Raw genomic sequence first — 115,343 nt, 5'->3', positions numbered from 1 at the left:
GCCATTTGGCGGTAAGAAGTGCTGTTGGACAACCACCGGCGATGTGCCGGTACGCGAACCTACGGGCGGGCCACACCCGCCCGGCGGCCTCGCCCGTCCACCGCACCAGCAGGATTTCACGAACCGTCAGGGGGATGAACCGTCAGGAAGCGCCTCTTCCGGACGATTCCGCCCCCGGCTTCCGAAGCCCGCGACCCGGCACCCGGGCCGTGCGGACCACCGGCAGTCCGGACCGTTCGTGGTCCGGACCCAGTCGACCCAGCAGTCAGCCCGCCACAGGGAGCCCCACAGGTGAGCCAGCCGGAAATGCAGCCCGAGGAGAGTGCCTGGGGCAAGGACGTCGGCGAGGAGGACCCGCCCGCGACGGCCACCGCCGCCACGGGCCGGGCGTCCACCCGCCGCCGGACCGACCTGAGCGCCCGCCAGTTCCCGCTGGGTGACTGGGGCGAGCCCGCCGAGCGGCTGGAGGAGCTCTACCGCTGGTCGGAGGAGCGGGCCGTGGAGGCGATCGACTGGTACCGCCGCGACCGCCTCGCCAAGCGCCGCTGGGCCCGCCTGCTGCGGCTGGGCACCGCCACCTTCACGGTGGCCGGCGCGACCGCGCCGCTGGTGGACCTCACCGGCGTCCTCGACCACGCCTCGAACTGGGGGTACGTCGGCCTGGCCCTCGCCGGGGCCTGCCTCGGCGCCGACCGGGTGTTCGGCCTGACCTCCGGCTGGATGCGGGACGTCAGCACCGCGCAGGCCCTCCAACGACGCCTGGAGGCCTTCCAGTTCGACTGGGCCTCGGAGTGTGTCCGCGAGGTGCTCGGCCCCACCGAGGGCACCGCGGGCGAGGCGGCCGAGCGCTGCCTCGGCGTGCTGCGCCGGTTCTGCGAGGACGTCTCGGACATGGTCCGCAGCGAGACCTCGGAGTGGATGCTGGAGTTCCGCGCCACGATGACCCAGCTGCCCACCCAGACCCCCGGGGCCTGGGGCGGGCGGTCGGAGTCGGGCAGCGGCGCGCAGGTCCGGATCCTCCCCACGCCGGGCACCCGGCCCACCATGCCCCGCCAACGGCCGCCGGAGGGCCCGCTCCGCTGAGAGCGGGGCTCGGCGCTCCGGGCCCGCACCCCGCGCGGAACGGCCTGCCGGTCCGCACGGCGCACCCGGCCCGGGGCGGCGCGGCGCGACGGAGCCGGCCCGGATCGGCCGGGCCCTCGCGACGGGACCCCAATGGCCCGCTCAGGCGAAAACGATCATCGAGCCCTGAGTGAGGCTGCGGGTCGCCGCCGCGTACAGGCCGGCCCAGGCGTGCCGCTCGCGCGCGTACGGGTGCACGTCGTCCAGCGGCGGCCCGAAGGGCTGCTCCAGCCCGGTCGGGCCGAGCGGCCTGGTCGGCGCGGGCGGGTTCATCGGGTCGATGCCGAGCACCGGCGCCACCGCCTGCAGTTCGCGCAGCAGCCCCTGGGTGGAGCCCAGCGGGCCGCCGGAGGCGAGCAGGGCGTCGTCCACCAGCGGGGTGGCGAACTCGATCGGCACGTACGCCCCGGCGTGGTCGAAGTGCCAGACCAGGTGGGACTGCTCCGCGGTGCTCTCGAACATCTCCAGCAGCTGCTCGTAGTCGCCGCCGAGCGCGTCCACCGGGGTGATCTCGAAGCCGGTCAGCCCCAGCAGATAGGCCCGGCGCAGGAAGTGCAGCGAGTCGTAGTCGAAGGCGGCTATCGGCTCCACCGCCCCGCTGATCCCGGGCACGTACTGGTAGACCGGCACCTCGGGCAGCCCGTGGGCGGCCAGGGCGGCGTTGTAGACCACGAGGTCGTCCCGGAAGGGGTTCTCGGGGCTGTGGCTCAGGACGTCCACCAGCGGGACGAGCCAGAGGTCGCAGGCCATGAGCCGGCTCTTCCTCTCGGGCGGCGACGCCGCGCACGGGGGCGGGCGGCGGACGGGTGCGGTCGGTTCAGCGACCGCCCACCCTACCGGCCCGGCGTGCGCCGCGAGTCCGGCTCCGACGGGGGCAGCGCGGGCCCGAACCTGCTGAAGGGGATCGAGCGGGGCTGCGGCACCAGACCGAGCCCGATGTCCCGGGAGAGATCGAACAGCCGGCCCGGGCCCACGGTGCGGCCGCCGGCGGCCGGTCCGGCCGACTGCAGGGCGGCCTGGTCCTCGCTCCGCTCCCCGGGACGGCCGGCCGCACCACCGGAGCGGCCGGCGGACCGGGCCCCCGGCTGCGCGGCCGGCGGGACGGCCGGCCGCGGCGCAGCGGCCCCCGGCAGCTGCGGGGCGACCGCCTCCACCAGCAGCGGAAGCACCACGAGGCGCTCCGGGTCGTGCCCGGTCAGCTCCGCCATCAGGCGGACGGTCAGCAGGTTGTACTCGCCCACCACCCGGCGGGCGGCGGCCACGTCCCCCGCCTCGACCGCGTCGACGAAGCCGTGGTGGCCGTCCCAGCACACCCCGGCCAGGTCGGGGATCGCGCGCAGGTACGGCGCCGCGAACATCCAGGACTGCACCCGCAGCCAGTCCAGGTAGTCCGCGATCCGGCGGTTGCCCAGCAGGGCGCCCGCCTCCTGCCAGAACCGGCGGTCGCAGCCCACCATCACGTCCAGCTGGCCGGCCCGGGCGGCCCGGGCGGCCGCGTCCGCGCGCCGGCGCAGCGAGGGCAGCCGGGCCGCGTCCGGCAGGGCGGCCCAGCCGGACAGCCGCCGGATGGCGCTGTCGGTGAGCAGGGTACGGGTCTCGAAGATCTCCACGAAGTCGTCCCAGCCGAACTCCGGGACGGTGAAGCCGCGGTGGTGCTCGGTCCGCAGCAGGCCCTGCGCCGCGAGGTCCACCAGGGCCTCGCGGGCCGGCGTCGCCGAGACCCCGTAGAGTTCGGCGATCTCCCGAACGGTGAAGTTGCGGCCCGCGGCCAGCCGGCCGGCCATCATCTCCTCACGCAGCGCGCCGGCGATCTGCTCGCGGAGGCTGTTGCGGTGGATGGCGGAGCGGCTCTCCCCTGCGTCTGGGTCCGGCATGCGTGCGACCTCCTCCCCGGCAGGACTGGAACGACGGCCGCTCATCTTCTCAAACTTGCCCATGCGGTGCACAGAGGAGCAACAGCGGAATACCGGCCGCCGCATCCCCGGGCCCGCGCGGAGCCCGGGGGGGTGCGTGAAGCCCGGGGGGGTGCGTGAAGCCCGGGGGTGCGTGGAGCCCGGGGGGTGCGGGGCAGGGTAGTGGCCGGGCCGGGCCGGGCGCGGGGGGCACCGGTGGCCCGCCGGGTGCCGGGGTCGGCCGGGCCGTCAGCGCTGCACCGGCGCCGGGATCCCCAGCAGCCGGTCGCGCAGCACCGGGAACTCGGCCCGGGCCTTGGCCACCTCGGCCGGGTCGAACTCCACCGTGAGGACCTCCTCGCCGTCCCCCGCCTCGGCCAGCACCCGGCCCCACGGGTCCACCACGATGCTGTGGCCCGCCTGCTCGACCCCGCCGTGCGTCCCGGCGGTGTTGCAGGCCAGCACGAAGGCCTGCTCCTCGACCGCCCTGGCCCGGTTCAGCAGGGTCCAGTGCTCGCGGCGGCGCGCCGGCCAGGCGGCGGGCACCACCAGCAGTTCGGCGCCGGCGTCCAGCAGCGCCCGGAACAGCTCGGGGAAGCGCAGGTCGTAACAGGTGGCCAGGCCCAGCACGCCGAAGTCGGTGCCGGCGGTGACGATCTCCTGCCCCGCGCCCATCACCACCGCCTCGCCGCTGTCGAAGCCGAAGCGGTGGATCTTGCGGTAGGTGTGCACCAGCTCGCCGTCGGGGGCGAAGACCAGCGAGGTGTTGTAGATCGGCCCGTCCGGGTCCCGCTCCACGATCGAACCCGCGTGCAGCCACACCCCGGCGGCCCTGGCGGCGGCCGCCATCACGTCGGAGGTCGGCCCGTCGAGCGGCTCGGCACCGGCCGACCAGGTGTCGTAAGCGAAGCCGCCGAGCGGCCAGAGCTCCGGCAGGACGACCAGGTCGGCGCCCTCCTGGGCCCGTACCAGGGCGGCCGCCCGGGCCCGCCGCTCGTCGGCGGGCTCGGTGTCGGAGACCGAGAGTTGGATCAATGAAGCGCGCACAGTACCACCGTCCACGGCAAGAGTCCTACGATCGTCACCCGAAAGCGCTGCCCTGCTCTCTCCAGGCAGCGTAACGTGCGGTTAGCGCGTGCGCCCGGAAGCCGCCGTTACCGTCTTCCGCCATTCCTGGGCACGCGCGCCCAGCAGCTGACGGAGGGCCGGAGATTCCCGTGACGGACAACCAGACCGTGCAGGCTTACACCGATGCGTGGACGCAGTCCATCGAGTCGATATCGGAGCTGGTGGCTCCGCTGCCCGCCGACGCCTGGAACCGGGCGACCGAATGCCCCGGCTGGTCCGTCCGCGACGTCGTCTCGCACGTCATCGCGTTCGAGTCCGAACTCCTCGGCGACCCGCGCCCGATCCACTCGCTGCCGAGCGACCTGCGGCACGTCACCGACGAGTTCACCCGGTACATGGAACTGCCGGTCGACAAGCGCCGCTGCCACACCTCGCCCGAGATGACCGGCGAGCTGGAGTACACGATCATCCGCCGCTCGCGCGCCCTGCGCACGGCCCGCCACGAACCCACCGACCCGGTCCGCTGGCCGGCCGGCCCCTTCACCCGCGACCTCCCGTACCACGAGCTGCTGCGCCTGCGGGTCTTCGACGTCTGGGTGCACGAGCAGGACCTGCGGCGGGCCCTCGGCGAGCCCGGGAACCTGGACTCCGCCGCCGCCCTGATCTCCCGTGACCATCTGGTCGCCGCGCTGCCCAAGGCCGTCGCCAAGCTGGCCGGCGCACCGGCCGGCAGCACGGTCGGCTTCGACGTGACCGGCCCGGTCGAGTTCCTGCGCACCGTACGGGTGGACGCCGCCGGCCACGGCTCGGTCGACGACAGCATCAGCCTCGCCCCCGACGTGCAGTTCACCCTCGGCTGGGAGACCTACGTCCGGCTCGCCTGCGGTCGCGGCCGGCCCGGCCCGGTGAAGACCGAGGGCGACGAGGAGCTGGCCGCCCGGATCCTGGCCAACTTCGCCGTGACTCCCTGACCCCGTCACCCGCCGAGACCGACGCCCCCGGTCGGCCTGCCGGTCCGGGGCGGCCGGCGGCCCGGGGCATCCGGCCGGCCGCGCGCGGGGTGGCGCACCTCGCGCTCCCGTACGGGCCCTCGGCACCAGTACCTCACCCGTTCGGCAGTCCTGATGGTGGAGATGCAGCGGCACGAGGCGCGCGCCCACGGCACCGCCCGGCAGATCGCGGAGCTGATGCGGGCACTGGACGAGGACCCCGGGGACGAGTGACCGCGCCCGGCCGGGCCGCCCCCCTTCGTTCGGGCCGGACCCGGCCCGAACGAGTCGTCAGGCCGCCACGACCTTCCGCCGCAGCCTCAGGATCATCAGGGTGCCGGCCGCCAGCGGGACGTACATCCAGCAGAAGGCCCAGCGGTAGGCCTCCGCCGAGTAGCTGCCGGCCCCGGCCGGGGAGAGCGCGTCGAGCAGGACGCCGATGCCGAACAAGGTGACCATCGTCCCGATGAAGCCGCCCATGTTGGCGATGCCGGAGGCGGTGCCGAGCCGCCCGACCGGGTTGTGGGCCCGGGCGTAGTCGAGGCCGACCAGTGAGGCCGGGCCGTTGCTGCCCATCAGCAGGATCAGGCCGACCAGCAGGGCGGTCGGCGGGTGGGCGCCGGGCCAGGCCAGGGCGACGGCCCAGCCGGCGCCGGTGACGGCTATCACCGAGAGCGTGATCGGCATCCGGGCCCTCGTCGTCCGGGAGAGCAGCCGGCCGAAGAGCAGCCCGAAGACCATGTTGCTGAAGACCAGCAGGGTCAGCATCCCGCCGGCCTGGCCGCGGCTCATGCCCTGGCCCTCGACCAGGTAGGGAAGCCCCCAGAGCAGGCCGAAGGCGTTGGCGGGGAACTGGGTGGTGAAGTGGACCCACAGCCCGAGCCTGGTGCCCGGCTCCTGCCAGGAGTCCCGGATCTGCGACCGTACGGACGGTCGCGGGGCGGCGGGCGGCTCCGCCGCGGGGGCGGCGGGGAGGTTCGCCACGGCCGGTACGAAGGGCAGGTCCGCCACCGTCGCCGCGGCGGGCCCTGCTGCGGCGACGGTGGCGGGCGGCGCCTCCCGTAGGAACAGCGCCAGCAGGGCGGCCACCCCGATCCCGAGCAGCGCGGTGGTGGTGAAGGTGGCCTGCCAGCCCTCGCTGTGCAGGGCCTGGGCCAGGACCACGGTGGTGACCAGGTTGCCGCCCATCCCGGCCAGCCCGGTCAACTGCGTCACCAGCGGGTTCTTCGCGGCCGGGAACCAGCGGGCGGCGATCCGCAGGACGGCGATGAAGGTCATCGCGTCGCCGCAGCCCAGCACCGCCCGGGAGGCCAGCGCGGGGGCGAAGGAGGAGCTGAAGGCGAAGGCGAGCTGCCCGGCGCTGAGCAGCAGTACGCCGGTCAGCAGGACCTTGCGCGGCCCGTGCCGGTCGATCAGCAGGCCGACCGGGATCTGCATCGCCGCGTAGACCAGCACCTGCAGGATGGAGAAGGTGGACAGCGCGGAGGCCCCGATGCCGAAGCGCTCGGCCGCGTCCAGGCCGGCCACCCCGAGGCTGGTCCGGTGGATCACCGCCAGGAAGTACGCGCTGACGCCGATCGACCAGGCCGCCCAGGCGGCGCGTCCGCCGGGCGGGGCGGCGGTGGCCGGCGGCAGCGGGGCGGCGGTGGTGATCCTGGGACCGGGTACGGACAGCGGGCGGGCGGTTCTGGCAGGGTCCACGCTCATAGTGGGGCCAGGTTAGTCATCCCGCCTTCCGAACCCGACCCCGGGGTCCGGGCACGAAGGATCCCGGTACCCGGCCGCCGGTCGCCCCCGCCGGCCCCGCCGGTGGGCCCGCCCGGCGCCCGCCCGGGCACGGGCGGAGCGGCCCGGTGGTCAGCCCTTGACCGTCCAGGTCACCGTGCGCGTCATGTAGCGGTCCCGGAAGGCCTCGTCCCGCACCCAGTCCGTGGTGTCCCGGACCACCGCCGTGACGGTGGCGGTGTGCCCGGGCGGCAGGCTCAGCGTGGCGGTGTCCAGCGAGCCGCGGTCGGCGGGCTGCACCGGCACGCCGTCGACCCGCCAGTCGACCTGCAGTTGCCGGGCACCGTTCAGCGGCAGCGGACGGACCTCCAGGCGGGGCCGGCCGTCGACCTCGCCGGCCGGCGGCAGCGGGCTGTCCGTGGGCGCCACCCGGCGGTAGATCTGCTCGATGATCGCCTCCCGGGAGGGCAGGTTGTAGGTGCCGCCCAGGGTGCGCATCACCGAGTCGGGGGTGGGCCGGTAGATGCCGTTGGCGCTGCGGTACGCGCCGACCGTCCCGCTGCCGTCCGGCGACTGGACGCCCAGCCAGCGCCACCACTTGACCTGCTTGCGCCGCATCTCGTCGGCGTTCTCGGTGGCCAGGTTGGGGTAGTCGGCGTCGTCGGGGGCGCTGTCGTACTCGTCGCCGAGGTCGCCGACGGTGTGCCCGATCTCGTGCTGGATGATCCGGCCGGCGTCGGGACTGCCGCCGGCGAGGGTGGTCACCCCGGTGCCGCCGGCGCCGCCGTACTCGGTGGAGTTCGCCAGCGCGATCAGGTACTGCGGGCCGTCGCCGTCCCCGGCGTAGCGGGCGGTGGCGCTCTCGTCCGCGCAGAGCAGCCGGGCGGTGCCGTCGCACCAGAAGTGCATGCCCAGCGGGGTGTCGCCGCGCTGGTCGTGGCTCTCGCTCTCGGCGATGCCGGACACCGGGGAGACGACCTCGACCCGCCGTATGTTGAAGAAGCCCTGGTAGCTGCGGAACGGCTCGATCTCCATCAGCGCCTTCCAGGCCCGGTCCGCCTGCTCACGGAACAGCTCCTGCTCCGGGGCGGTGTAGCCGTCGCCGAGCAGGACGAGGGTGATCCGGTTGGCCGGGTCCCCGGTACGGCGTATGTCGACGGTCGGGGCGGCGCCGACGGCCCGGAGGTCGGCCCGTTTGACCGCGTGCGGCGGCACCGCGCGGTCGGCCGGGGCACCGGCTCCGATCGCGCCGAAGGGCGCCGGGCCGGCCAGCTCCAGGGCGGCCGGGAGCACGGCGGTGGACAGCAGGACGAGCGCGGCCAGACTCCGGACGAGCCGGCCAGGGGTGCCAGGCGGCATACGAGTGCGTCCTAAGGGATCCGGTCACCCGGCGGGCGCTCGGGTGGGGGTCGCCAAGACGTACCCCTCGGAAGCGCCGGTCCCCTCCTGGAAGAACCCAATGTCACTGGAGTGGCCGAAGATCCATCTCATTCCATACATCCCAATGAATGGGGCATCGGGCCGATGCGGTGCGCTCCTGCCGCCCACCGGCCCCGGCCGCGAACCGGCTGCGCCCCCGCCGCGAACCCGCTGTGCGAACCTGCCCGAACGGGCGCGGACCGGGCCGTCGCGGGCCCGGAGCACGGCTCCGGAAAAACTTCTGAACTCACCTGCAACCCCCGGCGGGGATGGACGTCTTTAGGAGAGAAGGGCACGGAGAGCGAGACCGGCGCAGCCGGGGGGCGCACTTCCGCTCAGCAGGAGCGGGCCGGTCACCTTCACCCACACACCGTCATTGCCATCTCCCTGGGGGAACACGTCATGCGCGCGTCCGGTATCTACGCATTCACGAAGAACGTCCCGTCGCTCTCCCGCCGCGGCAAGGCCGCCGCCCTGGCCGCCACCGTCCTGCTCACCGGCGGCGTCCAGCTCATCGGCGCCGAGTCCTCCTGGGCCTGCAACGACGACCGCTTCAGCGGCCCCCGCGAGGTCTACACCGACCCCACCGGCCAGACGAAGGTCGGCCCGGACGGCGAGTTCCGGCCCTTCGAGTCCGCGACCGTCGCGGCCGACGGCAGCTGGGCCGAGTACGGGGTGTCGATGGCCAACACCTCCACCACCGACTACAAGAAGGCCTACCCCAACTTCGGCCTGAAGGTCTCCAAGGGCGCCGCCGTGCGGAGCAAGGACGTCACCGTCGAGGTGATGCGAGGCGGCAAGTGGCAGCGGCTGGCGAACATGCCGGGCTGCGGTCCGACGATCGACGCCGACACGGCCGCCCTGGCGCAGCCGATCGCCCACGGCCAGACGGCCAACTTCCTCTTCCGGGTCGCCCTCTCCCCCGCGTCCCCGCAGAACCAGACCGAGCTCACCCTGGTGACCGACGCCTTCGCCTTTGACTCCCAGGCCTCCGGCCACTCGGACCTGCGCACCGTCAAGGTCACCCACCCGAAGGCGGCCCCCTCCACCGCTCCGGCCAAGCCCGGCACCGCGGCCAAGCCCGCCGCCCCGGTGACCGCCAAGCCCGGCGCCGACTCCACCGCGGCGGCCGCGACCCCCACCGGGCCCGCCGCCGGTGCCGCCACCGACACCCCGGCCGCCACCGCGCCCGCCACGGAGCTCGCGCAGACCGGTGCGAGCAGCCCGAACGGCTTCCTGGCCGGCTCGGCCGCCGCCTTCCTCGCCCTCGGCGCCGGTGTCATGGTCGTCGTCCGTCGCCGCCGCACCCGGGCCTGACCAGCACCGACGCCGCCGGGCGGTACCTCCCTGGCCACGGGGAGGTACCGCCCGGCGGCGTCGGTGTCCGACCGGGGCGCGGGCCGCTCAGGCCGCGGCCTTCCGGCCGGGCGACGGCCGCCGGGCATGCAGCAGCAGATGCGTCGCGACCCCCAGCAGCAGGCCCCAGAAGGCCGACCCGATGCCGAACAGCGCCATGCCGGAGGCCGTCGCCAGGAAGGTCACCACCGCGGCGTCCCGGCCCTGCTCGTCCGCCACGGCGGCCGCCAGGCTGCCCTGCAGGGAGGCCAGCAGGGCGACCCCGGCGACCACCGCGACCAGTTCCTTCGGCAGGCCGGCGAACAGGCTGACCAGCACCCCGCCGAAGGTGCCGACCACCAGGTAGAGCGCCCCGGCGGACATGCCGGCCACATAGCGGCGGCGCGGGTCCGGGTGGCTCTCCGGACCGGCGCAGATCGCCGCGGTGATGGCGGCGATGTTGATACCCGGCGAGCCGAAGGGAGCCAGCAGCACCGAGAGGCCGCCGGTGGATCCGATCAGCAGCCGGTCGTCCGGCCGGTAGCCGAAGGCCCGCAGCACCCCGAGCCCGGGGGCGTTCTGCGAGGCCAGCGCGACGATGGTGAGCGGCAGCGCGAGCCCGACCAGGGACGGCCAGGAGAAGGCCGGCGCGGTGAGCACCGGCCGGGTCGGCCCGCCGGCGTCGCCCAGGTCGAGCGGCAGGCCGACGGTGACCGCCGCCAGCACCCCGCCCGCCACCAGCGCGACCGGTACGGCGTACCGGGGGGCCAGCCGCTTGGCGAGCAGGAAGGCCGCGAAGGTGCCGAGCACCAGGGCGGGCGCGCCGTGCAGCGCGGTGAAGATCCCGGTGCCGAAAGAGAACAGGATCCCGGCGAGCATCGCGTTCACGATCCCGGCCGGGATCTCCCGGATCAGCCGCCCGAACAGCCCGGTGGTCCCGAACAGGGCGACCACCACCCCGCTGACCAGGAATGCGCCGACCGCCTCCCGGTACGGGTAGGCCCCGAGGCTGGTCACCAGCAGGGCCGCACCCGGGGTCGACCAGGCGGTGATCACCGGGGTGCGGGTCCACCAGCTGAGCAGCAGGCAGCTCAGGCCGCTGCCGACGGACACCGACCAGATCCAGGAGGCCGTGTGCGCCGGGTCGAGCCTTCCGGCGGCGGCCGCCGCGAGGACCACCACCAGCGGGCCCGAGAACGAGACGACGATGCAGACGAGCCCGGCGAGCAGGGCCGGGAGGGAGGCGTCCCGGCGCAGCGACCGGCGCCCGTCCTGATCGGGGGAGTCCGCCGCCGTCTGCTCCACGAGCTGCTGTTCGACCATCCCGGCAGTATCCCGGAGCGCGGTTCGCGAAGCTCCCGAAAAAACTTCTGACCCCACCTGCAACCCCCGGCGGGGATGGACGTCTTCAGGAGAGAAGGGCACGGAGAGCGAGACCGGCGCAGCCGGGGGGCGCACTTCCGCTCAGCAGGAGCGGGCCGGTCACCTTCACCCACACACCGTCATTGCCACCTCCCTGGGGGAACACATCATGCGCGCGTCCGGTATCTCCGCATTCACGAAGAACGTCCCGTCGCTCTCCCGCCGCTCCGCCCTCACCCTCGCCGCCGCCACCCTGGTGGTCGGCGCGGGCCTGCCGGTGCTCGGTGGCGCCGACTCCGCCTGGGCCTGCGGAGCCCCGGACGACGCGCCCGTCACGGCTCCGTCCACCGCGCCGGCGCCGGCCGTCACGCACAACGGCGGCCTCAACGCGGGCTTCTTCATGCTCAGGGACGGACTGACCATCACCGCCGGGGGAGCGAAGCTCGAAATCCCCGTCGAGGTGGGCAACTTCACCGGCGCCCCGTACGAGAAGGTGGTACCCCAGCTCAGCCTGTACAACGAGAAGGCCGGCAGCCACCCCGGTGGGGGGACCAACCTCCGCACCCAGGACTTCGTCGTCGAGGTGAGCACTCCCGGCGGCTGGCAGAAGCTGCCGATGGTGCACAGCTGCGACCCGGTGATCTACGCCGACACGTCGAGCCTCAAGGGTGAGCACCTCGACAACGGCCGGGCCACCCACTTCACCTTCCGGTTCGGCATGTCCGCGAACGCGCCGAAGGACCAGACCGAGATCAAGATCGGCGTCAACGCCTCGGCCGAGGACGAGAACGCTCAGCCGAACTGGACCTTCCGCAACGCGCAGGTGAAGCGCCCTGCGGCGCCCGCGCCCGGCAAGACCACCCCGCCGGCCGGACCGCAGACCACCGCGAAGCCCACCGCCACGCCCGCGGCGCCTGCGGCCGGCACGAAGGCCGCCGCACCGGCCACCGGCCCCGCCGCCGAGGCCCCTGCCACCGCCGCGCCCGCCGCACTGGCCGAGACCGGGGCGGGCGGCCCGAACGGCCTCCTGGCCGGTTCGGCCGCCGCTTTCGTCGCCCTCGGGGCCGGCGTCCTGATCGCCGTACGCCGCCTCCGCAACCAGGGCTGAGGCGGCCCGGCAAGCGGCAGGGGCCGTACCCCCACGGCGGTGGGGGTACGGCCCTGTCGTGCTGTGCGCGCGGGGTTCGGCCCCGGTTCACGGTGCGGGGATCAGCCCCAGGTGATCAGACGCTTCGGGCGCTCCAGCAGCGCGGCCACGTCGGCCAGCACCTTGGAGCCCAGCTCCCCGTCCACCAGGCGGTGGTCGAAGGAGAGTGCCAGCGTGGTGACCTGGCGCGGCACCACCTTGCCCTTGTGCACCCACGGCATGTCCCGGACCGCGCCGAAGGCCAGGATGGCGGCCTCGCCGGGGTTGAGGATCGGGGTGCCGGTGTCGACGCCGAAGACGCCGACGTTGGTGATGGTGACGGTGCCGCCCTGCATGTCGGCGGGGGAGGTCTTGCCCTGGCGGGCGGTGTCGACCAGCTCGCCGAGCGCGCTGGCGAGACCGGAGAGGGTCCGCGAGCCGGCGTCCTTGATGTTGGGGACGATCAGGCCGCGCGGGGTGGCCGCGGCGATGCCGAGGTTCACCTGTCCCTTGACGACGATCTCCTGCGCCGCCTCGTCCCACTGCGCGTTGATCTCGGGGTGCCGCTTGATCGCGGTCAGCAGCGCCTTGGCGACCAGCAGCAGCGGGCTGACCCGGACGTCCCGGCCCAGCTCGCCGGTCTCCTTCAGCCGCCGGACGAACTTCATCGTGCGGGTGACGTCGACCTGGACGAACTCGGTGACGTGCGGGGCGGTGAAGGCCGAGGCCACCATCGCCTGCGCGGTCGCCTTGCGGACGCCCTTGACCGGGATCCGTACGTCGCCGCCGGTCACGGCCACCGGGGCCGCCTCGACGACGGGCGCGGCCACCGGTGCCTGCGGGGCCGGGGCCACCACCGGCGCCGGCGCCAGGGCCGCGTGCACGTCCTCGCGGGTGATCACGCCGTCCGGGCCGGTCGGGACGACCGTCCGCAGGTCGACGCCGAGGTCCTTGGCGAGCTTGCGCACCGGCGGCTTGGCCAGCGGCCGGTCGCCGACGGCCTGCGCCGGCAGGGCCGGCAGCACGACGGGCGCCACCGGGGCGGGTGCGACCGGGGCCGCCACCACGACGGGGGCGGCCGGGGCCGCCGTGCCGTTGGAGACGGCGACGGTGGTGCTCTTGCGGGCCCGGCGGGTGGCGCCGCCGGTGCGCGGGCCGTACCCGACCAGCACCTCGCGGCGCTCCGGCTCGGCGGCCTCGGCCGGCTCGCTCGGCACGGCCGGCGCGGGCGCCGGGGCAGCGGGGGCGGGTGCCCCGCCGGCCACCGCGACCGTGATGATCGCCGTGCCGACGTCGACCGTCGCGCCCGCGGGGAAGAACAGCTGCTCGACCGTCCCGGTGAAGGGGATCGGCAGCTCGACCGCGGCCTTGGCGGTCTCCACCTCGCAGACGATCTGGCCGTCGGTGACGGGGTCGCCGGGCTTGACGTACCAGGTCAGGATCTCGGCCTCGGTGAGGCCCTCCCCGACGTCCGGCATCCTGAACTCGCGGAGCGAGCGAACTTCGGTGGTCATCATCGCTCCTTGGCTCAGTACGCGAACGAGCGGTCGACGGCGTCGAGCACACGGTCCAGATCGGGCAGGAAGGCCTCTTCCACCCGGGAGGGCGGGTAGGGCGCGTGGAAGCCGCCGACCCGCAGGACCGGCGCCTCCAGGTGGTAGAAGCAGCGTTCGGTGAGACGGGCGGCCAGCTCGGCACCCATGCCGAGGAAGACCGGTGCCTCGTGCACCACGATGGCGCGGCCGGTGCGCTTGACCGAGGCCTCCAGGGCCGCGAAGTCCACCGGGGAGAGCGAGCGCAGGTCGACGACCTCCAGGCTGCGGCCGTCCTCCTCGGCCGCCGCGGCGGCGTCCAGGCAGACCTTGACCATCGGGCCGTACGCGATCAGCGTGGCGTCCGTGCCGCCGCGGGCGATCCGGGCGTCGTGCAGCGGCAGGTCGGCGGCGTCGCCGACCTCGCCCTTGTCCCAGTAGCGGCGCTTGGGCTCCAGGAAGATCACCGGGTCGTCCGAGGCGATCGCCTGGCGCAGCATCCAGTGCGCGTCGTGCGCGTTGGAGGGGCTGACCACCCGCAGGCCGGCGGTGTGCGCGAAGTACGCCTCGTGCGACTCGCTGTGGTGCTCGACCGCGCCGATGCCGCCCGCGTACGGGATGCGGACGGTGACCGGGAGCTTGACGTGCCCCAGCGCGCGGGCGTGCATCTTGGCGAGCTGGGAGACGATCTGGTCGAAGGCCGGGTAGACGAAGCCGTCGAACTGGATCTCCACCACCGGGCGGTAGCCGCGCAGCGCGAGGCCGATCGCGGTGCCGACGATGCCGGACTCGGCGAGCGGGGTGTCGATGACCCGGCTCTCGCCGAAGTCCTTCTGCAGTCCGTCGGTGATCCGGAAGACGCCGCCGAGCTTGCCGATGTCCTCGCCCATCAGCAGCGTCTTGGGGTCGTTCTCCAGCGACTTGCGCAGGGCCTCGTTGAGCGCCTTCGCGATGCTGAGCTGACCGGCCATCAGAGGTTCTCCCCGCCCTCGAAGGAGGCCGCGTACGCGGTGTACTCGGCCCGTTCCTCGTCGACCAGCGTGTGCGGCTCCGCGTAGACGTGGTCGAAGATCAGGGTCGGGTCCGGGTCGGGCATGGAGCGCACGCCCTCGCGCACCCGCAGGCCGAGCTCCTCGCTCTTGGCCTCGACCGAGGCGAAGAACGCCTCGTCGGCCAGGCCCTCGCGGTCCAGGTGGGCCTTGAGGCGGGAGATCGGGTCCTTGGCGCGCCAGGCCTCGGTCTCCTCGGCGAGCCGGTAGCGGGTGGGGTCGTCCGAGGTGGTGTGGGCGCCCATCCGGTAGGTGAAGGCCTCGACCAGCACCGGGCCGTTGCCGCTGCGGGCATGGTCCAGCGCCCAGCGGGTGACCGCGAGGCAGGCCAGCACGTCGTTGCCGTCGACGCGGACGCCGGGGAAGCCGAAGCCGGAGGCGCGGCGGTACAGCGGGATCTTCGTCTGGTTGGTGGTGGGCTCGGAGATCGCCCACTGGTTGTTCTGGCAGAAGAAGACGACCGGCGCGTTGTAGACCGAGGCGAAGGTGAAGGCCTCGCTGACGTCGCCCTGGCTGGAGGCGCCGTCGCCGAAGTAGGCGATCACCGCGTCGTCGGTGCCGTCCTTGGTGATGCCCATCGCGTACCCGGTGGCGTGCAGGGCCTGCGCGCCGATCACGATGGTGTAGAGGTGGAAGTTCTTCTCGTTCGGGTCCCAGCCGCCGTGGTTCACGCCGCGGAACATGCCGAGCAGGTTGAGCGGGTCCACGTCCCGGCACCAGGCGACGCCGTGCTCACGGTAGGTGGGGAAGGCGTAGTCGCCGGGGCGCATGGCGCGGCCCGAACCGACCTGGGCGGCCTCCTGGCCGAGCAGCGAGGCCCACAGGCCGAGCTCGCCCTGCCGCTGCAGCGAGGTGGCCTCGGCGTCGAAGCGCCGGACGAGGACCAGGTCGCGGTAGAGGTCGCGGAGCTCTTCCGGGGTGGTGGTGAGCGGATAGTCCGGGTGCTCGACCCGCTCCCCCTCGGGGGTCAGCAGCTGGATCAGCTCCGGCTGGGCTCCCGAACCCGCGGGGAGGTTGTCAGGTACGGCCGGGGCGGCCTTCTTGCGCGCCCTCGCCGTGCTTTTGACGGTCACGTCTTCTCCTCGGTCTGTCCGGCCGCCCGGGGTCGCCGGTGACCGGTCCGGTCACCGCCTCGCGAGGCGCGCTTGGGTGTGCGCACCGGCTGCGGGGCAGGTGGTGATCCTCTTCCGACGGCGTACCTCACGAGAACGTTACCCAGCGACCGCCCTTGGCGCGCTTGCGCTAGGACGTCCTAGTTGTTCACGTCCGGGAGCGGCGGGTGTGGCGCAGCTCTCACGGTGGTGCCGTGCAGGACACCTGCGCACGCTATCCGGGCAGCGGGCTCCGCGTAAGGGGGTAATGGGGATCGGTTTTTTTCCGGCCCGCCGGCGGGTAACGGCCCGCGCACCGGCGGTGCGCGGGCGGGCCGGCGGCTCGGCGCGGGCGCCGTACGGGCGGTGCGCGGGCGGAGCGGTGGTGCGCGTCGTGGCGGGCGACGGGTCTCCGGGCATCCGGTATGGGACTCTTTGGACGTGACGACAAACGGACATATCAGAGTATTTCTGCTCGACGACCACGAGGTGGTCCGGCGGGGCGTCCACGACCTGCTGTCCGTCGAGGGCGACATCGAGGTGGTCGGCGAGGCCGGCACCGCCGCCGAGGCCCTCGCCCGGATCCCGGCCGTGCACCCGGACGTCGCCGTGCTCGACGTCCGACTTCCGGACGGCAACGGCGTGGAGGTCTGCCGTGAGATCCGGTCCCGGCTGCCGGACATCAAGTGCCTGATGCTCACCTCGTTCTCGGACGACGAGGCGCTCTTCGACTCGATCATGGCCGGTGCCTCCGGGTACGTGCTCAAGGCGATCCGCGGCACCGACCTGATCACCGCCGTCCGGGACGTCGCGGCCGGCAAGTCGCTGCTCGACCCGGTCGCCACCAGCCGGGTGCTGGAGCGGCTCCGCGAGGGCGGCGAGAAGCAGGACGAACGGCTCGCCCAGCTCACCAAGCAGGAGCGCCGGATCCTCGACCTGATCGGCGAGGGGATGACCAACCGCCAGATCGGCAACGAACTGCACCTGGCCGAGAAGACGGTGAAGAACTACGTCTCCAGCCTGCTGGCCAAGATGGGCATGGAGCGGCGCACCCAGGCCGCCGCCTTCGTGGCCCGCCACCAGGCCGACCAGAACCACTGAGCGCACGCCCCGGACCGGGACGCCGGGCCTGACCCGTTCAGAACGTTGACGGTTTGTCAAGGACCCCCGGCGGGGGGCCCTACGCTCTGGCCGTGACTCCACAATCACTCTCGGCCACGGCCGCCGCCCTCCGGCCCCCCGCCCCCCGGCAGCCCCCCGCGGGAGCGCTGGCCTGCGCCCCGGCCCGTCCCGACCTCCAGGCCCCGCCGATGGGGACCCTCAGCCCGCCCGTCCCGCCGTCCGCGCTGGCCACCGTCCTGCGGTCCTACCGGGTGGGCCCCCTGCTGGAGGCCGTGCCCGTGGCGGAGGGTCTGCTCAACCGGGGCTACCGCGTCACCACCGGGAGCGGTTCGTACTTCCTCAAGTGCTACGTGGACGCCGCCACCGCGAGCCGGCCGGTGATCGCCGGCCAGCACCGGGCCACCGCCGGCCTGCACCGGCGCGGGCTGCCGGTGGCGCCGCCGCTGGCCGGCGCCGGCGGCCGGACGGTGACCGCGTCCGGCGGCCGGCTCTTCGCGCTCTTCCCCTGGATCGAGGGCCGGCACCGGCACGGCACCGACCTGGACCTCCCGCAGTGCGAGGCGCTCGGCGCGCTGCTCGCCCGGCTGCACGGCGCGCTCGACGAGGTCTGCGCCGCCAGGCCGCAGCCGGCCGGGTACCGCAGCGCCGACCCGCGCGACAGCACCCGGCTGGCCGCCGCCCTCCGGCTGCGGGCCCGCGAGCGGCAGCCGTACGGGGCTTTCGACGCCCTGGCCGAGCAGCGGCTCAGCGAGCGGATCGAGCTGCTGGCCGAGCTCGCGCACCGCCGACCGGCCCCGGACGCGGCCCCGCCCACCGGCTGGACGCACGGCGACTTCCACGGCCTCAACCTGCTCCACCGCCGCGGCCGGGTGGCGACCGTCCTCGACTGGGACAAGCTCGGACCGCAGCCCCGCGCCGAGGAGGCCGTACGGGCCGCGACCCTGCTCTTCAACCACCCGCTGACCGGGGTGCTCGACCTGGTTCGGGTCCGCCGCTGGTCCCGGGCGTACCGGGCGGGCGGCGGGGCCCGACCGGAGGAGATGGCGGCGGCCGCGCACCGGGTCTGGTGGGAGCGGCTGAACGACTTCTGGATCCTGCAGTGGCACTACCAGCGCGGCGACCACCGGGCCGACCCGCTGTTCCCGGCCACGGCGGGTCAGCTGGCGTGGTGGTGCCAGGAGTACGAACAGGTCCTGGACGCCTTCACCAACTGACCCGGCGGCGGCTACCCGGCCGCCGGCAGGGTGACCGGCGCGGTGGGCGACGCCGGGGGATGGGCGCTGCTGCTCGCCGAGGACGTCGCCCCGCCCGTCGAGGTCGCGGACCCGGACGAGGTCGGCGAGGCCGTGGCCGTCGGCGACTTGGTGGCCGTCGCACTCGGCGACAGCGACGGCGACGGCGTGCTGTGCCGGGTCGGCGCCGAGGTCTGCACGAAGGTCTGGCTGTCGCTCGGCGCCTGGGACTGCTTGGTGGCGGACGGCGACGGCTGGGCCGAGGGCGAGCTCTGCGTCGGCTCGGGCGTCGACGAGGTGCTCGTCACCACCTTGTCGGGCGTGGTGCCGGGGCTCTTGTGGCCGGCCTGCACCGCGAAGGCGATGCCGATCCCGGCCGCGACGAGCACTGCGACCACACCGGCCACCCAGCCCCACGGGCCGCGCCGGCGGTCGTGGTCGTCCCCGTCGCCGCCGTTCGGGCCGCCCGGACCCTGGTAGGGGCCCGACGGGGTGCCGTACCCGTTGCCGCCCTGGTAGGGCAGCGCCGTCGTCGGGTCGCCCTGGCCCATCGACCCGAACGACTCGGTGATCGCGGTACCGCCGCCGGGCGGTGTGCCCTGGCCGCCGTACCCGCCGGTCGCCGGGCCCGGGAAGGCGCCGCTGTGGCCCTGCCCCGCGGCCGCCAGACCCGCGGCCGCGGCGGCGGCCGCCGCACCCGGGTAGCCGGCCCCGGCGGCGCCGTGCAGCTGGCGCAGCGCGTGCTGGAGGTGCGCCCGGAACTCGTCGGCGTCCTGGAAGCGGTCGTCCGGGTTCTTCGCCAGCGAGCGCAGTACCAGGGCGTCCAACCCGGCCGGCACCCGGTGGTTGGCCTGCGACGGCGGCACCGGCGCGTCCTGGACGTGCTGGTAGACCACCGAGAGCGGGGTGTCGCCGGTGAACGGCGGTCGCAGCGCCAGCAGCTCGTAGAGCATGCAACCGGCCGCGTACAGGTCGGAGCGGTGGTCGACGGCCTTGCCGAGGGCCTGCTCGGGCGAGAGGTACTGCGGGGTGCCCATGACCATGCCGGTCTGGGTCATCGTGCTGGCCGCGCCGGTCAGCGCGCGGGCGATGCCGAAGTCCATCACCTTGACCGCGCCGCCGGTCGTGATGATCACGTTGGCGGGCTTGATGTCGCGGTGCACGATGCCGTGCCGGTGGCTGTAGGCGAGCGCCTCCAGGACGCCGGCGATGATGATCAGCGCCTGGTCGACCGGCGGGGCCTCCTCGTCCACCAGCAGCTCGCGGACGGTACGGCCCTCGACCAGCTCCATCACGATGTACGGCGTGGACTCGCCGCCGCCGTCCGGGCCGTCGCTCCAGTGCTGCTCCTCGCCGGTGTCGTAGACGGCGACGATGGAGTGGTGGTTGAGGCCGGCGACGGACTGCGCCTCGCGGCTGAACCGCAGCCGGGCGATGTCGTCCTGGGCCAGCTCGGGGCGCAGCAGCTTGACGGCGACGGTCCGGCCGAGCCGGACGTCCTGCGCGGCGAGCACCTCCGCCATGCCGCCGCGGCCGAGGCGGTGGGTCAGGCGGTACCGGCCGTCGCCGACGGTGCCGAGCGGCGCCGCGCTGCCGCGGCCCGGGGTGTGCGGGCCCGCGCCGGAGGCCGGGATGGCGGCGGTCGGACCGGTGGCCTCGCGTGCGGCCTCGTCCCGGCCGGCGGCGCCGTCCCCCTCGCCGTCGCCAGGCTGCTGCGTTTGTGCCATCGCTCCTCGCCCCGGGCCTTCGCTCGGATCGCGGTCGCCCTGTCGCTACGTAATCACTGGAACGCTACCGCCTCGGACAGCCTGCCGTGGCACGGCCGTCCTCGGCGGGCCCTTCAGAGCTGCCCGCCGGCCGCGGAGGGCAGCTGGTCCAGCTGGAGCACGGCGGCGGGCAGCGACCGGCTGCTGTTGTAGTCGGAGGTGCTGTTGTCCGCCTTGGTCACCACGATGGCGATGATGATGATCACCAGCACGATCACGCCGAGGATGATGCCGACCACCACCAGCGCGGTCGAGCAGCCGTTGTTGTTGTTCGCCGGCACCGGCGCGAACACCGGCTGCTGCATCGGCATCGGCGCGGGCGTGTGCGCCTGCTGCGGGAACGGCGGCGGCGTCTGCGGGTGGAAGCCGTGCGGCGGCGGCGTCTGGTACTGCGGCTGCGCGAAGGGCTGCGGCGTGTGCGGTGCCTGCGGGGCCGGCGTGCGGTACGGCGGCGGCGGCGTCTGCGGACCGTACTGCGGCGAGGTGTGGACCGGCTGGTACGGCTGGGCGACCTGCGGGGCGGGTGTCCTGAGGTCGCCCGGGACCTGCGGCATGTTGGTGAGCGAGGTGGAGGCGTGCGCCGAGCGCGGACCCTCGTTGATCACCAGCGGGGTGCTGGCCTGCAGCGGGCTGCCGGCGCCGCCGCCGAGCACCCGCTCGACCTCCTCGCGCATGGCCTCGGCGGTCGGGAACCGGTGCGCCGGGTCCTTCCGCAGGGCCCGGGCCACCAGCGCGTCGATCGCCGGCGTGATCGCCCGGTTGAGCGAGGACGGCGTCGGGGGCTCCTCCTGCACGTGCTTGTACGCGATCGAGAAGGGCGAGTCCCCGTCGAACGGCAGCTGGCCGGTGAGCAGCTCGAACAGCATGCAGCCGACCGAGTAGAGGTCGGAGCGGGCGTCCACGCTCTTGCCGAGCGCCTGCTCGGGGGAGAGGTACTGCGGGGTGCCGACGACCATGCCGGTCTGGGTCATCGAGGTGACACCGGACTGCAGCGCGCGGGCGATGCCGAAGTCCATCACCTTGACGACGCCCTTGCGGTCGAACATCACGTTGCCGGGCTTGATGTCACGGTGGACCAGGCCCGCGTCGTGCGAGGCCTCCAGCGCGGCCAGCACCCCGGCGGTGATCTTCAGCGCGCGCTCGGCGGGCATCGCGCCGTACTGGGCGATCGCCTCGTTCAGCACGTCGCGCAGCGGCTGGCCCTCGACCAGCTGCATCACGATGTACGGGGTGGTGGCGCCGTCTCCGGCGACGTCCTCGCCGGAGTCGTAGACCGTGACGATGTTGGTGTGTTCGAGCCGGGCGACGGCCTGGGCCTCGCGGCGGAACCGCTCCCGGAAGGACTGCTCCCGGCCCAGCTCGGTGTGCAGCGTCTTCACCGCGACCTGGCGGTCCAGCACGTTGTCGTACGCCAGGTGGACGGAGGCCATGCCGCCCTCGCCGAGCAGGTGCTGAAGCTCGTACCTGCCGTTGCCCAGGGAGTAGCCCTGACCCGCGGTGCCGCCGTCGCTCATGGTCCTCTGCTCCCCCTCGGCCGTGGTGACACCCCGGCCGTGACGTTCGGTATCGTCCGTGCGGACCGGGCACCGCCACCGGCCGGCCCGACCCCCGCCGCGGCCTCGGGGGGCCTGCGACAGGGGCCAGGGTATCGGCTCGGCGGGCCACCGCTCTGTGCAGGGCCGACACTGTGACCCGGCTGCGACACCCCGTGGGCGGCCGCCGGCCTACAGGTACGGGCCGGAGCGCATGCCCCGGCCCTCGCCCGGCTCCTCCAGGTCGGACTCGGCGCCGTGCAGGCCGGGCGGGAGCGCCCGCCGCATCTGCTCCAACTGCGCCCGGGCGGCCATCTGCTGGGCGAACAGCGCGGTCTGGATGCCGTGGAAGAGACCCTCCAGCCACCCCACCAGCTGCGCCTGCGCGATCCGCAGCTCGGCCTCGGTCGGGATGGTGTCCTCGGTGAACGGCAGCGACAGCCGCTCCAGCTCCGCCACCAGCTCGGGCGCCAGCCCGAGTTCCAGCTCCTTGATGGAGCTGGCGTGGATGTCCTTCAGCCGGACCCGGCTGGCCTCGTCGAGGGGAGCCGCCCGGACTTCCTCCAGCAGCTGCTTGATCATGCTGCCGATCCGCATGACCTTGGCCGGCTGCTCCACCATCTCGGTCACCGGGAGTTCGCGGGGCTCGAACCCGTCGTCCTCGCCGAGCCGCGCGAAACCCTGGCCCACCGGCATCCCGTCCGGCCCGACGATCAGCACCTTGGGGCCGTCCGGCGACTGGCCGCCCGACGCCTGGGACGACTCCTGCTGCGAGTGCTCGTTCATCGGCTTCGTCATGAATCCCATTCTCTCTCACCGGGCTTCGGTCCAGGGAAGACCCCGGCCCGCAGCCGGTCGCCGACCGGTGCCTTCCGGCGGCCGGCGGTGCCCGCGGCCGGGCCCTCCCCCGGGCACCCGCCGGCAGATCCGCCGCGGGCACCCCCCGGTCGTGTGCGACCGTCACGCAGATGATCTGCCGGGCCGTCAGATCCGGTCAAACGCGGGGCCCGCCCGGGCCGCCGCGGCGCCGCTCAGCCCCGGCGCATCCGCAGCCCGACCAGGGCCAGGCCGCTGCCGATCAGGGCCAGGCCGGCGCCGAGTGGCAGCTGCAGGGTCGACGGGTCGGTCCACCGGGTGGGGGCGGCGATCGGGCCGGCCGCCTCGAGGGTGCCGGCTCCGTCGGCCAGGGTCTGCGGGGACTCGCCCCCGGGGCCGGCGTCCGGCGGCGCCGGAGCCACGTCCTCGTCCACCGTGCCGCCGGCGGCCGGCGTCGGAGCGGCCGGCTCGACCCGGAAGCGGGCGCCCGGCCCCTGCGGCGCGGGGCCGAGGTGGTGCCGGTACGCCTGCGCGCGGTCCACCGGCGGGATCCGGTCCGGCACCGGGTGGCGGTCGTCCCGCCCGGGCCCGGCCGGATCGGCGAACGGCCCGGCCGGGGACGCCACCGGCCGCGAGGGCGGCCCGACCGGCCCCTGCCCGGCGGGGGAGAGCCCGGGGTCCGCGTGCTCAGGCGCGGCGGCCGGGGACGGCTCCGCCGACGGCGAGGCCTCGGCCGACGACCCGGGCAGGTGCTGCGGGCCCGCCCCGGCGGCGGGCGACCCCGGGCCCGGGCCGGAGTCCGGCGAGGCGGGCGCGGAGGGGCTGCGGGTGGTGGGTAGCGGGGACGGCACCGGCCCGGGCACCGGCTCGCCCTCCGCGGGCCCGCCCGGCTCGGCGGACGGCCCGGCCGACGGGGACTCCTGGGCGTCCGGGAGTCCCGGGTCGGCGGAGGGCTCGCCGGCAAGGGGCCCGTCCTCGGCCTGCGGGTCGGCGGTGGAGGAGTCCGGGACGGCGGGGTCGTCGACGGAAACGTCGGCGAAGACGTCGGCGAAGACGTCGGCGGGGTCGGCGCCGGCCGGATCGGCCGGGCCGGGGGGCGGCGGGGCGGGGAGCCGCAGGGCGGGGAAGGGCAGCCCCGGCATCGAGACGGCGGCCACCGCCGGAGCGGCCGCGGCCCGCAGCGACAGGGCTCCCCCCGGGGCGTCCGCGGCGGGCCGGGCGACCGCCCCGGCCTGCTCGCCGGCCGCCGCGGCGAAAGCGGGCGAGGAGAGCAGCAGCGGGAGGGCGAGGCCGGCCGCCGCGGCCCAACAGGCGGCGGCCGGCCGGTGGCGTCCGCCGGCGGGAGCACCGGCGCCGGTACGGGCGCGGTTCGGCTCGGCGGGAGAGAGCTCGGAGAACACGTACGAAGGTGTGGCCACGGACGGAGGTCCTTCCGACGGCCGACCGCGCTTCGGCGCGGCCGGCGGCGGGACAGCTCGGATCCAGCCTCACACAATCCGACAATCCGGGCATTCCGAACAAGATCGGACACCGTACGTCACCCGGTCCTCACCAGCGCCCGTCGAGCCGGCCCGGAGCGGCCGCCCGCCCGTCCGCCCCGCCCCGGCCCGTCGCCGCGCCCCGGCCCGCAGCGGGGCACCGGACCTCACACCCGCAGGACCACCTTGCCCACCTGCGCCCCCGACTCCAGCAGACGATGGCCGGCGGCCGCCTCGGCCAGCGGCAGCACCTGGTGCACCACCGGCCGGACCACCCCGCCCTCGATCAACGGCCAGACGTGCTCGCGCACGCCCGCGACGATCGCCGCCTTCTCCGCCAGCGGACGGCCGCGCAGCGAGGTGCCCACCACGGCCGCCCGCTTCGCCAGCAGCGCGCCGAGGTTCAGCTCGGCCTTCACCCCGCCCTGCAGGCCGATGATCACCAGCCGCCCGTTCAGCGCCAGCGAAGCCACGTTCCGCTCCAGGTACCTGGCGCCCATGATGTCCAGCACCACGTCCACGCCGGCCCCGCCGGTCGCCTCCCGGACGGCCTCCGCGAAGTCCTGCTCGCGGTAGTTGATGCCGACGTCCGCGCCCAGCTCGGCGCAGCGCGCCAGCTTCTCCGCGCTGCCGGCGGTCACCAGCACCCGCGCGCCGACCGCCTTCGCCAGCTGGATCGCCATCGTCCCGATCCCGCTCGCGCCGCCGTGCAGCAGCACCGTCTCGGTCGGCCGCAGGTGCGCCACCATGAAAAGGTTCGACCAGACCGTCGCCGTCACCTCGGGCAGCGCGGCGGCCTCCTCCAGGCCCACCCCCTTGGGCACCGGCAGCAGTTGCCCGACCGGCACCGCCACCCGCTCCGCGTAGCCGCCGCCGGACAGCAGCGCGCACACCTCGTCGCCGACGCCCCAGCCGGAGACCCCCGCGCCGAGCGCGACGATCCGTCCGGAACACTCCAGGCCCGGGTACGGGGAGGCGCCGGGCGGCGGGTCGTAGAAGCCCTGGCGCTGCAGCAGATCGGCCCGGTTGACGGCGGTGGCCACGACCTCGACCAGCACCTCGCCCTCGCCGGGCACGGGATCGGGAACTTCGGCCCAGGTCAGCGCTTCGGGGCCGCCTGGCTGGGGAACGGTGATGGCTCGCATGCCCGCCACGCTACGCCCGCTCGCCGGCCGGCCGGCGGACGACCGGCCGGGTCGGGCCCCGGGCGGGCCCGCCGCCGCGCGGCGGTGTCAGTTCCCGTCCACGGCCCACCCCATGATTCTTCGTATGACCATCGACAGACCACCACCCCGGCCGGGCGTCAGGCCGTCGCGGCTGCGATTGGCCGGCATCGGCGCCAGGAGCGTCGCCGAGGGCGGGACGGACTCCGACCGCCAGATCGCCCTGCCCAGCCGCAGCGGCGCCCCGCCGCTGCGCCAGGTGCTCAAACGCCTGCTGCTGGCCCTCGGCGTGCTGGCCGCGACGACCCTGATCGTCTGGGCCGACCGCGGCGGGTACAACGACAACTCCGACGGCCAGGTCGACCTCCTGGACGCCGCCTACTACGCCACCGTCACCCTCTCCACCACCGGGTACGGCGACATCACCCCGGTCAGCGACACGGCGAGGCTGATCAACATCTTCGTGATCACCCCGCTGCGGGTGCTCTTCCTGATCATCCTGGTCGGCACCACCCTGGAGGTGCTGACCGAACGCACCCGCCAGCAATGGCGCATCGGACGCTGGAGGTCCACCGTGCGCGAGCACACCGTCGTCATCGGCTACGGCACCAAGGGGCGTACCGCCGTGGACACCCTGCTCGGCCAGGGCGTCCGCAAGGACTCGATCGTCGTGGTCGACCCGCAGCAGAAGGTGGTCGACCAGGCCGCCCGGGACGGCCTGGTCGGCGTGGTCGGCGACGCCACCCGCACGGACACCCTGCTGCGGGCCGAACTCCCGCGGGCCGCCCAGGTCGTGGTCGCACCCGAGCGGGACGACACCGCCGTCCTGATCACCCTGACGGCACGTCAGCTCAACAAGAGCGCCACGGTGGTCGCCGCCGTGCGGGAGGACGAGAACGCGCCGCTGCTGCGGCAGAGCGGCGCCGACGTGGTGGTGACCAGCTCCAGCTCGGCCGGCCGGCTGCTGGGCATGTCGATGCTCAGCCCGCACGCGGGCTCGGTGATGGAGGACCTGCTCACCTACGGCACCGGGCTGGACGTCGTCGAACGCCCGGTCACCCGGGCCGAGGCCGGGCACAGCCCGCGCGAGTGCGCCGACCTGGTGGTGGCCGTGGTGCGTGGCCGCCGGGTGCTCAACTACACCGACCCGGAGGCCGCCGTCCTGAAGCTCACCGACCGGGTCATCACCATCCGGCCGGCCGGGCCGCCGCCGGCAGGCTGACGACCGGGCCGGGTACCGTCGGGCCGGCCCGTTCACGGCACGGGCAGGAGCTCCACCGGTGCGCCCGCCGGGACCCCGCCGGGCGGCACCACCGCGAGGGCCTCGGCCAGCGCCAGTCCGCGCAGCATCGCCGGCCCGTCGAAGGCCAGCGCCACGGCGCCGCGCACGGTCCGCCGGACGGGCAGCAGGCGGGTGTCGTGCGGGTGGCCGGGCAGCGGGTCGGCGGCCGGCGTGACGGCCGGCCCGGCGACGGCCCGGCCGGCCAGCGCGTGCAGCAACGGCAGGGCGAGGGTGACCGTCCCGGCGACGGCCGCCAGCGGGTTGCCGGGCAGGCCCACCAGGTGCCGGCCGTCCGGCAGTTCGGCCAGCACCATGGGGTGCCCGGGCCGGACGGCCACGCCGTCCACCAGCAGCCGGGCGCCCGCCGCCGCCAGCGCACCGTGCAGGAAGTCGACCGGCCCGGCGGCGGTGCCGCCGGTGGTGACGACGACGTCGGCGGGCGAGTGCCGGACGGCGTCCCGCAGCAGGCCGAAGTCGTCCCGGACCTGGCGGCGGCCCAGCACCTCGGCGCCGGCCGCGCGCAACCAGGGCAGCAGCAGCGGGCCGAGCGCGTCCCGGACCCGGCCGGGCCGCGGGAGCCCGGACTCCAGCAGTTCGTCGCCCAGGACGAGCAGTTCGACGGTGGGACGGCGGTGCACGGCCAGCAGGTCGTGGCCGCAGGCGGCGGCCAGGCCCAGCACGGACGGGCCGACCGGTGTCCCGGCGGGCAGCAGATGGTCGCCGCGGTGGCACTCCTGCCCGCGCGGGCGGACGTCCTGCCCCGGGGCCAGGCCGCCCGGGGCGCGGTCGTGCAACAGGGCGCCGTCCAGGCGGCCGTGCTCGCGCCGCAGCACGGCGGTGGCGCCGGGGGGCAGCTGGGCGCCGGTGGCGATCTCCACGGCGGCGCCGTCGGCGAGCACCCCGGCCGGCCGGCCCGCCAGCAGCCGGCCCGCCGGGCGCCAGGGGCCGGGGCCGGCGACGGCCCAGCCGTCCATCGCCGAGGTGTCGAAGGCCGGCAGGTCGGTGAGCGCGGTGAGCGGTTCGGCGAGGGTCCGGCCGATCGCTTCGGCGAGGTCCACCCGCAGCGGGTCCACGGGCCGGCGCCCGGCCTGCCGGGCGGTCTCGCGGGCCTGCGGCCAGGGGAGTTCGCCGACGGTCGCGGCGGCCGGGGGCGGGCCGCCGGCGTCGCCGGGTCCGAGGCCCGGGGCGCCGTCGCCGGGGCCGCCGGGCACCGGGGCGGCCCCGGCGGAGCTGCCCCGCGCGGAGCTGTCCGACGCGGAGCTGCCCGACGCGGAGCTGCCCGACGCGGACGTGCCCGCTGCTGACGTACCCGGCTCGGCGCCCGTCAGGATGCTCACGTCTCCTCCGGGTGGGCGGCCGCCCACCGCTCGGCGAGGGTGGTGGTGCGCCTGGTGCCCTCCTCGACGGCCTGCGCCCCGCCGCCCCGCAGGGCGGCGGCGTACCCCACCAGGAAGGCGGTCAGCGGCGCCGCGGGCCGGGCCACCCCGTGGGCGACCACCCTGGTAATGTCCAGCAACCCGGGTACGTCGACGTCGAGCTCGATCCCCAGCTCGGTGCAGACCTCGGCGATCCAGTCGTCCAGCGTGCGCTCCATAGCCCCATGCTGCCTGATCCCGGGCGTCCTGCGATGTTGGGCCGGTGAGCGGCGCGCGTCGTTTCGCTCACGTCCGGGCGGCGGCGGCTGTGAGCGGCCCCGTCGGCGGGAGCCCGCCCGCCGGTGCCCGCGCGCCCTGGCCGGTGACCGCCGGCGGCCCTCACCCGGGCCCGGGCCGCGCCGACCGCCCCGACCCGGCACGCTCGCGCTCGCGGGCCCGGGCCAGTTCCTCCCAGGTGTCGCAGTCGTCGGTGACGCCCTCGGCGTCCGCCAGCCGTACCGTGCGCAGGCCGCCGGTGAGGCGGCGCAGCGGGAGGCCCGCAGGATCTCCCAGCGCGGCGAGGGCGGCGCGCAGCGCCCCGGTGCGGTACGCGGCGGCGAGCGGCTGGTCGCGGCCGGCCGCGTCCACCAGCAGCGCCGCCTCGGGCGCGTCCGGGCCCTGCGTGCCGGGGCCGTCCAGGGCCTCGACCAGGCGGTGGACGGTCCGCTCGTCCAGGAACGGCAGGTCGGCGGCGAGCAGCAGCACCGTCCCCGCGCTCACCTGGGCCAGTCCGGCGGCGACGGCGGCGACCGGTCCGCCGCCGGGCGGCCGCTCCCTGGTCCAGCGCAGTCCCGTACGGGTGGTCGGCCGGACCGGTCCCACCACCACCGTGGTGGCGGCCCCCGCGCAGGCGTCGAGCACCCGGTCGAGCAGGGTGCTCGCACCGACCGTGAGGCCGGGCTTGTCCGCTCCGCCGAGCCGCCGGGCGGCGCCCCCGGCGGGCACGATCGCGTCGTACGGTGTCATGCCGTCAGTATCCGCCCGGGCGGAACCGCGCAGGGCCGGCCGGTGGTGCGGGACGGGCCGGCAGGGCCGGCGGCTGGGCGGGGCCCGGCGGGGCGGCCGTCGGCCTAGTCGTCCTCGACGATCTCGCCCTCGACGATCTCGTCCAGCTCCCGGGCCACGTTGGCCGCCGCGCCGTGCTGCAGGATCGCGGGCAGGGTCAGCTCCGCGTACCGCTCGTTCATGGCCGCGACCAGGGCCTCCGGGTCGGTGGGGTGCTCGCGCAGCCGGTCGTCGAAGTCCCGCAGGTACTCGCCGGTGAAGGCCAGCACGTCGGCGGCGTCGTCCCCGCGGTCGGGCGCCCGGTGGCCGGCGATCACCCGCTCGACGCCGAGTTCGGCGATCCGGCCGAGGTTGCGCCGCCACCGGGTGCGCTGCTCGGGCGTGGTGTCGGCGGTCCAGACGTGGGTGCCGTTGTAGGCGAAGTCGCCCGCGATCACCGTGCGGATGCTCGGCACGTGCACCACGGTGGAGCCCTCGCAGTCGCCCTGGCCGAGCAGCAGCACCGGGATCAGCTGGCGGTCGACCATCAGCGGCTGCGGGAGCAGCTGCGCGGGCACCAGCGGGTGGTCCGGGATGTCGTCGCCGTACACCGGCTTCCACTGGGCGACCTTGGCGGCTGCGGTGCGCAGGATGCCCTCCACCACGGGCGGCGCGGCGAGCAGCTGCGCCTCGGGGAAGAGCCGCAGCACCTCCTCCGCGCCGAAGTAGTGGTCGGGGTGCTGGTGGGTGATGACGATGGCGAGCAGGCGGCGGCCCTTGCCGGCCACCCATTCGGCGAGCTCCCGGCCGGCGCTGCGGGTGAGCTGGGCGTCCACCAGGATCGCGCTCTGCTCGCCGAGGATCAGCGTGGAGGTCGCGAAGAACGCCGACTCGGGGCCGGTGAAGACGGCGATCTCCAGCGGGCGGACGTCCGGGGCCCCCGTGCGGCGGGCCGTCGGATCCGGTCCGGCGCTCTCCTCGGGCGGGGACGACGTCACTTCTGCTCCTGGCGGTCGGTCGGGGCCGGGGCCGGGTCGTCCCGGCCCCGCCATGTCTGGACCAGCATGGGAGCAAGCCCCGCCGTTTGGCGGTTAGGCGCGCCCGGCGGGGTCGCGGGCCCCGCCGCGGGCGCCCCGCCCGGGCGCGGCCGCGCCCGGGCGGCCGGACGGTCCGGACAGGGCCGGACAAGGCCGGACAAGGCCGGACAAGGCCGGCACCGGATCGCCGCGAGGCCGGACGGGCCGGCGCCGGGCCCCTGGCGCTCAGGCGGCCAGCGCCTTGGCCTTGGCCTCGGCGTCCTGCAGGGCCTGGGCCCGGGACGCCCGGGCGTGCTCCACGAAGGCCGCCAGCTCCGGCTGGACCGGGGCCAGGGTGAACTCCGGAACGATGAAGTCGACCTCCAGGCCGAGCATCCCGGTGAGCACCTTGTCCAGGTAGGTGGTGACGAACTCGAAGCTCTCCCGCGGGCTGCCCGGCCCGTACGAGCCGCCGCGCGAGGCGACCACGGTGACGGGTGTGCCGGCCGCGGAGGGTTGGGCGCCGGCGGTGCGGCCCATCACGATCACCTGGTCGAGCCAGGCCTTCAGGCTGGACGGGATCGTGAAGTTGTACATCGGGGTGCCGATGACGACCGCGTCCGCCTGCTCCAGCTCGGCGGCCAGCTGCTCGCGCAGGGCCAGGGCGGCCTCCTGCCCGGGGGTGCGCTGCCCGGCCGGCACGAAGGGGGCGGTGACGGCGGCGGCGTCCAGGTGCGGCAGCGGGTCGAGGGCCAGGTCGCGGTAGATCACGGTGCCCTCCGGGTGCTGGGCGAGCCAGGTCTCGCGGAAGACGGCGGAGACCTCCCGGGAGACGGAGCCGTCGGCGAGGGCGGACGAGTCGATGTGCAGCAGCGTGGGCATGGCAGACCTCTGATTAGTAAGGAGCTGACCTTTTATTGGCAGCTGCGTTTAACGTAGCAGCTTACTTTTCTATAGTCACTAGCGGGCGGCCGGTACCCTGTATCCATGGCCGCGCAGGAGGTACCGACGAGCACGACCGAGCCCTGCACCACCGAGCCCTGCAACGGGGTGGGCCTCGCCATCACCCGTGCCTTCGAACTGCTCGGCAAGCGCTGGACCGGACTGGTCGTCGCGGTGCTGGACGAACACGGGCCCAGCTACTTCTCCGAGCTGCGCCGGGCCGTCCCCGGCATCAGCGAGCGGATGCTCTCCGACCGGCTCACCGAACTCGCCGACGCCGGACTCGTACTCCGCCAGGTCGACGAAGGCCCGCCGCTACGGGTCAGCTACCGCCTCACCGAGGCCGGCGCGGCACTTCGCCCCGCCCTGGGCGAACTCGCCCGCTGGGCCGAGCGGCACCTGTGCCCCGGCCGCCCGACCTGCTGACCGCACGCCGCCGGGCGGCGCCGCGGGCCACCTTGGCCGCGCGCGGCACCGGACCCGACCGGGCCCGGACCTGCCGATCAGGGGCGCACCACACGGCAGACGCAGAACAGCACCCGGACCAGGCGGTCCGGGTGCTGCGAAGTGCGAGGGGGTGCGGCGGGCCTACTCGGCCCGGCCGGCGCCGTTCTTCTTGCCGGTGATCCGGTCGAAGCGGTCGGTGATGCCCCAGGAGGTGACCCGCCACAGGGCCTCCAGGACGATGCTCCGGCTCATCTTGGACGCGCCGAGCTCCCGCTCGACGAAGGTGATCGGCACCTCGGCGACCTTGAAGCCGGCCTTCACCGTGCGCCACGCCAGGTCGACCTGGAAGCAGTACCCGGCCGAGGCGACCTCGTCCATGCCCAGCCCGAGCAGCGTCTCCTTGCGGAACGCCCGGTAGCCACCGGTCACGTCGCGGATCGGCACACCCAGCATCAGGCGCGAGTACGTGGAGCCGCCGCGCGAGAGCAGCAGGCGCGACTTCGGCCAGTTCACCACCCGGCCGCCCGGCACCCAGCGCGAACCCAGCACCAGGTCGGCGCCGCGCAGCGCGGTCAGCAGCCGCTCGAGCTCCTCGGGGCGGTGCGAGCCGTCGGCGTCCATCTCCACCAGCACGTCGTAGCCGTGCTCGATGCCCCAGCGGAACCCCGCCAGGTAGGCCGCGCCCAGGCCTTCCTTGCCCTTGCGGTGCAGGACCTGCACGTGCGGGTCGGCGGCCGCCAGCTTGTCGGCGATGTCACCGGTGCCGTCCGGGCTGTTGTCGTCCGCCACCAACACGTGGACCTCGGGCACGGCGGCCCGGACCCGACCGACGATCAGCTCGACGTTCTCGGCCTCGTTGAACGTCGGGATGATCACCAGCACCTTGCCGAGATCAGCAAAAGTCTGCTGGGTCGCGGTCACGTGCAAGCCTCTCGAGCGATGGGGGCGGGGAACGCCGCCCGTACCCGCATCAACGATGCAGGACCTTCCGGACGGCCCGCGGAGACAGAAAGTCTTGAGAACCGGCATCCTATACCGCACCCGGAGGGCCACTCCCCGCGCGGTCCGCCACAGCGGTCCGCACACGCATGGCCACCCCGGCCGGACGGCTTGCCAAGCCGTACGACCAGTCGGCTAGGGTCGACTCCCAGCCTCTGCCAGGATTGACCGCGCCCGCAGGGCCACCCTCCGGCGATCCGGCGCCCACGTCAGTGCCGAAGGAGTAGGACCGCGCGCATGGACCGGCTCGTCAACACCGTCCGCCCGTACGCCTGGGGCTCGGTCACCGCAATCCCCGAACTGCTCGGACAGGAGCCCACCGGCAGTCCGCAGGCCGAACTGTGGATGGGCGCCCACCCCGGCGCCCCCTCCCGCACCGACCGGGGCGACGGCCCCCGCCCGCTCGACGAACTGATCGCCGCCGACCCGCGGGGCGAACTCGGCGCCGACGCGGTGGCCCGGTTCGGCACCGGGCTGCCCTTCCTCTTCAAGGTGCTGGCCGCGGGCATCCCGCTCTCCATCCAGGCCCACCCCACACTCGACCAGGCCCGCGCCGGCTTCGCCGCCGAGGAGGCCCTCGGCATCCCGGTCGACGCCCCGCACCGCAACTACCGCGACGCCAACCACAAGCCCGAACTCATCTGCGCACTCGACGAGTTCGACGGCCTCTGCGGCTTCCGCCGGCCCGCCGACGCGGCCGCCCTGATGGCCGCGCTGGAGGTGCCCGCCCTCACCCCGCTGATCGGGCTGCTGCGCCGAGGCCCCGAGCCCGAGGCACTGCGCGAGGCCCTGGCGAGCATCCTGACGATGGCCCCGGACACCGCCGCGGGCATCGTCCGGCAGACCGCCGAGGCAGTCGACAAGGCCGCCGCCGGCGACCCCGACGGCCCCTGGGCGCCGTACGCGCTGATCACCCGGACCTTCCCCGGCGACATCGGCCTGCTCGCCGGCATGCTGCTCAACCACGTCCGGCTGCAGCCCGGCGAGGCCCTCTACCTCGGCGCCGGCGTCCCGCACGGCTACCTGTACGGCACCGCCGTGGAGCTGATGGCCAACTCGGACAACGTGCTGCGGGCCGGCCTCACCCCCAAGCACATCGACGTCCCGGAGCTGATGAAGGTCGTCGGCTTCACCCCCGCCGACCCCGACGTCCTGCGGCCCGTCCCGGTGCCCGGAACGCCCGGCGAGGAGCTGTACCCCGTCCCGATCGACGAGTTCCGGCTCTCCCGTTTCCTGCTCGGCGAGCAGGACCGGGTGATCGACGGCCGCACCCCGCAGATCCTGCTCTGCACCGCCGGCACGGCCCGGCTGACCGCCGCCGACGGGCAGACCCTGGACCTCGCCCGCGGCGAGTCCGCGTTCCTCCCGGCCACCGGCGCCGACACGACCCTCGCCGGGCCGGGCGCCACGCTCTTCCGCGCCACCGTCACGCTCTGAGGCCGCGCGCGGGCCGCCGGGGCCGGGCTCCTCGCCCGCCCCGGCCCGTCCGACGCGGCGTCGACCCGCCTCGCCGAGCCGGACGAGGCGGCGCCGACCCGCCTCCCCCGCCCCGACCGGCCCGTGGCACGATCGAGGCGTGACCACCACGCCGGACACCGCGCGCCGCGGCCGGCCGCGCCACCTCGCGACGTTGCTCACGGCCGGCGCCCTGCTCACCGCCTGCGGCACCGCACCGGCCACGGCGCCCGCGGCCGGGCCCGTCCCCTTCGCCGCGGACTGCCCCGACCCCGGCGTCGCCATCACGGCCGGGCCTGCCAACGCCGCCATGGGGCTGCGCGTCCTGACCATCGAGATGGTCAACTGCGGGATCCACCGGTACACCGTGACGGGGTACCCGACGGTCCGCGTCCTGGACGACGAACACCGGCCGCTCGGCGTCACGGTCGAGAGCGGCTCCTCCGCCTACGCCGCCGTCGGGGGCCTCGACGCCAATCCCGTCCAGGTCACCCTGCTTCCCGGCCAGCGGGCGACGAGCCTGCTGGCCTGGCGCAACACCCTGGTGGGTCCGGTCCTGCCGACACCGCTCACCGCCGGCACCGGCACCCACCTGGCCATCAGCCCCACCGCCGACCGGCCCCCGCAGACCGTGACGCCCGGCCACCCGCTCGACTTCGGCGACGCCGTCGCACCGGCCGTGGCGCCCTGGACCCGGGCCGCCCGGTAACCACCGGCCGGCGAGCCCCGCGCATTGTTGCGCCACGTTGTCGGGCTCTTGTCACCGCATCGGATTGTTGCGGCAATACGAAGCGAATGCCCCGTACCGGTAAGTCGACAAAGCCGATGGCACCATTCCGGCGACGAAGCCCGGACGCGGGCGGCCGCCCGACAACGGATTCCGTCGGGCCCGCAGGAGACCCTCACCGGCCCGCGGCAAAATTCCGGCCTTCCGGACGGCCCGGCAGGAATCCGGAGAACCGGGCAAAACAGAAACCCGGAATTCCGGGGGCGGCATGGCGCGCCGCCCCGGAACCCCGGGCCTGTCAGAACGAATTACCGCCGGTGCGTCAGTCGGTCTCGTAGAACCCGAAGAGGTCCACGATCAGGTCGGCGCTGCCGTCGCTGACGTTCCAGAAGTCGATGACACCGGTCGGACCGCTGCTCGCCTGGACCAGGTTCGGAACGGTCTGGGCCGGCTGCCAGTTCAGCACCGAGCCGGGCTGCCGGTTCGGCACGTAGGCGGTGCCGTTGACGTACGCGTCCCAGCTGTTCGGGTCCGGGGTGACCGCGAGGAAGCCCACGCCGGTGGTGTTCGTCACGGTGGTGTTGAGCACGAAGCCCGTGACGGTCGGCAGGTCCTTCCCGAGCGGGACGGGGTAGTACTGGCTCCGCAGCAGCGGGCCCTCGACCTCTTCCCGGGTGTCGATCAGACGGACCGGGGAGGCCGGCAGGTAGGCGCTCTTGCTCGCGCCGCTGTAGTAGCCGACCACGTCCACGATCACGTCCGCCGGCTGCCAGCCGCCGTTCTTGATCTGGATCCTGCCGTCGGCACCGACCGGCGCGATCACGGAGTTGGCGACGGTCTGGTTCGCCACGAAGTTGACGTTGGACGCCGTCGGAGCCGCCTGGCCGCCGGGGTAGACCGTCAGGAAGCCCGCACTGCGCGGGTTGGTGACCGTCACGTTCAAGGCCACCGAGGTGACACCGGAGACGGGCAGCTGACCGCCCGCACCGCCGGCGATCTGCAAGGAGAACGAGGCGCCGGCGCCGAGCTGCCCCGCCGACAACGTGCCGGTGCCGTCCCGGGTGTCCGCGATGCGGGTCGAGGCCAGCGAGGTGTAGCCGCTGGTCGAGCTGGAGCTGAAGTACCCGGCCACGTCGGCGATCAGGTCGACGCTTCCCCAGCCGCCGTTGTACAGGTCGACGTAGCCGTTCGCGCCGACCGGCACGATCACCAGGTTCGGCACGGTCTGGCCGGCGTTGAAGTTCAGGTTCGACGTGGTCGGCTGGGTGGTGCCCTCGCCGTACGCCGTGATGTGACCGGCCGTGGTGGCGTTGGTGACCGTCACGTTGAGGGCCACCGCGGTCGCGCCGACGGGGATGCCGCCGTTGCCGCCGATCTGCACCCGGGCGCTGGTGTACGGCTTCACCCCGCTGCCCCGGGTGTCCAGCAGACGGGTCGGGCCGTAGGGGGTGTACAGCGAGCCGTAGGTGGTCACCGTCATCTTGTTGACGACCTGGTTGGCCGACTCGTCGGTGGCGGTCACGGTGATGGTGTAGGTGCCGAGCTTGGCGTACGAGTGCGTGGACTTGTCCTGGCTGCCGCCGGTGGACTTCGTCGTGCTCGTCTGTCCGTCGCCCCAGTCCACCACCGTGGTGACCGGCACGTCGGCGCTCTTCACCTCGGGAGTGAGCGAGAAGCCGTAGGCGCTGGTGCCCTGGGCGACCAGGCCGAGCGAGAGGTTCGGGTTGGCGGTGGTGTCCGCCGAGGCGTGGCTGCCGAAGGTGCCGGCCGGGGCCTTCGACCGGACCGCTTTGTCCGCCGGGCTGGTGACGGGCGGGAAGTTCACGGACTTGGCCGCGGACAGCTCGGCCCCGGCCGCGCGCTGGGCGCCGGCGGCGGCGACGGGCGAGCCCGCCGCGGGGGACGAGCCGGCAGCGAACGCCGCACTCGGTATCAGGGCAACGCCGGCCGCGAATACAGCAGCGGCCGCTACGAGACGGGGATGAGGCACTGGCCACCAGTTCTCTTGAATACTGATCAGGACGTACAGGAGGCTCAGCGTACAGATCATCAGCAAGCCCAACAACGCAATTCCTCATGGCTTTGCCGCCCCCGTCCGCGACCTCCACCACACACCGCACCAGAAATGCGGCAAAGGGGATCAATCCGCCGCTCAGTCCGGCATTTTCGGGCCCATCCGACCTGACCGCGGGACGAATCCCCCGGGTAACGGAAGGGGAAGTCCGGGCATCGGAATGCTGAAATCCACCGGGGCGGACCGCCCCCCTCGAACCGCGCCGTAGATCTGCCACGAACACACCGTCAGAACATCTCGACCCACCGTCACCCGAGCGGAGGCGCAGGCTCCCCGTTCGGCGCCGTCCGCCCCGCCCGGCCTCGGCAGGAGCCGCGGTCCGACCCGCCCCGCCGCCCCTGCCGGTCAGTCTCGGTCCGGGTCGGCGGCCTCGGCGGGGAGCAGCGGGAACAGCCGGGTGACGATCGCGACCGGCCGGGCCCCCTCGGGTCGCGCCAACGGACGCTGCTCGCGGCCCTGGTAGGGGGCGAGGGCCCGCCGGAGCGCGGCCGCGACCGTACTCATCTCCTCGGGCGTCAGGTAGGCGACCGTACTGAACGCCTCGTCGTGGCGCCATCCGGCCGGCGCCTGGTCCCGCCGGGCCAGCCAGCGCTGCCAGCTCTCGTCCTCCAGCCCCCGGGCCAGGTCGCCGAACTCCACCGCGTGCGCGTCGACCGCGGGGTCCCGCTGCCGCAGCCGCCAGGGACGGGCCCGGCCGCCACCGTGCGGGGCCTCCTCGACGTATCCGTGCCGGGCGAGCTGCCGCAGGTGGAACGAGCAGAGCCCGGAACTGTGACCGAGCCGCCCGGCCGCCTCGGTCGCCGTGACGGTGCCGACTTCGGCGAGCAGGTCCAGCAGAGCCGTGCGGACTTCGTGCTCCGGCAATCGGTCCGCGGCCCGGTGGGCCCGGGCGGACGGGGAGTTGACGTCTTCTTCAGTCACTTTGCAAAGTCTGCTACTTTGCAAAGCAGCTGGCAAGCGATCGCCCGGCACCCGACCACTGGCACCCGACCGCGGGCCACCGGATCGCCCCAGCCGCTCCACGGCACGCGTACGAAGCGAGAAGAGGGGGAGACGGCATGTCCGTCCGCCACGACCGGCCCCGCCTGACCGACCGACGGGTCCGCCTGCAGGGCAGACCGGTGGACTCCTACCCGGCGCGGGCGCCCGAGGCCGACCGCGGTTCGGTGCGGCGGGTCACGGTGGTGGGCGAGGAGGTCCTGCACCGGCCGTGCCGGGAGGTGACCGAGTTCGGCACCCCCGAGCTGTCGGCGCTGATCGACGACCTCTTCCTGACCATGCACGTGGCCGAGGGCGCCGGGCTGGCCGCCAATCAGATCGGTGTGGACCTGCGGGTGTTCGTCTACGACTGCCTGGACGACGACGAGACCCGGCACGTCGGCCACGTCGTCAACCCGGTGCTGGAGCTGCCGGGACCGGGCGCCCGCCGGCTGGTCGACGACCTGGAGGGCTGCCTCTCCGTCCCCGGCGCCGCGATGGCCGTTCCCCGTACCGACCACGCCGTGGTGCGCGGGTCCGACCGGGACGGCGCACCCCTGGTGATCGAAGGGACGGGCTACTTCGCCCGCTGCCTGCAGCACGAGAGCGACCACCTGCTCGGCCACACCTACCTGGACCGGCTGTCCCGGCGGCACCGCAAGGACGCGCTGCAGCAGATGGCGGACCGCCGCGAGGAGGTCTTCGCCCGACGTACCGTCAAGGCCGCCGGCCTGGGCCGGCCCGGACCGTGACGCCCGCCCGTGCCCTTGCCCGCGACACGGGGTGTGCCCGAGTGCCTGGACCGCCGCCGCCCTGACACCGCGGCGGGGGCGACGGCACACGCCGATCCAGGTCACCTGGGCGTACCTGTCTCGCCGCTCGTGACCTGTCGAACCTGCGTGACCTGGGCGTTCCTGGCCGTCTCACGGCCTTGTCACCCGTGATCGGTCGCAAATCCGTGGCGGTCCTCGCGAGGGCGAGGTCGAGATCGGGCGGCTTGCCCGAGTCGGCCGGGTCCACCATGCTGAGCCCCGAGTACGAGGACTACCGGCGAGCCCGGACCGCGCACCGATGAGTCTCCCGCTCCGCGCCGGTCCGTACGCCGGACACCCACGGACGGAAGGCATGGGCCATGCGGAAACTGATCTACGGCATGAACCTGACCCTGGACGGCTACATCGCGGCGGCCGGCGACGACATCGGCTGGGGCGGACCGCCGAGCGACGAGCTGTTCCAGTGGTGGCTGGAGCACGAGCAGGCGAGTGGCCTGTCGCTGTACGGGCGCAAGCTGTGGGAGACGATGAGCTCCTACTGGCCGACCGGCGACGAGCAACCGGGCGCCACCCCGGCGGAGATCGAGTTCGCGCGGAACTGGCGGGACACGCCGAAGGTGGTGTTCTCCTCGACGATCGACAAGGTCGACTGGAACACCCGTCTGGTCACCGGCGACGCGATCGCCGAGATCACCCGGCTCAAGGCCGAGGACGGCGGCCCGATGAACATCGGCGGCGCGACGCTCGCCGGGGCGGCCATGCGCGCCGGGCTGATCGACGAGTACGTGATCGCCGCCCATCCGGTTCTGGTGGGCGGCGGCACGCCGTTCTTCACCGCGCTGGACAGCTGGGTGAACCTGAACCTGGTGGAGACCCGGACGCTTCCCGGCGGCGTGCTCCTGACCAGGTACGAGACGAGGCGCTGAGCGGCAGCACCCACGCGAGACCCTGGATGCCGCCCCGCTACTCCCGCGTCATGTCCACGAAGCGCGAGTAGTGGCCCTGGAAGGCCACCGTGATGGTGGCGGTCGGGCCGTTACGGTGCTTGGCCACGATCAGGTCGGCCTCGCCGGCCCGGGGTGACTCCTTCTCGTACGCGTCCTCGCGGTGGAGCAGGATGACCATGTCGGCGTCCTGCTCGATCGAGCCCGATTCGCGCAGGTCGGAGACCATCGGCTTCTTGTCCGTACGCTGCTCGGGACCACGGTTCAGCTGGGAGAGCGCGATGACCGGGACTTCGAGCTCCTTGGCCAGCAGCTTCAGGTTTCGCGACATGTCGGAGACCTCCTGCTGGCGGCTCTCGGCCCGGCGCGAGCCGCCGGACTGCATCAGCTGGAGGTAGTCGATGACGACCAGCTTGAGGTCCTGGCGCTGCTTGAGCCGGCGGCACTTGGCCCGGATCTCCATCATCGACAGGTTGGGCGAGTCGTCGATGTAGAGCGGGGCGTTGGTGACGTCGGGCATCCGGCGGGCGACCCGGGTCCAGTCGTCGTCCGTCATGTTGCCGGAGCGCATGTGGTGCAGGGCGACCCGGGCCTCGGCGGAGAGCAGGCGCATGGCGATCTCGTTGCGCCCCATTTCGAGCGAGAAGATCACGCTCGGCAGGCCGTTGGTGATCGAGCAGGCCCGGGAGAAGTCCAGGGCCAAGGTCGACTTACCCATGGCGGGACGGGCCGCGATCACGATCATCTGCCCCGGGTGGAGGCCGTTGGTCAGCGCGTCGAGGTCGGCGAAGCCGGTGGGGACGCCGGACATCTGGCCCTGCCGGGAGCCGATCGCCTCGATCTCGTCGAGGGCGCCTTCCATGATGTCCGCGAGGGGGGCGTAGTCCTCACTGGTGCGCTGCTCGGTGACGGCGTAGATCTCGGCCTGGGCGGCGTTGACGATCTCGTCGACATCGCCCTCGGCCGCGTAGCCCATGCCGGCGATCCGGGTGCCGGCCTCCACCAGCCGGCGCAGGACGGCCCGCTCGTGGACGATCTCCGCGTAGTACTCGGCGTTGGCGGCCGTCGGGACGGAGTTGACCAGGGTGTGCAGGTAGCCGGGCCCACCGACCCGGACGAGCTCCCCGCGCTTGGTCAGCTCGCTGGCGACGGTGATCGGGTCGGCCGGCTCCCCGCGTGCGTAGAGGTCGAGGATCGCGCTGTGGACGAGTTCGTGCGCCGGCCGGTAGTAGTCCTGCGGCTTGAGCACCTCGACCACGTCGGCGATGGCGTCCTTGGAGAGCAGCATGCCGCCGAGGACGGACTGCTCGGCCGCGAGGTCCTGCGGGGGCACCCGCTCGAAGCCGTCCACGGCACCGGGGCGCTCGTCGTCCTCGTCGCGCCGCTGCTTGCCGCCGCCCCGCTGAAAGCCGCCCTCGCGTCCCTTGCCACCACCGCCGCCACCGCCACCACCGCTGCCCTGGCCGCCACCGCCACCGCGGCCGCGCGAGACCGGCAGCCGGTCGCCCGGTCCGTCCGGGAACGAGGCATCGGCGAAGGGACCCGCCGGGAAGGCGTCGTCGGACGGCTGCCAGTCGTCCTCCGGCGGCGGGGCATCGTGGTCGTCGTACTGGGGGCCGGTCACGCGTGTTCCCCGATCAGCGATTGGTGCGAGTTGGAGCAGGCCTAGCCGGTGACTCGGTGGAGCGGTGGTGCGCTCCTCTTTCTACGCCACCGTGCCGACAAATCGGACGGCGGGCAGCGGTTGGAGTGTCGGGCGAGCGACCCACGCTAAGGGGCCGGATGCCCTTCAGCCAAGATGGTTATCCACAGGCCGTGTGGATGACGGGCCCGTCCCTGTGGAGAACTGCGCCAAACCTGTGGACACCCCTGTGGACAGCACTGTGGATAACCACACCATCGCTCCACCGTCAACCTGCTGACCTGCGATTACTCCTTCCACCGGCTGTGCATGAGAAATAGTTCACACGCCGGTGGGCTCGCATCGCCCGTGGGCCTGTGGATACCCTCGGCCCGGATTTCTCGTAATGACCGATATCACCTTGTGACACTTACCTGTGGATGAGTAGGCTGACCGGCATGACGCTCCCCGCAGACCTCCGCAGCCGCGACCGGCGCCGGCACGACCGCGAGATCCTCGCCCTCGCGGTGCCGGCCTTCGGCGCGCTGGTCGCCGAGCCGCTGTTCCTGATGGCCGACTCCGCGATCGTCGGCCACCTGGGCACCCCGCAGCTCGCCGGGGTGGGCGTCGCCGCCGCCGCCCTCAGCACCGTCGCCGGGGTGTTCGTCTTCCTGGCCTACGCGACCACCGCCGCGGTCGCCCGCCGGATCGGCGCCGGGGACCGCCGGGCCGCCGTCCAGCAGGGTCTGGACGGTATCTGGCTCGCCCTGCTGCTCTCGCTCGGCGTGGTCGTGCTGGCCCTGCTGCTGGCCCCCTGGGCGGTGTCCCTGCTGGGCGCCTCCCCCACCGCCGCGCCGCACGCCGTGACGTACCTGCGGATCAGCTCTCTCGGTCTGCCCGCGATGCTCATGGTGATGGCTGCCACCGGCGTGCTGCGCGGACTGCAGGACACCCGGACCCCGCTGGTGGTGGCCGTCGGCGGGTTCGCCGCGAACCTGGGCCTGAACGTCCTCCTGGTGTACGGGGCCGGCCTCGGGGTGGCCGGCTCGGCCTGGGGCACCGTGCTGGCCCAGACCGGGATGGCCGCCGTCTACCTGGTCGTGGTGGTCCGCGGGGCCCGCCGGGAGGGCGCCGGCCTGCGGCCGGACCCGGCCGGCATCCGGGCCTGCGCCAGGGCCGGCGGCCCGCTGATGGTCCGCACCCTCAGCCTGCGGGCCGTCCTGATGATCGCCACCGCCGTGGCCGCCCGGCTCGGCGACGACCAGATCGCCGGCCACCAGATCGCCATGACCCTGTGGATCTTCATGGCGTTCGCCCTGGACGCCATCGCGATCGCCGGCCAGGCCATCGTCGGGCGTCACCTGGGCGCCGGGGACGTCCCCGGGACCCGGGCGGCGACCCGCCGGATGGTCGAGTGGGGCGTCGGCTGCGGTGTCCTGCTCGGACTGCTGCTGGTGCTCGCCCGACCGCTGTACGTCCCGCTGTTCACACCGGACCCGGCGGTCCAGGCGCAGCTCGACGACGTGCTGCTGCTGGTGGCGCTGAGCCAGCCCGCCGCGGGTGTGGTGTTCGTGCTGGACGGGGTGCTGATGGGCGCGGGCGACGGCACCTACCTGGCCTGGGCCATGCTCGGCACCCTGGTGGCCTTCGTCCCGGCCGCCCTCGCGGTGCCGGCCCTGGGCCTCGGCCTGGCCGGTCTGTGGTGGGCGATGAACCTGTTCATGCTGGTCCGCGGCGCCTTCCTGTGCGGCCGGGCGCGGAGCGGCAAGTGGCTGGTCACCGGCGCCGTCCGGCCCTGAGCGGCCCGACGGCCCGACCGCGGGGGCCGCCCGCGGGGCACGGCACGCCGACCACGGGAAGCCGACCACGACCGGCGACCGCCTGGCGGTGGCCGCCGGGCACCGGGAACGACCGAGGGCCGGGCTCCTTGTCGGAGCCCGGCCCTCAAGCCACTGCTACGGAACTCAGGCAGACACGACGGCGACGTCGAGGTTGGCCTGGACGTCGGCGTGCAGCTTGACCGAGACCTTGTGGGTGCCCACGGTCTTGATCGGCGAGGCGATCGCGACGGCGCGCTTGTCCACGACCGGGCCGCCGGCGGCCTTGACGGCCTCCACGACGTCGGCCTGGGTCACCGAGCCGAACAGGCGGCCGGCGTCGCCGGAGCGAACGGCCAGCTTGACCTGGAGGCCCTCGAGCTTGCCCTTGACCTCGTTGGCGGCCTCGAGCGTCTGGATGGCGTGAACCTTGCGGGCGCGACGGATGGCGTCGACGTCCTTCTGGCCGCCCTTGGTCCAGCGGATGGCGAAGCCACGCGGGACCAGGTAGTTGCGGGCGTAGCCGTCCTTGACCTCGACGACCTCGCCGGCGCCGCCGAGACCCGGCACCTCGTGAGTGAGGATGATCTTCATTATTCGGTCACCCTCTCTTAGCGCGCGGTGCTGGTGTAGGGCAGCAGCGCCATCTCACGGCTGTTCTTCACGGCCGTGGCGACGTCGCGCTGGTGCTGGGTGCAGTTGCCGGTGACCCGGCGGGCGCGGATCTTCCCGCGGTCGGAGATGAACTTGCGGAGCAAGTTCGTGTCCTTGTAGTCAACGTAGTTGACCTTGTCCTTGCAGAAGACGCAAACCTTCTTCTTAGGCTTGCGAGCAGGCGGCTTCGCCATCGTTTGCTCCATTTGGTTTTCACGGCCCGGGCCCGCGGGTCAACGCGGGTGCCCGGTCCGCACGAAATCTGTCAGCTTTAGAACGGGGGCTCTTCCGAGAAGCCGCCACCGGACGGGGCACCCCAGCTGCCGCCACCCTGGTTTCCACCAGAGGGAGCGCTGGACGCCCACGGGTCGTCGGACGGGCCGGACTGGCCGCCGCCGGAGTTTCCACCCCAGCTGCCGCCACCCTGCTGCCCGCCGCCGTACCCGCCGCCGCCCTGCTGGCCGCCGCCGAAGCCGCCGCCACCACCGGGGGCACCGGAGCCGCCAGGGGCGCCGGACCGGTTGGCACGGGTGACCTTGGCGGTCGCCGAGCGCAGGCTCGGGCCCACCTCGTCGACCTCGACCTCGAAGACCGTCCGCTTCTCGCCTTCCTTGGTCTCGTAAGACCGCTGGCGCAGTCGGCCCTGCACGATGACGCGCATGCCACGCTGCAGCGACTCGGCCACGTTCTCCGCCGGCTGCCGCCAGACGTTGCACGTGAGGAAGAGGCTCTCGCCGTCCTTCCACTCGTTCGTCTGGCGGTCGAAGGTGCGGGGGGTGGACGCGATGCGGAACTTCGCGACCGCCGCACCCGACGGGGTGAAGCGCAGCTCGGGATCGTCGACGAGATTGCCGACGAGGGTGATGACGGTCTCGCCTGCCATGGTGGTGGTGACCTCTCGATGGAGTCCGCGTTCAATGCTCGCCGCGTTGTTTCACGTGAAACAGGCGACGCGAGTCACCCGACGCCCGGAGGCGTCAGAGGTGGCTCAGTGGGTGTCCGGGCGCAGGACCTTGGTCCGGAGAACCGACTCGCTCAGGCTGAGCTGGCGGTCGAGCTCCTTGACGACCTCAGGCGTGGCCTTGAGGTCGATGACCGAGTAGATGCCCTCGGACTGCTTGTTGATCTCGTAGGCCAGACGGCGACGGCCCCAGGTGTCGATCTTCTCGACGTTGCCGCCACCGGTGCGGACGACGTTGAGGAAGTTCTCGATCAGGGGGGAGACAGCGCGCTCCTCGACCGACGGGTCGAGGATGACCATCAGCTCGTAGTGACGCATGGGTAACCCACCTCCTTTGGACTCAACGGCCACGGTCTCTCCGTGGCAGGAGGGTTGTGCAGCGTCGGCACCGGAGCAGTGACGACACGGCCACCGTAGCGGCCGGGTCCGACAATGTGGCCCGCCGTTCCCGCAAGAGGGCACGAGGGGGCACAACTACACCAGTGCAGACCGCACAGCCTACCCGCACCCGGTCGGGCGAACAAAATGCATAGGGGTTGTGATCCATGCCCCAACCACCGCAATCTGGACGGAAGGCCGCGACGGCTGCGACCGCCCGCTCGTTCGTCTCCTCCTCAGGAGGTGGGACTCATGGCTCAGACCATGCCCCGGTTCCCCGCGCTCACCCTCAACACCGACGGCCACCGGCATCCCCGCGAGAACACCCTGGTGGGCATCACCGCCCTCCTGGGGGTGCTGGCCTTCACGACCTCGTTCTTCTACGGACTCCATCTGCTGACCTCGCTGGCCGGCCTCGTCGGCGTGGCCACGGGAATGTGGGGCCAGTTCATCTCGGTCACCACGGCGGAACGGTTCGTGCTGGTCATCGCGACGGGCATGTCCGCGTGGGGCCTCTACCTGGGCATCGCCCACGGCGGCATCTGGTGAGCCCCGCGCGCTGACGCGCCCATGAGGTCCGCCGCCGGCGGAACCCCAGGCGCCCCCGTCTCGTACCTGTTGATGGACAGGTGACCGGACGGGGGCGTCGCACTGCCCGCGCCCGAAGCCGTCCGGGATCCGGACGATAGGGTCACAGCCAGACCCTGGGCAGCAAAGCCCGACCGACAAGGAGCACCGAGCATGAGTCTGCGCCTGAGGACGATCACCCGCGAGGAGCACCTCGCCTTCATCAGGACCCGTGCCTCGGCCAGCCACATGCAGGTGCCGTCCTGGGGCGACGTCAAGGCGGAGTGGCGCTCCGAATCGATCGGCTGGATCGACGAGTCGGGCGAGATCGTCGGGGCCGGCCTGGTGCTCTACCGCCAGCTCCCGAAGATCAAGCGCTACCTGGCCTACCTGCCCGAGGGCCCGGTGATCGACTGGTTCGACCGCGACCTGGACCGCTGGCTGGAGCCGATGCTGGCGCACCTCAAGTCGCAGGGCGCGTTCTCCGTGAAGATGGGCCCGCCGGTGGTGATCCGGCGCTGGGACGCGCCGACCATCAAGGAGGCGATCGCCGCCAAGCAGGCCAAGCGGCTGCGCGACGTCGAGGCCGACTGGTACGAGGCCCGCGCCTTCGAGGTGGCCGACCGGCTGCGGAAGTCCGGCTGGCTGCAGGGCGAGGACGGTGGCGCCGGCTTCGGCGACGTACAGCCGCGCTACGTGTTCCAGGTGCCGCTGGCCAACCGCTCGCTGGACGACATCCAGAAGGGCTTCAACCAGCTCTGGCGGCGCAACATCAAGAAGGCCGAGAAGAGCGGCGTCGAGGTCGTCCAGGGCGGCTACGAGGACCTGGCGGTCTTCCACCAGCTCTACCTGGTAACGGCCGAGCGCGACCGCTTCACGCCGCGACCGCTCGCGTACTTCCAGCGGATGTGGAACGCGCTGACGGCCGAGGACCCGAACCGGATGCGGCTGTACATCGCGTACCACGAGGGGGAGCCGCTGGCGGCGACCACCATGCTCGTGGTGGGCGAGCACATCTGGTACTCCTACGGCGCCTCGGCGAACCACAAGCGCGAGGTCAAGCCGTCCAACGCCATCCAGTGGCGGATGATGCGCGACTCGTACGCGCTCGGCGGCGGGGTGTACGACCTGCGGGGCATCAGTGACACCCTGGACGAGAACGACCACCTGTTCGGCCTGATCCAGTTCAAGGTCGGCACCGGCGGCCAGGCCGCCGAGTACCTCGGCGAGTGGGACTTCCCGCTCAACAAGCTGCTGCACAAGGCCCTCGACATCTACATGTCGCGGCGCTGAGCCCCGCTCCGCCCGCTGTCCCCCTTCTCGTCCCCATTCCTCCGGGAGATGACCCGATGACGCTGTCGCTCTACCTCGACACCGACCGCTGGCGCACTCACCAGCAGTCCGTGCTGGCCGAGTTCCCCGGTCTGGTGCCCGTGGCCAAGGGCAACGGCTACGGCCTGGGCAACCAGCGGCTCGCCGAGGAGGCGACCCGGCTCGGCACCGGCATCCTGGCCGTCGGCACCGCCTACGAGGCGGCCGACGCGGCCACCTGGTACGGCGGCGAGCTGCTGGTGCTGACGCCGTACCGGATCGGCGAGGAGGTGCTGCCGCTGCCGCACGCCCGGGTCATCCGCACGGTGGCGAGCACCGACGCGCTGCGGGCGGTGCCGGGCGCACGGGTGGTCGTGGAGTGCATGACCAGCATGCGGCGGCACGGCATCGCCGCCGGCGACCTGGCGGCGGTGGCCGAGATGGTGGACAGCGTCTCCTTCGAGGGCCTGGCCCTGCACCTGCCGATGGACCGGCCGGACGGCTCCGACCCGGTGGACGAGGTCGCCCACTGGGTGGACGCCGCCGCGGCCACCGGTCTGCCGACCCGCACCGTGTTCGTCAGCCACCTCGGCGCGGCGGGCATGGCCCGGCTCGCCGAGCGCTACCCCGCCACGGTGTTCCGGGCCCGGATCGGCACCCGGCTGTGGCTGGGCGACGGCGGCGCGCTGGAGGTCCGCGGCACGGTCCTCGACGTGACCCCCGTGGTCAAGGGCGACCGCTACGGCTACCGGCAGCACCCGGCGCCCTCCGACGGGCACCTGGTGGTGGTCACCGGCGGCACCGCGCACGGCATCGGGCTGGAGGCGCCGAAGTACGTGCAGGGCGTCTCCTCCCGCGCCAAGGGCATCGCCCGAGCCGGCCTGGCGACCGTCAACAAGACCCGCTCGCCGTACAACTGGGACGGCAAGCAGCTGTGGTTCGCCGAGCCGCCGCACATGCAGGTGTCGCTGCTGTTCCTGTCCGCCGAGATCCGGCCGCCGGCGATCGGCGACGAGCTCGGCCTGCAGGTCCGGCACACCACCACGCACTTCGACCGGGTGGTCGACCGCTGACCCGGGCGGACCGGACCACGGGAACGGGCCGGCGGCCGCACCTGGGGTGCGGGCGCCGGCCCGTTCCGTGCTCGCGGGTGGTGCGCCCTCAGCGCCCGTCGGCCGGCCGGGGGAGGCCGGGCAGGTCCGCCGCGGCCCAGCTCTCGCCCGCGGCGTCGGCCGGGGTGGCCGCGGGGCCGGTCAGCCAGCCCTCGTCCGCCGCGTCAGCCGGGGCCGCCCCGGGGCCGGTCAGCCAGCCCTCGGCGCCGCCCGTCGCGTAGGCGGCGTAGGTCGCGTCCTCCCGCAGCCGCCGGGCCGAGCCGAGCACGAAGACGTCCGGGGCGCCGTCGAGCACCCCGCCGGACGGGTCGTCGCTGCCGTCCCAGCGGACCGGGTCGCGGTCCGGCAGCAGGATGTCGCGGACGATCACGGCGCACAGGTAGAGCGTGCCGAGCAGGTGCAGGGCCACCGCGAAGTGGTACCAGGAGTCCCCGATGCCGTGCTGCTTGCCGCCGGTCACGAAGCCCAGGTGCGACCAGATGCCGAGGGTGTAGAGCACCTCGCAGGCCTGCCAGACCAGGAAGTCCCGCCAGCGCGGCCGGGCCAGCACCGCGAGCGGGATCAGCCAGAGCACGTACTGCGGCGAGTACACCTTGTTGGTCACGACGAACGCGGCCACGATCAGGAACCCCAGCTGCGCGAGGCGCGGGCGGCGCGGGGCCGACAACGCCAGCCAGCCGATCGCCAGGGCGCAGAGCACGAGCAGCAGGGCGATGTAGGTGTCGAGGTTCTCCAGCCCGACGCCGCGGTTCTGCATCAGGATCACCCAGAAGGACCCGAAGTCCTCCTTGCGGTGCTTGCTGAAGGTGTAGAAGGTCGCCCAGCCGTCGAAGTTGGCCAGCATGATCGGGACGTTCACCAGCAGCCAGGCGGCCACCGCGCCGCCCAGCGCCTGCCCGAACTCCCGCCACCGGCCGGCCCGCCAGCAGAGCACCAGCAGCGGGCCGAGGAGCAGCACCGGGTAGAGCTTCGCGGCCGTGGCCAGACCGATGAAGACACCGGCCAGGACGGCCTTCGAGTTGGACCAGCAGGCCAGCGCCACCGCGGCCAGGGCGACCGCCAGAAGGTCCCAGTTGATCGTGGAGTTGAGGGCCAGGCAGGGCGCGAGGGCGAACAGCAGCGCGTCCCAGGGGCGGCGCCGGTGGGTGCGGGAGATCGCCACCACGGCGACCACGGCGCAGGCCATCAGCAGGCCCGCGTTGATCACCCAGAACCACTGCTCCTGCTGCTGACCCGTCCCGCCGCCGGGCGTGAGCCAGGCCGCGACCTGCATGAACAGGCCGGTCAGCACGGGGTATTCGAGGTACTGCATGTCCGGCGAGCCCTGCGGGATCTTGTCGACGTACGGGTGCAGCCCGTCCGCGAAGCCCCGACCGGTGAACAGGTGCGGGATGTCGCTGTAGCAGGCGTGGACGTACTGCGGCGAGCCTGCCTGGAACCAACCGCCCTCGTAGCAGGGCAGCTTCTGCATCATGCCGAGCACCGAGGTCAGGATGACGGCGAGCGCCAGGAAGCGCGCCGGGATCCACCAGGAGACCCCCAGCAGGGCGCGGCGGCCGGGCGGGCCGCCGAACACCTCGCTGCCGGCCGCGGCGACCGGGTCCTCGTCGGCCGGGACGACGACGGTGTCCGGCTGCGGGCCGGGCCGGTCGGCGGGGCCGGTCGCCACCGCGACGGGGGCGTGGAATCCCGCCCCGGCGGCCTCTTCGGGCCGGTCCGGCCCGGTGGATTCGTCACGCGCGCTCGACGTCATGCCGGACATCCTGCCGCACCGCGGCCGGGTGGACGAGGAGGCCCCCGCCGGCGGCGCCCGGCAAGCGGTGGATCGGCCCGCGCCCCCGGCCGGAAACGACGGCGGCGGCCCTCCGGGGAGGGCCGCCGCCGTCTGATTCCGCCGTTGTCCGCTCCCGCCGGTTACGGCACGGGCGCGCCGCTGCTGGTCGGCTTGCCGGTCTTGGTCGGATCCGCCGTGGAGGCGCTGGGACTCGGCGAGGTGCAGGGGATCAGCGGCAGACAGGTCGGCTGCTGGGTCGGGCGGGTCTTGGTCGGGCTCGGGCTGGGCGAGGTACCCGCGCAGTCCACGCCGGGCACGCAGCTCGGCATCGGCGCGGTGGGCTGCTGCGGGGCCGGGGCGGTGGGCTGCTCGGGGGCCGCGGTCGCCGACTCGGTGGCCGTGGGCGAGGCCGAGGGCGAGGCGGTGCTGGGCGCCCCGGAGGAGTCGATCTGGCTGCCGACCGGCTCGGGGGTCGGGAAGTTGACCTTCTTCTCGTTGGCCAGGGCCGCCTTCATGTACCGGGTGAAGATGTCGGTCGGGGTGTCACCACCGTGGTTGGAGTCCTTGCCACCGGTGCCGTTGAGGGTCTTCAGCCCCGGGTTGCTCGGGTCCTCGCGCCACATCGAGACGGCGGTGGCGAGCTGCGGGGTGTAGCCGACCCACCAGGCCGACTTGTTCTGGTCGGTGGTACCGGTCTTGCCGGCCACCGGCCGCCCGAGCGCGTTGCTCTTGCTACCCGTACCGTTCTTGGCCACGTTGACAAGCACGTCGGTGATGTTGTCGGCCACGGCGGCGTCCAGCACCTGCTTGAGCTCGGGCTTGGCGAAGCCCGCCTTCTCCTTGCCGTTGTACTCGACCTTGACCACCGAGTACGGGTCCGCCTGCTTGCCGCTGGCGGCGAAGGTCGCGTAGGCGGAGGCCATCCGGATCGAGCTGGGGGTCGAGGTACCGAGGGCGAAGGTGGGGGTCTTCGGGTCGGTGAAGGTCTCCTTCTTCAGCCCCAGCTTCTCGGCCATGTCGGCCACGTTCTGACCGCCGACGTCCTGGTTGAGCTGGACGAACGGGACGTTGTACGACCACTGCATGGCCTGGCGCAGCGAGATGTACCCGCGCTTGCCGCTGTCCTCGTTCTTCTGCCGGTACGGCTTGCCGTCGTCACCGATCACCAGCGAGCCGTCCGGCTTGCGGATCTCCGACATGTCGTCGGAGAGGTAGCGGCTGTCGGCGTTGATCCGCGCGGGCTTGCCCTGCTTGTCGGTCTGGGTGAGCACGCCGGTCTGCATGGCGGTCGCCAGGACGAAGGGCTTGAAGGTCGAGCCGACCGGGATGCCCTTGGCGTCGGCGTTGTTGTCGTAGTGGTTGTTCTCCACGCCGGGGCCGCCGTAGATCGCCACGATGGCGCCGTCGCCGGGCCGCACCGAGGCCGCGCCGACCTGGACGAACTTGTCCAGCTCGGGGCGCTTGGTCGGGTTCAGCGTCTCGGCCTGGACGTCGTCCACGGCCTTCTTCAGGGCGTCGACCTTGTCCTTCTCGAAGGTGGTGTAGATCTTGAAGCCACCGAGGTCGAGCTTCTGCTGGTCGACCGACTTGTCCTTGGCCATCACGAACTTGTTCGCGGTGTCGACCAGGTAGCTGATCTCACCGTTCATGCTGGCGGCGGGCTTGCGCGCGATCGGCTCGGGGAACACCGAGCACTTGGCGCGCTCCTCGGCGGTGATCGCCTTGGTGATCACCATCCGGTCGAGGATCCACTTCCAGCGCAGCTCGGCGCGCGCGTGGTTGGCGGCGCCGAGCGAGGGGTCCTGGACGGCCGCGCCCTTCAGCAGGTTGGCCAGCATGGCGCTCTGGCAGACGTCGAGGTCCTTGGCGTTGATGCCGTAGTAGGACTGCGAGGCGGCCTGGATGCCGATCGAGCCGCGGCCGAACCAGCTGGTGTTCAGATAGCCCTTCAGGATCTCGGGCTTCTTCATCTTCTGATTGATCTTCAGCGTGATGAAGAACTCCTTCACCTTGCGGTCGAGGGTCTGCTCCTGGGTCAGGTACGCGTTCTTGACGTACTGCTGGGTGATGGTCGAGGCGCCCTGCGTCTCGCCGCCCTTGGCCATGTTGTAGAGGGCTCGGACTATGCCCTTGGGGTCGATGCCCGGGTCGGTCCTGAACGTCTCGTTCTCCGCGGCGATGACCGCGTTCTGGGCGCTCGGGCTGATGTCGGCCAGCTCGACGATCTGCCGGTTGGTCTCACCCTTGCGGGTCATCTCCGTGCCGTCGGCCCAGTAGTAGATGTTGTTCTGCTCTTTGACCAGGTTGTGGATGTCCGGGATGGTCGTGTTCGCGTACGCGATGCCGACCCCCGCCACGCCGGTGCCGAAGAAGAGCAGGAAGACCGACGCCGAGAGCCGCCAGGACGGCAGCCAGCGACGCACGCCGGTCTTGCCGAAGCGCGGGTAGTCGATGAAGCGCTTCTTGCCCGGCTTGCCCGGGGGGCCCTGCGCGCCGCCGCGGCCGGCGGGCGGCTCGCCGGGAGCACGCTTGCCGCCCTTCTGGGCGGCCTTGCGCATCTCGGCGCGGGTCATCCGGGGCTGCTGGGCGGTGTCCCTGCCTCCCCCTGGACGCCGGCGGCCGATGCCGTCCGACCGCAGTTCGTCACCGCCGGTCGGCCCCTCGTACGAAGGGACCCCTTCGGGCGGGTTGCCGTGGGCGTAGGGGCGGCCGCCGCCGGGGCGCTGGTCACCGCCGCCCGGGTTGTCCGACCGTCGCCGTCGTTCGCTCATCTTCCAGCAACTCCTCGTCAGGCCGTCGAGCCTGAAGGCAGGGTTCACGTCCGATGCCCGTAACCGCCCTAACCCCGGAGGTGGTCCTCGTGCACACGCGACAGCGTACGCACCTACGAATGCTTGCTATTCGGGCATCAGACGCGAAATGGAACATAACGACGACAGATCATTACAGGCCCGTTGCCTTGCCGCCCTTGACCACCATCCTGTGATCACAACCACGCGCGCCCCCCTTGCTCGTTCGGGGACCCAGGTTTACTGTTCTCGATATATCGAGTCGATACATCGGCGCGACATACAACCCACCAGCGGGGAGGAGGACGCCGGCATGAGCAGGCGGTCGGGAGTGCTGGAGTTCGCCGTTCTCGGTCTGCTCCACGACGCCCCGATGCACGGATACGAGCTGCGCAAGCGGCTCAACGTCCTGCTCGGCTCGTTCCGCGCCTTCTCCTACGGCACGCTCTACCCCTGCCTGAAGAGCCTGGTGGCCCAGGGCTTCCTCGTCGAGGACAACCCGGACGTCGAGTACGTCCCGGCCACCGCGCTCAACGGCAAGCGATCGAAGATCGTCTACCGGCTCTCCCCCGAGGGCAAGGAGCGCTTCGAGGAGCTGCTGGCCGACTCCGGCCCGGACGCCTGGGAGGACGAGCACTTCGGCGTCCACTTCGCGTTCTTCGGCCAGACCGACCGGGCCGTGCGGATGCGCGTCCTGGAAGGGCGCCGCAGCCGGCTGGAGGAGCGGCTGGAACGGATGCGCAGCTCCATCGCCCGCACCCGCGAGCGGTTCGACGACTACACACTCGAACTGCAGCGGCACGGATTGGAGTCGGTCGAGCGCGAGGTCCGCTGGCTCAACGAGCTGATCGAGACCGAGCGGGCCAACCGGACGGTACGGGGCGGGCCCTCACCCGCCTCGTCGAGCTCCGACAAGACTTCGGACGGCCGTGGCCAGGAGATCGGGTCCTCGGACCCGCCCGAGCCACCGTACGACCGCCCGGGGCGCTCCGCACAGGAGCGCTGACACCACGCCGCCTCGTGCGGCGCGGTAGGAGTGGGCGCCTCGTGCGCCCGTCAGACAGTCATTCAGTCATTGCAGAAGCAGCAGGACGAGAGCCGCCGGGACCGGCGGACCTCATGAGATCAGAGGGAGCAACCGGAATGGGTTCGGTTCGCGTAGCCATCGTGGGCGTCGGCAACTGCGCCGCGTCGCTGGTGCAGGGTGTCGAGTACTACAAGGACGCCGACCCGGCCGGCAAGGTCCCCGGGCTGATGCACGTGCAGTTCGGCGACTACCACGTCCGTGACGTCGAGTTCGTCGCCGCGTTCGACGTCGACGCCAAGAAGGTCGGCTTCGACCTGGCCGACGCCATCGGCGCCAGCGAGAACAACACCATCAAGATCTGCGACGTGCCGCCGACCGGCGTCACCGTGCAGCGTGGTCACACCCTCGACGGCCTGGGCAAGTACTACCTGGAGACCATCGAGCAGTCCGACGAGGAGCCGGTCGACGTCGTCCAGGTCCTCAAGGACCGCCAGGTCGACGTTCTCGTCTGCTACCTGCCGGTGGGCTCCGAGAAGGCCGCCAAGTTCTACGCCCAGTGCGCCATCGACGCCAAGGTCGGCTTCGTGAACGCCCTCCCGGTGTTCATCGCGGGCACCAAGGAGTGGGCGGACAAGTTCACCGAGGCCGGCGTGCCGATCGTCGGCGACGACATCAAGTCGCAGGTCGGTGCCACCATCACGCACCGCGTGATGGCGAAGCTCTTCGAGGACCGCGGTGTCCTGCTGGAGCGCACCATGCAGCTGAACGTCGGCGGCAACATGGACTTCAAGAACATGCTGGAGCGCGAGCGCCTGGAGTCGAAGAAGATCTCCAAGACGCAGGCCGTCACCTCGCAGGTCCGTGACCGTGACCTGGGCGCCAAGAACGTCCACATCGGCCCGTCCGACTACGTCGCGTGGCTCGACGACCGCAAGTGGGCGTACGTCCGCCTCGAGGGTCGCGCCTTCGGCGACGTCCCGCTGAACCTCGAGTACAAGCTCGAGGTCTGGGACTCCCCGAACTCGGCCGGTGTCATCATCGACGCCGTCCGCGCCGCGAAGATCGCCAAGGACCGCGGCATCGGCGGCCCGATCCTGTCGGCGTCCTCGTACTTCATGAAGTCCCCGCCGGTTCAGTACTTCGACGACGAGGCTCGCGACAACGTGGAGAAGTTCATCCGCGGTGAGGTCGAGCGCTGAGCGTAGCTCGGTTCGCGATTGTCCTGGCAGGGCGCTGAGCGTAGCTCGGTTCGCGATTGTCCCGGCAGGGCGCTGAGCGTAGCTCGGTTCGCGATTGTCCCGGCAGGGCGCTGAGCACGCGGTGCGGCTTTCGGGTCGTGTCCGTGCGGTGAACCTGCCGGGTCGAACTGACGACTCGTAGGGCTCCGGTGGGGGTTCCGGCATCGCCGGGGCCCCCACCGTCCTTTTCGCGGCGTTGTTTCACGTGAAACAACGGCCGGGGCCGTGGCACTCTTGGCGGGTGGCCATCACAGCGAACGGCAGCACCAGAGCTCCCAACCGTGCCACCCTCACCGGGCTGCTGCGGCAACGGGACTTCCGTCGACTGTTGACCGCCCGGGTGCTGTCGCAACTCTCCGACGGCGTGTTCCAGGTCTCGCTCGCCGCCTACGTGGTGTTCTCGCCGGAGAAGCAGTCCTCGCCGGCCGACATCGCCTCGGTGCTCGCGGTGACGCTGCTGCCCTTCTCGGTGATCGGGCCCTTCGCGGGAGTGCTGCTGGACCGCTGGCGGCGCCGGCAGGTGCTCTACCTCGGGAACCTCGCCCGGTTCGGGCTGGGGCTGGTCACCGGCGGTCTGCTGCTGGCCCGCGCGCCGGACTGGCTCTTCTTCGCCGCCGCACTGCTGGTCACCGCCCTCAACCGGTTCATCCTGGCCGGGCTCTCGGCGGCACTGCCCCGGGTGGTCGACTCGAAGCAGCTGGTCACCGCCAACGCCCTCTCGCCCACGCTCGGCACGGTCGCCGCGGCGATCGGCGGCGGCCTGGGCTTCGTGTTGCACCAGCTGATGCCGCCGGGCGCGCGGGCGGACGCCGCGCTGGTCACCTTGGCCGCGCTGCTCTACCTGTCGGCCGCGCTGGCCGCCCGGCGGATGGCGCCGGACCTGCTGGGCCCGGACCGGCACCCCGGCCGGCCCGCGCTGCGGCAGGCCCTCGGCCAGGCCGCACGGGATCTCGGCGCCGGCGTACGGCACCTGGTCCGGGACTGCCGGCCGGCCGTCCACGCGATGGCCGCCGTCACTGCCGCCCGGTTCTGCTACGGCGTACTGATCGTGGTCGTGGTGATGCTCGCCCGCTACACCTTCAACGACCCGGCGGACAGCGCGGCCGGGCTCACGACCCTCGGGCAGGCGGTCGGTCTCTCGGCCGTCGGGTTCTTCCTGGCCGCCCTGATCAGCCCGTGGTGCACCCGGCGGCTCGGCCTCGCGGGGTGGATGACGGTCTGCCTGGCCGCTCCGGTGGTGTTCGTGCCGGCGCTCGGGCTGGCCTTCCAGCTGGTTCCCGGTCTGGCCGCGGCGCTGTTGCTGGGGGTGGTCACCCAGGGCACCAAGATCTGCGCCGACACCGTGGTGCAGGAGTCGGTCGAGGACGAGTTCCGCGGCCGGGTGTTCGCCATCTACGACGTGCTGTTCAACGCGGCCTTCGTCGCCGCGGCGGCGGTGACCGCGCTGGTCCTGCCGCTGTCGGGCCGCTCGGCGACGGTTCTGGTGGGCGTGGCCCTGGTGTACGGCGCGGCCGCCCTGCTCTACGCGCGGGCCGCCCGGCGCTCGGCCCCCGACGCGGGCCCGGGCCGGGCCGGCTGACTGCCCGGTAGGCCCTCGGCGTCACTGACGTGACGGCAACTCGCTAAGGTACGTCAGAAATTGCCGCGCCGGCAGCACTCTGTCACGGGGGACTCATATGAGCACACCGCCTAATCCGTACGGTCAGCCCCAGTACGGCTACCCGCCGCCCGCCCAGCCGCCCTACGGCCAGCCGCCGGCCCCCGGGTTCGGACCGCCGCCCGCCGCCCCCGGGTTCGGCCCCCCGCAGCCGCCCGCGCCCGGTTACGGCTACCCCGGCGGCCCGGTGCCGCCGCAGCCCGGCCCGCCGCCACCGCCGTACGGCCAGCCCGGCTTCCCCCCGCCCGGTGGCGGCGGGCTGCCCCCGGGCGGCCAGCCCGGGTGGGGCCAGGCGGCTCCGCAGCCGCCCCGGCCGAAGAGCTCGAAGGTCGCGCTCAAGATCCTCGGTGCGGTCGTCGGTGTGATCGTGCTGGTCATCGGCTACTTCGTGGTGGGCCCGAGCGTCAGCAGCGCCGCGGTCGGCGACTGTGTGAAGACCAGTGGTGTCTCCGACGTCGACATCGTCAAGTGCACCGACGCCAAGGCGCAGTACAAGGTCATCGCCAAGTACACCGGCACCACCGACACCTCCAAGTGCACGGCGAACCCGGACTCCACCGCCTCGGTCTGGGGCAAGAGCGGCCGGCGCAGCAGCCGCAAGACCTACGTGCTCTGCCTCGGCCCGCTGAACGGTGCCACCGGTGGTGCCTCCCCGGCGGCCAGCTCCTCGGCCGCGCCGAGCGCCAGCGCCAGTAGCAAGCCGTCGTCCAAGCCCTCGGTCCCGTCCGCCTCCACCTCGGCCGGCAACCCGGTGCCCAGCGACGTCGACCGCGCGAAGGCGGGCGACTGCCTGCGCAACGACCACGAGACCAGCGCCAACGCGACCCACGACTCCAACCCGGACATCACGATGCTGCCGTGCAGCGACTCCCGGGCGAAGTACAAGGTGATCGCCAAGGTGCTCGGCACCACGGACGGGGACACGGCCTGCGCCAAGTACCCGGATGCGAACAGCTCGTACTACCAGGACAACGGCATCACCAAGTTCGTCCTCTGCCTGGCGGACGTCAACTGACGCCGCCCGCCCCGTGACACGGCGGAGGGGAGCCCGGCCACCGGGCTCCCCTCCGCCGTTTCCGCTCTCCGCCGTTTCCGCTCTTCGCCGCCGCCCGCCGCTCCCGCCGGCCGGGGGCGCGCCCGGGGTCAGTCCTGAGCGGCCCACCATGCGCGCAGCGCCGCGACGGCGTCCTCGTGCTCCATCGGGCCGTGCTCAAGCCGGAGCTCCAGCATGTGCTTGTACGCCTTGCCGACCTGCGGGCCGGGCTTCAGGCCGAGCAGCTCCATGATCTGGTTGCCATCGAGCGCGGGGCGCACCGCGTCCAGCTCCTCGCGCTCCTTGAGCTCGGCGATCCGCTCCTCCAGGCCGTCGTAGGTGCGCGACAGCGCGGCGGCCTTCTTCCGGTTGCGGGTGGTGCAGTCCGAGCGGGTCAGCTTGTGCAGGCGCTCCAGCAGCGGGCCTGCGTCGTTGACGTAGCGGCGCACCGCGGAGTCGGTCCACTCGCCGCCGCCGTAGCCGTGGAAGCGCAGGTGCAGCTCGACCAGCTGGGAGACGTCCTCGATGAGGTCCTTGGAGTACTTGAGGTCGCGCATCCGCTTGCGGGTCATCTTGGCGCCCACCATCTCGTGGTGGTGGAAGGAGACCCGGCCGTCCGGCTCGAAGCGCCGGGTGCGGGGCTTGCCGATGTCGTGCAGCAGCGCGGCGAGCCGCAGCACCAGGTCGGGGCCTTCCTTCTCCAGCGCGATGGCCTGCTCCAGCACGGTGAGCGAGTGCTCGTAGACGTCCTTGTGCCGGTGGTGCTCGTCGCTCTCCAGGCGGAGGGCCGGCAGCTCGGGGAGCACGTGGTCGGCGAGGCCGGTGTCGACCAGCAGCCGCAGGCCCTGGACCGGGTGGTCGGAGAGCAGCAGCTTGTTCAGCTCGGCCTGGACCCGCTCGGCGGAGACGATGGTGATCCGCTCGGCCATCGCGGTCATCGCGGCGACCACCTCGGGGGCGGGCGTGAAGTCCAGCTGGGCGGCGAAGCGGGCGGCCCGCATCATCCGCAGCGGGTCGTCGGAGAAGGACTCCTCCGGTGTGGCGGGGGTGCGCAGCACCCGCCGCTCCAGGTCGTCCAGACCGTGGTGCGGGTCGACGAAGCCGCGGCCGGGCAGGTCGACGGCCATGGCGTTGACCGTGAAGTCCCGGCGGACCAGGTCCTCCTCGATGCTCGCGCCGTAGGTCACCTCGGGCTTGCGCGAGGTGCGGTCGTAGGCCTCGGAGCGGTAGGTGGTGATCTCGATCAGGAAGGAGCCCTCGGGCGTGTCCTTGCGCGCGCCGACGGTTCCGAAGGCGATGCCGACGTCCCAGACGGCGTCCGCCCAGCCCTTGACCAGCTTGAGCACCTGCTGCGGGCGGGCGTCGGTGGTGAAGTCCAGGTCGTTGCCGAGCCGGCCGAGCAGCGCGTCCCGCACCGAGCCGCCGACCAGGGCCAGCCGGTGGCCGGCGGCCTGGAAGCGCCGGGCGACCTCATCGGCGACTGGTGAGACCCTCAGCAGTTCCTGGAGTCCCAGGGTCTGCGCCTCGCTCAGACCTGGGACGGCGGCGGGGGCGGTGCTGGAAGAATGGGCGCTGGGGTCATTGGCAGTGGACACGGCTCACAAGGGTACGGGTCCGGGCCGCCCCACCGCCCGCGGGTTTGCGGGCGTCCCGGACCGGGGGCCGGGGGCGCTCACCCGGCGCCCCCCAACACTGGGGGCCGGGGATCGTCGTTACCATGCCGGTGGGAGCGAGTCTCGGCCGCGTCAGCGCGACGGCCGCGCCGCGGTGCCACCAAGGCTGTGCGGACGGCGGACTACCGGACAGTACGGCCATTCATCTGGTCATCCGACGATCAGCGATCGAGAACGGCGAGGGCGAAGCGCGTGAGCGAGCCGGCACGGCACTCGGGCCTGGAGACGTACGGACACCGCGGACGTGCCGGTCGTGGCGGCCGCACCGCGCGGGCGGCCCGCCGGCTCGGGGCCCTCGCGGCGGGCTGCGCCGTACTGCTCGGCGCGGCGCCGCAGGCCGGCGCGCTCGACGTGCCGGGCTCCGCGGCCCGGCCGGGCCTGGCGGCCGAGGTGTCCGGTGAGTACCCGGTGGTCGTGACGATCGACGGCGTCTCACCCGCCGTGGTCACCCCCAGCGGCACGGTGACCATCACCGGCCAGGTGACCAACGGCGGCCGCGCGCCCCTGAAGGCCCCGCACGCGGCGGTCCGCGCCCCGCTCAACCACAAGCCGCTGAACACCCGCAGCGACCTCGCCGCGGTCGCCGCGCGCAACGACCCGGCGGGCGTGGACGGCGTCGACCTGCCCAGCCCGCAGGCCGCGCTGAACGAACTCGGCCCCGGCCAGAGCCAGCCGTTCACCCTGCAGGTGGCGGTGGCCGACCTCGAACTGGACCGGGAGGGCGCGTTCGAGCTCGCGGTCGACGTCCGCGGCTCGACCGGCGACAACCAGCGCGAGCGCCCGCTGGGCATCGCCCGGACCTTCCTCCCGTACAACCCGAACCCGACCGACGCCCAGCCGACCCAGGTCGCGACGCTCTGGCCGATCACCCACACCCCGGAGCTGGTCGCCCAGACCCTCTCCGACAACGACCAGAGCGTCCCCGTACTGCGGGACGACAGCCTGGCCGCCGAGTTCGCCCCCGGCGGGCGGCTCTACGAGCTGGTCGACATCGGCGCCGGCCTGACCGCGCCCACCTGGGTGGTCGACCCGGACCTGCTGGACACCGCGTACGCGATGACCAAGCCCTACCGGGTGCAGAAGCCCAACACCGCCGGCCAGTCCGCCAAGGAGGAGAACACCACCCAGGGCACCGGCACCGCGGCCGCCGCCGCCTGGCTGGACAAGCTGCGGACGGCCGTCGCCAAGAAGGGCAGCGAGGTCGTCTCGCTGCCCTACGCCGACCCGGACATCGCCTCCATCGCGCACAACGGCGCCGACCTGAGCGGCATCGACACCGCCCTGCTCAAGGCCGGCACGGCCGGGCAGGTGACGGCGGAGGGCCGGCTCTCGGTGGACGTCCGGGGGGACGTCGCCTGGCCGTACCAGGGCTACCTGGACCAGCAGATCGCCGCCACCGCGCAGCGCGGCGGGGACAACCTGCTGCTGGTGAACGGCGCCAGCCTGCCCGAGGCCGACTCGCTGAAGTACACCCCTGGCGCGGTCCGCCCGCTCGGCAACGGCCAGACCGGCGTGGTCGCGGACAGCACCGTCTCCGGCCTGTTCCAGGGCGACCTGAACACCCCGCAGTCGCAGAGCGCGGCCGTCCAGCGCTTCCTGGCGGAGACCTTCGTGATCACCCGCCAGGAGCCGCACAACCAGCGCGGGCTGCTGGTGATGCCCCCGCGCGGACTCACCGTGAACACCGCCAGGACCCTCGCGAGCGCCCTGCAGAGCGCCAACGCCGGCCAGTGGACCACCCCGGTCACGCTGGACACCGTCGCCCAGGCCGCCGCCGACCCCAAGGCGAACGGCGCGGTGCCCCCGGCCACCGACTACCCCGGCGAGGCGCGCGCCTCCGAGCTGTCGGCCAAGGCCCTCACCGAGACCATGGCCATCCAGAGCAAGCTCGACCTGCTGATGCGCATCCTCACCCTGCCGCAGCGGGTGCGCGGGCCGTTCAGCGCCGCCATGGTCCGCTCGGTGTCCACCGAGTGGCGCACCCAGGGCCCGGCCGGCGACACCTACCGCGACGGCGTGCGGGACTACCTGGCCGAGCTGTCCCAGGCGGTGCGGGTGCCCAAGAAGGGCGTCATCACCTTCGCCGGCGACACCGGTGTCCTGCAGGTCAGCGTGCGCAACGACCTCACCCAGACGATCACCAACCTCAAACTGGTGCTGACCTCCAGCCAGCCCAACCGCCTCAAGGTCGGCGACCCGGCGGACATCGTGCTCGGAGCCTCCCGCAGCGTCACCATGCAGTTCCCGGCCGAGGCGCACAACAACGGCCAGGCCACCATGACCGCCCAGCTGTGGACCACCGGCCCCGACCCGCAGCGCTACGGCGAGCCGGTCACCTTCAACGTCATGGTGACCTCGGTGACCGACGGCGTGCTGTACGTGATCGGCGCCGGGCTGCTGCTGATCCTGCTCGCCGCGCTGCGGATCTACCGCCAGCGCAAGAAGCAGGGCGTGGACCCGGACGAGGACGGCGACCGTCCCCTGGACGAGGCCGCGGACGGTGGCGGCCCCGACCGCGCCGAGGGTCCGCAGGCCCGCCCCGAGGACGCCGACGAGGGCCCGGACGACGACCGGGACGCCGTGCAGACACTGCGCGGCACCACCGCAGATGGCCGGGATCGGGCCACCGGTGATGAGAAGGTTGGTCCTTGATACCGCCCGACCCCAGGGCGCCCTCCCCCGAACAGCGAAGAGGTGGCATGAGCGGGCCCCGCGAGGAGCGAGCACAGAGCCAGGCCGGTGGACAACAGCCGGCCGAGACGCCGGGCGGCGACTGGTACGTGGCCGACACCTACGCACAGGACCCGTACGCGGCGGACGGCTACGACGGGTACGTGTCCGAGCAGGACCCGTACGGCGTCCAGGCCGGACGGGAGGGCGGCGCGCCGCCCGCCTACGACGTTCCGCCCCAGCTCCCGCCGCAGGCCAACGGCTGTCCCACGCCCGTTCCGCCGGCGATGGCACCGCCCGTCCCGCCGGTGCAGCCCGGCTGGGACACCCCGGCCCGGCCCGCCTGGGAGGAGCCCGCGGCGAACCCCGGGCCGCAGCACCCGGCGGCCCAGGGCGCCCCGCTCGCCCCGAACACCGCCCCGGCGGACTCCGGCGCCCCCGCGCCCGGTTCCGGCCCCGGTGCCCGGTGGGGGCAGCCGCAGTGGCAGGAGCCCGCCCGGGCCGAGTCCCCGTGGAACTCCGAGACCACCGAGTACGTCGGCGTGGACGCGCTGTTCGGCGGCCCCACTCAGCAGCCCACCCAGCAGCCCGGCCCGCAGACCACCCCGTACCCCGACCAGCGGCCGTCCCGGCAACCCGCGCCGCAGCCGGGCCAGCAGCCGGGGCAGCACAGCGTCTACCGGCCCGGCGCCCAGCCGATGCCGGCCCCCGGCGGTCCCGCCGCCGGCCAGGGCTACCCGGCGCCGCCCTTCGCGGCCGGTCCGCCGCAGGGCCCCGGCCCCCAGCAGGGTCCGGGCCACGAGCAGCACCCGGGCCACGGCCAGGGCGGCCAGTTCGTCCCGCCGATCGAGTTCGACCCGCCGCTCTCCGAGCAGGAGGCCACCATGCAGGTGGCGGCGGTCCAACTGCCGCCCGCCGTGGAGCCGCTGGACGAGGTCGCCGAGGAGCTCGCGGAGGAGCGCCAGGAGGCGCCCCGGCCCGCGAAGGGCGGCGGCGGAGGCAAGGTCGCCGGCCTGCTGAACTCCAGCGCGATCATGGCCGCCGGCACCCTGGTCTCCCGGGGCACCGGCTTCGTCCGCACGATGGTGATCGTCGCGGCGATCGGCGCCGTCCGGATGGGCGACTCCTACAACGCCGCCAACACCCTGCCGACCCTGCTCTACATCCTGATCGGCGGCGGCGCGCTGAACGCCGTCTTCGTGCCGCAGCTGGTCCGCAGCATGAAGCACGACGAGGACGGCGGCGCCGCCTACGCCAACCGGCTGCTCACCCTCGTGATCATCGGCCTGGCCGGGGTCTCCTTCCTGGCCGTGATCGGCGCCCCGGTCCTGGTCCAGCTGATCGCGCACGCGCTCACCACCGACCAGGCCAGCGCCGACACCACGGTGGCGCTGGCGCGCTACTGCCTGCCCACGATCTTCTTCATGGGCATCCACGTGGTGATGGGGCAGATCCTCAACGCTCGCGGCCGCTTCGGCGCGATGATGTGGACCCCGGTCCTCAACAACATCGTGGTGATCTTCACCTTCGGCGCGTACATCTGGGTCTACGGCGGATTCAGCTCCACCGGCGTCACCCCGGCCACCATCTCCCCCGAGGGCGTGCGGCTGCTCGGGCTCGGCACCCTGATCGGCCTCGCCGTCCAGGCGCTGGCGATGATCCCCTACCTGCGCGCCGCCGGGTTCAGCTACCGGCCGCGCTTCGACTGGCGCGGCCACGGCCTGGGCAAGGCCGCCCGGCTCGCCAAGTGGACCTTCTTCTTCGTCCTCGCCAACCAGGCCGGCTACCTGGTGATCACCCAGATCGCGGTCGCGGCCGGCATCGACGCCGGCGACAACGGCGCCGGCCTCTCGGCGTTCTCCAACGCCCTGCTGATCTGGCAGCTGCCGCACGCGGTGATCGCCGTCTCGATCATGAGCGCCGTCCTGCCGCGGCTCTCCCGCGCGGCCGCCGACGAGGACGCCGGCACCGTCCGGGACGACATCTCCTACGGCCTGCGCACCACCGCCGTGGCGATCATCCCCGGGGCCTTCCTGTTCCTCTCGCTGGGCCCGGCCATCGCCCGCTCGATCTACGCCGTGGGCGGCCAGCCGCAGGCCCTGGAAAGCGCCACCAACATCGGTCTGATGCTCTCGGCGTTCGCCCTCGGTCTGATCCCGTACTCGATGCAGTACGTCATGCTGCGCGGCTTCTACGCCTACGAGGACACCCGCACCCCGTTCTCCAACACCGTCTGGGTGGCGGGCTGCCAGGCCGGCTTCTCGGTCCTCTGCTACCTGGTGCTGCCCGCCCAGTGGGTGGTCACCGGGATGGCCTTCGGCTACGGTGCCGCGTACGCGGTCGGCGTCGCGGTCGCGATCCCGAAGCTCAAGCGCAAGATCGGCGGCCTGGACACCAAGCGGATCGGCCGGACCTACAGCCGGCTCGCCGCCGCCTGCGTGCCGGCGGCCGCGGTCGGCATCGGGGTCAGCCTGCTGATCGGCTCGCTGGTCGGCGGCTGGCTGGGCAGCGTCCTGACCGTCCTGGTCGCGGGCGCGCTGCAGCTGGCGGTCTTCGCGGTGGTCGCCAAGCGGCTCAAGATCGAAGAACTCAACTCGATGCTCGGGATGGTCCGCGGCCGCCTGGGCCGCTGACCGCACGTCAACCGCGCGGACAGGTGAACCTCCGCCACCCTCGGGTGGCGGCCGCTGGGCCGGATTCGGCGATCGGGTGACACCCCGGGAGCGCCGGACCCGGCCCAGCGGCCGATCTGCACCAGATCTCTCCACCGCACGCAACCGCTTGCCCGTCCCAGCGGTCGTACCCGGGGGGGAACAGTGGGCACAATTGACACGGACCGCCCCGGCCCCCGCGCCGAGGCGATCCAGCGACTTTCTCGGGTCCGGGGCGACACGACCGGGGCGACACAAGGGGAGGCATGACCACGGTGGCTGATGGCACCAAGGCGGTCGTCGACACGCCGGATGCTGACGAGGCGGCGGACGAGGCGGCGCTGGCCATGGCGATCGACGACCTCGCGGGCGACGAGCCGGCCGGCCCGCAGGACGCGGAGGAGGTCTCCGAGACCACCGCCCCGCTGTCGGCCGACGAGATCGCCGTCGAACTGGCCGCCGGCGCGGCCCTCGCGGCCGCGGCGAAGGCCAAGGCCGACGCCAAGGCAAAGGCCGCGGCGGCGGCGAAAGCCAAGGCCGATGCCAAGGCCGATGCCAAGGCCGATGCCAAGGCCGACGCCGAGGCCGAGGCCGACGGCGGGACCGAGCCCGGAACCAAGGCACCGGCCAAGGCGAAGTCCGCCCCCGGCGGGGCCGCACAGCCGCTCCCCAAGGCTGCCGCGGCCGACCCCGGACCCACCGGCCGCAAGGCCCCGGAGGCGCCCGCCAAGGCCGCCCCGAGGGCCGCCACGACCACCGCCGACACCGGCGGGACAGGCGCCCTCCCGCTCACCCTGCCCGCCCCCCTGCGGCACAGCGGCGACATCATCGGCGGCCGCTACCGGCTGGAGGAGTGCATCTCCCAGGCCGCCACCTTCAGCAGCTGGCGCGCGGTGGACGAGAAGCTGCGCCGCGCCGTCGGCGTCCACCTGATGGCCGCCGGGCACCAGCGCTCCCGGGCCGTGCTGGCCGCCGCGAAGTCCGCCGCCCTGCTCGGCGACCCGCGCTTCGTCCAGGTGCTGGACGCCGTCCAGGAGGGCGAGCTGGTCTACGTCGTCCGGGAGTGGCTCCCCGACGCCTCCGACCTCGCCAAGCTGCTCACCACCGGCCCGATGGAGCCCTACGACGCGTACCAGATGGTCCGCCAGGTCACCGACGCCATCGCCACCGCCCACCGCCGCGGCCAGGCGCACCTGCGGCTCACCCCGCGCTGCGTGCTGCGCACCGAGGGCGGCCAGTACCGGATCAACGGCATCGCCGTGGACGCCGCCCTGCGCGGCCTGCCCACCGACGACGGCGCCGACCCCGAACTCACGGACACCCGTGCCATCGGCGTTCTGCTGTACGCCGCGCTGACCCACCGCTGGCCCTTCCCCGAGGACCGCTACGACCTCCAGGGCCTGCCCAAGGGCCTGGGCCGCGTTCCTCCCAGCCAGGTCCGGGCCGGCGTCCACAAGGGCCTTTCGGAGCTCGCCGCCCGCACCATCTGCGATCCCCCGCCGCACCACGCCACCCCGATCACCACGCCCGAGGAGCTGGCCAAGGCCATCGCGCTGATGCCCCGCATCCGCCAGCCCGAGCCGGAGCTGCCCGCCTTCACCCCGCCCCGGCGCACCCCGCCGGCGCCCGTCACCGCCGCCGTACCCGCCGGCCCGGCCTTCCACGGCCCGCTGCCGTACCCGCCGCCCCGGCCTCGGCGCCGCCGGCTGCGCCGGGTGCTCAAGGCGACGGCCTGGACGGTCGCGCTGGCCGCCGTCGGCTTCTCCTCCTGGCAGCTGGTCGGACAGCTGCGCGACACCGGCCGCAGCACCGACATCGCCGAGCCGTCCGCCACCCGGTCCGACGCCGCCCACGCGCAGATCGGCGTACCCGCCCCCACCGCCCCCGCCGGCACCCCGATCGCGATCGCGGACGTGAAGTCCTTCAACCCGCTGGGCGACTCCCCCGAGAGCGTCCCGAGGCTGCCGCTCACCCACGACGGCAACCCCGACACGACCTGGACCACGCTCGACTACCGGAACCCCCTGCAGATGATCAAGGAGGGCACCGGCCTCCTGGTGGACCTCGGCTCGCCCCAGCAGGTCGGGTCGGTCGGCGTCCAGTTCATCGGCAGCACCCGGGTCGAGCTGCGCGTCCCGACCAACCAGTCCGCGACCGCCCCCGGCAAGCCCGGCGACTACCGCGTCGTCGCCCAGAGCACCGGCGCCCAGGCCGACCTCAAGCCCGATGCCCCGGTGACCACCCGCTACCTCTTGATCTGGATGACCGACCTCCCCAAGGATGGGGGCGTCTGGCACGGCCAGGTGTCCGAGATCAAGGTCACCGGCTGACGACGGGCACCGCCGGGCACCGCTCGCGCCCCCGCGCGAACAGCCCGGCCCGTACGCGCGGGCCGGTGCCCGCCGGGCCGTACCCGCGGGCCGCACGCCGGCCCGGACGTGGACCGGCGGGCCCGCGCCGACGGGCGCGACAGAACGACGACGAGGGGTGGGAGGGGTGCGGATGGCGGACGCCGAGGACAGTGACGCCGAGCTGCTGAGCCGGCACGTCGCCGGCGACCCGGACGCCTTCGGCGTGCTGGTGCGGCGCCACCGCGACCGGCTCTGGGCCGTCGCGCTGCGCACCCTCGGCGACCGCGAGGAGGCCGCCGACGCCGTCCAGGACGCCCTGGTGTCGGCCTTCCGCTCCGCCCACACCTTCCAGGGGCGCTCCGCCGTCACCACCTGGCTGCACCGGATCGTGGTCAACGCCTGCCTCGACCGGGCCCGGCGCACCGCCACCCGGCGCACCGGCCCGCTGGACGACGACCCGCAGCGCCTGGACACCCTGGTCGGCAGCTCCGAGGCCGCCGACCACCCGGTCGTCCGGGCCGAGGTCCGCCGCGAGGTGACGGCCGCGCTCGACGCACTGCCCGCCGAACAGCGGGCCGCCCTCGTCCTGGTCGACATGCAGGGCTACCCGGTCGCCGAGGCCGCCGAGGTGCTCGGGGTCCCGGTGGGCACCGTCAAGAGCCGCTGCGCCCGCGGCCGCGCCCGGCTGCTCCCGCTGGTCCGCCATCTGCGGGAGAGCGGCCCCGGCGGCCCGGGGAGCGGCGGCCCCGACGGCACCGGGAGCGGCGGCACGCCCGGCTCCGGCGCACCGGGCCCGACGATCCACGGCGCTGTTTCACGTGAAACACCGCACCGATCGGCCCCCGACGGGAACCCGTCCGGCCCCCGGACCGTCACAGGGACGAGCACCGGCAGCGATCCGATCCTGGAAGGAGATGCGACCGCGCGATGACGCCCCCCACTTCTTCCCCGCATCCGGCCGGACCGCACCCCTCGATCGACGAGCTCGCCGACCTCGCCGAGGAGCTGATCGAGGACCCGGGCACCGCCGACTCGCTGCGTGAGCACCTCACCGGCTGCCCGGAGTGCCGCGAGACCCTGGCCGCGCTGGCCGAGGTGAGCGACCTCCTGGGCGCTGTGGAAACCCCGCCGATGCCGGACGACGTCGCCCGCCGGCTCGACGCGGCACTGGCCGCCGAGGCCGCAGGAAAGGGCGTGGACGCCGGGGCCACCCGCCCGCCCGGCCACTCCGCGCCCTCCGCCTCCGCGCCCGCCCACCAGACGCCGGCCCACCCGCGGCAGGAGCCCCGCCCCCTTCCCACCGCCCCCCCGGCCGGTCCCGGACGGAACCGGCGGCGGGCCAGGCGCCGGGTCCTGCTGGGCACCGCCTTCGCCCTGGCGGCCGTGACCCTCGGCGCACTCCTGCTGCGGACGCCGGCCCCCGACCAGGCGGCCGACACGGCGGCCGGGGCGGCCGCCGCCTCCACCGCCGCCCCCTCCTTCGACGTGCCCTCCCCGGGCTCCCCCTCCTTCGGCGGTGGGCAGCGCCCCGGCAGCGAGGCCCCGCAGGAGCAGCCCGCGATCAAGGGCGGGGCGTCCGTGTACCGCGAGGAGACCCTGGCCGCACAGGCCCGGCAACTCGTCCGCGCGGCCCGTCCGGCGGCCCGGCCCGCCGACGGCACGGACCTCAGCACGCACACCGCGCCCCCCTGCGCACCCTCCGGCACCGGCTCGCTGCTCGCCACCGACCACGGCACCTTCGAGGGCGTCCCCGTGGAGGTCCTGGTGTACGCGGACCCCGGCAACCCCGACCAGCTCGATGTCTACCTGGTAGCGAGCGACTGCGGCACCGCGCCCGCGACGGTCCTGCTGCACCGGACCGTCCCGGCCCACTGAGCGGCCCACCGACCGGCACGCCGGCCGGTCCCGGCCGGCGTCCCGAACCCGGCGGCCGTACGTGCCGCCGCTCGGGCCGCGGGACCTGCCGCCGGTCCCCGACACCCGCGCCCCCCGCACGAGCCCCTGGCGCCCCCCACGGGGCCCACAGTGCGGGCACCTGGTACGCATTGCGCCGGGAATGCGGGAGACTGGTCAATCGTTGTCCCGGGCGGCGGAGCAGGACCGCCCTCCCCGCACAAGCGCGGGTCGCGATGCGAACCAGGAGATGCAGTGAGCGACGTCCGTAATGTGATCATCATCGGTTCCGGCCCGGCCGGGTACACCTCCGCGCTGTACACCGCCCGAGCCTCGCTCAAGCCGCTGGTCTTCGAAGGCGCCGTCACCGCCGGTGGCGCCCTGATGAACACCACCGAGGTGGAGAACTTCCCCGGTTTCCGGGACGGCATCATGGGCCCCGAGCTGATGGACAACATGCGGGCGCAGGCCGAGCGCTTCGGCGCCGAGCTCGTCCCCGACGACATCGTCTCGGTCGACCTCACCGGCGACGTGAAGACCGTCACCGACTCCGAGGGCAACGTCCACCGCGCTCACGCCGTGATCGTCACCACCGGCTCCCAGCACCGCAAGCTCGGCCTCCCGCGCGAGGACGCGCTCTCCGGCCGGGGCGTCTCCTGGTGCGCCACCTGCGACGGGTTCTTCTTCCGCGACCAGGACATCGCCGTGGTCGGCGGCGGCGACACCGCGCTGGAGGAGGCGACCTTCCTCTCCCGCTTCGCCCGCAGCGTCACCGTGATCCACCGCCGCGACAGCCTGCGCGCCTCCAAGGCGATGCAGGAGCGGGCCTTCGCCGACCCGAAGATCAGCTTCGCCTGGGACAGCGCCGTCGAGGCGATCCACGGCGACCCGAAGCTGACCGGCGTCACCCTGCGCGACACCACCACGGGCGAGCAGCGCGAGCTGGCCGTCACCGGCCTGTTCATCGCGATCGGCCACGACCCGCGCACCGAGCTGTTCACCGGCCAGCTGGACCTCGACGCCGAGGGCTACCTCAAGGTCGAGGCCCCGTCCACCCGCACCAACATCCCCGGCGTCTTCGGTGCCGGCGACGTGGTCGACCACACCTACCGCCAGGCGATCACCGCTTCCGGCACCGGCTGCGCCGCCGCTCTGGACGCCGAGCGCTACCTCGCCTCGCTGGCCGACCTGGAGGCTCAGGCCGCCACCGTCGCGGTCTGACCCCCGCACACCTGATCCACCGGGTGGGGCAGTCCCACGCGCTGCTCCGTTTCACGTGAAACACGTCGACGCGGAGCAGACCGCAGCAGCGGTACGACGCGTACGGGCCATGCCCCACCCACCCCCCTCGGCCGGGACAGAAACATAACGGCCCCCGCCGTTGTTGTCCTGGCGGCAACACTCGTCCGTGACCCTTAGGAGCTACCGTGGCCGGCGCCACCAACATCGTGACCGACGCGTCCTTCGAGGCCGACGTCCTCAAGAGCGACAAGCCCGTCCTGGTCGATTTCTGGGCCACCTGGTGCGGCCCGTGCCGCCAGATCGCCCCGATTCTCGAAGAGATCGCGGGCGAGCACGGCGACAAGCTGACCATCGCGAAGCTCGACGTCGACGCCAACCAGCAGACGGCCGCGGCCTACAACGTCATCTCGATCCCGACGATGATCGTCTACAAGGACGGCCAGCCGGTGAAGTCCATCACCGGTGCCCGCCCGAAGGCCGCCCTCCTGCGCGAGCTGGCCGAGTTCATCTAGGCTCCCCGGTCCTACGGCTGAGGCGGGACTCCCCACCGGGGAGTCCCGCCTCAGCCGTTCCCACCCTCAGCCGTTCCCGCGCTCGTCCTGCGGCGCCGGCCGGCCGGGTCGGCACCTGCCCCGCCGACCCGGGGTGTCCACTCAGAACGGCCGGAGAGCCGGCTCCTTACGCGCCCCGCCCAGCAGCCGTTCCAGGGCCACCTCCATGTCGCCCTTCCACGAGAGCGCGGTCCGCGCCTCCAGCCGCAGCCTCGGGTACCGGCGGTGCGGTCGGACCGTCTTGAAGCCGACCGCGAGCAGGTGCTCCGCCGGCAGGACACAGCTCGGACGCTCCGGACCGACCGCCCCGAAAGCCTCGATCGCCCGGACCCCGCGCCCCATCAGGTCCTTCACCACCGTCTGGACCAGCACCCGACCCAGCCCCTGCCGCTGGTAGCCGGGCAGCACCCGGCTGACCATCAGCAGCACCGCGTCAGGAGACACCGGACTGGTCGGGAAGGCCAGCGAACGCGGCACGTAGGCCGGTGGTGCGTAGGTCACGAAGCCGGCCGGGTCGTCGTCCACGTACACGATCCGGCCGCAGGAGCCCCATTCCAGCAGAACGGCGGAGATCCACCCCTCCTTCTCCAGCTCGGGCTTCCCGGCCTCCACCGCCTCCCTGGCGGTGACCGGGTCCAGCTCCCAGAACACGCAGGAGCGGCAGGTGTTCGGCAGATCGCCGAGATTGTCCAACGTCAGCGGGGCGATCCTGCGTCCCATGCCCCGCACCTCCTCGTCCTCACTTCGAGCATTCCCCCCTAGGAGCCCGCGCTCCACACGCCGATGGGTGCATGTTTCACGTGAAACGCGGTTCGGTGTCCGCGGTTCCCTGTGAAGCATGCACCCATCGGTCCAGCTCGCCGTTCAGCTCTGCGACAGCCGCAGCCCGTCCTCCCCGGGTGCCAGGCTGTCCAGGATGCGGTTGAGGTCGTCCACCGACGCGAACTCCAGAACGACCTTGCCCTTGCCGAGCTTGCCGCCGCGCTGCGAGACCTCGACCTTGACCCGGGTCTCGAAGCGGTCCGAGAGCCGGCCCGCCAGGTCGTTGAAGGCCGGCGAGAGCAGCTTGCCCGCCTTCGGGCCGTTGGCCCGCTGCGGCTTGTCCTCACTCGCCATCAGCTTGGCGATCTCCTCGGTGGTCCGCACCGAGAGACCCTCCGCGACGATCCGCTTCGCCAGCGCGTCCTGCTGCTCGCCGTCGCCGACACTCAGCAGCGCCCGGGCGTGGCCGGCGGTCAGCACACCGGCGGCGACCCGGCGCTGCACGGCGGGGGAGAGGTTGAGCAGCCGCAGGGTGTTGGAGACGTGCGAGCGCGAGCGGCCGATCCGGTCGGCCAGCTCGTCGTGCGTGCAGGAGAAGTCGCGCAGCAGCTGGTCGTACGCGGCGCCCTCCTCCAGCGGGTTCAGCTCGGCCCGGTGCAGGTTCTCCAGGAGCCCTTCCAGCAGCAGCTTGTCGTCCTCGGTGGCCCGGACGATCGCGGGGATCTGCTCCAGCCCGGCCTCCCGGGAGGCCCGCCAGCGCCGCTCGCCCATGATGAGCTCGTAGCGCTCCTCGCCGACCTGGCGCACCACCACCGGCTGGAGCAGGCCCACCTCCTTGATGGAGGCGACCAGCTCGGCCAGCTTGTCCTCGTCGAAGACCTCGCGGGGCTGGCGGGGGTTCGGCGTGATCGAGTCCAGCGGCAGCTCGGCGAACCGGGCCCCGTCGACCGGGGCCAGCTGGATGGCCCCGGCAGGATCGGCGGCCGGCGCCACCGGCTGCTCGGGTACCTCCGACCGCGACTCACGGGCGCTCTCGGCCGCGGCCTTGGCCGCCACCGTGCCCCGCCCGGTGGGCAGCAGCGGTGCCGCTCCACGCGCCGGCGCGCTCTCGACGAGCGCCTCCCCCGGCGCGGGCTCCGCCGTCCGGGGCGATGCCACCGCGCCGGCCGCCACCGGCGTCGTGGCCGGGATCAGTGCCCCGATCCCTCGTCCCAAGCCCCTGCGAACACTCACCGATTGTCCTCCGTCGTGCTGTGCTGAACCATCTGGTGGGCGGCCTGGGCCGCGCCACGCTGCTGTCCCACCATGCCGGTTCCGGTGGCCGCGCCGCGGAGTGCCAGCTCGCGGGCGGCCTCCAGGTACGACAACGCACCGGTGGAACCCGGATCGTACGTGAGCACCGTCTGCCCGTAGCTCGGCGCCTCCGAGACGCGGACCGAGCGCGGGATGGCGGTCTGCAGCACCTCCTGCTGGAAGTGCGTCCGCACCTCCTCCGCCACCTGGGCCGCGAGCCTCGTCCGGGCGTCGTACATGGTGAGGAGGATGGTGGAGACGTGCAGCGCGGGGTTGAGGTGGGCCCGCACCAGCTCGACGTTGCGCAGCAGCTGGCCGAGCCCCTCCAGCGCGTAGTACTCGCACTGGATCGGGATCAGCACCTCCTGCCCGGCCACCAGCGCGTTGACCGTGAGCAGGCCGAGCGAGGGCGGGCAGTCGATCAGGATGTAGTCGAGCGGCTGCTCGTAGGCGGCGATGGCGCGCTGGAGCCTGCCTTCGCGGGCCACCAGGGAGACCAGCTCGATCTCGGCGCCGGCCAGGTCGATGGTCGCGGGGACGCAGAACAGCCCCTCCACGTCGACCACCGGCTGGACCACGTCGGCGAGGGGCTTGCCCTCGACCAGGACGTCGTAGATCGACGGCACCTCGGCGTGGTGGTCGATCCCGAGCGCCGTGGAGGCGTTGCCCTGCGGGTCGAGGTCCACCACGAGGACGCGCAGTCCGTGCATGGCGAGCGAAGCCGCCAGGTTGACGGTGGTGGTGGTCTTCCCCACCCCGCCCTTCTGGTTGGCCACCACGATCACCCGGGTGACGGCCGGCCGGGGGAGGCCCTCGCCGGCCCGCCCGATGGCCTGAACCGCGGCCTGGGCGGCACGCGCGATGGGCGTGTCGTCGATCTGGTCGATGGTCTCGGAGTCCTGCATAGGGGTCAGTGTTTCACGTGAAACCGGAGCGGCAACAGTCGCCGCCCAGGTGCGACCAAGCCCACGGCGAAGCCGCAGGTCGAAACTTCCGGAGAGCAGAGCGCGACGTTTCACGTGAAACACCATGCCCGCTATGTCGGAAATCTGACGCTGCGACACTCCGTGGCTTCGGCGTCACCCTGTTGGCCGTCCGCCGGACCACCCGCCACCAGCCATCGGCGTCGACACCGGCAAGGACAATCCCGGCGCCCCCTGGACTCCCCGGGCCCCCTGCGCAGGACCACAGAAGGCGTGGCCATCCCCGAGCCGCTCCCGCCGCCCGCACCGACCTGCCAGGCCGCCAGGCCGCCAGGCCGCCCCGGGCAACGGAAACGGGCGGGCGGTCCGAGGACCACCCGCCCGTTCAGCGATTCCTGCTCACCGGCTCCCGCGCACCCGAACCCGGGGCGCCCGGCGGATCAGCGCCGCCGGCGTCCCGCCCCGCGCCCGCGCTCGGCGCTCTTGCCGGTCGCGGCCCGCCCGGCCCGGGCCGCCCTGGCCCGCCGGGTGGCGGCCTTGACCCCGCCGGGACTCTCCCCCGCCTTGACCTGGATCACCCGGGTCGAGGTCTCCAGAGTGCCTTCGCCCACCGAGATCACCGAGGACTCCACCGCCCCGAGCTTGGCCAGCCCGGCCCGGTTCTCGGCCAGCTCCTGCTCGGCGGTGTCACCCTTGAGCGCGAGCATCTGCCCGTGCGGACGCAGCAGCGGCATGCCCCAGCCGGCCAGTCGGTCCAGCGGCGCAACCGCCCGGGCGGTGACGACGTCGACCGCGAGCTTGCCGATCATCTCCTCGGCGCGGCCGCGCACGACGGTGACGTTCTCCAGCCCCAGCTCGCGGACCACCTCCTCCAGGAAGGTGGTCCGACGCAGCAGCGGTTCCAGCAGGGTGACCGAGACGTCCGGGCGGGCCAGCGCGACCGGGATGCCGGGCAGTCCGGCGCCGGAGCCGACGTCGCAGAGCGAAGATCCGGCGGGCAGCAGCTCGGCCAGCACGGCGCAGTTCAGTACATGGCGGTCCCAGAGCCTGGGCACCTCGCGCGGGCCGATCAGGCCGCGCTGGACGCCGGCCGTCGCCAGCAGCTCGGTGTAGCGGACCGCGGAATCGAACCGCTCCCCGAAGATCGCCCGTGCCGCGGCCGGAGCCTCGCCCGGGCCCTCCACGCTCTCGGCGGCCGCATCGCCGCCGGGAGCCCCACTCTCCGTGTCCATCTCAGCCTCTCCGCTCACCGAAACCACCGACCGCACTCCAGCACCGTTTCACGTGAAACATCTCCCGCCAAACGGTGCGCTCCGCAAAGGGACGACGACCCCGCCCGCACACGGCGGACGGGGTCGACAGGCATCGCGGCCGCGGCCGCGATGTCACCGGCTTCAGCCCGGCAGCACGACCACGAAACGCTGCGGCTCCTCGCCCTCGGACTCGCTGCGCAGCCCCGCGGCGGCGACGGCGTCGTGGACGACCTTGCGCTCGAACGGCGTCATCGGCCGCAGCTTGACCTGCTCACCCGTGCTCTTGACCTGCTCGGCCGCCTGCGCGCCGAGCGTCGCCAGCTCGGACCGCTTACGGGCCCGGAAACCGGCGATGTCCAGCATGAGACGGCTGCGCTCGCCGGTCTCCCGGTGGACGGCCAACCGGGTCAGCTCCTGCAGCGCCTCCAGCACCTCGCCGTCCTGGCCGACCAGGCGCTGCAGCGCGCGGTCGTTGCCCTCACCGACGATGGAGACCAGGGCTCGGTCGCCCTCGACGTCCATGTCGATGTCACCGTCGAGGTCGGCGATGTCGAGCAGACCCTCGAGGTAGTCGGCCGCGATCTCGCCCTCCTGCTCGAGGCGCGCGATGAGGCTGTCGTCGGCGCTGCCCTCGGCCTCGGCTTCGACAGCGGAGGTGGTGGTGCCTTCCGTCACTGGTGGACTCCTTCGGAAGTGGGGCCCGGGTTGGCGGGCCGGGAACGAAGTTCGGGGGGAGGTCCGGTCAGGACTTCTTCCTCGGCCGCTGGCCACCCTGCGGTCCGCCGCGCTTCGGCTGCTGGCGGGCGCCCTGCTTGGCGGAGGTCTGCTTGCCGACGGCCTGCTTGGCCGGGGTCTTGACGGCCGTCCCGGTCTCGGCGGCCACGGCGTCCTCGGACACGGCCTCCTCGGGCACGGCGTCCTGCGGCTGGTCGTCCTTGGTCAGCCCGACCGGCTGGGCGGCGCCGTGCTGGCGCTGGGCCTTGGTCAGCTTGCGCGGCTGCTGCCGGCGGACCTGCACCGACTCCTCGACGACGGCCTCGGCGGACGCCTGCTTGGTGCCGGTGGCGGGGATCAGACCGAAGAACTTGCCCTTGATCGCGGTGCCGTCCGGGTTGAGCCGGCCGGCCTTCTTCAGCCGCGCCTGACGCTCGTCCCAGGCCTTGCTGCCGGGCGTCGGGTTGTTGCGGATGACGATCAGCTGCTGGCCCATCGACCACACGTTGGTGGTCAGCCAGTAGACGAGGACACCGACGGGGAAGTTGATGCCCATCACGGCGAACATGATCGGGAAGACGTACATCAGCATCTTCTGCTGCTGCATGAACGGCGTCTTGACCGTGAGGTCCATGTTCTTGGTCATCAGCTGGCGCTGGGTGATGAACTGCGACGCCGACATCATGATGATCATCACGGCAGTGACGATCTTGACGCTGACCTCGTTGCTGCTCAGGAAGGTGGCGGACAGCGGGGCGCCGAAGATGTGTGCCTTGCCGGCACTGACCAGCAGGGCGCCGTCGATGACGCCGATCGGCTTGTTCTTGGCCACCGAGGCCAGCACACCGTAGAGAGCGGTGAAGAACGGCGCCTGCACGAGGATGGGAAGGCAGCTGGAGAACGGGTTGGTACCCGCCTCCTTGTACAGCTTCATCATCTCTTCGGACTGGCGCTGCTTGTCGTTCTTGTAGCGCTCCTGGATGGCCTTCATCTTCGGCTGGATCGCCTGCATGGCCCGGGTCGCCTTGATCTGCTTCACGAAGAGCGGGATCAGGCAGATCCGGATGACGATCACCATCGAGGCGATGGCCAGGCCCCAGGCCCAGCCGCCGTCCGGGTCGAAGACATGGCTGTACAGCGAATGGAACTGGACGATGATCCAGGACACCATGGTGTACAGCGGACTGAGGAAGGAGAAGGTCACCGGTCAGGCTCCTTGGACATTGGGATCGGCCACCGGGCCGATGGTCTCCGGGCCCTCGGGCTCCGGACCGGCGGAGGGCGCGGTCACCGGTATGCCGGTGTCGGCCCTGCCACGGGAGGTCAACAGGTCACGCAGCCGGCGGTGCCACACCGGGTGCTTGCGTGCCGGCACGTGGTCCACCCCACCGGGTGTCCACGGGTTGCAGCGCAGGATTCGCCAGACGGTCAGACCGCCGCCCTTGATCGCACCGTGCACCCGGACGGCCTCGTAGCCGTAGTGGGAGCACGACGGGTAGTAGCGGCAGACCGGACCGAGCAGCGGGCTGATGGTCCACTGGTAGACCCGGATCAGACCCATCAGCAGGTACTTCATCGCCCTGCTCCCGTCGGCACGGTGGCGGTCGGCTCCGCCCGGAGCAGCCGCTTCAGGGCCGCGTCCAGGTCGTGCTCAAGATCGTGGTACGAGGCGGACCCTGCCGGGGGCAGCGCGCGCACCACTATCAGGCTACCGGCGGGCAGCCTGGACAGACGATCACGGACCAGGTGACGCAGGCGACGCTTCACCAGGTTGCGCACGACCGCGGAACCCACGGCCTTGCTCACGACGAAACCCGCACGCGCCGAAGGAGTCCCCTCGGCGACGTGCGGGCGGAAGTCGCTGGTCCGGTCGGCCTGCCCCCCGGGGTCACCGTCTCTGCTGAGATGGACGACCAGAAGGGGCCGGCCGGCCCGTCGACCGCGTTTCACCGCGGTCGCGAAGTCCTGGCGCCGCCGCAGCCGGTTCTCGGAGGGCAGCACAACAGACTCTGGCGCGGATCAGGCGGAGATGTTGGTACGGCCCTTGGCGCGGCGGGTCGCCAGGATGGCGCGGCCGGCGCGCGTACGCATACGCAGCCGGAAGCCGTGGGTCTTCGCGCGACGACGGTTGTTCGGCTGGAAGGTGCGCTTGCTCACTCGGGGGCTCCTGAGGTGAATCGTAGGATGACGGGGGGTCGCTTGGCCGTCACCGTGCGTCCGCGTGATCTCCCCTTGGAAATAGGAAATCCGGCCCGTCCTCCCAGGTCTGCTGGGGTTCTGGACATCCACGGCGCCCGTGCTGCGCGCCTTATGTGAAGCGGGTGGACCCGCGGACATGCGGCAGCGGCCATCGACAACTCGACCTGGTTACGGTACGCGGCAGCGGGTCCGAGGGTCAAACCGGGTGATGACACGCCCGTGGCCCAAGGGTCCCCGTCGCCCACAGCCTGTGGACAACGACTTGAATCAGGTCTGCCCGCTGACTACCGTTGCAGGACTTGTCTGGTTTGTTCTTCGATCCTTCTCCGATCCACAGTCTCTAGATCCATCAACCCCTGCTGGAGCCGCGGGGAACCGAGAAAGCGTGCACCAGTGGCTGAAGTCAACAGCGATCTCGTCCCGGTCTGGGCGAGGGTCGTCGAGCGGCTGGTCAACGACCCGGATGTCGGTGACAAGGACAAGCAGTGGGTGCGCCGGACCCAGCCGATGTGGATGATGCACGACACGGCTCTGCTGGCGGCGCCGAACGAGTTCGCCAAGCAGGTGCTGGAGGGCCGGCTGCTGCCGCAGCTGAGCGACGCGCTGAGCCGCGAGTTCGGCCGCCCGGTCCGGATCGCCGTGATGGTGGACGCCAACGCCGTCCCGCCGGCCGCCGCTCCCGCCCCGCAGGCACCCGCCGAACCGCAGCCCCGGCAGGGCCCCGAGGACGGCCAAGGCCGCCCGGCCGAGTGGTCCGACCAGCCCGCCCAGCCGCCGTACCGCGAGGAGCCGGACTACCGCTCCGCCCGGCCCGAGGCCTACCCGCCGGCCGCCGAGGAGTACGGGCGTCCCTACGACCGCTCCTACGACCAGGGCTACGAGCGCGGCCGGTACGACACCGCCGGCTACGAGCAGCGCCCCGCGCCGTACGGCGGCGCCCCGCAGTCCTGGCCGGCGGCCGACAACCAGGGCCCGGCCTGGGACCAGCAGGGCGGCTACCAGGACCAGGAGCAGCCGCCCCGGCAGGGCTACCGCGAGCAGCCGGAGCACCAGGGCCCGCCGGCCGGCGGGCAGGGCGACCTCTTCGGCGGCGCGTACGGCCCGGCGCCGGGCGATGTCCGGCCGGGCGGGCGCCGACCCGGGGGCCGTCCGCCGCAGGACGCCTCCGACAACGGCTCGCTCTCCTCAGACCCCCGGCCCCGCTCGGTGCCGGCCGTCCGTCCCCAGCCGGAGCCCCCGGAGCGCACGGGTCGCCCCGGCCTACCGGACCGCAGCCCCAGCCCGGGGGTGCCCGCGCCGCCGGGCGCTCCCCCGGCGGGCGGCTCCCGCAAGGACGAGCCGGCCGCCCGGCTGAACCCCAAGTACCTCTTCGACACCTTCGTCATCGGCGCCAGCAACCGCTTCGCGCACGCCGCCGCGGTGGCGGTGGCCGAGGCGCCCGCCAAGGCGTACAACCCGCTGTTCATCTACGGGGAGTCCGGGCTCGGCAAGACCCACCTGTTGCACGCCATCGGGCACTACTCGCGCAGCCTCTTCCCGGGGACCCGGGTGCGGTACGTGAGCTCCGAGGAGTTCACCAACGAGTTCATCAACTCGATCCGGGACGGCAAGGCGGACGCGTTCCGCAAGCGCTACCGGGACATGGACATCCTGCTGGTCGACGACGTGCAGTTCCTGGCCAGCAAGGAGTCCACGCAGGAGGAGTTCTTCCACACCTTCAACACCCTGCACAACGCCAACAAGCAGATCGTGCTCTCCTCCGACCGGCCGCCCAAGCAGCTGATCACGCTGGAGGACCGGCTCCGCAACCGCTTCGAGTGGGGGCTGATCACCGATGTCACCCCGCCCGAGCTGGAGACCCGGATCGCGATCCTGCGCAAGAAGGCGATCCAGGAGCAACTCAACGCCCCTGCCGATGTGCTGGAGTTCATCGCGTCCCGGATCACCCGCAACATCCGGGAGTTGGAGGGGGCGCTGATCCGGGTCACCGCGTTCGCCAACCTCAACCGGGCGCCGGTGGACCTGGAGTTGGCGGGCATCGTCCTCAAGGACCTGATCCCCGGCGGCGACGAGGACGCCGGCCCGGAGATCACCGCGCAGGTCATCATGCAGCAGACCGCCGCGTACTTCGGCCTGGGCGTCGACGACCTCTGCGGATCCTCGCGCAGCCGCGTACTGGTGACGGCGCGTCAGATTGCGATGTACCTCTGCCGCGAGCTGACCGACCTCTCGCTGCCGAAGATCGGCGCGCAGTTCGGCGGCCGGGACCACACCACGGTGATGCACGCAGACCGCAAGATCCGCTCGCTGATGGCCGAGCGGCGCTCCATCTACAACCAGGTCACCGAGCTGACCAACCGCATCAAGAGCTGACCGCGGCAGGGCGGTTGAGGCATCCACAGGGGTGTCGGGGCAGGTTCCCGGCGCCCCTTCGGCATGTCCGGGGGGCGGGCCCGCCGGGCGTCCACGGCTGGTCCGTCCGGCGGGCTCCGGGGCCTCCGGCGCCCCATGGGGGCCGCTGCCGGGGGCGCGCGGGGGAATGGCCTACCGGGCCGCCCACGGGGTGCGGCACAAAGGCACCGGGCCGTCGGATTGCCGCACCCCGGGTGTGTACGGCCCGGGATTGCGGGGCAGGATGCCCGCAACGGACGGATCGCCAGGCGGACCGCCTCGCCGAACATCTGACCAGGTATTCGAACGGACCAGGCCCCGAGGGTCGTTGTCCACAGGAGCGGGTGACTTTTCCCCGTCCACAGCCTGGGGAGCCGGAAGTTATCCAGAATTCCTCCACAGGGGCTACGCCGCTACGCTCTTCAGCGCAGGTCAGGTGCCTGTGGACTTGTGCACAACAGTTATCCACAGCCTGTGGACATCTGGCAGCCCGTCAGTAGGCCGTCCGGGTTGTCCACCGCTTGTCCCCAGGCAGCGGCCGGTTATCCCCAGGTTCTCCACAGCAGCGTCCACAGTTCGACAACATTGCCCGGCCGTTCATGCCCCGGTGTGAAAGGCGTCACGTAATGTTGACCGAGGCCCGTGGATAACCGGTGCATGATCTGGGGACAGCCCTGGGGATAACCTGTGGATACACAGCGTGCCCTGTGGGTAACGCTCCGCCATCCACAGCGGGCCCTGGTTATCCACCGGTGGCGTCCACAGGCTCTGTGGACAAAAAAGGTGGCCTGACCTGCGAAAACAGGGTTATCCACGGTATCCACAGGCCCTACTACTACCACTACACCTATAGACCCCTGGAACTCGGTTAACAGGGGGTGGGCCGAAATCTGTGGACAACCGTCGCCCGACACTTGTTCGGCTTGCTTCCGCCCGTCTGCCCCGTCTGTCGGTGGAGTACGTCAGACTGTCCTTCGGCAACCGGATGCGGAGTGGCAGAGCTCGGCGGGCAGGTGCCACCAGACGATCAAGACGAACCAGAGACGTGCGAGCGAGAGCTCGATCCAGGAGGCGGTTACCGGTGAAGTTCCGGGTGGAGCGTGACGTCCTCGCGGAGGCGGTGGCCTGGGCTGCTCGCAGCCTCCCGGCGCGGCCGCCGGTGCCGGTGCTGGCCGGCCTGCTGCTGACGGCACAGGAGGGCAGCCTGGCGCTGTCCGGATTCGACTACGAGGTCTCGGCCCGGGTCGAGCTCGAGGCGGACGTGGAGGAGGCCGGCACCGTCCTGGTCTCCGGCCGGCTGCTGAACGACATCTCGCGCAACCTTCCCAACAGGCCTGTGGAGATCTCCACCGACGGCCAGCGGGTCAGCGTGGTCTGCGGCAGCTCGCGGTTCACCCTGCCGACCCTGCCGGTGGACGAGTACCCGGCGCTGCCGCAGATGCCGACCGCCACCGGCACCGTCCCGGGCGACGTGTTCGCCTCGGCGGTCAGCCAGGCGGCGGTCGCGGCCGGCCGTGACGACACCCTGCCGGTGCTCACCGGTGTGCGGGTCGAGATCGAGGGCGACCGGATCACCCTGGCCGCCACCGACCGCTACCGCTTCGCGGTCCGCGAGCTCATGTGGAAGCCCGAGCAGGCCGACATCTCCGCCGTCGCGCTCGTGCCCGCCAAGACCCTGCAGGACATCGCCAAGTCCCTGGGCAGCGGCGACACCGTCTCCATCGCGCTGGCCTCGGGCGGCGCGGGCGAGGGCCTGATCGGCTTCGAGGGTGCCGGCCGCCGGACGACCACCCGCCTGCTGGAGGGTGAGTTCCCGAAGTTCCGCAGCCTCTTCCCGACCGAGTTCAACGCGGTCGCGGCGATCCAGACCCAGCCCTTCCTGGAGGCGCTCAAGCGCGTCTCGCTGGTCGCCGAGCGCAACACCCCCGTGCGGCTCAACTTCGAGCAGGGCGTGCTGACCCTGGAGGCCGGCTCCGGCGACGACGCCCAGGCCACCGAGCGGATCGACGCCGACCTCGAGGGCGACGACATCTCGATCGCGTTCAACCCCGGCTACCTGGAGGAGGGCCTCAAGGCCATCGACTCCGCGTACGCCCAGCTCAGCTTCACCACCTCGACCAAGCCGGCCCTGCTGAGCGGCAAGCCCGCGGTGGACGCCGAGGCGGACGAGGCCTACCAGTACCTGATCATGCCGGTCCGCCTCTCCGGCTGATCCGGTCCGGCCCCGGCCGGGTGACACCCTCAGCTGTACCCACAGGCTGTGCACAAGCTGTGGACGGCCTCCGCCGGTCAGGACGACCGGCGGAGGCCGCGCCCGTTGTGTCGGCGGCTCGCCGACCATGGGCGCGTCCCCTTCCGGCGTAGGCTCAGGCAGTGCGGCAACGGCGCCGTCGTCATGCACGTCACCACAGGTAAGGACTTGGTCATGGAGCTCGGCCTCATCGGTCTCGGCAAGATGGGCGGCAACATGCGCGAGCGGATCCGCCGCGCCGGCCACACCGTCATCGGCTACGACCGCAACCCCGACGTCTCCGACGTCGACAGCCTGCAGGAGCTGATCAACAAGCTCCAGGGTCCCCGCGTGGTGTGGGTGATGGTCCCGGCAGGCGCCGCCACCCAGGCGACCGTCGACGAGCTCGCCGAGCTGCTCTCCCCCGGTGACGTGGTCGTCGACGGCGGCAACTCCCGCTGGACGGACGACATCAAGCACGCCGAGTCGCTGGCCGCCAAGGGCATCGGCTTCGTCGACTGCGGTGTCTCCGGCGGTGTCTGGGGCCTGGAGAACGGCTACGCCCTGATGTACGGCGGCGACGCCGAGCACGTGGCCAAGGCGCAGCCGGTCTTCGACGCCCTCAAGCCCGAGGGCGAGTTCGGCGCGGTGCACGCGGGTGCGGTCGGCGCCGGCCACTTCGCGAAGATGGTCCACAACGGCATCGAGTACGCCATGATGCAGGCCTTCGCCGAGGGCTGGGAGCTGCTGGAGGCCGCCCCCGAGGTCACCGACGTGCGCGAGGTCTTCCGCAGCTGGCAGGAGGGCACGGTCATCCGTTCCTGGCTGCTCGACCTCGCCGTCCGCGCGCTGGACGACGACGAGCACCTGGCCAAGCTCAAGGGCTGGGCCGCCGACTCCGGCGAGGGCCGCTGGACGGTCGAGGCCGCCATCGACCACGCGGTCCCGCTGCCGGCCATCACCGCCTCGCTGTTCGCCCGCTTCGCCTCCCGCCAGGACGACTCCCCGCAGATGAAGATGATCGCCGCGCTGCGCAACCAGTTCGGCGGCCACGCGGTCGAGAACAAGTAGTCCACAGGCTGTGGACCGCGCGGCCCTGGCCGCGTGGTCCACCTCCGGTACGTCGTCAGCAGGAAGTTCCCCAGCAGGACCAGAAGGCGAGCGCAGTCCACAGCCATGCACGTAGCGCACCTGTCGCTCGCCGACTTCCGCTCCTACGCCCGCGCCGAGGTTCCCCTCGACCCGGGCGTGACGGCGTTCGTGGGGCCCAACGGCCAGGGCAAGACCAACCTGGTGGAGGCCATCGGCTACGTCGCCACCCTGGGCAGCCACCGGGTGGCCACCGACGCCCCGTTGATCCGGCTCGGCGCCGAGCGGGCCGTGGTCCGCACCTCGATCACGGCCGGCACCCGCAGCACCCTGGTCGAGCTGGAGATCACCCCGGGCAAGGCCAACCGGGCCCGGATCAACCGCTCGGACAACGTCCGTCCGCGCGACGTGCTCGGGCTGCTGCGTACCGTGCTGTTCGCCCCCGAGGACCTCGCCCTGGTCAAGGGCGACCCGAGCGAGCGGCGGCGCTTCCTGGACGAGCTGCTCACCGCCCGGGCCCCCCGGCTGGCCGGTGTGCGCCAGGACTACGAGCGGGTGCTGAAGCAGCGCAACGCTTTGCTGAAGACCGCCGCGATGGCCCGCCGGGCCGGCGGCGGCAAGGGCGCGGACCTCTCCACCCTGGAGATCTGGGACGGGCATCTGGCGCGCGCCGGGGCCGAGTTGACGGCCTTCCGGCTGCAGCTGGTGGCCGCCCTGCAGCCGCTGGTGCGGCAGGCGTACGAGCAGCTGGCCCCCGGTGGCGGGGAGACCGTGCTGGAGTACCGGAGCTCCTTCGAGGGCGAGCTGCCGGCCAGCCGGGAGCAGGCCGAGGAGCAGTTGCTGGGGGCGATGCTGGCGGCCCGCAAGCAGGAGATCGAGCGCGGCATGACCCTGGTGGGCCCGCACCGCGACGAGCTGGTGCTGCGGCTGGGCCCGCTGCCCGCCAAGGGCTACGCCAGCCACGGGGAGTCCTGGTCGTTCGCGCTGGCGCTGCGGCTGGCCTCCTACGAACTGCTGCGGGCGGACGGGGGCGAGCCGGTGCTGATCCTGGACGACGTGTTCGCGGAGCTGGACGCCCGGCGCCGGGACCGGCTGGCGGAGCTGGTCGCGGGCGGCGAGCAGGTGCTGGTGACGGCAGCGGTGGCGGACGACGTGCCGAAGGCGCTGGCCGGCGCCCGGTACGCGGTGGCCGACGGCGAGGTCGCCCGGCTGGACCCTTGACGGCGCCCCCGCCGAGGGGCGCCCGACCGCGCGGGCCGCGGGCGTCCTGTGTTCCGCGTCATGGCCCGGATGCCCCCCGTACCTCGTAAGCTGGACGGCCTGTCCACAGCCTGGGGAAGGAGATCGTCGTGAGTGATCCGGCGCAGCTGTCCCCCGAGCCCTCGGGCGTGGATCTGGCGCGGGTGGCCCTGCGGGCCGCCAAGGAGCAGGCCCGCAGGCGCGGGGAGCAGGTCCGGGAGAAGCGCGAGGCCAAGCGGCACGGCCTGCGCAGCGGGGCCCGGGCGGACGGCCGGGACCCGGTGCCGCTGGGGGCGGCTCTCAACCGGCTGATCACCGAGCGCGGCTGGGAGGCGCCGGCGGCGGTGGGCGGGGTGATGGGGCGCTGGCCGCAGATCGTCGGGCCGGACATCTCGGCGCACTGTGAGCCGAAGCACTACGAGGAGGCGACGGCCGTCCTGACGGTGCAGTGCGACTCGACCGCGTGGGCGACCCAGCTCCGTCTGCTGGCACGCCAGTTGGTGGCCCGGCTGAACCACGAGCTGGGGCACGGCACGGTGAAGGTGATCAAGGTTCTGGGCCCGGCGGCGCCGGTCAGAGGCTATGGGCGGCTGCGCGCGCCCGGGAGCAAGGGGCCCGGCGACACCTGGGGGTGAGACCGTCCGGTCGGCCCGTCCGCGGGTCTCGCGGACGGGGGACCTCCGGAACCGCTGGCGGCCCTTTTGAGCGCTCTGGAGCCCCGGGGCGAGTATCGGGACATGTCCAGAGGGGATTTCGGGCGGCATATCTGCCCTCAGGGGCTGCCAAACGCCCATCTCTGTCAGTCGTACCGGTAGACTGAAAGCCAAACACTGTTGCTTGTAGCAACCGAGTCGAACCGCCGTGGTCGCACGCCCTCCCGTCCAGTGGGAGGGGATGCGGCCCGTGCTGTGCCAGAGAGGGCGCTTCGTGGCCGATTCCGGCAACCCCAGCCAGACCCAAGAACCCATCGACCCGGCGACCGGAAAGGCCTACGACGCCGACGCCATCCAGGTGTTGGAGGGCCTCGACGCCGTCCGCAAGCGCCCCGGCATGTACATCGGCTCCACGGGCGAGCGCGGCCTGCACCACCTGGTGTACGAGGTCGTGGACAACTCCGTCGACGAGGCGCTGGCCGGGCACGCCGACACCATCGACGTCACGATCCTGGCCGACGGCGCGGTGCGCGTGGTCGACAACGGCCGCGGCATCCCGGTGGGCATGGTCGCGAGCCAGGGGAAGCCGGCCGTCGAGGTCGTGCTGACGGTCCTCCACGCGGGCGGCAAGTTCGGCGGCGGCGGCTACGCGGTCTCCGGCGGCCTGCACGGCGTCGGCGTCTCGGTCGTGAACGCGCTGTCCACCCGGCTCGCGGTGGAGATCCACACCGACGGCTCGCGCTGGACGCAGGAGTACAAGCTCGGCGACCCGACCGCCCCGCTGGCCCAGCACGAGTCGACCGACCGGACCGGCACCAGCGTCACCTTCTGGGCCGACCCGGACATCTTCGAGACGACCGTCTACTCCTTCGAGACGCTGTCGCGCCGCTTCCAGGAGATGGCCTTCCTCAACAAGGGCCTGACCATCGCGCTGACGGACGAGCGCGCGGAGCACGCGGACGAGGACGGCACGCCGCTCTCGGTCACGTACAAGTACGACGGCGGCATCGCCGACTTCGTCACGCACCTCAACTCCCGCAAGGGCGAGGTGATCCACCCCTCCGTGATCGACTTCGAGCAGGAGGACAAGGAGAAGTCGATCTCGGTGGAGATCGCGATGCAGTGGAACACCTCGTACACCGAGGGCGTCTACAGCTTCGCCAACACCATCCACACCCACGGCGGCGGCACCCACGAGGAGGGTTTCCGCGCGGCGCTGACCGGCCTGGTCAACCGCTACGCGCGGGACAAGAAGCTGCTCCGGGAGAAGGACGACAACCTCTCCGGCGAGGACATCCGCGAGGGCCTGACCGCGATCATCTCGGTCAAGCTCGGCGAGCCGCAGTTCGAGGGCCAGACCAAGGACAAGCTCGGCAACACCGAGGCGAAGACCTTCGTCCAGAAGGTGGTGCACGAGCAGCTGAACGACTGGCTGGACCGCCACCCGGTCGAGGCCGGCGACATCATCCGCAAGTCGATCCAGGCCGCCACCGCGCGCGTGGCCGCGCGCAAGGCGCGCGACCTGACCCGCCGCAAGGGGCTGCTGGAGAGCGCCTCGCTGCCGGGCAAGCTGAGCGACTGCCAGTCCAAGGACCCGTCCGAGTGCGAGATCTTCATCGTCGAGGGTGACTCCGCCGGCGGCTCGGCCAAGCAGGGCCGCGACCCGCGCACCCAGGCGATCCTCCCGATCCGCGGCAAGATCCTCAACGTCGAGAAGGCGCGGATCGACAAGGTGCTGCAGAACACCGAGGTCCAGGCGCTGATCTCGGCCTTCGGCTGCGGCATCCAGGAGGACTACGACGAGTCCAAGCTCCGCTATCACAAGATCGTCCTGATGGCGGACGCCGACGTCGACGGGCAGCACATCCGTACGCTGCTGCTGACCCTGCTGTTCCGCTTCATGCGCCCGCTGGTCGAGTCCGGCTACGTCTACCTGGCGATGCCGCCGCTCTACAAGATCAAGTGGGGCCGGGACGACTTCGACTACGTCTACTCGGACCGCGAGAAGGACTCGGTGATCGCCGCCGGCATCGCGGCCGGCCGCCGGCTGCCCAAGGACGACGCGATCCAGCGCTTCAAGGGTCTGGGCGAGATGAACGCCGAGGAGCTGCGGATCACCACCATGGACCAGGCGCACCGGCTGCTGCAGCAGATCACCCTGGAGGACGCGGCCCGTGCCGACGACCTCTTCTCCGTCCTGATGGGCGAGGACGTCGAGGCCCGCCGCTCCTTCATCCAGCGCAACGCCAAGGACGTCCGCTTCCTGGACGTCTGACGGGGCCCGCCCCCGCCAGTACCGTCCAGTCACGCGTGAAAGGAAACTGACCACCAGTGGTCGACGAGAACCGTCCCGACGGCGAGCAGCCGGACAGCACCACCACCGACGTCTTCGTCTCCCGGGTCGAGCCGATCGAGCTCGAGACCGAGATGCAGCGCTCCTACCTCGACTACGCGATGAGCGTGATCGTCAGCCGCGCGCTGCCCGAGGTCCGCGACGGCCTCAAACCGGTGCACCGGCGCGTCCTGTACGCGATGTACGACGGCGGGTACCGCCCCGAGAAGGGCTACTACAAGTGCGCCCGCGTCGTCGGCGACGTGATGGGCAACTACCACCCGCACGGTGACACCTCGATCTACGACACCGTGGTCCGCCTGGCCCAGCCGTGGTCGCTGCGGATGCCGCTGGTGGACGGCAACGGCAACTTCGGCTCCCCGGGCAACGACCCGGCGGCGGCCATGCGCTACACCGAGTGCAAGATGATGCCGCTCGCCATGGAGATGATGCGCGACATCGACGAGGAGACCGTCGACTTCGCCGCCAACTACGACGGCCGCTCGCAGGAGCCGACCGTCCTGCCGGCCCGCATCCCCAACCTGCTGATCAACGGTGCCACCGGCATCGCGGTCGGCATGGCGACCAACATCCCGCCGCACAACCTGCGCGAGGTCGCCTCCGGCGCGCTCTGGGCGCTGGAGCACCCCGAGGCCTCCAACGAGGAACTGCTGGAGGCCCTGATCGAGCGGATCAAGGCCCCGGACTTCCCGACCGGTGCGCTGATCGTCGGCCGCCGCGGCATCGAGGACGCCTACCGCACCGGCCGCGGCTCGATCACCATGCGCGCGGTGGTCGAGGTCGAGGAGATCCAGGGCCGGCAGTGTCTGGTGATCACCGAGCTGCCCTACCAGGTCAACCCGGACAACCTGGCGCTGAAGATCGCCGACCTGGTGAAGGACGGCAAGGTCGCCGGCATCGCCGACGTCCGCGACGAGTCCTCCTCGCGCACCGGTCAGCGGCTGGTGGTCGTGCTCAAGCGCGACGCCGTCGCCAAGGTGGTGCTGAACAACCTGTACAAGCACACCGACCTGCAGACCAACTTCGGTGCCAACATGCTGGCCCTGGTCGACGGCGTGCCGCGCACGTTGTCGCTCGACGCCTTCATCCGGCACTGGGTCACCCACCAGGTCGAGGTCATCGTCCGCCGCACCACCTTCCGGCTGCGCAAGGCCGAGGAGCGGGCGCACATCCTGCGCGCCCTGCTCAAGGCGCTCGACCTGATCGACGAGGTCATCGCGCTGATCCGGGCCTCGGACAGCGCCGACGCCGCCCGCAGCGGCCTGATGGGTCTGCTGTCGATCGACGAGCTCCAGGCCAACGCGATCCTGGAGATGCAGCTGCGCCGGCTGGCCGCCCTGGAGCGCCGCCGGATCATGGACGAGCACGACGAGCTCCAGCGCAAGATCGACGAGTACAACGCGATCCTCGCCTCGCCGCCGCGCCAGCGCGAGATCATCTCGGAGGAACTGACCGCGATCGTCGAGAAGTACGGCGACGAGCGGCGCTCCACCCTGATCCCCTTCGACGGTGACATGTCCGTGGAGGACCTGATCGCCGAGGAGGACATCGTCGTCACGATCACCCGTGGCGGCTACGTCAAGCGCACCCGCAGCGACCTCTACCGCTCGCAGAAGCGCGGCGGCAAGGGCGTCCGCGGCGCGCAGCTGAAGCAGGACGACCTGGTCGACCACTTCTTCGTGACGACCACGCACAACTGGATCCTCTTCTTCACCAACAAGGGCCGGGTCTACCGCGCCAAGGGCTACGAGCTGCCCGACGCCGGGCGCGACGCCCGCGGTCAGCACGTGGCCAACCTGCTCGCCTTCCAGCCGGACGAGCACATCACCCAGGTGATGGCGGTGCGCACCTACCTGGACAAGCCGTACCTGGTCCTCGCGACCCGGGCCGGCCTGGTCAAGAAGACCCCGCTCAAGGACTACGACTCCCCGCGTTCCGGCGGTCTGATCGCGATCAACCTGCGGACCGACGAGCACGGCAACGACGACGAGCTGATCGGTGCCGAGCTGGTCTCGGCCGACGACGACCTGCTGCTGGTGTCGCGCAAGGCGCAGTCCATCCGCTTCACCGCCACCGACGAGTCACTGCGCCCGATGAGCCGGGCCACCTCCGGGGTGAAGGGCATGTCCTTCCGCGAGGACGACGAGCTGCTGTCGATGAACGTCGTCCGGGAGGGCACCTACGTGTTCACCGCGACCGACGGTGGCTATGCCAAGCGGACGGGCGTGGACGAGTACCGTGTCCAGGGGCGCGGCGGCTACGGGACCAAGGCCGCCAAGATCGTCGAGGGTCGCGGGTCGCTGGTGGGCGCGCTGGTGGTCGACTCCACCGACGAAATCATGGCGATCACCCTCTCGGGTGGTGTAATCCGCACAAGGGTTTCGGGAGTACGTGAAACCGGACGTGACACGATGGGCGTCCAACTGATCAACCTCGGAAAGCGCGACGCGGTGGTGGGCATGGCCCGCAACGCGGAGGCGGAGGACGAGGAGGCGGTGGAGGACGAGGCCGGCGTGGCCGAGTCGGACACCACCGAGCTTGCGGAGGGCACGGAGACGGCGGGCGGCGAGGAAGCCCAGGCCTGACCCGGCCACGGAGCCCGTACCGCCGCGCGCCTGGCGCGCGGCGGTACGGGCGGCCGACCAGTACCGGGCAATCCCGCCGGGCGCTGGATGACGAGTGACGAACCAGGCCGGTGATCACCGGCCTGGCGGTGAGTGCGGGAGGACCAGGGTGAGTGGAGCCACGGGTGCTGCGGGAGGCGCCGCAGGCGGCCGTCCGGGCGCAGCGCAGGGCGGCATGCCGTACGGCGGTGTGCCGCAGACTCCGGCAGAGCACCCGGCGGCGTCCACCTCGCTGATGCCCCCGGTCGGTTCGGGCGGTCAGCCGGGTGCGGCGGGTGGCTACGGCACGCCGCCACCGCCGCCGGCACCGCCGGCCGCGCCGGCGGCGGGCGGCAGCGGGTTCTCGCAGCCGACCACGTACGCGAAGGGCCAGCCCACGCCGGCCCGTGGCACGCGGGTGAACGCGGGGGCGCCGGCGGGTCCGGCCGGCCCCGCGGCGCCCGCGGCGGGCGGCGCCGCACGGCGTCCGGCCCCGGCAGCGGCGGCGGGCACCGGCCGGACCCGCAAGGCCCGGCTGAGGGTGACCAAGGCCGACCCGTGGTCGGTCATGAAGGTCAGCTTCCTGCTGTCGCTCGCGGTCGGCGTGATCCTGATCGTCGCGGCCGCGGTGCTGTGGATGACCCTGGACTCGCTGGGCGTCTTCGACTCGCTGAGCAAGACCCTCAAGGACGTCACGGGTTCGGACACCACCGGCGGCCTGAACCTGATGGACTACGTCGGCTTCGGCAAGGTGATGAGCTTCACCGTGCTGATCGCGGTGGTGGACGTGGTGCTGCTGACCGCGCTGGCCACCCTGTCGGCGTTCATCTACAACACCGCCGCCGGCTTCACCGGTGGTGTCGAGCTGACCCTCGCGGAAGAGGACTGACACCCAGTCACTTCCGGCGGAATGAGCGGGCCCCGAAGGCTGTTGCAGCCTTCGGGGCCCGCTGTCGTCAGGGCGGGCCCAGGGCTCGGGGCGCGGGTCGTCCGGCCACCCGGCGTTCGGGTGACGGGCGTCGGGCCCCGGCGTGCCGCCGGGTTCCGCGACAGCCGCTGTGGGCTTAGCTGGGACGCGCGGTGCGCGAGGACGCAGGTCGCAGGCAGGTCGCAGACAAAGGCAGCCGTACGGCTGGACGGAGGCGCGCAATGGCTGAGCTCGCAAGGCAGATGGTCGGGTCGCTGGAGGCCGTGGTCGGGGTCCCGGTGCCGCTGCGGATCCAGGCCTGGGACGGCAGCATCGCCGGCCCGCCGGGCGCGCCCACCCTGGTGCTGCGCAGCCGTCGCGCCGTGCGCCGGCTGGTCTGGCAGCCGGGCGAGCTGGGCCTGGCCCGGGCCTACGTCGCCGGGGACATCGAGATCGCCTCCGACACCGACCTCTACGAGGTGCTGTCGGCCGTCGCGCACTTCGCCGAGCGGCCGGAGATCCGGCAGCTGAACCTGGGCGTCGGCGACGCGGTCGGCCCCAAGGGGCGGGAGCTGCTGCGCACCGCCCTGCGGATCGGTGCCCTGGGCCTGCAGCCGACCCCGCCGCCGGAGGAGGCCCGTGCCGTCCGGGGCCGGCTGCACAGCCGCAGCCGGGACCGCGCGGCGATCAGCCACCACTACGACGTCGGCAACGACTTCTACAGCCTCGTGCTGGGCCCCTCGATGGTGTACTCCTGCGCGTACTGGACGCCCGAGGCGAAGAGCCTGGAGGCCGCCCAGGAGGCCAAGCTCGACCTGATCTGCCGCAAGCTGGGCCTGCGCCCGGGGATGCGGCTGCTGGACGTCGGCTGCGGCTGGGGCTCGCTGCTGATCCACGCCGCCACGCACTACGGCGTGGAGGCGGTCGGGGTGTCCATCTCGGAGGAGCAGGTGGCGCTGGCCCGCCGGCGGATCGCGGACGCCGGTCTGGCCGACCGGGTGGAGGTCCGCCTGCAGGACTACCGCGAGATCCCGGACGGCCCCTTCGACGCCATCTCCAGCGTCGGCATGGCCGAGCACGTCGGCTCGGTCCAGTACCTGACGTACGCCTCGGTGCTGTACCGCCTGCTGGCCTCCGGCGGGCGCCTGCTCAACCACCAGATCTCCCGCCGGCCGCTCCCGTCCGGCGAGCATTACGAGCTGAGCCCGTTCATCCGCAGGTACGTCTTCCCCGACGGTGAGCTGTCCCCGGTGGGCTCCACGGTCTCGCTGCTGGAGGAGGCCGGCTTCGAGGTCCGGGACGTCGAGTCGCTGCGCGAGCACTACGCGCTGACCCTGCGCGAGTGGGTGGCCAACCTGGAGGCCAACTGGGGGCAGGCCGTGCGTCAGGTCGGCCGCGGCCGGGCCCGGGTCTGGCGGCTGTACATGGCGGCGTCCGCGCTGGCCTTCGAGGAGAACCGCATCGGGGTCAACCAGGTCCTCGCGGTCCGCACCCCCGTCGAGGGTTCGGCGGGCCTGCCGGCCACCCGCGAGCAGTGGCTCGCCCGCCCGCAGCGCCCTGAGCTGCACATGGCCGTCGGCCGCCCCGCGGACGGCCCCGGGGGTGTCGCGGATACGGATTTGGGAGATCGGCCGTCGGTCCGCTAATCTTTCAGTGCGGCAAGGGCCTATAGCTCAGACGGTTAGAGCGCTTCCCTGATAAGGAAGAGGCCACAGGTTCAAGTCCTGTTAGGCCCACCTGCGGAAACGCCCCGGATGGATCTCCATCCGGGGCGTTTCGTCTTTCCGCCCGCCCACCCGGTACGCCGGCGGTGATTCGCACCGCGCAGAGGGCCGGCCGGGTTTCCGATGAGGCGGACGTCACACCGTGGTGAGGGGCGGGGGCCCGGCCCGGAATCCGCCGAGGAATGTCTCCGCCGCCGCCCCGTCCGTGCTTTCCCGACTCGGGGGGCTGTGTCCCCCGAGAACCTGAGTCGCCGGGCGTGACCCGGCCGGGATCCCGCTCGTTGTACCGGGTGCGCAGAGGCAACTTGGGTGGGACGACTCGAAACTGCTGTGAATCTGGGGATAGCCGGGCGTCAGAACCGGTCATGGGATCTGTGGACGAAGCGCGACCTCTGCTCCTGCCGGCGGATGTTCGGCCCCGCGTGCCCTGGGTGATCGGGCCGCCCACATCCCTTCGACCAAGGAGGCAATCCCATGTCCTTGGAAGCTGCCCTGTTGGAGTCGCGCACCCTGCGCGACGGTCTGAGCGAGCGCGTCGACGCGCTCGACAAGGTCAAGATCCTCGCCCTGCTCCCCGACGGGGTGCACGCCACCACCCGGATGGTGGCCGACTACTACGAGGTCCCGCTGGAGGCGGTCAAGTCTCATGTGAAGGACCACCGGGAGGAGCTGGAGCGCGGCGGCTACCGCGTTTTGGCTGGTCAGGAACTCAGGGAATTCAAGGCCCTGAGTGGAATCGACCCCCGCACCCCCTGGTTGGGGGTCTTCCCGCGGCGGGCCGTCCTCAACGTCGCGATGCTGCTGCGGGACAGTCCGGTGGCCCGCCGGGTCCGGAGCTACCTGCTGGACGCCGAGGAGACGGCGCGTCCGACGGCGCGCCCCGGGGTGCGGTCGGAACCGGAGGTCTTCCGGGCGGCGCCGCCCCGACGCCGGCGGCAGGATCTGCACCGGGACGAGTACGAGTCGCTGCGTGACGACCCGGCCGGGCAGGCCTGGCGGCGCAGGATCGACGGGCTGGAGCCGTTCGAGCCGGTCCGGGGGAGTGACCCCGCGACCGCGGGGAGTCCTGGCACGGAGGAGCGGCTGAGCCGGATCGAGAGCCGGCTCGACGCGCACGGCGCCGTGATCATGGCGATGGGTGACCGGCTCTGCCGGTACGGCGACGACCTGCGGGCGGTGCGCGGGGACGTCACGGCGATCCGGCGGGACGTCGCCGAGCTGAGGCGCGGCCGCCGCGCCTGACCTTCGAACGGGTTCGGGGCGCCGGCGGCGGGCCGCAGGCAGTACGTCCCGCCGGTGTCCCGAACCCTTCCGGGCCCGCGCCTCGTCCAGCCTCCGGTCCGGCCTGCCCGCAGCCCGTCCGGCGTCACTGCGCCTGTCGGGGGCCGGTGGCCCTGGACGCGCCCGGGCCTGCCGGGTCTACTGGTGGGTGTGGCCGTCGGGTCCGCGGAGAGGTGGTCGAGGTGGCGCTCTTCTGGGCGATGAGTATTCCGGGACTGGTCTGTGCGCTGGTGATCATGGCCTTCGTCGACCAGCTCGCCCTGCGCGCGCGGCGGTCGCGGTGGATTCCGTGGCGCGGTACCGGCCGCGAGGGCCAGGTGTCCGCCACCGGCTTCGAGCAGCTGCACGCGCAGTTCGCGGCGGGCAAGCAGCACGAGCTGGAGCAGCGGAAGACCACGCTGATGCTGCGCGACGAGGAGGGCGAGGGCGCCCCGCCCCGGACCAAGGTCGACCTGGACGGCGGCCGGGCCGTCGTACGGATCCCGCAGGAGAGGTGACAGCAGCGAGGACCATGCCCTGCCACCGGACCTGACCTGACCGGATCGGGCCCGCCACCTGACCGGCCCGCCGGCGGGCCCGGGAGGCGGTGGGACGGCCCCTTGGAGGGCCGACGGAGAGGTGACCCCGCGCCGGACGGCGGCGGGGCCGTCCGGGTGCGCCGGGCCGACCGTACGACAGGGGGCATGGCGTCAATCCCGCCGCCGGACCGGCCGGTTGGCCCGGTGGCGGCTGGTCACGATTGGGACACCGGTGTGTATCATCGGCCGCAAGGCGGTCTGCCACTCCGGCTGCCTGTTCGTGCTCGAAATTTCCCGGACTCGCCGTCCGGCCACTCCGGCCGGAGCCATTGGTGCCGAGTTCGCAACGCAAGAAGGACGAGGTCCCGCGGTGAAGAAGCTTCTCCTGGTCGCCCTGGTCGCCCTCGGCGGCTTCTTTGTCTACCGTCAGGTCCAGGCGGACCGCGCCGAGCAGGATCTGTGGACCGAGGCCACCGACCCGGTGCCGGCCGGCGCGCGCTGAATCGACGATCTTCGGGAGCACCCACGGTGCTCCCCGGGCCGGTCGGCCCCAGCCCGACGGTTGGGGCCGTCCTGGCCTGTGCACGGCTGCGGGGGATACCCAGGTGGGATTCGCGCCAGGACCCGGTACGCTAGTGCCTGACGGTGCGCACAGTGCCGTCACGGGGCTTTAGCTCAGTTGGTAGAGCGCTGCCTTTGCAAGGCAGATGTCAGGAGTTCGAGTCTCCTAAGCTCCACAGTGTTCGATCCGCAATCGGCCGCTGACCTGTGATCAGGTCGGCGGCCGATTGCGTTTTCCGCGGGGAGCCCGGTCAGTGCGGCTTGCGCGGGTCGTGCGGCTTCGGGTGGTCGTCGCCGGGGCCGGGCTTGCCGGGGGGCGGCGGCGTGGGGCCGGGCTTGGGGGTGGTGGAGTCGGTGGGCGGCCGGTCGGTCGGGTCGGCCGGTCCGGAGCCGTTGACCGGGGCTGTCGATCCCCCGCCGGTGGGGCTGCCGTTCGCGGTGCCGCCGGCCGCGGCGGAGCTGCCGGTGCTGCCGGTGGCGTGTGCGCCGGTGGATCCGCTGCCGCTGCCGCTGCCGCTGCCGTGGGTGGTGTTCGGCGAGGCCTGGACGGCCGGCGGCTCGATCAGCCACTCAGGGTTGCTCTGCCGGCGCCACCACTGCCAGGCGATCACACCGCTGCCGACCGCGAGGGTCCCGGCCACGGCGAGGCCGGTGGCCCAGCCGTTGCGCTGCTCCTTCTTGGCGTTCTTGGCGGCCAGGTCGCTGATCTCGGAGGCGGTCACATGGCCCTGCAGCGCGGTGAGGGCCGCGGCGCCGCGGATCTGCGCCTCCTGGGCGACCGGGACGACCGTGCTGCGGGCCTCCTCGACGGCCTGGGCGACCTTGGGCCCGATCGTGGCCTTGGTCTGCCCGGCCATCTTCGCGGCCGACAGCCGGGCGGCCAGGGCGGCCTCCTGGGCCCGGTGGAAGGCCTTGAGGGCGTTCTGCTGCGCCTCGGGCGGCAGGTGCGAGAAGGCCTGGCCGAACTGGGGCGCGAGGTGCTTGTCGTACTGGGTGCGGGCACTGCGTGCGGTGTTGGTCGCGCCGCTCCAGGCCCGTTCGGCCGTCTCGCCGACCTTGGGGCCGATGGCCTCCAGCGCGGGGCCTACGCGCTGCTTGGCCTCGCCCGCGAGGTGCAGCGCGGTGTCCTTCGCGCTGGCGGCGTAGGGCGCGAGGGTCTCCTTGGTCTTGTCGGCCGTCTCACGAGCTGAGTCCAAACGGGTCACGAGATCTCTCCTCCTCGGTGGCGTCCACTTATGCACATATCCACCTGATAGCTGATCATGCATCCCGATTTGTCCACCGGCACGCCGGGATGGGCCGTAAGCGGGGCCGCCGGGATCCGTCCCGTCCGGCCCGCGGGTGCCGCGCGGGTGCCGGGTGGCGGCGCGGCGGCCGGAGTCGGGCGGGCAGGCGGCGACCCAGGGGGGAGTATTCGTACAGATGTACGGCTCACCCGTGGTCGTGGCGTGGGATGATTTCTGCTGTCAACGACGTAGACAGGAAGGCAGTCCGTGGCCGAGGAACTGTTCGCCACTCTCAAGACCAACCGCGGCGACATCGTGATCAAGCTCTTCCCGAACCACGCCCCCAAGACGGTGGCGAACTTCGTGGAGCTGGCCGAGGGCGGTCGGGAGTGGACCCACCCGCGCACCGGCGTGACCTCCAAGGACCGCCTGTACGACGGCACGATCTTCCACCGCGTGATCGAGAACTTCATGATCCAGGGCGGGGACCCGCTCGGGCTCGGCACCGGCGGCCCGGGCTACCGGTTCGCCGACGAGTTCCACCCGGACCTCGCCTTCACCAAGCCCTACCTGCTGGCGATGGCCAACTCCGGCCCCGCCACCAACGGCTCGCAGTTCTTCGTGACCGTGGCGCCGACCACCTGGCTGACCCGCAAGCACACCATCTTCGGCGAGGTCGCCGACGAGGCGAGCCGGAAGGTCGTCCAGGAGATCTCGGCGACGCCCACCAAGGCGGAGGACCGCCCGGTGGACGATGTCGTGATCGAGTCGGTCGAGATCACCCGCCGCTGACGCGGACCCGCAGTAGCCTGGCGATCCCGGTGGTGCCCCGTACGGCGGCGGCGTCACCGGGATCGGCCATGAGAAGGGAATCCCGGATGCTCCCGGATGAGCCCCAGCAGCCGGCGGACCGGCCCCAGCGGCCGGCCGGCCGGGACGACCAGCCGGCGGACGGACCTCGGCCGCCGGGCGGGCGGCCCGACCGGGCCGCGGACGGCTCCGGGCCGCCCGGCGCCGCGCACCCGCCGCTGCCCGGCTGCTACCGGCACCCCGAGCAGGAGACCGCGATCGGCTGCGCCCGCTGCGGGCGGCCGATCTGCCCCCGGTGCATGGTCAGCGCCTCGGTCGGCTTCCACTGCCCGGAGTGCGTCGCCGGCGGGGGGCAGGCGGCGGCCCGGAAGGCCACCACGCGCTTCGGCGGGCAGCCGGTCCGGGACGGCGCGCTGGTCACCAAGATCCTGATCGGGATCAACCTGGTGGTCTTCCTGCTGGCCGCCTACGTCTACAAGCCCTGGCTGGCGAACGACCTCTCGCTGCTCAGCGTGAGCCCGCGGTACGACGGCTGGCCGCACGGGGTCGCGGAGGGGCCGGGCCAGTGGTACCGGCTGCTGACCGCGACCTTCCTGCACATCGCCATCTGGCACATCGCGACCAACATGCTGGCGCTCTGGTGGATGGGGCCGATGCTGGAGCAGGCGCTCGGGCGTATCCGCTACCTGGCGCTCTACCTGGTGTCCGGGCTGGCCGGCAGCGCGTTGGCGTACCTGATCGCCGGGGACTACATGAACTCGCTCGGGGCGTCCGGAGCGATCTTCGGACTGTTCGGGGCGACCGTGGTGCTGTTCCTGCGGACCAGGACACCGCTCGGGCCGGTGATCGCCCTGCTGGTCTTCAACCTGGTGATCACGTTCTCGGTGTCCGGGATCGACTGGCGGGCGCACATCGGGGGACTGCTGGCCGGGGCGGCCATGGGCTTCGGGCTGATGTACGCCCCGCGGGAGCGCCGCAACCTCGTCCAGGGGGCGGCGGTGCTGCTGATGCTGGGCGTCGTGGTCGGCGCGGTGGTGCTGCAGACGGCTCTGCTCAACGGCTGAGCCGGCGGGGCGCCGGGCCGGCCGGCAGGATGCCGGGGTCGGACGTCCGATCGATTCCCGTGCGGGTGTCCGGCCGCGGCCTGTGCTCTGAGGCGGGGTCAGGCGTTGTCCACAGCGGGCGGGGCGCTGTGCACAAGTGTTTCGCACAGCGGTTTGCACGTGGTCGTTCTACGCGCGTCCTGCTGTGTCGCTCCGAGGTCGGCGGGGTGCGGGGCGACCCTGTGGACAGCGCGGTCCGGGAAAGTTATCCACAGGCTGGGGAGACTTTTCCCCAGTGTGGATAACCATGTGGATAAGCGGAAGGTGTGACCGCGGACCATGGCGGCGGCGCCCCCGGCAGGCGCGCCGAGCGGCCGGCCGGGCCGCCGATGACGGCACCCGGGCAGCACAGGGCAGCGCCGGGCAGCCCTGCGCGCCGCCCGGCGGAACAGGGCGGTCGAGGGCACGGCGGGGCAGTGCATGGCCGGGGCGGGCCGGGTGGGGCAGGGCGTGGCGCAGCGGGGGAGCACGGGGCCTGGCGGCCGGCCGGGCTCAGTTCGCCGGGCCTACTTCCACTGGGTGGAGACGCCGAAGCCCGCCGCGATGAAGCCGAAGCCCACCAGGATGTTCCAGTTGCGCCAGCTCTCCACCGGGTAGCTGCCGCTCGTCACGTAGTAGGTGACGATCCACACCAGGCCGACCAGGAACAGCGCCAGCATCAGCGGGGCGACCCAGCTGCGGCCTGAGCTGAGCTTCACCGCGGTCGTCGTGGACGGCGGCGGGGTGTAGTCGGACTTCTTGCGGAGTCGAGACTTCGGCACGAGGAGCTCTCCTGTCGATGCGCTGTGAGACCGCGCAGGGTGCAGCGGGGCGGGGCGGCGGTGGGGACGGACCGGGTGTGCGGGGCGCCGTACGGCAGGAATGCTCCGGGCGGGCCCGGGGGGCATACCTGCCGGGGGCTCCGCACATGCCACCGGCGTCCGTTAGCGTAGTGGTTCGGCGGGTCCGAAGGAGATAAGGGTACGGTGCCGAATTTGTCGATTCTCCCTGAACCTGCCCCCACCCGTGCCGGCGGCACCCGAATTGTCGGGCGTGCCCTGACCTGCGCCGTCTTCGCACTGGCAGGGCTGCTCTTCTACGTCAGCGCGCACGCCGCCCGCGGCACCGATCTGCGGACCGACGATTCGCTGCTGCGGCTGAGCGACGTCATACGCCAGCGCAGTGCGCAGAACCAGCAGGCGCAGGCGCAGCTGGCCGATCTCCAGGAGCGGGCCGAGGAGCTCACCCAGCAGCAGGGCAGTCCGGCGGACGCCGCCCTGCTGGGGGCGCTGCAGCAGGGTTCCGCGCTGGAGCCGCTGGCCGGTCCCGGGCTGACCGTCACGCTGAACGACGCGCCGCCGAACGCGACCGCGCGCATCCCCGGGGTGCCCGCGCCGGGCGTCAACGACCTGGTGATCCACCAGCAGGACATCCAGGCGGTGGTGAACGCGCTGTGGCGGGGCGGGGCCGAGGGCATCCAGGTGATGGACCAGCGGCTGATCTCGACCAGCGCGGTGCGCTGCGTGGGCAACACCCTGCTGCTGCAGGGCCGGGTGTACTCGCCGCCGTACGTGATCAGGGCGGTGGGGCGGACCGAGGCGCTGCGGTCGGCGGTGGAGGCGGACCCGACGATCCGCAACTACCTGCAGTACGTGCAGGCCTACGGCCTGGGCTGGAAGGTCCAGGAGAGCGGGGACCTGTCGGTGCCGGGCTACTCCGGCACGGTGGACCTGCGTTCGGCGAGCGGCCAGTGAACGGCGCCGGACCGTGGGCGCCGGGGCCGAAGCGGCTGACGGGAACCGCCGCGGCCCGGTGCGCGGTCTAGTCTTGAGCCCAACCTTTACGTCGAGGGAGCACCATGTACGGCTGGATCTGGCGCCATCTGCCGGGGAACACCCTGGTCCGGGCCGTCCTCGCGCTGCTCCTCGTCCTGGGGGTGGTCTACGTCCTGTTCCAGTACGTCTTCCCGTGGGCGGAGCCGCTGCTGCCCTTCGGCGACGTCACGGTGGACGGTCCGGAGGGCGGCGCCGGCTGACCGGTGTCGCGTCCTCCCACCCCACAAGTCCCCGCATCTCACCGGAGTAGCGTGCGTATGACCACCCCGCCGACCTCGCCCCGCATCCTGGTCGTGGACAACTACGACAGTTTCGTCTTCAACCTGGTCCAGTACCTGTACCAGTTGGGCGCCACCTGCGAGGTGGTGCGCAACGACGAGGTGACGGTCGGCCACGCGGTGCGCCGCGACGGCGCCGACGGCTTCGACGGGGTGCTGCTCTCGCCCGGCCCCGGTGCGCCGGAGGAGGCCGGGGTCTGCATCGAGATGGTGCACCACTGCGCCGGGATCGGGCTGCCGGTCTTCGGTGTCTGCCTGGGCCTGCAGTCGATCGCGGTGGCGTACGGCGCGGTGGTCGACCGGGCGCCCGAACTGCTGCACGGCAAGACCTCGCTGGTCACGCACGAGGACGGCGGGGTCTTCGAGGGCCTGCCCTCGCCGTTGACCGCGACCCGCTACCACTCGCTGGCGGTCGAGCCGGCCACCGTGCCGGACGAGCTGGTGGTCACCTCGCGGACGGAGAGCGGCGTGATCATGGGGCTGCGGCACCGGGAACTGCCGGTGGAGGGTGTGCAGTTCCACCCGGAGTCGGTGCTCACCGAGGGCGGGCACCGGATGCTCGCCAACTGGCTGGCACAGTGCGGCGATCCGGAGGCGGTGGGCCGCTCGGCCGGTCTCGCCCCGGTGATCGGTCGGGGCTGAGGACGTGACGGCGGTGCGCCCGGAGGGCCGCGCACAGGCCGGGGGCGGCGCGTACGGCGCGGATGCTCCCGGCGGTTACCCGGCGGCCGGCGGCCGCGCCGACGCGGAGCCGGACGGCTGGGGGGTCTACGAGCCGTACCCGGCCGAGGAGATGCCCGAGTACCCGTGGCTGGCCGACCAGACCCTTCAGCTGCGGACCATCCCGGAGGCCGCGTTGACGGCCGGTGCGCCCGTGCCCGGCGGTGGCCGGGCGGAGCGCCGGCGGGCGGCCCAGGGGCGCCTCGCGGTGCGTTCGGGCAGTGGTCGGCGGCGGGCGGCCGGGCGGGCCGCGGCGGGCGGGCAGCGGCCCGCGGAGCCGAAGGGCGTGGTGCTCGCCCGGATGATCGGCGAGCTGTGCATAACGCTCGGCCTGGTGATGCTGCTCTTCGTCTCGTACCAGCTGTGGTGGACGAACGTGCAGGCGGACGCTGCGGCGAGCGGTGCGCGCAGCCAGCTGGAGCACCAGTTCGACGCGGCGGCCCAGCCGGGGGCCGGGGCTCCGGCACCGGACCCGAACAAGCCGCCGGAGGCCTTCGCGCCGGGCAAGGGCTTCGCGATCATCCACCTGCCCAAGCTCGGGCTGACGGTGCCGATCGCCGAGGGCACCGGCAAGGCCCAGGTGCTCGACAAGGGCCTGGTGGGCCACTACACGGGTACCGCGATGCCCGCGGACAAGGCGGGCAACTTCGCGCTGGCCGCGCACCGCAACACCCACGGCGAGCCGTTCCGGTACATCAACAAGCTGGTCAAGGGCGACAAGATCGTGGTGGAGACCGCTACCGCGTACTACACGTACGAGGTGACCAGCGGGATCCCGGAGACGCCGCCGTCGAACATCGGGGTGATCCAGCCGGTCCCGAAGGGCGCCGGTTTCACCAAGGCCGACCGGTACATCACGCTGACCACGTGCACACCGGAGTTCACCTCCAAGTACCGGCTGATCGTCTTTGGCAAGATGGTCGAGGAGCGGCCGCGCGGTGAGGGCAAGCCCGCCGCGCTGACGGGTGGTCAGTAGCCGGCGGCGGCCCGGCCGCGGCCCCGAGCACAGCGAGGCGGAACAGCGTGAGCCAGCAGTCGACGGACCCCTTGGACGGACTCGCGGACGAGGCCGGGGACGGTCCGGCGGCCCCGCCGGCGGGCCGGTCCGCCCGGCGGCGGCCCGCGATGGTGGCGCTCGGGGTGTTCGGCGAGCTGCTGATCACCCTCGGGCTGCTGCTGGCGCTGTTCGCCACCTACTCCCTGTGGTGGACGAACGTGCAGGCGGACCGCACCGCCGACCTGGCCGCCGACAAGCTGCGCAGCGCCTGGTCGGCGCCGCCGTCCGCCGCGCCGCCGGTTCGTACCTACGCGGCGGGGGACGGCGTCGGGTTCCTGCACGTGCCGGCGATGGGCGCGGGCTACCAGGTGCTGATCCGGATGGGCACGGACGCCGCCACGCTGGCCGAGGGGGTGGCCGGGGTGTACGAGACGCCGTACCGCTCGGCGATGCCCTGGGAGCAGAGCGGCAACTTCGCGCTGGCGGCGCACCGGGACGGGCACGGCGCCAAGTTCCACGACCTGGACGCGCTGAAGCCGGGTGACGCGATCGTGGTGGAGACCCAGGACAGCTGGTACGTCTACCGGGTGGACGAGACGCTGCCGGAGACGTCCAAGTACGACACGGGTGTGGTCGCGCCGGTGCCCGAGGGGTCGTCGTACCACTCCCCCGGGCGCTACATCACCTTGACGACCTGTACGCCGGTCTACACCTCGCGCTACCGGATGGCGGTCTGGGGCAGCCTGGTGCGGGTGGATCCGGTGGACGCGGCGCGGACGCCGCCGGCCGAGCTGCGCTAGGGCCGGCCCGGCGGTCCGGCCGCGGCCCTCCGCGTCCGTCGCCGGGCCGCTGGAGGGCGCTCTGCGGGCCCGGGCGACGCCGAGGGGCCTGCGGGGCCGGGGTGGCCCTTCGCGGGCCGCAGACGGTCGTCCGGGCGGCCGGGCGGACCCGACCGACCGTCACCGGCCCGCTGCCGTCCCGGGGTCGCCCTCCCCCGCGCCGATCACACCGTTGCCGATCACTCCCGGTGCTGCCCTGCCGTTTCCCCTGCCGTGCTCGCCCGCCGTCGTGCGCCCGGACCGCCGCACGGGCGCCGGAACGCCGGAGGGGCCGCCGGCGCCCGGTGGCGTCGGCGGCCCCTCCGGGCAGCTGTCCTGCGGTGAGCGGCCGGGCCGCTCGGTCGATCACGGGTACGACGGCTCAGCCGTTACGGCCGGTTCGGGGACGGTGGCCCGGAGTCGTTCCCTTTGGGGCCGGGCATCGTCTGCAGCTGGATCGGGGTGTTCGGGTCGACCAGCTCGTTGGCGCCCGGGCTGTAGCGGACGACGATGTTGTCGTTGTCACCGCCCGCGCCGGCGAAGGTCCACTGCAGGCCGGCGGACTTCAGCTGGGCCATCGCGTCCTTGACGGTCTTGCCCTGCAGGTCGCCCGGCACCGGGATCTTGTCCGGGGTCTTGTAGACCGTCAGGACGATCTTCGTCCCGGCGGCGGCCTTGCTGTTGGGGGCCGGGGTCTGCGAGGCGACCAGGCCGTTCTTGCTGGGGTCCGGGGCCGGTACGGTCTTGCTGGAGTCGACCTGGAAGCCGGCGTCCTGCAGGGCCTGGGTGGCGGTCGCCACCGGCTGGCCCACCACACCGGGGACGTCGACCTTGGACTTGCCCTGGGAGATCGTCAGCTTGACGGGCGCCGACGGGTCGGCGGCGCCGTTGGCCGGCGGGTCCTGGGCGGTCACCTGGTCGAGCGGGGCGGTGTCGTCGTTCTTGTACTCGGTGGTGACGTTGGCGAAGCCGGCGTCCTGCAGGGCCTTGGTCGCCACGTCCTTGGCCTTGCCGACCACGCCGGGCACGGTGGCCTTGGCCGGCCCGGAGGACAGCCGGACCGTGATGGTGCCGGTCTCCGCGATCTGGGTGCCGGACACCGGGTCCTGGTTGCAGACCTGGGACTTCTGGATCTTGGTGTCGGGGCAGGCCACCGGCTCGCCCTCGGTGACCACCAGCTTGCCGCCGGCGGCCTGGGCGGCCGTCTTGGCCTCGGCCAGGCTCTTGCCGACCAGGCTGGGCGCGGCGATCTTGGCGGCGTCCTTCGTGCCGCCGCCGAACATCGCCTGGGCGACGAAGAACGTACCGACCAGGACCAGCACGGCCGCGACGGCCAGCACGATCCAGGAGGTGTTGCTCTTCTTCGGCGGCTGCTCGCCCCGCCGGGAGGCCCGGCCGTAGCCGTCGTCGTAGCCGTCGTTGCCGCCGCCGGGGCCCTGGTAGCCGCCGTCGTCCTGGTAGCCGCCCTGCGGGCCGTAGCCCTGCTGCGGGGAGCCGACCTGGGGCAGCACCGTGGTGGGGCCGCCACCGGGCTGCTGCGGGAGCATGTTGGTCTGGCCGTACGGGTCGTGCTGGGCGTACTGGCCGTTCTGGTCGTAGCCGTACCCGCCGGCCGCGCCCATGCCGTACGCGGCCTGCTGGGCCGCCGCCACCGGCAGGCCGTCGAGGAAGCGCTCGATGTCGTCGCGCATCTCGTCGGCGGACTGGTAGCGGTAGTCGCGGTCCTTGGTGAGCGCCTTCAGCACGATCGCGTCGATCTCGGGGCGCAGCTCCGGGTCGTACACCGACGGCGGCTGGGCCTCCTCGCGGACGTGCTGGTACGCCACCGCGACCGGCGAGTCGCCGACGAACGGCGGGCGCACGGCGAGCAGCTCGTACAGCAGGCAGCCGGTGGAGTAGATGTCGGAGCGCGCGTCGACCTGCTCACCCTTGGCCTGCTCGGGGGAGAGGTACTGGGCGGTGCCGATGACGGCCGAGGTCTGGGTCATCGTCATGCCGGCGTCGCCCATCGCACGGGCGATGCCGAAGTCCATGACCTTGACGTTGCCCTGCCGGGTGAGCATCACGTTGGCGGGCTTGATGTCGCGGTGCACGATGCCGGCCCGGTGGGAGTACTCCAGGGCCTGCAGGATGCCGATGGTCATCTCGAGCGCGCGCTCGGGCAGCAGCCGGCGGCCGGAGTGCAGCAGCTCGCGCAGGGTGGAGCCCTCGACGTACTCCATCACGATGTACGGGATGGAGATGTTGTCGATGTAGTCCTCGCCGGTGTCGTACACGGCGACGATGGCGGGGTGGTTCAGCGACGCCGCGGACTGTGCCTCGCGGCGGAACCGGGCCTGGAACGACGGATCCCGGGCCATGTCGGCCCGGAGCGTCTTCACTGCGACGGAGCGGCCGAGCCTGGAGTCATGGGCGAGGTACACCTCGGCCATGCCGCCGCGTCCGAGGACGCCGCCGAGCTCGTACCTGCCGCCTAGGCGACGAGGCTCTTCCATAGTTCCGACCCTCTCCCTCACCGGCCGGTGAGGATGTGACGTAGGTGTCCCCGCACGCTCTGTGTGACGCCGTCCGGGCCACGGTGGTTCTGTGACACGGACCCCACGGCGTCCCGCAGGCGGGCAACGGGCACACCCGCTGCTTGCGGATACGCTACCGGTCCCGCCCGGCACAACCGGAGTCGGCCGGAGGCCGATACCAGACCGGTATCGGAAGAGGGCTCCCGATTGTGACAATCCACGCACTCGGGAGGGGTCGGGTCACTTGGTGAGCGTGGCCTGCATCACAGCCTTGGCGATCGGGGCGGCGAGGCGCCCGCCGCTGATCCCGTCGCGGTTGTTGGAACCGTCCTCGACGACCACGGCGACCGCCACCGACTTGTTGTCGGCGCCCTTGGCGTAGGAGACGAACCAGGCGAACGGCAGGCCGTTGTTGCCCTCGCCGTGCTGGGCGGTGCCGGTCTTGCCGCCGACGGTGGTGCCGGGGATCTGGGCGTTCTTGCCGGTGCCGTTCTGCACCACGCTGACCATCATGTCCTGCAGCTTCTGCGCGGTGGCCGGGCTGATCGCCTGGCCGAGCTGCTTGGCGCTGTGCTGGGAGATGGTGGTCAGGTTGGCCGAGCGCTCCTGCGCGACCAGGTACGGCTGCATCAGCGAGCCGTTGTTGGCGATGGCGGAGGCGACCATGGCCATCTGCAGCGGGGTGGCCCGGGTGTCGTGCTGGCCGATCGCGTCCAGGGCCGTGCCGTCCGGGCTGGAGCCCTTCGGGTAGAAGCTCTGCACGGCCCGGATCGGGGTGTCCACGGTGGTGTTGAAGCCGAACTTCTCGGCCTGCTCGCGCATCTTGTCGCGGCCGAGGTCGGCGCCGATCTTGCCGTAGACGGTGTTGCAGGAGAAGTCCATGCCGACCTTGAGCGTGGCGCCCTCGCAGGGCTCGTTGGCGCTCTCGTTCTTCAGCTCGGTGGTGGTCCCGGGCAGCGTGTACGGGTCCGGGGTCTCGGTCTTGTCGTCGATGTTCTGGAAGACGTTGTTCTCGAACGCGGCGGCCGCGGTCACCAGCTTGAAGGTGGAGCCGGGCGGATAGGTCTCGCGCAGCGCCCGGTTGAGCATCGGCTTGTTGGCGTCGGCGTTGAGGTCGGTCCAGGCCTTGGTGTCCGCGTCGCCGCCGCCGGCGAAGGTGCCGGGGTCGTAGGAGGGGGTGGAGACCAGCGCGAGGATGGCGCCGGTGGCCGGGTCGAGGGCGACGACCGCGCCCTTCTTGTTGCCGAGGCCCTCGAAGGCGGCCTTCTGGGCCTTGGCGTTGATCGTGGTGACCACGTCGCCGCCCTGCTTCTCCTTGCCGGTCAGCATGTCGAGGGTGTTCCGGAAGAACAGCCGGTCGTCGGTGCCGGCCAGGAAGCCGTCCTCCAGGGACTCCAGCTGGCTGCTGCCGAAGGACTGCGAGGAGTACCCGGTGACCGGGGCGTAGAGCGGGCCGTTCACCCAGGAGCGCTTGTACTTGTAGCGCAGGCCGTCCACGAAGTCGGAGCTGGTGACGCGCTCGCCGTCGACGATGATGTTGCCGCGCGGATAGGCGTACCGGTCGTACTTGTTGCGGTCGTTGTGGGTGTTGGAGGCGAGGCTGTCGGCCTGCACCCCCTGCACCCAGTTGGTGCGCACCATCAGGGCCAGGATCAGCACGAGGCAGAAGATCGAGACCCGGCGAATGGGCTTGTTCATGAGACGGGTCCCCTCCTCGTTCCGGTCGCGGCATCGGGTCGCCGGCGGGCCGGCTGGTCAGTCAGTCGCACTGGTCATCACGTTTCGCTGGCCGGGGCCGGTTCCACCCCGGGACGGCGGGCACTGTCGCTGATCTTCAGCAGGATGGCGATCAGCGCCCAGTTGGCCACCACGGACGAACCGCCCTGGGCCATGAACGGCATGGTCATACCGGTCAGCGGGATCAGCCCGGTGACACCGCCGGCCACCACGAAGACCTGCAGCGCGAGCGCCGAGGACAGCCCGACGGCGAACAGCTTGCCGAACGGGTCGCGGGCGGCGATCGCGGTGCGCAGGCCGCGCTGCACGATCAGGGCGTAGACCATGAAGATCGCCATCAGGCCGGTGAGCCCGAGCTCCTCGCCGAAGGAGCCGATGATGAAGTCGCTCTTCGCGGCGAAGCCGATCAGCCAGGACCGGCCCTGGCCGAGGCCCGAGCCGGTGACCCCGCCCGAGCCCATCGCCATCAGGGACTGGCCGATCTGGTCGCTGCCGCCCTTGCCGGAGAAGGCCGCCATCGGGTCGAGCCAGGCGTCGATGCGGGTCTTCACGTGGCTCGCGGTGGAGCCCACCACGACGGCCCCGCCGACGGACATCAGCAGGCCGAAGATGATCCAGCTGGTGCGCTCGGTGGCGACGTACAGCATCACCACGAAGAGCCCGAAGAACAGGAAGGACGAGCCGAGGTCGTTCTCGAAGATCAGGATCAGCAGGCTGACCAGCCAGATCGCGATGATCGGGCCGAGGTCGCGGCCGCGCGGCAGGTACAGCCCCATGAAGCGCCGGCTGGCCAGTGCCAGGGCGTCCCGCTTGACCATCAGGTAGCCGGCGAAGAAGACGGTCAGGATGATCTTGGCGAACTCGCCCGGCTGGAACGACAGCGGGCCGAGGTGGATCCAGATCTTCGCGCCGAAGTCGGCGTCCCTGGACGGGAAGAACGCGGGCGCGGCCAGCAGCACCAGGGCCACCGCCATCGAGATGTAGGTGTAGCGCTGCAGCACCCGGTGGTCCTTCAGGAACACCATCACCACGATGAAGAAGGCGATGCCGAGCGCCGACCACATCAGCTGGTTGGCCGCCGCCGGGTAGTTCTTGGCCAGCAGCTTCCCGGCCTTGTCCAGCCGCCAGATCATCACCACGCCGAGCCCGTTGAGCAGCGTGGCCAGCGGCAGCAGCAGCGGGTCGGCGTACGGCGCCCAGCGGCGCATCACCAGGTGCGCGACCAGGGCCAGCGCGCCCATGCCCAGGCCGTAGCCGAGCATGCCGGCCGGCAGGCTGCCGTCGATCGCCAGGCCCACGTTGGCGTACGCGAGGACGGGCAGCAGCACCGCGAAGGCCAGCAGCGCCAGCTCGGTGTTGCGCCGGTTCGGGGTGCCCTGCGGGGTGATGGTGATGTTGCCGCGCCGGCGCCGGGCACCGCTCTGGGCGGCGCCGCCGCCGGCCGGTGCGCCGGGGGCCGGCGGACGGTCGCCGGACTGGCTGTTCGGACCGCTGCTCAGGTCATAGGTGCTCACGTGGTGGCCGCTCCCCGACGGCTGGCGGGCCCGCGTACGGCGGAGCCGGTACTGCTCGGTTGGTGCTGTCTGCGGCGCCCGGCCGCCGGTGCGGGGCCGGGCGTCCCGGGACTGCCCGCCGTCACGGCGTCGGGCAGGAGGCGGCCTTCTTCTGCTCCTCCTCGGTCAGGGTCGGCACCTCGCCCTGCGGCGAGACCGCCGGCGCCGCCGTGGTCGTCGCCGTGGCCGTGGGCGAGGCCGCCGCGACCGCCGGGGTGGGGCTCGCGGGGTGGTTCAGCGAGGCGCTCGGCGAGCTGCTCGGCGTGGCCGTGGGTGCGGCGGCGGGCGGCTCGGCGGGGGTGCCCTGCGCGGGCCTGGCGCCCTCGGAGACCTTGCGGCAGACCGTGGCCTGCTCCTGGAGCTGCTTCACCTTGTCGTTCGCGTCGCCCAGGCTGACGGCGGCGATCGTGTTGGTGACGTGGGTGCGCTGGTCCGGCGGCAGGAACTTCACCTGGACGTCGCCGAAGGTCTGGTGCACCGAGGACAGGCTCAGCCCGGCCAGGTTCTGGTTGATGCCCTGGTAGACCGCGACGTGGTCGCCGTCCACGCCGACGTAGTACTGGTCCTGGGTCCAGCGCCAGCCGAAGTATCCGGCACCGGCCAGCAGCCCGAGCGTGACCAGGCCGATCACCGAGCGCTTCGCCCACCTGCCCTTGCGGGCCGGTCCGTCCTCGTCCTCGTCGGCGTACCCGGGCTGCTCGGCGCCGTACGCGCCGTAGCCGCCCTCGTAGCCCTCGGCGGGACCGAAGCCGCCCGGTGCGGCGCCGTAGCCGCCCTCGTAGCCCTCGGCCGGGCCGAAGGCGCCCTGCGGGGGGCGGCCGAGGCCGGCCGCGCGCCCTGCCGGGGTGTTCAGGATCGTCTGGTCGGCGGCCGAGGCCGGCGGGGTCTCGGCGACCGCGCCGACCACCACCGGGACGTCGCCGCGCAGGCCGCTGAGGGTGTCGGTGGCGCCGACGTCGATGACGTCCGCCACGATGCAGGTGATGTTGTCGGGACCGCCGCCGCGCAGGGCGAGCTGGATCAGCTCCTGGACGGTCTGCTCGGGGGAGTAGAAGCTCCCGAGCGTCTCCTCCAGCGTCTGGTGGCTGACCGGGCCCGACAGGCCGTCGGAGCAGATCAGGTAGCGGTCGCCGGCCCGGACCTCGCGGATCGACAGGTCGGGCTCGACCTGGCCGCGGCCGTCCAGCGCCCGCATCAGCAGCGAGCGCTGCGGGTGGGTCTCGGCCTCCTCCGGCGTGATCCGGCCCTCGTCGACCAGGCGCTGCACCCAGGTGTGGTCCTGGGTGATCTGGGTCAGCGAGCCGTCGCGCAGCAGGTAGGCGCGCGAGTCGCCGACGTGCACCATGCCCATCCGCTGGCCGGTCCAGAGCATCGCGGTGAGGGTGCAGCCCATGCCTTCGAGCTGCGGGTCCTCCTCCACCATCTGGCGCAGGCGGTCGTTGGCGCCCTGGACGGCGTCGCCGAGCAGGGTCAGCAGGTCGGCGCCGGGCACGTCCTCGTCCAGCCGGACGATCGAGCCGAGGACCTCCGAGGAGGCGACCTCGCCGGCCGCCGCCCCGCCCATGCCGTCGGCCACGGCCAGCAGCCGCGGTCCGGCGTAGCCGGAGTCCTCGTTCCCCTCCCGGATGAGTCCCTTGTGGGAGCCGGCGGCGAAGCGCAGCACGAGGCTCATTTCCCTGCCTCGCTTCGCTCGGCCACGTCCACGCCGGGCGCGGAGCTCACAGGTGCCCACCGGCCGTCGGCCCGGTGGTGCCGCTCCCCCGGCCGGCCGGCCGGGAGCTGCCCCCCGGCCGCCGGGCCGGAGGCGTGAGCCCCGATGCTGCGCTCGCTCATGCGGTCCGTGTCCCCCTCTGGGCGTCGGCGGAGCTGCGGCGGATTCCACGGGAACCGGCGCGCACGGCCGCGACGGCGCTGCCGCTGCCGTCCCGGCCGGTCATGGACGGGGTGTTGTCCCTCATGCGCTTGCTACTTCCGCAGTTCGATGACGGTCCGGCCGATACGGATCGGCACGCCGGGCTGGAGCGGGGTGGGCGTCGTGAGGCGCTGCCGGTCCAGATAGGTGCCGTTGGTGGAGCCTAGATCCTCGACCGTCCACTGCCCAGTCTGATCCGGGTAGATCCTGGCATGCCGGGAGGACGCGTAGTCGTCGTCCAGCACGATCGTCGAGTCATGGGCGCGGCCGAGCGTGATCGTCTGCCCTTGCAGCGCCACGGTCGTCCCGGCGAGCGAGCCCTGCACCACGACCAGCTGGGTCGGTGCGCCCCGGCGCCGCGAGGGCTGGGCGGGGGCGGCCGGCTGGCTCTGGCCCTGCCCCTGGCCGGGACCGGAGCCCTGGGCGGGACGGCCGGGCGGCGCGGCGCCGGCCTGCGCGGTGGCGGCCCGCCGGGAGGAGCGCGGGTTGATCTTGGTGCCGAACAGGTCGCTGCGGATCACCTGGACCGCGACGATGACGAACAGCCACAGCACGGCGAGGAAGCCCAGCCGCATGACCGTCAGGGTCAGTTCTGACATAAGTGGCCCGCTTCTACCCTTCGACCTGTCGGTAGACGATGGTGGTGGAACCCACGACGATTCGTGAGCCGTCGCGGAGCGTAGCGCGCTGGGTGTGCTGTCCGTCCACCACGATGCCGTTCGTCGACCCGAGGTCGAGCACCATCGAGGGGGTGCCCGGGCGGATCTCGGCGTGCTTGCGGGACACCCCGGGGTCGTCGATGCGCACGTCCGCCTCGGTGGAGCGGCCGAGCACGCAGGCGTTCCCGGTGATCTGGTGACGCGACCCGTTGACCTCGATCCAGCGCCGGACGGCGGTACCGCCGTGGCCCGCGCCGGGGAACGGCCGCACGTTGTTGCCGCCCGGGGCCGGCTGGTGCGCCGGCGGGCCCGGGGGCATCGCGGGGGGCGCGGCCGGCGGCTGGGGCGCACCGTACGGGGCCGCGCCGGGCTGCTGCCACGGTGCGCCGGGGGCGGCGGCCACCGGCGGGCGGCCGTAGCCCGGCTGCCCGCCCTGGGCCGGCGGCTGCTGGTGCGGCTGCTGCGGTTCCTCGGCGGCCAGCGTGCGGCTGCGCACCCGGTACAGGCCGGTGTCGAGATCGTCCGCCTTCTCCAGGTTGACCTGGAGCGGACCCATGAAGCTGTACCGCTGGGCCTCGGCGTACTCGCGGACCATGCCGGCCAGCTCCTGGCCGAGCTGCCCGGAGTAGGGGCTGAGCCGCTCGTGGTCGTGCGGACTGAGCTCCACGATGAAATCGTTGGGGACGACGGTGCGGTCGCGGTTCCAGATCGTGGCGTTGTTGTCGCACTCGCGCTGAAGAGCGCCGGCGATCTCCACAGGCTGGACCTCGGACTTGAACACCTTGGCGAAGGTGCCGTTCACGAGACCCTCGAGCCGCTGTTCGAACTTCTTCAGGACTCCCACGGGGCACCCCCTTCCAAGGGTTCGGTCGCTTGTCCGCGGACCGGGTCGGCTGGAACCGGTCGCGCCTACTTGCGGTACTTCCGTACTGATCGTATCCACGCCCGGGCCATCCGTACGGTTCCCGGACCGCGTCGTACCCGGGGGTGGGCTCGCGCACACTGCGCCCGCGCCGGTGTCCGCGCCGGTGTTCCCCCCGGTGTTCGCCCCGGTGCCCGGCAAGGCAGGGCTACCCGGCCGAAGGCCCGCTCACCCCTCGCTCGCCTGTTCGCGGGGCAGCCGTTCGGATGCGCCCGGCCGTCGGCGGGGCACCCCGGTGGCGCGTCCGATCGACTTCGAGGGGCGGTGCCGGGACGGTCCGGGGAAAGGGATTCGGAGGTAGCCCCAGGGGCGTGCTAATGTTTTCCATGTCGGAAGGGGCGGCCGCAAGGCAGCCGGACCGAAGGCCAGCGAAACACCGGAGACGGTGCGGAGCGGGTCGGAGGATCGGATAGCATCTACGACATCACCCATGCGCGGGTGGCGGAATAGGCAGACGCGCTGGATTCAGGTTCCAGTGCCCGAAAGGGCGTGGGGGTTCAACTCCCCCCTCGCGCACAGCGAGGCCCCGCAGATCTTCGGATCTGCGGGGCTTTCTTGTTTTAGGCGTCTCTCGCCGCCGGGGCCCTCCGACCCGGCGCCGACGGTCGTCGCTCCCGCGCTCCTTCCTTTCGGCGCCGGCGGGCCCCTTTGGCTCGGACGCGGTCCGTGCGGGGCCGAGGTCAGGGCACGGTGGTGGTGTTCCGGAGCCGGCCTTGTTCGTACGGCGTGGGGCGGGAATTCGGGCCGGCTTGGTCAGTCCCGGGCGGCCGGGAGGTCGGCGAGGACTTCGAAGCCGCCTTCCGGGGTCGGGCGGGCGGTCAGTGTGCCGCCGAGGAGCTGGGCGCGTTCGCGCAGGCCGACCAGGCCGTGGCCGCCGCCGGGGAGGACTTCGCCGTGGCCGCCGGAGGGGACGGGCGGGGGGCCGTTGCGGACCTCGACCCGCAGGCGGGCGCCGCGGGCCAAGACCTTGACCGCCACGGCGGAGTCCGGCGCGTGCTTGCTGATGTTGGTGAGCGCCTCCTGGACGGTGCGGTAGGCGGCCCGCTCCACCGCCTCCGGCCAGGGCAGTTCGCCGGTGCTGATCTCGGTGTCGGCCGGCAGGCCGCTCTCCCGGATCAGCCGGCACAGGTCGGCCAGCCGGGGCTGGGGGGCCAGCGGTACGTCCCGCCGGACCCCGGAGGCCCGCAGGACCCCGACCATCTGGCGCAGCTCCTCCAGGGTGCGCACCGAGAGCTCGCGGATCGTCCTGGCGGTCGCGACCGCGGCCGGGTCGGCGCTGCTGACCTGCAGGGCGCCGGCCTGGATGCTGATCAGGCTGACCTGGTGCGAGACCACGTCGTGCATCTCCCGGGCCAGCCGGCCACGCTCGCTGATCAGCACCCGCTCGGCCAGCAGCCGGCTCTCCCGCTCCTGGCCGCGGGTCAGTTCGTCGAGCTTGGTCGCCAGTTCCCGCCTGGTCCGGGAGAGCAGGCCGAGGGCGGCCGGGCCGGCGGCCAGCATCACGCACTGGATCGCGTACAGGGCGTTGTCCCGGTCGAAGGCCAGCGGGTGGTCGGCGAACGGCCAGTGGAAGAACTCGACCAGGGCGAACACGGTCGCGGCGAGGGTGGTCACCCAGGCCCGGGACCGGTGCGCGGCTACCGAGTACACGGCGGTGACCGGCGCGATCCAGATGTAGTTCAGGAAGCTGCCCGGCAGGGTCAGCAGCAGCACCAGCACCGGGAAGCGGCGACGCAGCAGCAGGGCCACCGCGGCCAGCACCGAGAGGCCGTTCTCCCACCAGGAGGAGTTCCGGGCCACCAGTGCGGCGTCCACCAGGGAGAAGAGCACCGGCAGCAGGAGGGCCACCCAGGGCGAGCCGGTCCAGGCGGGCCGCCGGCGGGGCCGGTCGGCGGTCATACGGTGTCGCGGGGCTGCGGTTTCACCAGGCCGGCCCGGTGGGCGACCACGGCGGCCTGGACGCGGTTGACGGTGCCGAGCTTGCCCAGGATGGCGCTGATGTGGTCCTTGACCGTGCCGGTGCCGAGGAAGAGCCGGTCGGCGATCTCCGCGTTGGACAGGCCCTCGCCGAGCAGCGCCAGGACGTCGAGCTCGCGGCCGGTGAGGGTACGGGCCAGCGCGGTGGCGTCGGCGTCCGGACCGCCGCCGTCCACGTAGCCGCCGATCACCGTGCGGGTGACGGTGGGGGAGAGGATGTTGCCGCCGGCGGCCAGGACGCGCACCGCGTGCACCAGCTGCTCGGGCGCGGTGTCCTTGAGCAGGAACCCGGCCGCGCCGGCCTTCAGCGCGGTGCCGATGTACTCGTCGGTGTCGAAGGTGGTGAGCATCGCCACGGCCGGCGGCTCCGGCAGGGCCCGCAGCCGGCGGAGCACGGAGATGCCGTCCAGGTCGGGCATCCGGATGTCGAGCAGCACCACGTGCGGGTGCAGCCGGCGGACGTCCTCCTCGGCCTGGCCGCCGGAGCAGTCGCCGACCACCTCCAGGTCGGGGGCCGAGCCGACGATCAGTCCCAGGCCCGAGCGGACCAGGATCTCGTCGTCCACGATCAGTACACGGGTGGTCGCCATGGTCCCTCCTCGGTTGCGGGCCGTCCTGGTGCGGCGGTTCGAGCCTAGGGCCCGTGCGGGGGCGCCGCGTACCGGCCGGGGGGCGGTTACCCCCGCCGAACGGCGGGGGTGTGAATCGGCTACCGGGTTCACGAAATTCTCATGTCGGGTGAGCAACCATGGAATGAGCGGCCCCTGCGGGCGCGGGCCGAACGGGGCCGCGTCGGGCGAGGACGGCCCACGCGGACCGGTCGGTGCCGCCGGCCGCAGCCCGCTTGCGCGGATGCGTCCCGTCACCTGATCGTTTGGAATAGAGCTGTGTCGTCCACTGTGAAGCCGGAGCCGTCCGCCGCAGCGCCCGCCGGGGACCGGCCCGGGCCGATGTCGCGCTGGCGCCCGAGGGCCGCGGCGGCGACGGTCTGGTACCTGCGGCTGCTGGCCCTGCTCAACGTGGTGACCGTACTCGCGGTGCCGTTCCGCGACCAGGTGCAGGACCACAACGAGGGCGAGTTCTTCACGCCGTACCTGCTGACCGCGGGTCTCGGCTCGGTGGTCCTTTCGATCTTCCTGGCGGTCGCCATGCGGCGGCGCAAGCGAGCCGCTTGGATCTTCAACACCGCACTCGCCGGCCTGACCTTCCTGGTCTACGTGCTGTTCATGGCGTGGCCGCCGGAGGACGGCTACGACTACGCGAGGCATCCCTTCAACTGGTTCTCCATCACGCTGACCGGGCTGTTCCTGGTGGCTCTGCTGGTCGGGCGCAAGGAGTTCACCTCCAAGGGCGACAGCTCCAACCCGAAGACCGCGGCGGCCACCTTCGTGGCCGGCCTGCTGGCCGGGGCCGGGGTCGGCGCGCTCCTGGTCTGGCTGAACAACACCCTGGCCGGCGCGCAGTTCTGGGACCTCTACCGGTACGCGCTCGGCCGGATGGTCACCATCGCGCCGTCCCAGCACCTCGACTCGGTGATCTCCGTGCCGACCTGGGTGAACGCCGTGATCAACACGATGAGCGCGGTGCTCTTCCTGCTGGTGATCTACGTGGCCTTCCGCAGTCCCAAGGACAAGGAGCTGCTCACCCCGGAGGACGAGCGGCGGCTGCGGGACCTGCTGGAGCGGCAGGGCGGGCGGGACTCGCTGGGCTACTTCGCGCTGCGCCGGGACAAGGCGGTGGTGTTCTCCCCCAGTGGCAAGGCGGCGGTGACCTACCGGGTGGT

95 protein-coding genes, 3 tRNA genes and 2 pseudogenes (1 of these 100 cut by a window edge) are annotated in these 115,343 nt (G+C 72.7%); 50 read left to right on the top strand and 50 right to left on the bottom strand.

What is annotated here, in order from left to right; translation table 11 throughout:
• Positions 1-291 precede the first annotated feature (291 nt).
• A complete protein-coding gene (locus tag OG689_RS21345) occupies positions 292-1,083 on the top strand; it encodes an SLATT domain-containing protein (protein WP_266322525.1) in 792 nt (263 codons plus the stop codon).
• 141 nt (positions 1,084-1,224) lie between these two features.
• Here OG689_RS21345 and OG689_RS21340 read toward each other — a convergent pair whose 3' ends face one another.
• The 3 genes from OG689_RS21340 to OG689_RS21330 form a co-directional block, all read right to left on the bottom strand.
• Complete coding sequence (locus OG689_RS21340) at positions 1,225-1,872, bottom strand: hypothetical protein (protein ID WP_266322524.1); 648 nt, start codon at positions 1,870-1,872, stop codon at positions 1,225-1,227.
• A gap of 83 nt (positions 1,873-1,955) precedes the next feature.
• On the bottom strand, positions 1,956-2,996 hold the full coding sequence (locus OG689_RS44850) for a GntR family transcriptional regulator (RefSeq protein ID WP_323189316.1): 1,041 nt from the start codon (positions 2,994-2,996) through the stop codon (positions 1,956-1,958).
• A gap of 267 nt (positions 2,997-3,263) precedes the next feature.
• Complete coding sequence (locus OG689_RS21330; protein WP_266322523.1) at positions 3,264-4,061, bottom strand: carbon-nitrogen family hydrolase; 798 nt, start codon at positions 4,059-4,061, stop codon at positions 3,264-3,266.
• 170 nt (positions 4,062-4,231) lie between these two features.
• Between OG689_RS21330 and OG689_RS21325 the strand changes: the two genes are divergently transcribed.
• Positions 4,232-5,053, top strand: coding sequence for a maleylpyruvate isomerase family mycothiol-dependent enzyme (locus OG689_RS21325; protein ID WP_266322522.1), 822 nt, complete (start codon positions 4,232-4,234; stop codon positions 5,051-5,053).
• A gap of 309 nt (positions 5,054-5,362) precedes the next feature.
• Here the strand turns inward: OG689_RS21325 and OG689_RS21320 are convergent, their stop codons facing one another.
• Positions 5,363-6,778, bottom strand: coding sequence for an MFS transporter (locus OG689_RS21320; RefSeq protein ID WP_266322521.1), 1,416 nt, complete (start codon positions 6,776-6,778; stop codon positions 5,363-5,365).
• A gap of 150 nt (positions 6,779-6,928) precedes the next feature.
• Entirely contained in the window at positions 6,929-8,155 is a 1,227-nt protein-coding gene (locus OG689_RS21315; protein ID WP_266322520.1) for a M64 family metallopeptidase, read from the bottom strand.
• A 462-nt stretch (positions 8,156-8,617) separates the two neighbouring features.
• On the opposite strand from OG689_RS21315, the gene OG689_RS21310 reads away from it, so the two are divergent.
• Positions 8,618-9,532 (top strand): LAETG motif-containing sortase-dependent surface protein, encoded by a 915-nt coding sequence (locus OG689_RS21310; protein ID WP_266322519.1) that lies wholly within the window; start codon positions 8,618-8,620, stop codon positions 9,530-9,532.
• An 87-nt stretch (positions 9,533-9,619) separates the two neighbouring features.
• Here the strand turns inward: OG689_RS21310 and OG689_RS21305 are convergent, their stop codons facing one another.
• Positions 9,620-10,873 carry a benzoate/H(+) symporter BenE family transporter gene (locus tag OG689_RS21305; RefSeq protein ID WP_266322518.1) on the bottom strand — a complete coding sequence of 418 codons (1,254 nt, stop codon included), beginning with the start codon at positions 10,871-10,873 and terminating at the stop codon, positions 9,620-9,622.
• Positions 10,874-11,081: 208 nt separating this feature from the next.
• Here OG689_RS21305 and OG689_RS21300 point away from each other — a divergent pair, with 208 nt between their 5' ends.
• The gene (locus tag OG689_RS21300; RefSeq protein WP_266322517.1) at positions 11,082-12,020 is read left to right on the top strand and encodes a hypothetical protein; all 939 of its coding nucleotides are present in this window, start codon (positions 11,082-11,084) and stop codon (positions 12,018-12,020) included.
• 101 nt (positions 12,021-12,121) lie between these two features.
• Here the strand turns inward: OG689_RS21300 and OG689_RS21295 are convergent, their stop codons facing one another.
• Genes OG689_RS21295 through pdhA form a run of 3 tightly spaced genes read right to left on the bottom strand, consistent with a single transcriptional unit; the run spans position 12,122 to position 15,692 of the window.
• Positions 12,122-13,552: a dihydrolipoamide acetyltransferase family protein gene (locus tag OG689_RS21295; protein ID WP_266322516.1), complete on the bottom strand. Its 1,431-nt coding sequence runs from the start codon at positions 13,550-13,552 to the stop codon at positions 12,122-12,124.
• A 14-nt stretch (positions 13,553-13,566) separates the two neighbouring features.
• Positions 13,567-14,544 (bottom strand): alpha-ketoacid dehydrogenase subunit beta, encoded by a 978-nt coding sequence (locus OG689_RS21290; RefSeq protein ID WP_190215337.1) that lies wholly within the window; start codon positions 14,542-14,544, stop codon positions 13,567-13,569.
• Entirely contained in the window at positions 14,541-15,692 is a 1,152-nt protein-coding gene (gene pdhA, locus OG689_RS21285; RefSeq protein ID WP_266322515.1) for a pyruvate dehydrogenase (acetyl-transferring) E1 component subunit alpha, read from the bottom strand. The genes OG689_RS21290 and pdhA overlap by 4 nt, the downstream gene beginning before the upstream one ends.
• A 459-nt stretch (positions 15,693-16,151) precedes the next feature.
• On the opposite strand from pdhA, the gene OG689_RS21280 reads away from it, so the two are divergent.
• Positions 16,152-16,811, top strand: coding sequence for a response regulator transcription factor (locus tag OG689_RS21280; RefSeq protein ID WP_190215314.1), 660 nt, complete (start codon positions 16,152-16,154; stop codon positions 16,809-16,811).
• 92 nt (positions 16,812-16,903) lie between these two features.
• Positions 16,904-18,046 (top strand): phosphotransferase, encoded by a 1,143-nt coding sequence (locus OG689_RS21275; RefSeq protein WP_323189315.1) that lies wholly within the window; start codon positions 16,904-16,906, stop codon positions 18,044-18,046.
• An 11-nt stretch (positions 18,047-18,057) separates the two neighbouring features.
• On the opposite strand, the gene OG689_RS21270 is transcribed toward OG689_RS21275, so the two are convergent.
• The 5 genes from OG689_RS21270 to OG689_RS21250 all read right to left on the bottom strand — a co-directional run bounded on the left by OG689_RS21270 (position 18,058) and on the right by OG689_RS21250 (position 24,801).
• Positions 18,058-19,791 carry a protein kinase gene (locus tag OG689_RS21270; RefSeq protein WP_266322514.1) on the bottom strand — a complete coding sequence of 578 codons (1,734 nt, stop codon included), beginning with the start codon at positions 19,789-19,791 and terminating at the stop codon, positions 18,058-18,060.
• Positions 19,792-19,904: 113 nt separating this feature from the next.
• A complete protein-coding gene (locus OG689_RS21265) occupies positions 19,905-21,344 on the bottom strand; it encodes a protein kinase (protein ID WP_266322513.1) in 1,440 nt (479 codons plus the stop codon).
• Positions 21,345-21,554: 210 nt separating this feature from the next.
• Positions 21,555-22,148 (bottom strand): bacterial proteasome activator family protein, encoded by a 594-nt coding sequence (locus OG689_RS21260; protein WP_266327321.1) that lies wholly within the window; start codon positions 22,146-22,148, stop codon positions 21,555-21,557.
• Between the two features lie 245 nt (positions 22,149-22,393).
• On the bottom strand, positions 22,394-23,596 hold the full coding sequence (locus OG689_RS21255) for a hypothetical protein (protein ID WP_266322512.1): 1,203 nt from the start codon (positions 23,594-23,596) through the stop codon (positions 22,394-22,396).
• 227 nt (positions 23,597-23,823) lie between these two features.
• Positions 23,824-24,801, bottom strand: coding sequence for an NAD(P)H-quinone oxidoreductase (locus OG689_RS21250; RefSeq protein WP_266322511.1), 978 nt, complete (start codon positions 24,799-24,801; stop codon positions 23,824-23,826).
• Positions 24,802-24,925: 124 nt separating this feature from the next.
• Here OG689_RS21250 and OG689_RS21245 point away from each other — a divergent pair, with 124 nt between their 5' ends.
• Complete coding sequence (locus tag OG689_RS21245) at positions 24,926-26,041, top strand: potassium channel family protein (RefSeq protein WP_266322510.1); 1,116 nt, start codon at positions 24,926-24,928, stop codon at positions 26,039-26,041.
• A gap of 32 nt (positions 26,042-26,073) precedes the next feature.
• Here the strand turns inward: OG689_RS21245 and OG689_RS21240 are convergent, their stop codons facing one another.
• The 5 genes and pseudogenes from OG689_RS21240 to OG689_RS21220 form a co-directional block, all read right to left on the bottom strand.
• Positions 26,074-27,438: a molybdopterin molybdotransferase MoeA gene (locus OG689_RS21240; RefSeq protein WP_266322509.1), complete on the bottom strand. Its 1,365-nt coding sequence runs from the start codon at positions 27,436-27,438 to the stop codon at positions 26,074-26,076.
• Positions 27,435-27,713: pseudogene (locus OG689_RS21235) on the bottom strand (DUF6457 domain-containing protein); the annotation flags it as partial. The pseudogene OG689_RS21235 and the gene OG689_RS21240, both read right to left, overlap by 4 nt.
• 181 nt (positions 27,714-27,894) lie before the next feature.
• Positions 27,895-28,482 (bottom strand): annotated as a pseudogene (locus tag OG689_RS21230) (molybdenum cofactor guanylyltransferase); the annotation flags it as partial.
• A gap of 104 nt (positions 28,483-28,586) precedes the next feature.
• On the bottom strand, positions 28,587-29,498 hold the full coding sequence (locus tag OG689_RS21225; protein WP_266322508.1) for an MBL fold metallo-hydrolase: 912 nt from the start codon (positions 29,496-29,498) through the stop codon (positions 28,587-28,589).
• A 264-nt stretch (positions 29,499-29,762) separates the two neighbouring features.
• Entirely contained in the window at positions 29,763-30,398 is a 636-nt protein-coding gene (locus OG689_RS21220; RefSeq protein ID WP_266322507.1) for an NAD(P)H-dependent oxidoreductase, read from the bottom strand.
• A gap of 105 nt (positions 30,399-30,503) precedes the next feature.
• Between OG689_RS21220 and OG689_RS21215 the strand changes: the two genes are divergently transcribed.
• Positions 30,504-30,884, top strand: coding sequence for a helix-turn-helix domain-containing protein (locus tag OG689_RS21215; protein WP_266322506.1), 381 nt, complete (start codon positions 30,504-30,506; stop codon positions 30,882-30,884).
• Positions 30,885-31,046: 162 nt separating this feature from the next.
• On the opposite strand, the gene OG689_RS21210 is transcribed toward OG689_RS21215, so the two are convergent.
• Entirely contained in the window at positions 31,047-31,826 is a 780-nt protein-coding gene (locus OG689_RS21210; RefSeq protein WP_266322505.1) for a polyprenol monophosphomannose synthase, read from the bottom strand.
• A gap of 315 nt (positions 31,827-32,141) precedes the next feature.
• Between OG689_RS21210 and manA the strand changes: the two genes are divergently transcribed.
• Positions 32,142-33,341 (top strand): mannose-6-phosphate isomerase, class I, encoded by a 1,200-nt coding sequence (gene manA / locus OG689_RS21205; RefSeq protein ID WP_266322504.1) that lies wholly within the window; start codon positions 32,142-32,144, stop codon positions 33,339-33,341.
• A gap of 139 nt (positions 33,342-33,480) precedes the next feature.
• A complete protein-coding gene (locus OG689_RS21200) occupies positions 33,481-34,068 on the top strand; it encodes a DUF4232 domain-containing protein (protein ID WP_266322503.1) in 588 nt (195 codons plus the stop codon).
• A gap of 340 nt (positions 34,069-34,408) precedes the next feature.
• Here OG689_RS21200 and OG689_RS21195 read toward each other — a convergent pair whose 3' ends face one another.
• Entirely contained in the window at positions 34,409-35,911 is a 1,503-nt protein-coding gene (locus tag OG689_RS21195; protein ID WP_266322502.1) for a PKD domain-containing protein, read from the bottom strand.
• A 594-nt stretch (positions 35,912-36,505) separates the two neighbouring features.
• Positions 36,506-37,081, bottom strand: a complete 576-nt coding sequence (locus OG689_RS21190; RefSeq protein WP_266322501.1) for a winged helix-turn-helix domain-containing protein — start codon at positions 37,079-37,081, stop codon at positions 36,506-36,508.
• Positions 37,082-37,218: 137 nt separating this feature from the next.
• Here OG689_RS21190 and def point away from each other — a divergent pair, with 137 nt between their 5' ends.
• Positions 37,219-37,890 (top strand): peptide deformylase, encoded by a 672-nt coding sequence (gene def, locus OG689_RS21185; RefSeq protein WP_266322500.1) that lies wholly within the window; start codon positions 37,219-37,221, stop codon positions 37,888-37,890.
• Positions 37,891-38,270: 380 nt separating this feature from the next.
• On the top strand, positions 38,271-38,837 hold the full coding sequence (locus OG689_RS21180) for a dihydrofolate reductase family protein (RefSeq protein WP_266322499.1): 567 nt from the start codon (positions 38,271-38,273) through the stop codon (positions 38,835-38,837).
• Positions 38,838-38,874: 37 nt separating this feature from the next.
• Here OG689_RS21180 and dnaB read toward each other — a convergent pair whose 3' ends face one another.
• Positions 38,875-40,353, bottom strand: coding sequence for a replicative DNA helicase (dnaB, locus tag OG689_RS21175; RefSeq protein ID WP_266327319.1), 1,479 nt, complete (start codon positions 40,351-40,353; stop codon positions 38,875-38,877).
• Between the two features lie 581 nt (positions 40,354-40,934).
• On the opposite strand from dnaB, the gene OG689_RS21170 reads away from it, so the two are divergent.
• Positions 40,935-42,275: an MATE family efflux transporter gene (locus OG689_RS21170; protein WP_266322498.1), complete on the top strand. Its 1,341-nt coding sequence runs from the start codon at positions 40,935-40,937 to the stop codon at positions 42,273-42,275.
• A gap of 165 nt (positions 42,276-42,440) precedes the next feature.
• Here OG689_RS21170 and rplI read toward each other — a convergent pair whose 3' ends face one another.
• The 4 genes from rplI to rpsF all read right to left on the bottom strand — a co-directional run bounded on the left by rplI (position 42,441) and on the right by rpsF (position 44,226).
• Positions 42,441-42,887 (bottom strand): 50S ribosomal protein L9, encoded by a 447-nt coding sequence (gene rplI / locus OG689_RS21165; RefSeq protein ID WP_266322497.1) that lies wholly within the window; start codon positions 42,885-42,887, stop codon positions 42,441-42,443.
• Between the two features lie 17 nt (positions 42,888-42,904).
• Positions 42,905-43,141: a 30S ribosomal protein S18 gene (gene rpsR, locus OG689_RS21160; protein WP_030304537.1), complete on the bottom strand. Its 237-nt coding sequence runs from the start codon at positions 43,139-43,141 to the stop codon at positions 42,905-42,907.
• 77 nt (positions 43,142-43,218) lie between these two features.
• On the bottom strand, positions 43,219-43,830 hold the full coding sequence (locus tag OG689_RS21155) for a single-stranded DNA-binding protein (RefSeq protein WP_266322496.1): 612 nt from the start codon (positions 43,828-43,830) through the stop codon (positions 43,219-43,221).
• 105 nt (positions 43,831-43,935) lie between these two features.
• Complete coding sequence (rpsF, locus tag OG689_RS21150) at positions 43,936-44,226, bottom strand: 30S ribosomal protein S6 (protein ID WP_073929193.1); 291 nt, start codon at positions 44,224-44,226, stop codon at positions 43,936-43,938.
• A 312-nt stretch (positions 44,227-44,538) separates the two neighbouring features.
• On the opposite strand from rpsF, the gene OG689_RS21145 reads away from it, so the two are divergent.
• The 3 genes from OG689_RS21145 to OG689_RS21135 all read left to right on the top strand — a co-directional run bounded on the left by OG689_RS21145 (position 44,539) and on the right by OG689_RS21135 (position 47,237).
• Positions 44,539-44,835, top strand: a complete 297-nt coding sequence (locus tag OG689_RS21145) for a hypothetical protein (RefSeq protein WP_266322495.1) — start codon at positions 44,539-44,541, stop codon at positions 44,833-44,835.
• Between the two features lie 192 nt (positions 44,836-45,027).
• A complete protein-coding gene (locus OG689_RS21140; RefSeq protein ID WP_191288515.1) occupies positions 45,028-46,146 on the top strand; it encodes a peptidoglycan bridge formation glycyltransferase FemA/FemB family protein in 1,119 nt (372 codons plus the stop codon).
• Between the two features lie 56 nt (positions 46,147-46,202).
• On the top strand, positions 46,203-47,237 hold the full coding sequence (locus OG689_RS21135) for an alanine racemase (protein WP_266322494.1): 1,035 nt from the start codon (positions 46,203-46,205) through the stop codon (positions 47,235-47,237).
• 88 nt (positions 47,238-47,325) lie between these two features.
• Here the strand turns inward: OG689_RS21135 and OG689_RS21130 are convergent, their stop codons facing one another.
• Positions 47,326-49,029 (bottom strand): glycosyltransferase 87 family protein, encoded by a 1,704-nt coding sequence (locus OG689_RS21130; RefSeq protein WP_266322493.1) that lies wholly within the window; start codon positions 49,027-49,029, stop codon positions 47,326-47,328.
• Positions 49,030-49,190: 161 nt separating this feature from the next.
• Positions 49,191-51,821 (bottom strand): transglycosylase domain-containing protein, encoded by a 2,631-nt coding sequence (locus OG689_RS21125; protein WP_266322492.1) that lies wholly within the window; start codon positions 51,819-51,821, stop codon positions 49,191-49,193.
• Between the two features lie 331 nt (positions 51,822-52,152).
• On the opposite strand from OG689_RS21125, the gene OG689_RS21120 reads away from it, so the two are divergent.
• The 4 genes from OG689_RS21120 (at position 52,153) to OG689_RS21105 (ending at position 56,776) form a co-directional block, all read left to right on the top strand.
• Positions 52,153-52,845, top strand: a complete 693-nt coding sequence (locus tag OG689_RS21120; RefSeq protein ID WP_266322491.1) for a PadR family transcriptional regulator — start codon at positions 52,153-52,155, stop codon at positions 52,843-52,845.
• A 137-nt stretch (positions 52,846-52,982) separates the two neighbouring features.
• The gene (locus OG689_RS21115) at positions 52,983-54,065 is read left to right on the top strand and encodes an inositol-3-phosphate synthase (protein WP_266322490.1); all 1,083 of its coding nucleotides are present in this window, start codon (positions 52,983-52,985) and stop codon (positions 54,063-54,065) included.
• A 280-nt stretch (positions 54,066-54,345) separates the two neighbouring features.
• Positions 54,346-55,683, top strand: a complete 1,338-nt coding sequence (locus tag OG689_RS21110; protein ID WP_266322489.1) for an MFS transporter — start codon at positions 54,346-54,348, stop codon at positions 55,681-55,683.
• A 97-nt stretch (positions 55,684-55,780) separates the two neighbouring features.
• Positions 55,781-56,776: a hypothetical protein gene (locus OG689_RS21105; protein ID WP_266322488.1), complete on the top strand. Its 996-nt coding sequence runs from the start codon at positions 55,781-55,783 to the stop codon at positions 56,774-56,776.
• A gap of 128 nt (positions 56,777-56,904) precedes the next feature.
• Here OG689_RS21105 and OG689_RS21100 read toward each other — a convergent pair whose 3' ends face one another.
• Positions 56,905-58,326 carry a CCA tRNA nucleotidyltransferase gene (locus tag OG689_RS21100; protein ID WP_266327317.1) on the bottom strand — a complete coding sequence of 474 codons (1,422 nt, stop codon included), beginning with the start codon at positions 58,324-58,326 and terminating at the stop codon, positions 56,905-56,907.
• A gap of 333 nt (positions 58,327-58,659) precedes the next feature.
• On the opposite strand from OG689_RS21100, the gene OG689_RS21095 reads away from it, so the two are divergent.
• The 7 genes from OG689_RS21095 (at position 58,660) to trxA (ending at position 69,786) form a co-directional block, all read left to right on the top strand.
• Positions 58,660-61,119 carry a DUF6049 family protein gene (locus OG689_RS21095; RefSeq protein WP_266322487.1) on the top strand — a complete coding sequence of 820 codons (2,460 nt, stop codon included), beginning with the start codon at positions 58,660-58,662 and terminating at the stop codon, positions 61,117-61,119.
• A gap of 47 nt (positions 61,120-61,166) precedes the next feature.
• The gene (gene murJ, locus OG689_RS21090) at positions 61,167-63,770 is read left to right on the top strand and encodes a murein biosynthesis integral membrane protein MurJ (RefSeq protein ID WP_266322486.1); all 2,604 of its coding nucleotides are present in this window, start codon (positions 61,167-61,169) and stop codon (positions 63,768-63,770) included.
• Positions 63,771-64,054: 284 nt separating this feature from the next.
• Positions 64,055-66,118: a protein kinase family protein gene (locus OG689_RS21085; RefSeq protein WP_266322485.1), complete on the top strand. Its 2,064-nt coding sequence runs from the start codon at positions 64,055-64,057 to the stop codon at positions 66,116-66,118.
• 172 nt (positions 66,119-66,290) lie between these two features.
• The gene (sigM, locus tag OG689_RS21080; protein ID WP_266322484.1) at positions 66,291-67,070 is read left to right on the top strand and encodes an RNA polymerase sigma factor SigM; all 780 of its coding nucleotides are present in this window, start codon (positions 66,291-66,293) and stop codon (positions 67,068-67,070) included.
• Positions 67,067-68,014 (top strand): hypothetical protein, encoded by a 948-nt coding sequence (locus tag OG689_RS21075; protein ID WP_266322483.1) that lies wholly within the window; start codon positions 67,067-67,069, stop codon positions 68,012-68,014. The genes sigM and OG689_RS21075 overlap by 4 nt, the downstream gene beginning before the upstream one ends.
• Before the next feature lie 273 nt (positions 68,015-68,287).
• A complete protein-coding gene (gene trxB, locus OG689_RS21070; RefSeq protein WP_266322482.1) occupies positions 68,288-69,253 on the top strand; it encodes a thioredoxin-disulfide reductase in 966 nt (321 codons plus the stop codon).
• Between the two features lie 206 nt (positions 69,254-69,459).
• Positions 69,460-69,786, top strand: a complete 327-nt coding sequence (gene trxA, locus OG689_RS21065) for a thioredoxin (protein WP_073929206.1) — start codon at positions 69,460-69,462, stop codon at positions 69,784-69,786.
• A 141-nt stretch (positions 69,787-69,927) separates the two neighbouring features.
• Here the strand turns inward: trxA and OG689_RS21060 are convergent, their stop codons facing one another.
• The 9 genes from OG689_RS21060 to rpmH form a co-directional block, all read right to left on the bottom strand.
• Positions 69,928-70,545, bottom strand: a complete 618-nt coding sequence (locus OG689_RS21060; RefSeq protein WP_266322481.1) for a GNAT family N-acetyltransferase — start codon at positions 70,543-70,545, stop codon at positions 69,928-69,930.
• 144 nt (positions 70,546-70,689) lie between these two features.
• Positions 70,690-71,820, bottom strand: coding sequence for a ParB/RepB/Spo0J family partition protein (locus OG689_RS21055; protein ID WP_266322480.1), 1,131 nt, complete (start codon positions 71,818-71,820; stop codon positions 70,690-70,692).
• A complete protein-coding gene (locus OG689_RS21050; protein ID WP_266322479.1) occupies positions 71,817-72,785 on the bottom strand; it encodes a ParA family protein in 969 nt (322 codons plus the stop codon). Before OG689_RS21050 ends, OG689_RS21055 begins: the two co-directional genes overlap by 4 nt.
• A 458-nt stretch (positions 72,786-73,243) precedes the next feature.
• On the bottom strand, positions 73,244-74,035 hold the full coding sequence (gene rsmG, locus OG689_RS21045) for a 16S rRNA (guanine(527)-N(7))-methyltransferase RsmG (RefSeq protein ID WP_266322478.1): 792 nt from the start codon (positions 74,033-74,035) through the stop codon (positions 73,244-73,246).
• A gap of 162 nt (positions 74,036-74,197) precedes the next feature.
• Complete coding sequence (locus OG689_RS21040; protein WP_073929211.1) at positions 74,198-74,731, bottom strand: R3H domain-containing nucleic acid-binding protein; 534 nt, start codon at positions 74,729-74,731, stop codon at positions 74,198-74,200.
• A gap of 67 nt (positions 74,732-74,798) precedes the next feature.
• Positions 74,799-75,974, bottom strand: coding sequence for a membrane protein insertase YidC (gene yidC / locus OG689_RS21035; protein WP_266322477.1), 1,176 nt, complete (start codon positions 75,972-75,974; stop codon positions 74,799-74,801).
• Positions 75,975-75,977: 3 nt separating this feature from the next.
• Positions 75,978-76,346 (bottom strand): membrane protein insertion efficiency factor YidD, encoded by a 369-nt coding sequence (gene yidD, locus OG689_RS21030; RefSeq protein ID WP_266322476.1) that lies wholly within the window; start codon positions 76,344-76,346, stop codon positions 75,978-75,980.
• Entirely contained in the window at positions 76,343-76,771 is a 429-nt protein-coding gene (rnpA, locus tag OG689_RS21025) for a ribonuclease P protein component (protein WP_073929214.1), read from the bottom strand. Before rnpA ends, yidD begins: the two co-directional genes overlap by 4 nt.
• Before the next feature lie 18 nt (positions 76,772-76,789).
• Entirely contained in the window at positions 76,790-76,927 is a 138-nt protein-coding gene (rpmH, locus tag OG689_RS21020) for a 50S ribosomal protein L34 (RefSeq protein ID WP_035799375.1), read from the bottom strand.
• A gap of 435 nt (positions 76,928-77,362) precedes the next feature.
• On the opposite strand from rpmH, the gene dnaA reads away from it, so the two are divergent.
• The 7 genes from dnaA (at position 77,363) to gyrA (ending at position 89,509) form a co-directional block, all read left to right on the top strand.
• Positions 77,363-79,342: a chromosomal replication initiator protein DnaA gene (gene dnaA / locus OG689_RS21015; protein ID WP_266322473.1), complete on the top strand. Its 1,980-nt coding sequence runs from the start codon at positions 77,363-77,365 to the stop codon at positions 79,340-79,342.
• 1,099 nt (positions 79,343-80,441) lie between these two features.
• Entirely contained in the window at positions 80,442-81,572 is a 1,131-nt protein-coding gene (gene dnaN, locus OG689_RS21010; protein WP_073929216.1) for a DNA polymerase III subunit beta, read from the top strand.
• Positions 81,573-81,785: 213 nt separating this feature from the next.
• A complete protein-coding gene (gene gnd, locus OG689_RS21005; protein ID WP_266322470.1) occupies positions 81,786-82,661 on the top strand; it encodes a phosphogluconate dehydrogenase (NAD(+)-dependent, decarboxylating) in 876 nt (291 codons plus the stop codon).
• Between the two features lie 105 nt (positions 82,662-82,766).
• On the top strand, positions 82,767-83,900 hold the full coding sequence (recF, locus tag OG689_RS21000; protein ID WP_266322468.1) for a DNA replication/repair protein RecF: 1,134 nt from the start codon (positions 82,767-82,769) through the stop codon (positions 83,898-83,900).
• Positions 83,901-84,028: 128 nt separating this feature from the next.
• A complete protein-coding gene (locus OG689_RS20995; RefSeq protein WP_266322466.1) occupies positions 84,029-84,553 on the top strand; it encodes a DciA family protein in 525 nt (174 codons plus the stop codon).
• A gap of 268 nt (positions 84,554-84,821) precedes the next feature.
• The gene (gyrB, locus tag OG689_RS20990; RefSeq protein ID WP_266322464.1) at positions 84,822-86,846 is read left to right on the top strand and encodes a DNA topoisomerase (ATP-hydrolyzing) subunit B; all 2,025 of its coding nucleotides are present in this window, start codon (positions 84,822-84,824) and stop codon (positions 86,844-86,846) included.
• A 56-nt stretch (positions 86,847-86,902) separates the two neighbouring features.
• Entirely contained in the window at positions 86,903-89,509 is a 2,607-nt protein-coding gene (gene gyrA, locus OG689_RS20985) for a DNA gyrase subunit A (protein WP_323189314.1), read from the top strand.
• A gap of 318 nt (positions 89,510-89,827) precedes the next feature.
• Here gyrA and OG689_RS44845 read toward each other — a convergent pair whose 3' ends face one another.
• Positions 89,828-90,097 carry a hypothetical protein gene (locus tag OG689_RS44845; RefSeq protein WP_323189313.1) on the bottom strand — a complete coding sequence of 90 codons (270 nt, stop codon included), beginning with the start codon at positions 90,095-90,097 and terminating at the stop codon, positions 89,828-89,830.
• Here OG689_RS44845 and OG689_RS44840 point away from each other — a divergent pair.
• The 7 genes from OG689_RS44840 to OG689_RS20950 all read left to right on the top strand — a co-directional run bounded on the left by OG689_RS44840 (position 90,096) and on the right by OG689_RS20950 (position 94,694).
• Entirely contained in the window at positions 90,096-90,416 is a 321-nt protein-coding gene (locus tag OG689_RS44840; protein ID WP_323189312.1) for a DUF3566 domain-containing protein, read from the top strand. The genes OG689_RS44845 and OG689_RS44840 overlap by 2 nt on opposite strands.
• A gap of 260 nt (positions 90,417-90,676) precedes the next feature.
• Positions 90,677-92,080 (top strand): cyclopropane-fatty-acyl-phospholipid synthase family protein, encoded by a 1,404-nt coding sequence (locus tag OG689_RS20975; protein ID WP_266322462.1) that lies wholly within the window; start codon positions 90,677-90,679, stop codon positions 92,078-92,080.
• Positions 92,081-92,096: 16 nt separating this feature from the next.
• Positions 92,097-92,170: transfer RNA gene (locus OG689_RS20970), tRNA-Ile, on the top strand.
• Positions 92,171-92,632: 462 nt separating this feature from the next.
• Complete coding sequence (locus OG689_RS20965) at positions 92,633-93,400, top strand: hypothetical protein (protein ID WP_266322460.1); 768 nt, start codon at positions 92,633-92,635, stop codon at positions 93,398-93,400.
• A gap of 239 nt (positions 93,401-93,639) precedes the next feature.
• The gene (locus OG689_RS20960; RefSeq protein WP_266322458.1) at positions 93,640-93,936 is read left to right on the top strand and encodes a DUF6191 domain-containing protein; all 297 of its coding nucleotides are present in this window, start codon (positions 93,640-93,642) and stop codon (positions 93,934-93,936) included.
• A gap of 391 nt (positions 93,937-94,327) precedes the next feature.
• The gene (locus OG689_RS20955; RefSeq protein WP_211785814.1) at positions 94,328-94,459 is read left to right on the top strand and encodes a DLW-39 family protein; all 132 of its coding nucleotides are present in this window, start codon (positions 94,328-94,330) and stop codon (positions 94,457-94,459) included.
• A 162-nt stretch (positions 94,460-94,621) separates the two neighbouring features.
• Positions 94,622-94,694: transfer RNA gene (locus OG689_RS20950), tRNA-Ala, on the top strand.
• Between the two features lie 75 nt (positions 94,695-94,769).
• Here OG689_RS20950 and OG689_RS20945 read toward each other — a convergent pair.
• Positions 94,770-95,723, bottom strand: a complete 954-nt coding sequence (locus OG689_RS20945) for a DUF5324 family protein (RefSeq protein WP_266322454.1) — start codon at positions 95,721-95,723, stop codon at positions 94,770-94,772.
• 288 nt (positions 95,724-96,011) lie between these two features.
• Between OG689_RS20945 and OG689_RS20940 the strand changes: the two genes are divergently transcribed.
• Together OG689_RS20940 and OG689_RS20935 are read left to right on the top strand one after the other, a co-directional pair.
• On the top strand, positions 96,012-96,536 hold the full coding sequence (locus tag OG689_RS20940) for a peptidylprolyl isomerase (RefSeq protein WP_266322452.1): 525 nt from the start codon (positions 96,012-96,014) through the stop codon (positions 96,534-96,536).
• An 86-nt stretch (positions 96,537-96,622) separates the two neighbouring features.
• Positions 96,623-97,618, top strand: a complete 996-nt coding sequence (locus OG689_RS20935; protein ID WP_266322450.1) for a rhomboid family intramembrane serine protease — start codon at positions 96,623-96,625, stop codon at positions 97,616-97,618.
• A gap of 545 nt (positions 97,619-98,163) precedes the next feature.
• Here OG689_RS20935 and crgA read toward each other — a convergent pair.
• Positions 98,164-98,418: a cell division protein CrgA gene (gene crgA / locus OG689_RS20930; protein WP_073929226.1), complete on the bottom strand. Its 255-nt coding sequence runs from the start codon at positions 98,416-98,418 to the stop codon at positions 98,164-98,166.
• Between the two features lie 213 nt (positions 98,419-98,631).
• Here crgA and OG689_RS20925 point away from each other — a divergent pair, with 213 nt between their 5' ends.
• From OG689_RS20925 to OG689_RS20905, 5 genes are all read left to right on the top strand, one after another.
• Positions 98,632-99,390, top strand: a complete 759-nt coding sequence (locus OG689_RS20925; protein ID WP_266322446.1) for a DUF881 domain-containing protein — start codon at positions 98,632-98,634, stop codon at positions 99,388-99,390.
• A gap of 104 nt (positions 99,391-99,494) precedes the next feature.
• Positions 99,495-99,671, top strand: coding sequence for a hypothetical protein (locus OG689_RS20920; RefSeq protein ID WP_190211525.1), 177 nt, complete (start codon positions 99,495-99,497; stop codon positions 99,669-99,671).
• A gap of 57 nt (positions 99,672-99,728) precedes the next feature.
• Positions 99,729-100,391, top strand: coding sequence for an aminodeoxychorismate/anthranilate synthase component II (locus OG689_RS20915; RefSeq protein WP_266322441.1), 663 nt, complete (start codon positions 99,729-99,731; stop codon positions 100,389-100,391).
• Between the two features lie 4 nt (positions 100,392-100,395).
• A complete protein-coding gene (locus OG689_RS20910) occupies positions 100,396-101,445 on the top strand; it encodes a class E sortase (protein ID WP_266322440.1) in 1,050 nt (349 codons plus the stop codon).
• A gap of 149 nt (positions 101,446-101,594) precedes the next feature.
• Positions 101,595-102,266 (top strand): class E sortase, encoded by a 672-nt coding sequence (locus tag OG689_RS20905; RefSeq protein ID WP_266327311.1) that lies wholly within the window; start codon positions 101,595-101,597, stop codon positions 102,264-102,266.
• Between the two features lie 407 nt (positions 102,267-102,673).
• Here OG689_RS20905 and pknB read toward each other — a convergent pair whose 3' ends face one another.
• The 6 genes from pknB to OG689_RS20875 all read right to left on the bottom strand — a co-directional run bounded on the left by pknB (position 102,674) and on the right by OG689_RS20875 (position 111,505).
• Positions 102,674-104,779 carry a Stk1 family PASTA domain-containing Ser/Thr kinase gene (gene pknB, locus OG689_RS20900; protein ID WP_266322439.1) on the bottom strand — a complete coding sequence of 702 codons (2,106 nt, stop codon included), beginning with the start codon at positions 104,777-104,779 and terminating at the stop codon, positions 102,674-102,676.
• Positions 104,780-105,040: 261 nt separating this feature from the next.
• A complete protein-coding gene (locus tag OG689_RS20895) occupies positions 105,041-106,498 on the bottom strand; it encodes a penicillin-binding transpeptidase domain-containing protein (protein ID WP_266322437.1) in 1,458 nt (485 codons plus the stop codon).
• A 77-nt stretch (positions 106,499-106,575) separates the two neighbouring features.
• Positions 106,576-107,931, bottom strand: a complete 1,356-nt coding sequence (locus OG689_RS20890) for an FtsW/RodA/SpoVE family cell cycle protein (protein ID WP_266327309.1) — start codon at positions 107,929-107,931, stop codon at positions 106,576-106,578.
• 241 nt (positions 107,932-108,172) lie between these two features.
• Positions 108,173-109,762, bottom strand: a complete 1,590-nt coding sequence (locus OG689_RS20885) for a protein phosphatase 2C domain-containing protein (protein WP_266322435.1) — start codon at positions 109,760-109,762, stop codon at positions 108,173-108,175.
• 293 nt (positions 109,763-110,055) lie between these two features.
• On the bottom strand, positions 110,056-110,601 hold the full coding sequence (locus OG689_RS20880; protein ID WP_266322433.1) for an FHA domain-containing protein: 546 nt from the start codon (positions 110,599-110,601) through the stop codon (positions 110,056-110,058).
• Between the two features lie 13 nt (positions 110,602-110,614).
• Positions 110,615-111,505 carry a DUF3662 and FHA domain-containing protein gene (locus tag OG689_RS20875; protein WP_266322431.1) on the bottom strand — a complete coding sequence of 297 codons (891 nt, stop codon included), beginning with the start codon at positions 111,503-111,505 and terminating at the stop codon, positions 110,615-110,617.
• A gap of 510 nt (positions 111,506-112,015) precedes the next feature.
• Between OG689_RS20875 and OG689_RS20870 the strand changes: the two genes are divergently transcribed.
• A tRNA-Leu gene (locus OG689_RS20870) sits at positions 112,016-112,099 on the top strand.
• Between the two features lie 237 nt (positions 112,100-112,336).
• Here the strand turns inward: OG689_RS20870 and OG689_RS20865 are convergent.
• Complete coding sequence (locus OG689_RS20865) at positions 112,337-113,482, bottom strand: histidine kinase (protein WP_266322430.1); 1,146 nt, start codon at positions 113,480-113,482, stop codon at positions 112,337-112,339.
• Positions 113,479-114,150: a response regulator transcription factor gene (locus OG689_RS20860; protein ID WP_266322428.1), complete on the bottom strand. Its 672-nt coding sequence runs from the start codon at positions 114,148-114,150 to the stop codon at positions 113,479-113,481. The genes OG689_RS20865 and OG689_RS20860 overlap by 4 nt, the downstream gene beginning before the upstream one ends.
• Positions 114,151-114,510: 360 nt before the next feature.
• Between OG689_RS20860 and OG689_RS20855 the strand changes: the two genes are divergently transcribed.
• Positions 114,511-115,343, top strand: the beginning of a protein-coding gene (locus OG689_RS20855) for a phosphatidylglycerol lysyltransferase domain-containing protein (RefSeq protein WP_266327307.1). The gene runs 943 nt beyond the window's last position; the window shows 833 of its 1,776 coding nt (coding positions 1-833); it begins with the start codon at positions 114,511-114,513; its stop codon lies off the right edge, out of view.

Source organism: Kitasatospora sp. NBC_00240 (assembly GCF_026342405.1).
GTDB lineage: Bacteria > Actinomycetota > Actinomycetes > Streptomycetales > Streptomycetaceae > Kitasatospora.
The sequence above is the reverse complement of the archived record's forward strand: the minus strand, read 5'-3'. Positions and strand labels throughout refer to the sequence as shown.

Excerpts from the sequence above, each read along its gene's own strand:
- OG689_RS21340 (WP_266322524.1), bottom strand. The coding sequence starts at position 1,872 with ATGGCCTGCGACCTCTGGCTCGTCCCGCTGGTGGACGTCCTGAGCCAC.
- OG689_RS44850 (WP_323189316.1), bottom strand. The coding sequence starts at position 2,996 with ATGCCGGACCCAGACGCAGGGGAGAGCCGCTCCGCCATCCACCGCAAC.
- OG689_RS21320 (WP_266322521.1), bottom strand. The coding sequence starts at position 6,778 with ATGAGCGTGGACCCTGCCAGAACCGCCCGCCCGCTGTCCGTACCCGGT.
- OG689_RS21315 (WP_266322520.1), bottom strand. The coding sequence starts at position 8,155 with ATGCCGCCTGGCACCCCTGGCCGGCTCGTCCGGAGTCTGGCCGCGCTC.
- OG689_RS21310 (WP_266322519.1), top strand. The coding sequence starts at position 8,618 with ATGCGCGCGTCCGGTATCTACGCATTCACGAAGAACGTCCCGTCGCTC.
- OG689_RS21305 (WP_266322518.1), bottom strand. The coding sequence starts at position 10,873 with ATGGTCGAACAGCAGCTCGTGGAGCAGACGGCGGCGGACTCCCCCGAT.
- OG689_RS21300 (WP_266322517.1), top strand. The coding sequence starts at position 11,082 with ATGCGCGCGTCCGGTATCTCCGCATTCACGAAGAACGTCCCGTCGCTC.
- OG689_RS21295 (WP_266322516.1), bottom strand. The coding sequence starts at position 13,552 with ATGACCACCGAAGTTCGCTCGCTCCGCGAGTTCAGGATGCCGGACGTC.
- OG689_RS21270 (WP_266322514.1), bottom strand. The coding sequence starts at position 19,791 with ATGGCACAAACGCAGCAGCCTGGCGACGGCGAGGGGGACGGCGCCGCC.
- OG689_RS21265 (WP_266322513.1), bottom strand. The coding sequence starts at position 21,344 with ATGAGCGACGGCGGCACCGCGGGTCAGGGCTACTCCCTGGGCAACGGC.
- OG689_RS21260 (WP_266327321.1), bottom strand. The coding sequence starts at position 22,148 with ATGAACGAGCACTCGCAGCAGGAGTCGTCCCAGGCGTCGGGCGGCCAG.
- OG689_RS21250 (WP_266322511.1), bottom strand. The coding sequence starts at position 24,801 with ATGCGAGCCATCACCGTTCCCCAGCCAGGCGGCCCCGAAGCGCTGACC.
- OG689_RS21245 (WP_266322510.1), top strand. The coding sequence starts at position 24,926 with ATGACCATCGACAGACCACCACCCCGGCCGGGCGTCAGGCCGTCGCGG.
- OG689_RS21220 (WP_266322507.1), bottom strand. The coding sequence starts at position 30,398 with ATGCCCACGCTGCTGCACATCGACTCGTCCGCCCTCGCCGACGGCTCC.
- OG689_RS21215 (WP_266322506.1), top strand. The coding sequence starts at position 30,504 with ATGGCCGCGCAGGAGGTACCGACGAGCACGACCGAGCCCTGCACCACC.
- manA (WP_266322504.1), top strand. The coding sequence starts at position 32,142 with ATGGACCGGCTCGTCAACACCGTCCGCCCGTACGCCTGGGGCTCGGTC.
- def (WP_266322500.1), top strand. The coding sequence starts at position 37,219 with ATGTCCGTCCGCCACGACCGGCCCCGCCTGACCGACCGACGGGTCCGC.
- OG689_RS21180 (WP_266322499.1), top strand. The coding sequence starts at position 38,271 with ATGCGGAAACTGATCTACGGCATGAACCTGACCCTGGACGGCTACATC.
- OG689_RS21170 (WP_266322498.1), top strand. The coding sequence starts at position 40,935 with ATGACGCTCCCCGCAGACCTCCGCAGCCGCGACCGGCGCCGGCACGAC.
- rplI (WP_266322497.1), bottom strand. The coding sequence starts at position 42,887 with ATGAAGATCATCCTCACTCACGAGGTGCCGGGTCTCGGCGGCGCCGGC.
- rpsR (WP_030304537.1), bottom strand. The coding sequence starts at position 43,141 with ATGGCGAAGCCGCCTGCTCGCAAGCCTAAGAAGAAGGTTTGCGTCTTC.
- OG689_RS21155 (WP_266322496.1), bottom strand. The coding sequence starts at position 43,830 with ATGGCAGGCGAGACCGTCATCACCCTCGTCGGCAATCTCGTCGACGAT.
- rpsF (WP_073929193.1), bottom strand. The coding sequence starts at position 44,226 with ATGCGTCACTACGAGCTGATGGTCATCCTCGACCCGTCGGTCGAGGAG.
- OG689_RS21145 (WP_266322495.1), top strand. The coding sequence starts at position 44,539 with ATGGCTCAGACCATGCCCCGGTTCCCCGCGCTCACCCTCAACACCGAC.
- OG689_RS21140 (WP_191288515.1), top strand. The coding sequence starts at position 45,028 with ATGAGTCTGCGCCTGAGGACGATCACCCGCGAGGAGCACCTCGCCTTC.
- OG689_RS21135 (WP_266322494.1), top strand. The coding sequence starts at position 46,203 with ATGACGCTGTCGCTCTACCTCGACACCGACCGCTGGCGCACTCACCAG.
- OG689_RS21130 (WP_266322493.1), bottom strand. The coding sequence starts at position 49,029 with ATGACGTCGAGCGCGCGTGACGAATCCACCGGGCCGGACCGGCCCGAA.
- OG689_RS21125 (WP_266322492.1), bottom strand. The coding sequence starts at position 51,821 with ATGAGCGAACGACGGCGACGGTCGGACAACCCGGGCGGCGGTGACCAG.
- OG689_RS21120 (WP_266322491.1), top strand. The coding sequence starts at position 52,153 with ATGAGCAGGCGGTCGGGAGTGCTGGAGTTCGCCGTTCTCGGTCTGCTC.
- OG689_RS21115 (WP_266322490.1), top strand. The coding sequence starts at position 52,983 with ATGGGTTCGGTTCGCGTAGCCATCGTGGGCGTCGGCAACTGCGCCGCG.
- OG689_RS21105 (WP_266322488.1), top strand. The coding sequence starts at position 55,781 with ATGAGCACACCGCCTAATCCGTACGGTCAGCCCCAGTACGGCTACCCG.
- murJ (WP_266322486.1), top strand. The coding sequence starts at position 61,167 with ATGAGCGGGCCCCGCGAGGAGCGAGCACAGAGCCAGGCCGGTGGACAA.
- OG689_RS21085 (WP_266322485.1), top strand. The coding sequence starts at position 64,055 with ATGACCACGGTGGCTGATGGCACCAAGGCGGTCGTCGACACGCCGGAT.
- sigM (WP_266322484.1), top strand. The coding sequence starts at position 66,291 with ATGGCGGACGCCGAGGACAGTGACGCCGAGCTGCTGAGCCGGCACGTC.
- OG689_RS21075 (WP_266322483.1), top strand. The coding sequence starts at position 67,067 with ATGACGCCCCCCACTTCTTCCCCGCATCCGGCCGGACCGCACCCCTCG.
- OG689_RS21060 (WP_266322481.1), bottom strand. The coding sequence starts at position 70,545 with ATGGGACGCAGGATCGCCCCGCTGACGTTGGACAATCTCGGCGATCTG.
- OG689_RS21050 (WP_266322479.1), bottom strand. The coding sequence starts at position 72,785 with ATGCAGGACTCCGAGACCATCGACCAGATCGACGACACGCCCATCGCG.
- rsmG (WP_266322478.1), bottom strand. The coding sequence starts at position 74,035 with ATGGACACGGAGAGTGGGGCTCCCGGCGGCGATGCGGCCGCCGAGAGC.
- yidD (WP_266322476.1), bottom strand. The coding sequence starts at position 76,346 with ATGAAGTACCTGCTGATGGGTCTGATCCGGGTCTACCAGTGGACCATC.
- gnd (WP_266322470.1), top strand. The coding sequence starts at position 81,786 with ATGGAGCTCGGCCTCATCGGTCTCGGCAAGATGGGCGGCAACATGCGC.
- recF (WP_266322468.1), top strand. The coding sequence starts at position 82,767 with ATGCACGTAGCGCACCTGTCGCTCGCCGACTTCCGCTCCTACGCCCGC.
- OG689_RS44840 (WP_323189312.1), top strand. The coding sequence starts at position 90,096 with ATGAAGGTCAGCTTCCTGCTGTCGCTCGCGGTCGGCGTGATCCTGATC.
- OG689_RS44845 (WP_323189313.1), bottom strand. The coding sequence starts at position 90,097 with ATGACCGACCACGGGTCGGCCTTGGTCACCCTCAGCCGGGCCTTGCGG.
- OG689_RS20975 (WP_266322462.1), top strand. The coding sequence starts at position 90,677 with ATGGCTGAGCTCGCAAGGCAGATGGTCGGGTCGCTGGAGGCCGTGGTC.
- OG689_RS20965 (WP_266322460.1), top strand. The coding sequence starts at position 92,633 with ATGTCCTTGGAAGCTGCCCTGTTGGAGTCGCGCACCCTGCGCGACGGT.
- OG689_RS20960 (WP_266322458.1), top strand. The coding sequence starts at position 93,640 with ATGAGTATTCCGGGACTGGTCTGTGCGCTGGTGATCATGGCCTTCGTC.
- OG689_RS20935 (WP_266322450.1), top strand. The coding sequence starts at position 96,623 with ATGCTCCCGGATGAGCCCCAGCAGCCGGCGGACCGGCCCCAGCGGCCG.
- OG689_RS20920 (WP_190211525.1), top strand. The coding sequence starts at position 99,495 with ATGTACGGCTGGATCTGGCGCCATCTGCCGGGGAACACCCTGGTCCGG.
- OG689_RS20915 (WP_266322441.1), top strand. The coding sequence starts at position 99,729 with ATGACCACCCCGCCGACCTCGCCCCGCATCCTGGTCGTGGACAACTAC.
- OG689_RS20905 (WP_266327311.1), top strand. The coding sequence starts at position 101,595 with ATGGTGGCGCTCGGGGTGTTCGGCGAGCTGCTGATCACCCTCGGGCTG.
- pknB (WP_266322439.1), bottom strand. The coding sequence starts at position 104,779 with ATGGAAGAGCCTCGTCGCCTAGGCGGCAGGTACGAGCTCGGCGGCGTC.
- OG689_RS20895 (WP_266322437.1), bottom strand. The coding sequence starts at position 106,498 with ATGAACAAGCCCATTCGCCGGGTCTCGATCTTCTGCCTCGTGCTGATC.
- OG689_RS20885 (WP_266322435.1), bottom strand. The coding sequence starts at position 109,762 with ATGAGCCTCGTGCTGCGCTTCGCCGCCGGCTCCCACAAGGGACTCATC.
- OG689_RS20880 (WP_266322433.1), bottom strand. The coding sequence starts at position 110,601 with ATGTCAGAACTGACCCTGACGGTCATGCGGCTGGGCTTCCTCGCCGTG.
- OG689_RS20865 (WP_266322430.1), bottom strand. The coding sequence starts at position 113,482 with ATGACCGCCGACCGGCCCCGCCGGCGGCCCGCCTGGACCGGCTCGCCC.
- OG689_RS20860 (WP_266322428.1), bottom strand. The coding sequence starts at position 114,150 with ATGGCGACCACCCGTGTACTGATCGTGGACGACGAGATCCTGGTCCGC.